This window comes from Sphaerisporangium album (assembly GCF_003323745.1).
In the GTDB taxonomy this organism is placed as follows: domain Bacteria; phylum Actinomycetota; class Actinomycetes; order Streptosporangiales; family Streptosporangiaceae; genus Sphaerisporangium; species Sphaerisporangium album.
In genome coordinates this window covers 55,623-170,965 of record NZ_QOIL01000014.1, presented here as the reverse complement: position 1 = coordinate 170,965, position 115,343 = coordinate 55,623, and the positions used below count along the sequence as shown (strand labels likewise).

The window sequence follows — 115,343 nt, the reverse complement described above, 5'->3', positions numbered from 1 at the left end:
ACTGCAGCGCCGCCCGCGCGTTGCCCGAGGCCGGGCCGGTGTACTTGATGCCGGTGCTGTTGGGGTTGCCGGGGTTGTAGGCGTTGAGCCGGCGCAGGAGCCGCTCCTGCTCGCCCACCAGCTTCTCGACGTCCTTCTTCTGCGTGCGCAGGTCGTTCAGCAGCTTGATCGCCTTGTCGTAGGCGTCCTTCGCGCCGTCGCGCCGGCCCTTCAGGGAGCGCGTGGCCTCCTCGAACTCGGCCATCTTGCGCGACCGGTCGGCCGCGAGCTGGTCGATCGAGGCGAGCCCGCTGAGCAGCGCCTCGGGGTCGCCCTGCGTGATCAGGTTCGGCAGCGCCAGCATGTCGCCCGACTGGTAGGTGCTCACCGCGACCGACACCAGGCCCGCGCGCAGGCCGTCGATGCGCTCCACCTGCTCCTTGAAGCGGCCGTTGAGCGCGTTGTAGTCCTTGCGCGCCTTCTTCCACTGCTCGTTCGCCCGGTTGTACTTCTCGACCACCTGGTCGGCCTGGTCGTTGAGCTTCGCGAGCCTGGCCTTGGTCTGGGCGATGGTGGGCTTCGGCTTCGCCTCGGCCCCCGCCGCCTGCGTCACCAGGACGGCGGCGATGAGGCCGGTGACCACAGGTATCCGCCCGACTCGCCGGATGCCACGCGCAAGCACTGGGACGACAGCCCCCTCTTGTGAGACAAGTGAGACAACCTGCGGCGTGATCCTACAGAAAAGGTACAGATACCTGCACCTTTTCCCCATTAATTCGTCTGGCGTTGGCAACCCCTGGACACCAGGCACCAGCAATGTTCAGGGATGCCCCGACGGGCACGCCCCGGACGGTCCGTACGGGGCCGTCAGGCGCGGCCGAGGCGGCGGAGCAGCAGCGTGGACGGCACGGGACGGGCGCCCATGCGGCGCACCGAGTCGGCCACCTCGCGGTCGGAGGACACGACCGCCACCGCGCGCCCGGGCGGCTCGGCCCGGACGAGCTGCCGTATCAGGTCGTCGGCGATCTCCCCGGGCGCGCTGAACAGCACGCGGACTCCGCGCGGCGCGGACACCTGCACGGGCCCGTTCAGCTCGGCGCCGTCGAACGCGCAGGTCAGCTCGACGCGCGTCTGCGCCACCAGGCCGCCGAGCCCGGTCAGCAGGCGCGAGCGCTGGTCGAGCAGCGTCAGCGAGGGGTAACCGGTCTTGGTGACGTTGTAGCCGTCCACGATCAGATGGAGCTGCGGGATCGCCAGCAACTGGTCGAGCAGGGCCGGATCGTCGTCGGCGAGCGCCCGCGCGGGAACGGCCCTGACCGACGGACGGCCCGGGGCGACCGCGCTGACCGAGTCGGCCGGCCTGCTGATGGCGACGGGCAGGCCGAGCTCGCTGCGCAGCCCCGCCGCGGCGTCCTGAAGGCTGTCCAGCAGGACGCGGATGCGCGCGTCCTCGATGCTGCGCCCCTCGCGCGCGGCGCGGCGGCTGGCCTCCAGCTGCCGCTCGGCGTCGGTGAGGCGCTCGCGCAGCTTGCGCAGCTCGGTCTCGCCCGCGCTGGCGGCCGAGCTGACCGCCGCCCTGGCCTCCTGGGCGAGCGTCTCCAGCTCGGCGGCGCGTTCCTCGGCGAGCCTGCCGCGCTCCCGGGCGTCGTGCAACCGGCGGCGCAGGTCGGCGACCTCGGCGCGGGACGCCTTGAGCTGCTCGCGCAGGCGGTCGACCTCCTCCTTGGCGGCGGTCTTCTGCGCGGCGAGCTGCTCGCGCAGGCGGGTCAGCGTCTGCTCCTGCGCGCTGCCCTCGGCGGCGGCCGCCACCTGCTCCAGGTCGGCGCGGGCGGTCTCCACGAGGTCGGGCCAGCCGGGCGGGCGGGTCAGGTAGGCCGCGGCCGCCACGAGCACCGGCTCGGCGGCGGGGGGCACGTTGCCCTCCTCCAGGGTGGCGACCAGCTCGGGCCAGGCCTCCTTGAGCGCCTCGGCGACGATCTCGCGGAACTCCTTGTCGGTCTCCAGCTGCGCGGCGATCGGCGCGCTGCCCAGGCGGGCGCGCTTGCGCGGGTCGAATCTGGCGATGTTGCGCAGCGGCGGCGGGATCGCCGGGGGCTGCATCGAGCCGAGCACCTGGGCCGCGAGCTCGACGACGTGTAACCGGACCTGCTCGGGCAGCGGGCGAGACAGACCTTCACCGGCTGAACTCATCCGACTTCCCCTAGCTGACTGGCCGTTCAGAATCTCCCTATCCGACAAGGGTACGGCTGTCGCGTCCGTGGTCAGAGCGCTCAGTGCCCGGTCGCCCACGCGGCGCGTGTTGCGTGTGGTCACGGCCGCGCCCACCGACCTGGTGAACAGTGGGCGAACCGCGGGCGTACGAAGGTGTGATCCCAGGTGCACCGAACGCGCCCGGGCCCGCGGCGCTCGCACGGGACCGGGCGCGGGCGCTCAGCGCAGGGAGATCTTCGTCTTGGAGCGGCCGATGCGGTCGTCCCTGCTCACCTCACGGACGTAGTCCCAGGCGCCGAGCCCCGGCTCGTAGCTCACGGGCGTCCAGTAGTGGTCGGCCATGAAGTTGCCCGCGTACTTGTACTTCACGTAGACGCGGAACTGCATGCCGAGCGTGTTCGCGCTCCCCAGGCGGACGACGCAGTAGACGCGGAGGCTGCGGTAGCCGCAGGAGGCGTGCGGCGGCTTCTTCACGAACCGGACCTTGGACACCGCCTTGGAGGGCAGGATCGTCGTGAGCACGAGGGCGTCGTCCTGCAACTGGCCGGCATTGGTGACCTTGTAGGTGTAGGTCGCGTAGCCGCCGCGGCGCATGCCCCGCGGGTAGCTCACCTTGACCCGCGCGGCGAGGGCCGTCCGGGCACCGGCGGACGCCTCGCCTGTGGCGGACGCCGCGACGGCCTGGGCCGGGGCCGCCTGGACGGGGGCGGCCTGGACGGGGGCGGCCTGGACGGGGGCGGCGGATAACAGCAGCGATCCGGTCGCCAAGGCGAGGGATGCCGGCAAGGTGGACGTCTTGCGCATAGGTACCTCCGGAATTAGCAGTCAAAACGGACAAATAGCCGAAATACGGCACTACCTCCGCCGCGGGCGATGGCGTCGGCACTGCGTCCGACACGCCAGGGCACATCGAACACAAGCCGTATAACGACCGTCCGTATGCCGGGTTGCGTTCCCGCGTCATACGGATTCCGGCCGAGTTTCCCGCGGTTTCCCGGACCCCCCTCGGAACTGTCGGCCCCCGACCGTATGGTCTTGGGCGTGGAGATCGGGGTTCAAGGAACGCTGGACGAGCTGGGCACGCCCCTCGACCAGGTGACCTTCGTCGTGTTCGACCTGGAGACGACCGGCGGCTCCCCCTCCGAGCACGCCATCACCGAGATCGGCGCGGTCAAGGTGCGCGGCGGCGAGGTGCTCGGCGAGTTCGCCACCCTGGTCGATCCCGGCCGCCCGATCCCCCCGTTCATCACTGTCCTGACCGGCATCACCGACGTCATGGTGACCGCCGCCCCGCGCGTCGAGCAGGTGCTGCCGACCTTCCTCGAGTTCATCCGCGGGGCCACGCTCGTCGCGCACAACGCCCCGTTCGACGTCGGCTTCGTCAAGGCCGTCTGCCAGGCCGGCGGCTACCCGCCCCCCGCCAACCCGGTCGTCGACACCGCCGATCTCGCCCGCCGCGTCCTCACCCGGGACGAGGTGCCGAACTGCAAGCTGGCCACCCTGGCCCGGGTCTTCAGAAGCTCCACCGAGCCCTGCCACCGCGCCCTCGCCGACGCCAAGGCCACCGTCGACGTGCTCCACGCCCTGATCGAGCGCGTCGCCGCGTACGGCGTGCACACCCTGGAGGAGCTCAAGGGCTTCGTGCGGGCCCCCACGCCCGAGCAGAAACGCAAACGCCACCTCGCGGCCACGGTCCCGAGCGCCCCGGGCGTCTACGTCTTCGAGGACGAGCGCGGTGAGGCGCTGTACGTCGGCAAGAGCGGCGACCTGCGCCAGCGGGTGCGGTCTTACTTCACCGCGAGCGAGACCCGGCCCCGCATCCGCGAGATGATCGGCATCGCCGAGCGCGTCCGGCCGATCGTCTGCGCCACCGGCCTCGAGGCCGAGGTCAGAGAGCTGCGCCTCATCGGCTCCACCAAGCCGCGCTACAACCGGCGCTCGCGCTTCCCCGAGAAGGTCGTCTGGCTCAAGCTGACCGACGAGCCCTTCCCGCGCCTGTCCATCGTCCGCGAGGTCAAGGGTGACGCGGCCACCTACCTCGGCCCCTTCACCTCCGCCCGCGGCGCCGAGGACGCGAGGACGGCGCTGCACGAGGCCGTGCCCTTACGCCAGTGCACCGAGCGCATCACCCCGCGCACCCGCCGGTCCGCCTGCGCGCTGGCCGAGATGGGCCGCTGCGGCGCGCCCTGCGAGGGCCGGCAGACCGTGGAGGACTACCGCCGCCACGTCGACTCCGCGAAGTCGGCCATGGAAGAGGATCCCGGCCCGGTGTTCTCGGCGCTCCAGGCCCGCATGGAGCGGCTCGCCGCCGAGCAGCGCTACGAGGAGGCCGCGGTCGACCGCGACCGGCTGGCCGTGTACGTGCGCACGGCGGCGCGCATGCAGCGCCTTCGGTCGCTGACCGGCATCCCGGAGATGATCGCCGCCAGCCCCGCCTTCGGCGGCGGGTGGGACATCCACGTCGTCCGGCACGGCCGGCTGGCCGCGGCGGGCGTGATGCCGAAGGGCGCCCACCCGACGCCGTACGTCGACGCGCTGGTCGCCACCGCCGAGACCGTGATCCCCGGCCCCGGCCCCCTGCCCGCCACCGGCGCCGAGGAGACCGAGTGCATCCTGCGCTGGCTGGACTCCCCCGGCGTGCGACTGGTGCGCGTGGACGGCGTCTGGAGCCTCCCCGCCAGGGGCGCGGGCCGCCTCAAGGAGCGCATCGACCGCGCGTACAAGGGCCTGGAGGTCTCACAGCCCCGCGAGGGCCGGCCCCTGCGATGAGCCGCGGCCATGCCGGGGATGCGGGAGGTCCGCCTGCCGCACCGGTGATGGGCGGATCGCCGTCCGGCGCTAGAGTCGGGCGCAGGCCGTACTCGAAGGAGAGAGCGCTGATGATCACCGCGATCGTGCACATCAAGGCGGAGGTCGACCGGATTCCCGAGGTCGCCGAGACGATCGCCGAGCTCGACGGGGTGAGCGAGGTCTATTCGATCACCGGTGACTACGACCTGGTGGCCATGGTCCGCGTGCCCCACTACGACGAGGTCGCCGAGGTCATCCCCGGGCGCATCAACAAGGTGGCGGGCGTCCTCGCGACCGAGACCCACCTCGCCTTCCGCACCTACAGCAAGCACGACCTCGACGCCGCGTTCAGCATCGGCTTCACCGAGGCCGACTGAGGCCCCCGGGGCACCGGACGGATCTCCGAGGACGGGCTTCGGCTGCGCTCATGCTGTTAGCGTGGTCAACACGCTGAAAACGTTGCACCGCTGTGCACACAGGCGTACGCTGCTGGCATGAGCGGCGAAGAGGTGGCGCTAGTGGCGCCCGTCGAGATAGCGAGGCTGGCGGGGGTGTCTCGTGCGGCCGTCTCGAACTGGCGCCGCCGGCATGCCGACTTCCCGGAGCCGTCCGGGGGCACGGCCACGAACCCGCTGTTCTCTGTCGTCGAGGTACGGCGATGGCTGGACCGGCAGGGCAAAGGGCAGGCCGTCTCCGACGAGGTACGCCTTTGGCAGGCACTGAGAACCGAATGCGGCGACGACATGATCGGGGCGCTGGTCGCCCTCGGCGAGGAGTTCCTGGTCGGCGAGGGCGGGCCCGCCACGCGGCCCCTGTCTCCTTCAACGGTCGAACTGGCACGGCAGATGGCGGACGAGCGCACTCCTCACGGGTTGCTGGAGGATCTTTCCGCTCGCTTGGTCGCCTCGTCCGGCAGGGCCGGTGGCGAGCACGTCTCCACGCCGGGCCTCGTGCGGCTCGTACGGCATTTCGCAGGCGACACCTCGGGCACCGTCTACGACCCCGCATGCGGCATCGGCGACCTGCTGCTGTCGTGCGGCGGCCCGCGAGTCGCTTGGCGAATGGGCCAGGACCAGCGCCCCGCTGTCGCCCGCTTCGCCGAACTCCGGTCGTCACTCGGCCCGCGGTCCCGTGCGTTCACCACCGCGACGGGCGATTCCCTTCGTTACGACCGATTTCCTGAGCTCAGAGCTGACCTGGTGGTCTGTGACCCGCCCGCCGCGCAGACGGACTGGGGCCGTGACGCCCTGCTGGTGGACCGCCGCTGGGAACTGGCGGTGCCACCCCGGGCGGAGAGCGAGCTGGCCTGGCTGCAGCACTGCTACTTCCACACCGCGCCAGGCGGTCGCGCGGTGCTCGTCCTGCCCGCGTCCGTGGCCTATCGCAGGTCGGGAAAGCGCATCAGGGCGGAACTCGTGCGCAAGGGCATCCTCGACACGATGGTCGCCCTACCCGCGGGACTGGTCCCCGGCCACGCCCTGCCCGTACATCTGTGGGTGCTGCGCCGCCCGGAAACCCCCGTGATCGGCGATGTCCCGGTACGCATGATCGACCTGACCGACCTCGATCCGGAGGCGGGGGGGAAGATCGAGCCCGCTTCCGAGCAGGTCGCCGAGGTTTCGATGATCACGCTGCTCGGCGACGAGGTGGACCTCTCCCCCACCCGGTACGTGGCCGCTTCCCAGCCGGACTACGTGACGGCGTACGCCACGGCGCGGGCCCGGCTAGAGGAACGGCTGCGGGAACTGGTCCGGGCGCTGCCGGAACTCCCGGTTTCCACCAGCCAGGAGCTCACCTCGACGTTGAACGTGAGCGAGTTGATCAAGAACAACCTGGTGAGCGCCGAGGGGGATGACGTCACCTCGCGCACCGAACTCCTCGACACCGACTACCTCAAGGGTTTCCTGCGCGGCGTCACCCACAGACGGCGGAACACCTCCGCGACGGGCACGTACAGAGCCGACCTGCGCGGCGCGTCGGTGCCCCAGATGGACATCGAGCGGCAGCGGCGGTACGGAGCGGTGTTCCGGGAACTCGAGAGTTTCACCCGTGATCTCGACGAGGCCGCCAAGATGGGCAGACACGCCGCGCGGCTGGCACACGAAGGACTGACCAGCGGCGCGTTGGATCCACCACCATCCCGCCGCACAGGTACGAAGCACGGCGATGACAAGCGAGAGGGCGACGAGTGAGTAAGCACCAGGAACTGGCCGGGTTCATCTGGTCGGTGGCCGACCTGCTGCGCGGAGACTACAAGCAGTCCGAATACGGCAAGGTCATCCTGCCGATGACCGTGCTGCGCCGACTCGACTGCGTCATGGAGCCGACCCGTCAGGCGGTATGGGCCCGCGCCGCCTCCTACACCGGGCAGAAGCGCGACTCCCTCCTAAAGGTGGCCGCAGGCCTGCGCTACTACAACACCTCCTCGCAGAGCTTCGCGACGATCGGAGCGGACCCGGCGAACGTCGCCAGGAACCTGCGCGACTACATCAACGGGTTCTCCTCCGAGGCCACCGAGATCATCAACCGCTACGAGTTCCATATCCAGATCGACCGGCTCGACACGGCGGGGCTGCTCTACCAGGTGATCCAGAAGTTCGCCGACCCCAGGATCAACCTCAGCCCTCAGGCCGTCGACAACCACCAGATGGGCTACGCCTTCGAGGAGCTGATCCGGAGGTTCTCGGAAATCTCCAACGAGACCGCGGGTGAGCACTTCACCCCGCGCGAGGTCATCGAGTTGATGGTCGAGCTGCTGCTCGCCCCCGACGACGCGGTGCTGACCGGTCCTGGGCAGGTCATCGACATTCTCGACCCGGCGTGCGGGACGGGCGGAATGCTCTCGGCCGCTGAGGAGCACATCCGCCGGTTGAACCCGAGGACCCGCGTGAACCTCTACGGCCAGGAGGTCAACGCCGAGTCCTACGCCATCTGCCGATCTGACCTGCTCCTCAAGGGGCAGGACCCGTCGCACATCGTCTTCGGCAACTCCTTCAGCCAGGACGGGCACGACCGTGACGAGAACGGCAACCGCCGCACCTTCGCGTACATGCTCGCCAACCCGCCCTTCGGGGTGGAATGGAAGAAGGTGGAGAAGGCCGTACGCGACGAGCATGAGGATCGTGGCCACGCCGGCCGGTTCGGCGCCGGCCTGCCGCGCATCAACGACGGCTCGTTCCTGTTCCTCCAGCACATGATGGCCAAGATGCGGCCCGTGTCGGAGGGCGGCTCCCGCATCGCGATCGTCTTCAACGGCTCGCCGCTGTTCACCGGCGGCGCGGGATCGGGCGAGTCGGAGATCCGCCGGTGGATCCTGGAGAACGACTACCTTGAGGCGATCGTCGCCCTTCCGGACCAGCTCTTCTACAACACCGGGATCTCCACGTACTTCTGGATCGTCACCAACCGCAAGGACAGCCGCCACAAGGGCAAGGTCATCTTGCTCGACGCCCGCGACCAGTGGCGGAAGATGCGCAAGTCCCTCGGCGAGAAGCGCAAGGAGATCTCGCCGGAGCAGGTGAAGCACGTGTGCGGGCTCTACCGGGACGCCCTGCAGATCGCCGAGGACGAGTCCCATCCGTCGCATGGCAGCGTCAAAGTGTTCCGCAACGAGGACTTCGGCTACCAGCGCATCACCGTCGACCGGCCGCTCAGGCTCCGCTTCGAGATCACCGAGGAGACCCTTGCCGCCCTCCGCGAGGCCAAGCCCCTCGCCAAGATCGCTGGTCATGAGGCGTTCGTCGACGCACTGAAACCCCTCCTCGGCACGGTCTGGTGGACCAAGGCCGAAGCCCGCAACGCGACCCTCCATGCGGTCGTCACCGCCGGGACAATGTGGCCGGCGGGATCTTCGGTCGACAAGGCCATCTGGAACGCGCTTGGTGTCCCCGACCCCGGCGGCGAGATCCAGAAACTCAAGGGCAAACCCGAGCCCGACCCGGACCTACGCGACTACGAGAACGTCCCCCTCGACGAGGACATAGACGAGTACCTCGCACGCGAAGTACTCCCCCACGTCCCCGACGCCTGGATCGCTGAGATCAAAGATCCCAAGACCAAGACGACCACCCGCGCGAGAATCGGCTACGAGATCCTCTTCACCCGCCACTTCTACGTCTACACCCCGCCACGCCCCCTGGCGGAGATCGACGCAGAACTCAAGGCACTCGAAGGGCAGATTCAGACCCTCCTCGGCGAGGTCACCTCATGATCTGGCCGACTCGACGGCTCAAGTACTTGTCCCGGACGATCGACAGGCGGGCGGGATCCGATCAGCCTCCCTTGCTTGCCGTTTCAATCCACAAAGGAGTCATTCCACGCGAATCCCTCACCGATGATCTTCCTCGGGCAGAGGATTTGAGTAACTATAAGATTTGCGAGCCTGGAGACATCATCCTGAATCGGATGCGCGCATTCCAGGGAGCCATCGGGGTCAGCCCGATTCGGGGACTCGTCAGCCCGGACTATCTGGTTTTGCAGCCTAGCCCCCATGTTAATGCCCAGTATCTGCATCACCTGTTTCGATCTTCATGGTTCATAGGAGAGATGGCATCACGACTACGCGGAATCGGAGGTACAGACAACGGAGCAGTACGCACGCCTCGCATTAATCCGGAAGATCTTGGGAACATTGAGATACCGACCCCGTCTTTGGATGAGCAGCGTTGGATCGCAAACTTCCTCGATGTCGAAACTATCTACATCGACCGGCTAGCCGCCATTCGCGACCGCCAACTCCACCTACTTAACGACCGTTCGACAGCTTTCATCTCCGAGGTACTGCCGACTTCAGGAGATTGCCAATTCATCCGACTCGGCTATCTTGCCACAATTCAGTCCGGTATCACCGTGGACGGATCACGAACCCTGTCAGATGATGCGGTGACACGACCTTATATACGCGTCGCGAACGTTCAGGCAGGCCGTTTGGAACTTAACTCCATCACAGAGATCTCCGTCTCGGAAAAGATGGCGGCCGCCAGCACCCTACGTTTCGGTGATGTGCTTATGACGGAGGGCGGCGACCTCGACAAACTCGGGCGCGGCACAGTCTGGCGGGATGAAATTCCTGAATGCCTGCATCAAAACCACATCTTCGCAGTACGACCCGGAGCTAGCTTGGATTCGGATTACCTCGCGTTATTGACAAGGTCGATTTACGCCCGGAATTACTTCGAGAGCACAGGAACGAAGACAACGAACTTGGCGTCGACGAGTAGCGGGAAAATCCGAGACTTTCGCATCCCTCTAGTTTCACTCGCCACTCAGAAGAGGATCGTAAAAGAAACAAGCCGCACGCTTGATAGAATCGATTCTTTGACCAATCTGCTAATTAAGCAGAAACAACTACTAACGGAACGACGACAAGCACTGATAACGGGCGCGGTGACCGGGCAGATCGATGTCACAACGGCAGGGCGAGGGAGCGAGGGGCTGGCCTGATGGAAGCGCGGGTGTATACGGAGCGGGCATTCGAGGACGCTGTGGTCGCCGCGCTGACGGCTCCTACGGTTGGGTGGGCCCTTGGGGTGAACGACGACTACGACCGTGAGCTCGCCATTGACACGGCCGAGCTGGCGCTGTTCCTCGGGGCGACGCAGGCGGACCAGTGGGAACGGCTGCGTGAGGCGTACGGAGACGTGGAGCAGCCGATCTGGCAGTTCGCCAGGCTCGTGGCCAGGGAGATCGACGTGCGGGGCGTGCTAGACGTGGTGCGGCACGGGGTGAAGGACAAGGGCCTCAAATTCCGCCTCGCCTACTTCAGGCCCGCGCACACGCTCGCGGCCCATGCGCTCGACGAATACCGCGCGAACCGGTTGACCTTGGTCCGACAGTTGCACTACTCGCTGAAGGAACCGGGTAACTCCGTCGACCTGGCGTTCTTCGTGAACGGTATCCCGATCGCCACCGCAGAGCTGAAGAATCCCGCGACCCGGCAGACGGTGCTTGACGCCAAGCGGCAGTACCGGCTGCGTGATCCGAAAGAGCCGCTGTTCGCCAAGCGCACGCTGGTGCATTTCGCGGTCGACCCGGACCTGGTGTTCCTCACGACACGGCTGGCCGGGGACAGGACACGTTTCCTGCCCTTCAACGAGGGTTCCAACGGTCCCGGGGAGTCCGGGGGCGCTGGCAACCGGCCCGCGGGCGCCAGGGAGTACAGAACCTCGTATCTGTGGGAGGAACTACTGCACCGTGACAACGTCCTGGAGCTGCTGCAGAGGTTCCTCCACATGGAGGACGCCGACGCGAAGGCGGGACGGGCGCCTTCCTACAAGCCGGGTGCGGCACACACCCAGCCACTGATCTTCCCGAGGTTCCATCAGTGGCATGCGGTCAAGACTCTGACCGCTCATGCTGCGCGGCACGGCGCGGGTGAGAACTACCTGGTGCAGCATTCGGCGGGGTCGGGAAAGTCCAACACGATCGCCTGGCTCGCGCACTGGCTGTCGTCCCTGCACACCCCGGAGGACGCCGGGCTGATCGACGAGGCGGCGCGCGGCAAGGGCGTCGCCCCGAATCAGCCGGTCTTCGACAAGGTGGTCGTGCTCACCGACCGCAAGGTGCTGGACAAGCAGTTGCAGGACACGATCTATCAGTTCGAGCAGGTCCAGGGCGTGGTCGAGCGGATCGACGAGGACTCCGCCCAACTCGCCGCCGCGCTGACGGGCCAGGCTGCGCGAATCGTGATCACGACCCAGCAGAAGTTCCAGTTCGTCCTCGATAAGGTCACGGGCCTGGGCACCCGCAAGTACGCGATCATCATCGACGAGGCGCACTCCTCTCAGGGCGGCGAGGACAACGCGGCGCTGAAGAAGGCCCTCGGCTCCCGCACGGTCGATGAGAACGGTGACCCGCTGACGTCGGCGGCACTGGCCCGAGGCAGGCAGCCGAACCTGTCGGTGTTCGCCTTCACGGCGACCCCCAAGCCCAAGACGCTGAACCTGTTCGGCCGGCCCCATCCGGCGACGGGCGCGATGGAGCCCTTCCACGTCTACTCGATGCGGCAGGCCATCGACGAGGGATTCATCCACGACGTGCTGCGCAACTACGTCACCTACGCCACCTACTTCAAGCTGTCCGAGGCCGCCGTGGAGGAGGCGGAGCGGCTCGTGGATCCGCGAAAGGCCAAGTCGCAGCTGGTACGGGCCGCGCTGCGATCCGACGCGTCCATGGCCTCCCGCGCGAAGATCATCGTGGACCATTTCCGCTCCCACACGGCGCGGCGGCTCGGTGGCCGCGCCAAGGCGATGGTGGTCGTCCCCTACCGCAGCGACGCCGTACGGCTCTATCAGGCCATTCGCGCCTACGTGGACGAGCGGGGGTTCCCTGACTGCGCCACGCTGGTGGCGTTCTCCGGCACGCTCAAGCTGGAGAAGGACGGCCCAGAGTACACCGAGCCGAAGCTCAACGGATTCCCCGAACGAGAGCTCCCGCGCCGGTTCGCCTACACACGGGCCGACGACAAGCACGCCGACACCGTCCGCAAGGAGGAGTACCGGATCCTGGTGGCGGCGGAGAAGTACCAGACCGGCTTCGACCAGCCGCTGCTCACCACGATGTACGTGGACAAGCCCCTTGCCGGGGTGGCGGCGGTGCAGACCCTGTCACGCCTGAACCGCACGCACCGCAGCAAGACACAGGAAGACCTGTTCGTGCTGGACTTCTCGAACAAGGCGGAGGACATCCTGGCGGCGTTCCAGCCGTTCTACGAGACCACGATCACCGAACCGACCGACCCGAACCTTCTGTACGACAAAGAGCGGGAGGTCATGGCCTTCCGGCTGCTGGTCGAGTCGGAGATGCAGGCGTTCGTCGACGCCTACTTCGCCGCGGCCGAGAGCGAGGCCGCTCTGCGGAAGGCGCATGCCAAGCTCTACCGATTCACCGAGCCGGCCATCGACCGCTTCAACGACCTAGCCGCCGAAGAGCCGGAGAAGGCCGAGCAGTTCCGCTGCGCGCTGCGCGACTACGTGCGTCTTTACGGCTTTCTGTCGCAGATCATCGGGTACAACGACGATTCGCTGGAACGGCTCTACCAGTACGCACGGTTCCTGCTGAACAGGCTGCCCCCACCCAGCCAGGAAGCGAGTGTGGACGTCGGAGGCATCGCGCCGAGCCACCTGCGCATCGAAAAGACCGGCGACCACGAGCTCACGTTGAAGGCGGAAGGGCCCAAGGTGCTGCCGGGCTTCACCGACGATGCCGGAGCCGGTGGCGCCGATCCTGAGGAGAAGTCGCTGGCCCGGGTGATCGAGGAGGTCAACGACGAGTACGGCGCGAACCTGTCCACCACCGATCAGATCCTGCTCGGCCAGCTCGTTGTGGCGGTCACCGAGAACGCCGAACTGGCCGAGATCGCCCTGAACCAGGACGAGGAGACGTTCGGTCGGGAGCTGGACAAGGATTTCGACCGGATCCTCATCGACCAGGCCGCTTCCAATGACGCCCTGCTCGTTCGCTACTTCGAAGAAGAAGAGATCGGCCGGCTCTTCAAGCAGGTCGCGAAACGCCAGGCGTACAACCTGATCCGCAGGCCCGCCCGGCGGGAGGCGGAGCGCCAGGCGACGGCTGCCCGACTTGCCGAGATTCGGGCGACCAGAGAGAGTCGCACCGATTAGTCTCGATCAGCGGGACGGGGGTCGGCGGCATCGCTGGAAGGGACATCGGCATGAGAGATGGCACCGAGCCGGAGGGCGTGAACGGCCGCCTCATCGCAGGCCGGTACCGCCTGCGCGCTCCTATCGGCGCGGGCGGCATGGGGGAGGTCTGGCAGGCCTACGACGAACAGTTCGACCGGCGGGTGGCCGTCAAGATGATGATCGCCGAACGGTCCTCCATGGTGACGGGGCATCCCGATCTGGAAGCCCTGGAGATTCGGCGGGAACGCTTTCTCCGGGAGGTCAACACGACTGCACGGCTGGAGCATCCCGGAATTCCCGCCGTCTACGACTGGGGCACCGATCCGAGCACCGGCAGGTTGTTCGTGGTGATGCAATTGCTGGTGCGCGGCCGGGAGTTGAAGACGCTCATCGACGAAAGCGACCCGGACGACCCTTTGTTAGTCTCGCGAGTGGCCGCGATCGGGGCTCAGGTCGCCTCCGTGCTCCACGAGGTGCACCTGAATGATGTCGTCCACCGCGACATCAAGCCGGAGAACCTGATGCTGACCCCTGGCGGCATCGTCAAGGTCCTGGATTTCGGTGTGGCCTCCCTCATCGGCTCGGGCACGAACACCAGGTTGACACAGGTCGGAATGACCGTGGGCACACCGCCGTACATGTCACCGGAACAGGGGATCGCGAACGCCGTGGGTCCCGCCGCGGACGCCTATGCCCTGGGGTGCGTGATGTACGAGCTGTTCACAGGCAAGCCGCCGTTCGGGCAGACCAGCGACAGGTCGTACCTCTGGCACCACCTCAACGCCGCCCCGCCGCCGCTCCGGAGACTGCGTCCCGACGCGCCCTCCGAGATCGAAGAACTTCTCCTGGCCATGCTCGCGAAGCAGGCCGAAGACCGGCCTGACGCGGCCGAGATCTATGATGCGCTCCTGCCGTGGGCCATTGCCGAGCCGGACCTGCGGGGCTTCCCGTTGGACATCCCGCATCTCGACCCCTGTCTTCCGTTCGTACGCCCGCTCGGCGGCACTGTGCGGACGAAGACCGGGCCGAGGCCGGCGACAGACCTCGAAGCCGCCGCGACCCACCTGAACGCCCCAGGCTCCGGGCCTGCGGGCGCGTCCCCGGTGGCACCTGAGGAGGTCGAGGAGGCGACGGGCCTCGCGCAGCGACTGGCGGAGGACCATCAGTTCGTGCAGGCCGCGGACGTCATCACCGACCTGCTGGCCCGGCCCGTGAACCCGACGCTGGCCAACGAGCTGATCTTCGCACTCGGTCAGGTGAAGTTCGTCGGTGGCGGACTCAGTGAGGCCACCGAGCTTTTCGAAAAAGCCATGCTCTTCTACCGCGACGCTTACGGGCCGGACGACGAGTTCACGCGGGCCGCTCGATACTCGCTCGCGAAATGCCAGGAAGAGCTGGGCACGGTGACCGGAGCCATCGCGGCCTACGAGGACTTCATCACCTACCGGCCGGACCCCGATGACACCGAGGACGTCGAACGTCACCTCGACGCGCTGGCGTCCCTCATGCGGCTGCACGCGGCGGCGAACCGGCCGACCCGTGCCGTGGCGATCGCCGTACGACTGCGGGAGGCGATTATCGGCTATCAGGGGCCCGACGCGTCCGGCGTCGCCGAACTGGACGCCTATTTGGCGAGACTAAATCGCCTGCTGGCTGAGGATGCCGGACCCGATGACCCAGAAAGCGATCCGGACGCCTGAGAACGGGCCTTGATCTCAAGGACGCAGCCAAGCATCGACGATCACTCGGACAGGGCGGCCAACACGGATCGGAGGGCGCCCGCCAGGCGCTTTCCGTCCATGACGGGGCGCTCTTCCGATCACGTCAGGACTGGTCAGACGACGTCTTCCTTGAGACCAACCAGAAACGCACGAAACGCTTCCACAGGTACTTCCAAGTGACCACCATTGGGTCGCTTGCTATCTCGCACCGCGATACCACCGGCGGCTTTCGCCACCTCAATGCAGGTGCCTCCATTGGAGCCGCTGTACGAGGACTTGCGCCAATTCAGATTCTCCATCTTTCCACCTCTTCCATAATCAATGATATTGATTCCTGCTTGGGCAGGGCTTCCGCCCTGAAAGCATCGAACATACGCTTCAACCGCACCAGATCCTCGGCATGCTCTACGACTTCGCCGCTCAACTGGTTATCGACGTACGCGACATCCGTGCCGTCATCGAAACCGGCGATGACAAAGTGCGCGATGAACCCCGCGCATGCGAACGCGCGGTTGGGAATGATCTGCACTATGACACTGTTGTCCCGCTCAGCCATGTCAGCGAGACTCGTCAACTGATCCACCATGGTCTTGGCGCCGCCCGCGTTGTGCCGTAGCACGCTCTCCGAGATGAGAGCGACAAGCATGGGCGGGTCGTCTTCTTTTTCGAGGACCTTCTGCCGCTCCAGGCGTGCGCTCACCATCTCCTCAACGTCCGCCTGGTGGTTTCCGGCGTGGAGGACGGCGCGCATATAGTCCTCTGTCTGCAGTAGACCGGGTATTACGGTCGGCTCGAACCACCACAAAGACGCAGCCCGATTCTCGACCTCCGGCCACCGGCCGAACCATTCAAGGGGCACCGCGGTTTTCACCAGCTCCTCGCGGAGCCGGACCAGTATGCCGTTCATCTCGAAGAGTTGATCCATCTGGGCGAGGTGGTCCGGCACAGGAACACGGCGCCCCGTCTCCCACAGTTTCACCAGTGATTCACTAACGTAGCATACTTTAGCAAGCGATGCACGAGTTATCCCTTTTGCCTCACGTGCCCGTCGCAATTCTCGCCCCAAGAAGGCGCGTGAGGTGCCAGCGTTCCCGGCCATTCGGGTTACCTCGCGTTACATACGGGTGGACACGGATTGCAAAAGCTGGGTAGCCGTGATTCCGCTACTTCCCATCATGCTGCCATGTGAAGGTCGGCGGTAGTCCCAATTCGCCGAATTTACAGGTGGCAAGATGAACGAACCGCTCCAAACGCCCAAAATCCTGAGCGTGTACGGCGTAGCGGGCGAGGCCGGCACATCGGGTGCCCTCGCTCCCGACGCCCTCGCGGCCACGCACACGACGCGGCGGCGTGGATGAGCGCCAAGACGCTACCGGACTCGCGGCAGCAGCTCATTCACCTGGTGCGGTTGGGATGGGAGCTGCGCAAACGAGGACTGAGCTCCGCGATCGACCTGCGCACAGGCCGGCAACCCACCCTGCTGATCCCCCGCACCCCCGCTCCCCTGAAGGTCATGGCGCTGCTGCGCGACGGCAGGTGGTTCTTCACCTGGGGCCGGGGCCGCGCCCAGATGGTGCGGGCGCTGGCGGACGACGCGTCCGAACGGGTCTGGGAGGCGGCGCAGTGAGAACGGCCGGCCTGCTGGGCTCCATCGAGCTCCCAGCCACGGAGATCTCCGTCTCGGCGGCGCGTGCCTACGTGCGGGATCTTCTGATTCCATGCGGCTGCCCGCGCGTGGACGAAGTGGAACTCCTGGTGACCGAACTGGTGGCCAATTCCGTCAGCCACTCCGCTTCCGGACGGCGGGAGGGCGGGCGGATCAGGGTGGAGGTCACGGCAACGGGCGACCTGACCTACGTGAGCGTGGCGGACGAGGGGTCGGCCACCCCCCTGCCCGTCGTCCCCTCACAGGTGGACCCGCTCGCCGAGAGGGGCCGTGGGCTGTGGCTCGTGCGCGAGCTGTCCTCGGCCTGGGGCTGGAAGGACGATGCGGCGGGCCGGACGGTGTGGTTCGCGGTGACGGACGGATGAGGGCCGGGGACGACGTGGCATCCGAAGAGCGGCCACGCTGCTCGCTTCAGGTGCCCGAGGTTTGGTGGGAGCGGCTGGTGTCGACCCAGCGGGTGAGGGTCGTCGCGGCGCGGCCGGAGTCGACCGCCTCGGCGGCGCGCTCGTAGGCCCCGGCCATGGCGGCGACCAGCGCCTCGCCGACCGCCCTGCCGTCGGGTTCGGCGACCGCCGTGTCCAGCGCTCCGGCCGACCCGGCGTCCAGGCTGACCAGGGCGGCGGCCGCGTTGAGCAGCACGGCGTCGCGCACCGGCCCGGTCTTGCCGGCGACCAGGTCGCGCACGGCCTGGGCGTTGAACTCACGGTCGCCGCCGCGCAGCGCGTCCGGCTCCGAGCGCGGGACGCCGAGGTCCAGCGGGTCGAAGCCCGTCCGCACGGCCGCGCCGTCCCGGACGACGAAGACCGTGGAGGTGGTGGCCGTGGACAGCTCGTCCAGGCCGTCGTCGCCCCGGAAGACCAGCGCGGACACGCCCCGCTCGGCGAAGACCCCGGCGACGACCTGGAGCATGCGCGCGTCGAACACGCCGATCGCCTGGGCCGTGGGACGCGCGGGGTTGGTGAGCGGGCCGAGGAAGTTGAAGACGGTGGGCACGCCGAGTTCCCTGCGGGTGGGCCCGGCGTGGCGGAACGCGGGGTGGTAGACGGGCGCGAAGCAGAACGTGATGCCGGCGTCGGCGGCGGTGCGCGCGGTCGCCTCCGGCGACAGCTCCAGGGCGACGCCGAGGTGTTCGAGCACGTCGGCGGCCCCGCAGGACGAGGAGGCCGCGCGGTTGCCGTGCTTGACCACGCGCGCCCCGGCCGCCGCCGCCACGATCGCCGCCATCGTCGAGACGTTGACGGTGTGGGCGCGGTCGCCGCCGGTGCCGACGATGTCGACCGTCGGGCCGTCGATCTTCAGGGGGGTGGAGTAGTCGAGCATGGCGCGCGCGATGCCGGCCACCTCCGCGACCGTCTCCCCCTTGGCGCGCAGGGCCGTGACGAAGCCCGCGATCTGGGCGGACGTCGCGGCCCCGGACATGATCTCGCTCATGGCCCAGGCGGTCTCGTCCGCGCTGAGGTGCTCGCGGGACAGCAGGGCGGTGAGCAGCGCGGGCCAGGTGGTGCGCGCGTCCATGGGGGTCTCCGTCAGTGAGAGGTCAGTGAGAGGAGATGCGGGTTTCCGAACGGCGCCGCATGAGGCCCGCGACGGCCTCGGCGAGCGCGATGGGGTCGATCGGCTGGGACACGACGGCGTCGGCGCGCGACCAGTCGGCGAGCCAGCGGTCGTCGCGGCGCTCGACGATCACGCAGATCGGCGGGCAGTCGTACACCTCGTCCTTGGCCTGGCGGCACACGCCCATGCCACCGGCGGGGACGGCCGCGCCGTCCAGCACGGCGACGTCGATGTCGCCGGAGTCGAGCCGCTTGAGGACGGCGGGCTGGGTGGCGCACTCGACGATCTCGACGAGGGGCACGTCGGCGGCCGGACGCCGCCCGATCGCCAGCCGCACCTTCTCGCGGGTGCCCGCGTCGTCGCTGTAGACGAGAACCCTCATGCTCACGGTCGCGCTCACTATCGATTGACGAGGTATGGTCACCACGGATGCTACCGGTCCCCGCCGACGGAAGCCCAGACGAGTCATACTTGGCGTGGAACCGGGCGTATGTCCGGTTTATTCGCGTGAAGTGCCCCTTAGCGGGGGGTCGTGCGGCGACCCGGCCCTCACAGCCGCAATAATGCTGCGCGTGGCGACAGCATCCGCAATCACGACGACGACAGCCCCATCGTCCCGCCGGCCGAACCTGGTCAGCGTCGGCACGATCGTCTGGCTGTCCTCTGAGCTCATGTTCTTCGCGGCGCTGTTCGCGATGTACTTCACGATCCGGTCGGTCAGCCTCGGCCTGGAAAGGCCATGGCCCACTCTTCCCGAGGGCGTCCACCTGGACGTCCCGTACGCGCTTGTCAACACGATCGTTCTGGTCCTGTCGAGTGTGACGTGCCAGCTGGGCGTGTGGGCCGCCGAGAAGGGGCAGGTCAAGAAGCTCCGGTTCTGGTACGTCGTCAGCTTCCTCATGGGCGCGTGGTTCGTCGGGGGTCAGCTGTACGAGTACCACAACCTCGTGGAAGAGGGCCTGACCCTGTCGTCCAACGCCTATGGCTCGGTCTTCTACCTGACCACGGGCTTCCACGGCCTGCACGTGACCGGTGGCCTGATCGCGTTCCTGTTCATGCTGGGACGCACGTACGCCGCGAAGCGCTTCACCCATGAGCAGGCCACCAGCGCGATCGTCGTGTCCTACTACTGGCACTTCGTCGACGTCGTCTGGATCGGCCTCTTCGCGACCATCTACATCATCAAATGATCGGAACGAGGATATCGGTGAACTCGATCACCGCACGGAGGCGGCATCCACTCGCGCGATACGCCGTCCTCCTTCTGGCCCTGAGCCTCCTCGGAGGGGTGTACGCCCTGCTCATGCCCGGAGGCGACCGGGCTGACGCGGCGATCGCCTCCGGCAAGGCGGACGACGTGGCCGCGGGCAAGGAGCTGTTCGCGGCGCACTGCGCGAGCTGCCACGGCCTCAACGCCGAGGGCTCCTACGCGCCCGGCGGTGCCTCGGGCCCGAGCCTCATCGGCGTCGGCGCCGCCGCGGTGGACTTCCAGGTCTCCAGCGGCCGCATGCCGTTCGCGAACCCCGGCCCCCAGGCCCCGCGCAAGCGTCCCCCGGAGTGGGTGAACCCCGAGACCGTCAAGCAGCTCGCGGCGTACGTGCAGTCGCTCGGCGGCGGTCCCACCAAGCCCTCCCTGGAGGCCGTCGACCCCGCCAAGGGCGACCCGGCCAAGGGCGGTGAGCTGTTCCGGGCCAACTGCATCCAGTGCCACAACTTCGTGGGCGCCGGCGGAGCGCTGACCTACGGCAAGTACGCGCCGTCCCTGGAGCCCGCCACGCCGACGCAGATCTACGAGGCGATGGCCACGGGCCCGCAGGCGATGCCGGTGTTCAACGACAGCACGATCACCCCCGAGCAGAAGCGCGACATGATCGCCTACATCGTGGGCGTCCGTCACGAGCCGAACCCGGGCGGCAACGGCCTCGGCCGCATCGGCCCGGTCACCGAGGGCCTCGTGGCGTGGGTCGGCGGCCTGAGCCTGCTGATCATCGCCGCCATCTGGATCACCGCGAAGAAGCGGCAGGTCAACCATGACTGACAATCCGAACGAGATCAACCCGGGCGAGATCGAGCCGGGCGAAAGCCCCCGGGTTCCGCGGCGCGTCATCGGCACGCCCCCGCCGCGTGGCGGCGACTCCCTGCTCGGCCCGGACGCCGGCGCGCGTCCCCGGGGCGACGGCAACGGCGCGGCCGCCGCGCACGACGCGCACCCGGCCGACGAGCCGGTCGCGGTGGGCGAGATCAAGTACCCCGACCCGCAGAGCGCCCGCAAGGGCGAGCGGCGCGCCTCGCTGCTGTTCCTGGTGACGTTCCTGGCCGGGATCGGCTTCGTGGCGTCCTACGTCATCTTCCAGGTCGGCTCGGTCGAGAGGACGGCCACCTCCAACCTGGCGCTAGGCGGCTCGCTGGCCGTCGCGCTGCTGTCCATGGCGGCGGGCATGGTGGTCTGGGCCCGTCAGATCATGCCGAAGTACACGCTGGTCCAGCAGCGCCACCCGATGGCCTCCAGCCCCGAGGTCCGCGAGGACGTCGCCAAGACGTTCATCGAGGGCGCGAACGAGAGCGGGTTCCTCCGGCACAAGATGCTGCGCCGCACGCTCCTGCTGGCGTCCGCGCCGCTCGGCCTGCTGCCGCTGGTGCTGCTCAAGGACCTCGGCCCGCTGCCCGGCACCTCCCTGCGGCACACGGTGTGGAAGAAGGGCCTTCGCCTGATGGTCGAGGGCACCCGCCAGCCGATCCGCGCGGCGGACTTCAACTCCCCCGGCGGCATCCTGTCGGTGGTGCCGGAAGGGCACGAGGACGACCTCAACGCCCTGGCCAAGGCCACGCTGATCCTCATCAAGTTCAGGCCCGAGGACCTCAAGCCCGGGGTCAACCTGAACTGGACGCACGACAGCATCGTCGCCTACTCCAAGATCTGCACCCACGTGGGCTGTCCGGCGGCGTTGTACGAGCAGACGACCCACCACATCCTCTGCCCGTGCCACCAGTCCACCTTCGACGCGGCCGACGGAGCCAAGGTCATCTTCGGCCCCGCGGCCCGTCCTCTCCCCCAGTTGCCGATCGGTGTCGACAACGAGGGGTACCTGATCGCACAGAGCGACTTCAACGTCCCGGTGGGCCCGAGCTTCTGGGAGCGCGGGGACGCGGAGGCGGAAGCTAGGGGGCAGGCATGAGCCTGGACACCGTTCCGAAGCCCATCGCCGGCACGTCGACCTTCCTGGACGACCGCATCGGCGCCGGGAACTTCCTCAAGCGCAACCTGCGCAAGGTCTTCCCCGACCACTGGTCGTTCCTGCTCGGTGAGATCGCGCTCTACTCGTTCGTCATCCTGCTCCTGACTGGTACGTTCCTGACGTTCTGGTTCAAGCCGAGCATGGGCGAGGTCGTCTACAAGGGCGCGTACGAGCCGCTGGTGGGCGTGCACATGTCCGAGGCCTACGCCTCGGCGCTGCACATCAGCTTCGACGTCCGCGGCGGCCTGCTGATCCGGCAGATCCACCACTGGGCGGCGCTGCTGTTCGTGGCGGGCATGATGGTGCACATGCTCCGGGTGTTCTTCACCGGGGCGTACCGCAAGCCGCGCGAGCTCAACTGGATCATCGGCGTGCTGCTGCTCACGCTGGCGCTCCTGGAGGGCCTCACCGGCTACTCCCTCCCGGACGACCTGCTGTCCGGCGCGGGCCTGCGGATCACCGAGGGCGTCGCGATCTCGCTCCCGCTGGTGGGCACCTACATCACGTTCTTCCTGTTCGGCGGGGAGTACCCCGGCGAGGACGTGATCTCCCGGTTCTACAGCCTGCACATCCTGCTGATCCCGGGCATCCTGCTGGCGCTGATCTCCGCGCACATGATCCTCATGTGGGTGCAGAAGCACACCCAGATGCCGGGCAAGGGCCGCACCGAGACCAACGTGGTCGGCGCGCCGTTCTACCCGACCTTCATGGTCAAGTCGGGCGCGTACTTCCTGTTCACGTTCGGCGTCCTGGCGCTGCTCGGAACGTTCGCCCAGATCAACCCCATCTGGCTGTTCGGCCCCTACACCCCGGCGGACATCTCGGCGGGCTCGCAGCCGGACTTCTACATGGGCTTCCTGGAGGGCGCGCTGCGGTTGATGCCCGCCTGGGAGATCAACTTCCTGGGGTACACGCTGCCGCTGAGCGTGCTCATCCCGGCCCTGGTGCCCATGGGCATCATCATGACCGGCCTGGCGCTCTATCCGTTCGCCGAACGGTGGATCACCGGGGACAACCGTGAGCACCACCTCACCGACCGGCCGCGCAACAACCCGCACCGCACGTCGATCGGCATCTCGGGGATCACGTTCTACGGCATCCTGTGGCTGCTGGGCGCCAACGACGAGATCTCCTCGACGTTCCACATCCCGCTGTACACCACGACCGAGGTCGGCCGCGTCGCCATCTTCGTCGGGCCGGCCATCGCCTACTTCGTCGCGTACCGCATGTGCATCGGCCTCCAGCGCAGGGACCAGGAGACGCTGCTGCACGGCGTGGAGTCGGGCGTCATCAAGCGCCTGCCCCACGGCGAGTACATCGAGGTGCACGTCCCCCCGGCCGAGGACCTCGCGGCCCTCGTCCAGGGCAAGAAGCGCATCCCGGCCATCGAGGCGGCCCCGGACGGCGAGGGCGTGCCCCCGAAGGGCATGCGCAACCCGCTCGGGCGGCTCAGGGCCAAGCTCAGCGAGACCTACTCGGCCGACTCCGAGGCCATCTCGCTCGACGGCCACCACGGCGACGGGCACGGTGAGGGGCACGGCCACGCCGGCGTCGGCGCCGGGGACGAGACAAAGGCCATCGGGCACTGAGAAGTCAGACCCCGCGGACGTGAAGGGGCCCGGGCGCGCGATGCGCGCCCGGGCCCCTTCGTTCTCGTTCCGGGACTTGACCCGCCGAGCCGGAGGCCCGGCCGTCAGGACATCAAGACGTCACCTTCTTCTTGGACTCGCTCGCCGGGACGCCCGTGGTGCGGTCGTGGCCGGTCAGCGCCTCGGTGGTGAAGCCGGAGCGCAGGCCGCTCCAGCGCAGCCACTGCTGCCAGGGCTCCTGCCAGTGCCCCCACCCGTTGCCCGGGTCGAGCTGGCGCGGGGAGCCGCTCACGATGATCGGGTCGCCGATGAGCGTCGTCTCCTTGAACCACTTGGCGTTGGACGGGCTGATGTTGATGCAGCCGTGGCTCACGTTGGAGTTGCCCTGGGAGCCCACCGACCAGGGCGCGCCGTGGACGTACTCGCCGGTGTCGGAGATCCGCACGGTGTCGTACACGGTCTGGCTGTAGTACCCCGGGCTGCCGGGACCGGCGTCGGGAGAGGTCATAACGGTGACGTCCTCCCGCGACATGGCCAGGTGGATGCCGTTGGTCGTGAAGTACCTCCAGGCGCCGCCCTGACCGGCGCTGAGCGGCACCGTCCTGATGACGTCGCCGTCGCGCCTGACCGTCATCTGGTGGCTCGTGGTGTCGGCGTGGCTGATCTGCGCGCGCCCGATCTCGAACTCGCGGACGTAGTCCTGCCCGCCGTACATGCCGGGGCCGCCGCGGACGCCGGCGAGGTGGGCGATCAGCTTCACCTTGGTGTGCGCCGGCCACCACTGCTTGGGGCGGAAGGAAATCGACTTGTCGTCGAACCAGTGCCACGCGCCCTCGACCGGCTTGGACGCCTGCACCATGAGGTTGCGCTCGACGGACACGCGGTCGGTGATGGGCTGGTCGAAGGTCAGCATGATGGGCATGCCGATGCCGACGGTGAGGCCGGTGATGTCCTTGTTGGGAAGGATCTTGTCCACGGCGAACAGCTTGGTGGCCTTGAGGGTGGAGAACTCGCTGGTCACCTGCTTGGTGCCGCCGGGTCCCACGGCCACCGCCGTGATCTTGTAGGTCTCGCCCGGGGCCATGGCGCGCTTGCTGCGCCACTGGGTGCGGTCCGCGCTCAGCACGCCCTCGACCGGCGCGTTCCCCGACGTCGTGCGCACGCTGACGCTCCTGAGAGAGCCGTTGACGGCTCCTACCGTGACGGGCAGCTCAGGGGCCACCTGGGCGGCCCCGTTGCCCGGAGAGACGTTCACAGCCACGTCCTGACGTGAACCTTGGGCACCCTTCTCGGTGCCGGAACTCGCACATGCACTTGCCAGTAGCAGGGCCAGCGCCCCCGTGCCAAGGGCGACCACCCGGATCTCGACGTGTCCCACGTGACGTCTCCCCCGTCTCCGATGGATCACTCCTTGTGAGTTATTACCCGGTTACCCCGAGTCGCGTACCTCGCCTGACGGGAGAAAGGGTGACACGACACACCAAAAAAGAATCGCGGGCGGCGGGCGGTCCCTTGGGGGAACCGCCCGCCGCCCGCGACATGTGGGCCTGCGCCGGGGCGGGCGCGTAGATCAGAGGGTGATCAGTGCGTGAAGTGGCCCCGGTAGTACTGGAAGACGAAGCCGATGCTGGCCATGATCACCGCGAAGGCGCCGATGATGAACATCCACCAGCCGATGATGAACCCGACGGTCATCAGGGCGGCGGCGAGGCAGACGAACAGCGGCCACCAGCTCGACGGGCTGAAGAACCCGAGCTCGCCGGCGCCGTCGCTGATCTCGGCGTCCTTCCTGTCCTCCGGCTGGTCGCCGATGCGGCGGGCCGTGTAGAGCAGGTAGTAGCCGATCATGAGCGCGAGGCCCACGGAGATGGCCAGCGCGGTCGTGCCCGTCGGCTCCTTGGACCAGAACCAGTACACGAGGTCCACGGCGGCGAAGAAGACGCCGCACAGGACGAACATCCACCCCTGGACCTTCATCGGGCCTCCTCCAGTTCCTTGTCGGGGACGGCCGCCGGCGGGTTGTGCAGGTCGAAGGCGGGACGCTCCGACCGGATGCGCGGCAGGGACGTGAAGTTGTGCCGGGGCGGCGGGCAGGACGTCGCCCACTCGAGAGAGTTGCCGAAGCCCCACGGGTCGTCCACGAGCACCTTGGGCGCCGTGCGGGCGGTGCGCCACACGTTGTACAGGAACGGCAGCGTCGAGGCGCCCAGGATGAACGCGCCGACCGAGGACACGACGTTCAGGTCGGTGAAGCCGTCCGCCGCCGAGTAGTCGGCGTAGCGGCGCGGGAAGCCCTCGGCGCCGAGCCAGTGCTGCACCAGGAACGTCGTGTGGAAGCCGATGAACAACGTCCAGAAGTGGAACTTGCCGAGCGTGTCGTTGAGCATCTTGCCGGTGAACTTCGGCCACCAGAAGTAGAACCCGGCGAACATCGCGAACACCACGGTGCCGAAGACCACGTAGTGGAAGTGCGCGACGACGAAGTAGGAGTCGCTGACCTGGAAGTCCAGCGGAGGCGAGGCCAGGATGATGCCGGTCAGGCCGCCGAACAGGAACGTCACCAGGAAGCCGACCGCGAACAGCATCGGCGACTCGAACGAGATGTGGCCCCGCCACATCGTGCCGATCCAGTTGAAGAACTTCACGCCGGTCGGGACCGCGATGAGGAACGTCATGAACGAGAAGAACGGCAGCAGGACCTGGCCGGTCACGAACATGTGGTGCGCCCACACCGCCGCGGACAGGCCCGCGATGGCGATGGTGGCGCCGATGAGGCTGATGTAGCCGAAGACCGGCTTACGGCTGAAGACCGGGAGGACCTCGGTGATGATGCCGAAGAACGGCAGCGCGATGATGTACACCTCGGGGTGCCCGAAGAACCAGAACAGGTGCTGCCAGAGCATCGCACCGCCGGTCGTCGAGTCGAAGATGTGCGCCCCGAGATGCCGGTCGGCCTCCAGCGCGAGCAGGGCGGCGGCCAGCACCGGGAAGGCCAGCAGCACCAGGATGCTGGTGAGCAGGATGTTCCAGGTGAAGATCGGCATGCGGAACATCGTCATGCCGGGCGCGCGCATCGTGATGATCGTGGTGATGAAGTTCACCGCGCCGAGGATGGTGCCGATGCCGGACATCGACAGGCCCATGATCCACAGGTCGCCGCCGAGGCCCGGCGAGGACACGGCGTCCGACAGCGGCGTATAGGCCGTCCAGCCGAAGGCGGCGGCGCCGTCGGGGGTGAAGAAGCCCGAGACGGCGATCGTGCTGCCGAACAGGTAGAGCCAGTAGCTCACCATGTTGAGGCGCGGGAACGCCACGTCGGGGGCGCCGATCTGCAGCGGCATGAGCTCGTTGGCGAAGCCCGCGAACAGCGGGGTCGCGAACATCAGCAGCATGATCGTGCCGTGCATCGTGAACAACTGGTTGAACTGCTCGTTGCTCACGAACTCGAGGCCCGGCTGGGCGAGCTCGGCCCGCATGATCAGCGCCATGACGCCGCCGATCAGGAAGAACACGAAAGACGTGATCAGGTACAGGTGCCCGATCACCTTGTGGTCGGTGGAGGACATCCACCGGACGATGACGTTTCCCTTGCGAGCGCGCCTCGCGGGGACGCCTCCGTAGATCGGTTCGCTTGCGGAGGTCACTGGGCACTCCCAGCCTGGTTGACGTACGTGTCGTATTGGTCCTGGGGCACCAGCTTGACCGTGAACAGCATGCGGCTGTGGTCGACGCCGCAGAGCTCGGCGCAGCGCCCGGCGAAGGTGCCGGGCTTGTTGAGCGTCTGGACGTCGAAAACGTTCTTGACCCCAGGGATGACGTCACGCTTGAACAGGAACGCGGGAACCCAGAACGAGTGGTTCACGTCCGGCGAGACGAGGTCGAACTGCACCTTCTTGTCCACCGGGAGCACCAGCTCGGGCCTCTTGGCGGGCGTGCCGACGACGCTGACGGTCTTGCCGTTGTACTCGCTGGTGAAGCGCCAGCTCCACTGGAAGCCCTCGACCTTGACCTTGACGTCGGGGTTCTTCGACACCGCGACGATCGCGTTCTCGTCACGCGCGGTGAAGTAGAAGAACACCGCCACCATGATGATCGGGACCGTCGTGTAGAGGATCTCGATCGGCAGGTTGTAGCGCACCTGGGGCGGCAGCGCGTCGGGCGAGTTCTTCCGCTTGCGGTGGAACGCGCAGGCCCAGAGGATCAGGCCCCAAACGACGACACCTACAGCGAGGGAGGCGATCCAGGCACCGTTCCAGAGATTCTGGATGATGCCGGCCTCCTTGGTGGCACCCTCGGGCATGCCGGCACGGGACCACGTGCCAGGCCCTCCACACGCCGTCAGGGACACCAGCAGCACCGCCAGAGCGGCGGCGCGCGGCACCCTGCGGGCCAACGGGCGCCGTGTAGAACGGCGGGTCGGACTCACGGATCGCCTACTCCACAGATAAAGCCCAAGAGTCCCCCTCCTGGGCGGTCGTTTCCAGATTCACGATCTCAAACGGGATTCGCGTTCTAAGTTGTCTCACGTCACGCTGGGGGACACATTAGCGCGCACTGGGCCCGCCCTCCCTCTCAGCCCCCGTCAACGTGCCGGGCACGTCGCCGCCGGCCGCCCGCGTGTCCCTCGCTCCCCCCGCGCCCAGGCCCACCGATGCCCGTTTCGCGGGCTGGTGCGACCATGAACGCGTGGCGTACTTCGACGCGGCCTCCACCGAACCCCTGCACCCCGCCGCGCGTGAGGCGCTGATCGGCGCCCTCGACGCGGCCGACCCCGCCCGGCTGTACGGCGCGGCGCGGCGCTCGCGCATGCTGCTGGAGCGGGCGCGTGAGGAGGCCGCCGAGGTGATCGGCGCGCGGCCGGACGAGGTGTCCTTCACCTCCTCCGGCACCCAGGCGATCCACCTCGGGGTGCTCGGGACGCTTCTGGGCCGCCGCCGCGCGGGACGCCGCATGGTCGCCGGCGCCGTGGAGCATTCCAGCGTGCTGCAGGCGGGGGCCGTCCATGAGCGCGAGGGCGGCGAGATGGACGTCGTCGGGGTCGGGATGACCGGGCGGGTCGACCCGGAGGAGTTCGCGGCGGCCGTGGCGCGCGAGGGCACGGCGCTGGCCTGCCTGCAGACGGCCAACCACGAGGTCGGCACGCTCCAGCCTGTGGCGCGGGCGGCCGAGGCGTGCCGGGCGGCCGGGGTGCCACTGCTCGTGGACGCGGCGCAGACGCTCGGGCGGCTGCCCGTCCCGCCCGGGTGGTCGGTGCTGGCGGGCAGCGCCCACAAGTGGGGCGGTCCGGCCGGTGTGGGGGTGCTGGCGGTGCGCAAGGGCACGCGATGGCGCTCGCCGCTGCCGGAGGACGAGCGGGAGCGGCGCCGGGTGCCGGGCTTCGAGAACGTCCCGGCCATCGTGGCGGCGGTGGCGGCGCTGAGGGCGCGCGTGGCCGACGCCGAGCGGGACAACGCGCGGCTGTCGGCGCTGGTCGACCGCGTACGCGAGGCCGTGCCCCGGCTGGTGCCCGACGTCGAGGTGGTCGGCGACCCGGTCGAGCGGGTGCCGCACATCGTCACGTTTTCATGCCTTTACGTGGCGGGTGAGGCGATACTTACTGAGTTGGATAGGTCCGGGTTCGCCGTATCATCCGGCAGTTCGTGCACGGCGAGTACGCTACGACCATCACACGTATTGGAGGCCATGGGAGTGCTCACGCACGGGAACGTGAGGGTGTCCCTGCCCTGGAACGCGTCCGAGGCGGACGTCGACCGGTTCCTTGCCGTCCTCCCGGACATCGTCCGGCGCGTCCGCGCCGCCGTCGGGGTCGAGTCCCCGTGAGCGGCCACGGGTCGCCCGCCCGGGGAAGGTCGCGGTCGTGACGACCAGGCGGCGGGACGCCGGGGAGGCTCCGCGCCAGGAGCCGGCCGCGCCGCCCGAGGCGGCGCTGACGATCGACGCGCTCGGGCGCAAGTGCCCGATTCCGATCATCATGCTGGCGCAGCAGATCAACGACGTGCCGATGAACGCGACCGTCGCCGTGCTCGCCGACGACCCCGCGGCGTTCACCGACGTCCCCGCGTGGTGCCGCCTGAAGTCCCACCACCATGTGGGGAGCTACGAGCTTCCCCAGGGGGGCTGGGCCATCCACGTGCGGCGCAACTACTGAAAGCGGTGCCCATGGCCCTACCTATGGCCGCGTCTCCGGGGCGGCGTGTTCGAGGCGACCGGGCCACCTCCAAGCCGCCCCGAACTCCAGTTCCTGAGGCGCGGCCATAGGCCCGTTCGGGGCGCGCCCGGACACGCCGAGCGGAGCGAGGCCATAGGCAAAGGTCAGGCGTAGTGGCAGTTCAGGTGCGGGGCGATCTCGGCGGCGGCCTCGGTGCCGTAGGACGCCGAGAAGCGGTCCAGGAAGCCCTGCTTGCCGAGCTTGTACTCCTGGCCGCCGACCTCTTCGAGCACGTGGGTGGCGACGAGGTTGCCCACCTGGCCGCAGCGCTCCGGCGACACGCCCCAGGCGAGGGCCGACAGGAAGCCCGCGCGGAAGGCGTCGCCGACGCCGGTCGGGTCGACCTTGCCCTGCTCGGGGGCCGGGGGGACGTGGATGGACGGCTCGCCCTTGCGGTCGATGCGCGCGCCCTTCGGGCCGAGGGTGGTGACCCGTACGCCGACCCGGTCCAGCACCTCTTCGTCCGACCAGCCGGTCTTCTGCTCGACCAGGGCCTTCTCGTAGTCGTTGGTGAAGAGGTAGGCCGCGCCCTCGATCAGCGACTTGATCTCGTCGCCGCCCATGCGGGCGAGCTGCTGGGAGGGGTCGGCCCCGAAGGGGATGCCGCGCCGGCGGCACTCCTCGGTGTGCCGGAACATCGCGTCGGGGTCGTTCGGGCTGATCAGCACCAGGTCGAGGCCGTCCACGCGGTCGGCGACGGGCTTGAGCTCGATCTCGCGCGCCTCGGCCATCGCGCCGGTGTAGAAGGACGCGATCTGGTTGTGGTGCTCGTCGGTGGTGCACAGGAACCGGGCCGTGTGGCGCGTCTCGGAGACGTGCACCGAGTGGCAGTCGACGCCGTGGCGCTCCAGCCAGGAGCGGTAGTCGGCGAAGTCGTCGCCCACCGCGCCCACCAGGATCGGCTTCTGGCCCAGGCAGCCCATGCCGAACGCGATGTTGGCCGCCGCACCGCCACGCCGGATCTGCAGATCGTCGACGAGGAAGGACAGTGAGACGCGGTCGAGCTGCTCGGCGATGAGCTGTTCGCCGAAGCTGCCCGGGAACGTCATCAGATGGTCGGTCGCGATGGAGCCGGTGACGGCGATGCGCACGGGTCGCTCTCCTCGTTGTCAGCCACGGCCGTCGGCCACGGTCGGCGTCGGTCAGCCTCGTTGAGCCCGCCAAGAATATGACACGGAAACACCGGCCATAGCGATACGACCGTGCCGCCGGCGATCTTGATCGGCCCGTCCCCGGCGGCTCGCGCCGAAGTTGTGGCATTGGTCACCTGCGGGGACGTGGCGACCCCTAGAGCTCCCAGAAGTACGGAGCGACCTCGCGCCCGTCCCGGGTGGGGTGGCCTCGCCGGGCGCTCGCCGGGCCTCGGGCACGTCCGCCTCGCCGGCCCCGGGCACGCTCGGCTCGCCGTCCTCGGGGTGTGATGCGAGCAGGCATGCGGGACGCGAACCCCCGGGCATGCCTGAACCCCGCCCGGCGTCGAACCTGCGGGCGGGGTGGTGGCGGCCCGTTGCCTAGTTGAACGAGTCGCCGCAGGCGCAGGAACCCGTGGCGTTCGGGTTGTCGATCGTGAAGCCCTGCTTCTCGATCGTGTCGACGAAGTCGACCGTGGCGCCCATGAGGTACGGAGCGCTCATGCGGTCGGTGACGACACTGACGCCGCCGAAGTCGGAGACGACGTCCCCGTCCATCGAACGGTCGTCGAAGAAGAGCTGATAGCGCAGGCCGGAGCAGCCGCCCGGCTGCACCGCGACACGGAGCTGGAGGCCCTCCTCACCCTGCTGTTCCAGCAGGCTGCGCACCTTGGCCGCGGCCGCGTCGGTCAGGACCAAGCCCTGCTGCGTGGTCTCGCTGCTCTCAACCGTCATCTGTTGACTCCCCGTCTGCCCCAACGCCCCCTGGGGGGACGGTGGCCTTGTTCTGAGGTCTCACTCAGACGCTACCAACACCGGGGGACCACTACACATTCCTGTCTCGCGCTCCGAACTCCCCACCCCTCGGGAATACCGGGACGCCGCCATGTGTCATGATTAGTCGTCAACTAGACGATAAGTCCCCACATGAGGTGTACAGCCGTGACAACTCTCGACACCGGGATCCCTCTCTTCGTCCTCGGCCAGGGCACCGACCCGCACAGCGAGCGCGGCGTCGACTGTCCCGGCGAGCTGCCCCCGGCGTCCGATCCCGATCTCGTGGCGCGCGCGGTGAAGGCCAAGGCCGCCCTGGGCGACCGGCTGTTCGTGCTCGGCCACCACTACCAGCGCGACGAGGTCATCCGGTTCGCCGACGTGACCGGCGACTCCTTCAAGCTGGCCAGGGAGGCGGCCGCCCGTCCCGAGGCCGAGTACATCGTCTTCTGCGGCGTCCACTTCATGGCCGAGTCGGCGGACATCCTGACAGGCGACGACCAGCGGGTGATCCTCCCCGACATGGCCGCCGGGTGCTCCATGGCCGACATGGCGACGTTCGACCAGGTCGAGGAGGCCTGGGACGTCCTGTCCGATCTCGGGCTCGCGGACGTCACCGTCCCGATCACGTACATGAACTCCTCGGCCGACATCAAGGCGTTCTGCGGGCGCAAGGGCGGCGCCGTGTGCACGTCCTCCAACGCGCGGCGCGCGCTCACCTGGGCCTTCGAGCAGGGGGACGACAGGAAGGTGCTGTTCCTGCCCGACCAGCACCTCGGGCGCAACACGGCCGTCCTGGAGATGGGCCTCTCGCTGGACGACTGCGTCGTCTACAACCCGCACCGCCCGAACGGCGGCCTCACCGATCAGCAGCTCAGGGACGCCAAGATGATCCTCTGGCGCGGGCACTGCTCGGTGCACGGGCGGTTCACCGAGCAGTGCGTGGACGACGTGCGGACGCGCATCCCCGGCGTCAACGTGCTGGTCCACCCGGAGTGCCGGCACGAGGTGGTCACCAAGGCCGACCACGTCGGGTCGACCGAGTACATCATCAAGACGCTGGAGAAGGCCCCGGCCGGGTCGGCGTGGGCGGTCGGCACCGAGCTCAACCTGGTCAAGCGGCTCGCGGCCGAGCACCCCGACAAGACCGTGACCTTCCTGGACCGCACGGTGTGCTACTGCTCGACGATGAACCGCATCGACCTGCCGCACCTGGTCTGGGCGCTGGAGTCCCTGGTCGAGGGCCAGGTCGTCAACCAGATCACCGTGGACCCGGAGACGACGTACTGGGCCAAGCTCGCCCTCGACCGCATGCTCGCACTCCCCTGACCGGGCGGGTCACACGAGCTCGTAGATCGCCCGGACGATGATGGTCACCGTGCCCTGACCGGGGCTGATGGAGGACTTCTCGGCCATCGTGAAGCGCGGAGGGCCGCTGTCGCCCTCCTCCTCCAGCTTCATGACGCGGCCGACGCGTCTGCCGGTCAGGGCGGCGTACTGCTCGGCCTTGGCCTGCGCGTCGCGGTAGGCGGCCGCGCGGGCCTCCTTGAGCAGGGCCTGGGACCGGGAGATCTCGAAGGAGACCCCGCTCAGCCGCACCTCCTCGCCCGCGGCGGCCACGGCGTCGATGACGGCGTCGGCCTTCGACAGGTCGCGGACCAGCGCCTCCATGCCCTGCGAGGCGCGGTACCCGACCAACTTCGGGTACTTCTGGTACTCCGCGCCGAGGGACAGGTCGTTGGTCCGCACGTCCCGCGGGGCCACGCCCGCGGCGAGGAGGGCGTCGGTGAGCTTGGCGGCGCCCTCCTTCACGGCCGCGAACGCCGCGCCGGCCTTGTCCCGTCGCAACTCCACGCCGACGTTGACCCGCATCAGGTCCGGCGTGGCCTGGACGCTCCCCCGGCCCACGACGCCCACCTCGGCGGGTTCACCGGCGGCGGACGCCGCGGGGGCCGTCGAAGCGGCGGGGCCGGGAGCCGCGTGCGCCGCCTGCGCCCCCGCGAAGACGGCGCCGGCGGCCGCCAGCACGACACTCAGTCTGGTCACGCGGGTCACGAGCATCACGAGCACAGTCATGAAGCACATGGCACCACCAAGGGCGCGCCGCTCCGGCGCGCCGCCTCCGCACGCGGCGGGAACTTGACCAATCCCAGGGCCGCCGCAGCCCCAGGCCAGGCCGGGCGGATCGCGCCCCGAGACCAGACCCGGCCGGGCGCGCCCGTCCGGCCTCGACGCCCTCGTCCGGCTCCGCGCGCCCGTCCGGCCTCAGGAGCGGCGCGGGCCGAAGACGCGTGGGACGGCCAGGAAGCCCTCGGCGATCACGGAGGCCAGGCCGACCTTGGGCAGGTCACGGGTGTCCTCGAAGGCGATGAAGCGTGGCGTCCACACCGGGTGGTACTTGGCGTTCGCCCGGTAGAGCGACTCGAGCTGCCACCACCGCGACAAGAACAGCAGGGTGCAGCGCCACAGCCGCAGCACCGGCCCCGCGCCGAGCCGCGCCCCGCCCTCGAACACCGACCGGAACATGGCGAAGTTGAGCGAGATCTGCTTGACGCCCAGCGACTCCGCCTCGGCGACCAGCCCGGCGACCATGAACTCCATGAGCCCGTTGTCGGAGCCGCGGTCGCGGCGCATCAGGTCCAGCGACAGCCCGTCCTCGCCCCACGGCACGAACGACAGCATCGCGGCGAGACGTCCCTCGGCGTCCCTGGCCTCGACCAGCACGCACGCGCCGTCCGCCGGGTCGCCGAGCCGCCCGAGTGCCATCGAGAAGCCGCGTTCGGCGTGAGTGTCGCGCCAGGCGGCCGCGCGGTCGATCACCTGACGCATCTCCTCGGGCGTCAGGTCGGCGTGCCGGCGGACCCGCAGCGTGAAGCCCGCGCGCCGCACCCGGTTCACGGCCTGGCGCACCCCGCGCATCTCGCGGCCCTCCAGCCCGAACGCCGCGACCTCGATGACGGCCTCGTCGCCGAGCTCCAGCACCCGCAGCCCGGCCCGCGCGTAGGCGTGGGCGGCGGCCTCGCTGGGGCCGATCGCCGCGGGCGCCCAGCCGTAGCGCTGGGCCTCGTCCATCCACGCCCGGATCGCGTGCCCCCACGCCTCGACATCGCCGATCGGGTCTCCCCCGGCCAGGCACACCCCGGCGACCACCCGGTAGGAGACGGCCGCCTTGCCGCTGGGCGAGAAGATGACGGCGCGGTCGCGGCGGGTGGCGAAGTAGCCGAGCGAGTCGCGCGAGCCGTACGCCCGCAGCAGCGCCCTGACGCGCTCCTCGCTCTCGGCGGGCAGCTCGGCCCTGGCCCGCTGCGACCGGAACAGCACGGCGAACGCGACCAGCACCGCGGCCGCGCTGAGCAGGCCGATCACCAGGTTGACCCACGAGGGCGGGCGTCCGGCGCGGTAGAAGTCGAGGGTGACGACCCCGCCCAGGGTGTGCTCCAACGTCCAGGGAAGGTGGTCGCCCGGCTTGAGCGTGCCCGGGAAGAGCGTCACCAGCGTGTACCCGACGGCGAACGAGACGCCCAGCAGCGACGCCAGCGTGAGCAGGGCCTTCCTGAAGGACGCGCGCCGGGTGGGGGCGAAGAACTCGTCGTGCGCCGCCGCGAGCACGCCGAGGATGACGGCCGACACCACGAGGTTCACCTCGGCGGCGACGACCTGGCCGGTGAGGGAGAACTCGTCCACGAGGTCGGGCATCAGGGACGAGGACAGCACGACCGCGAGGTTGCCCAGCACCAGCAGCACGAAGATGACCACGACGACGCCGTACGCGGCGCGCTTGCGGCGGGCCAGGGCTCCGGCGAGGATGCCCAGGAACACGGCGTACCCGAGGTTCGGCTCCACGGGGAAGACCGCGGTCTCGATGAGGCCGGTGACCGGTCCGAGCGTGCTGCGCAGCGGTCCGGCGATCGCGATGGCCGCGGAGTACAGGGCGGCGACGGCCATGCACACCGACAGCACCCGCGGCACCAGCCCCCGGAACCCGTCCCCCGCACCCGCCCGTACCGCCGCACTGACACGGCCCTGCTCGGTCACTGCCACCTGTATCCCCCCGGCGATGGCTGAATCGCCGCAGGTATACCCCTTGATCCACCTATCTAAGGCCGGGAACGGGCGACTGATCTCCCTTTACAACCCTGGCGCGCCCCAGAGGGGAAACCAGCGGGAGAGGTCCGGTTCGATTTTGAGGTCGCCGGAGATTGCCGCGCGGACCTGGAGTTCCAGCGCGTTGTCCCTGCGCTCGCCGGCGAGGGGGGCGAACGGGTAGAAGGTGCCCTGTTTGTACAGGTAGACGATGGCGAGGCGCTGCCCGGAGGGGTCGGTGAAGGCGACCATCGAGCACAGCAGCGAGGGACCGAAACCCGCCGACTCCAGCGAGGAGTTGATGCCGTGGAGGTCGGTCACCAGGGCGGCGAGGTCGTCGGGCGGCCTGCGCGCGAGCAGCCAGGTGTACCCGTAGGAGTCCTGGGACTGCTCGACCTCGGACTCGCCGAGCAGGGCCTTGATGTCCTGCTGGAGGGTGGCGAAGGCCCCGCCCTCGGCCGCGCGGAAGCAGACCGAGCCGAGGCCCGTGGGGGTGGCCCCCGTGGCGGCCTGGAGGGTCACGGCCGCGGAGGGCAGCGCGAACAGCGCGTCAAGATCGGGTTTCACGGGCTTGCTGCGCCCGAGCAGCGCGTCCAGCCAGCCCATCGGATCAGGCTCCTCTGCCGAGCTGGGCGGCGATGGCGCTGAGCTGCTCCAGCCGGCGCTCCAGCGGCGGGTGGGTGGCGAACAGCGTGGCGATGCCCGCCCGGGCGCCCTTGGCCGACAGGGCGGGGGCGAAGAAGAAGGCGTTGAACGGCTGCGCCTCGCGCAGGTCGCGGGTCGGGATGCGCGACATCTCGCCGGTGACCTTGACCAGGGCGCTGGCGAGCGCGGAGGGACGCTGGGTGAGCAGCGCGCCGGCCCGGTCGGCCGACAGCTCGCGGTAGCGCGACAGCGCGCGGGTGAGCAGGAAGCTGATCGCGTACACCACCAGCGAGACCAGCATGATGATGAGCCCGATGGGCGGGCCGTTGTTGTTGCCCCGGTCGCGGCCGAGCCCGGTGTACAGGGCGAACCGCGTCATCAGGCCGGCGACGATGCCGAGGAAGGACGCGATGGTCATGACCGCGACGTCGCGGTGGGCGACGTGGGACATCTCGTGCGCGATGACGCCTTCGAGCTCGATCGGGTCGAGCCGCCGCAGCAGGCCGGTTGTGACGCAGACGACCGAGTGTTTCTGGTCGCGGCCGGTGGCGAAGGCGTTCGGCACGTCGCTGTCGGCGATGGCCACCCTCGGCTTCGGGGTGTTGGAGATCGCGCTGAGCCGGTCGATCAGCCCGTGCAGCTCCGGTGCCTCCTGCGGGGAGACCTCCCTGCCGTGCATCGCGAACAGCGCGATCTTGTCGGACAGGAAGTACTGCACCAGCAGGAGGCCACCGGCGAGGACGAGCACGACGATCGCCTGGACCCCCATGGCGATCAGGACACCCACGAAGGCGACGTAGAGCAGGCCGAGCAGGAACATGGTGACGACCATGCGCACGGTCAGTCCCCGGTCGGGGGCGTACCGGGTTTGAGTCATATGTCCAAGCTATCCCGGGATTAGCCCAGAATCCCCAAGCATGCCCCTCACTTCGTCGATCGAAGCGTCGGACGGCGGCAAAATCAACTCTGACGGCTCAAGGGCGTCGTCCGGCAGCGGCTTGCCGAGCTGGCGCACCTTGTCGAGCAGCGCGTGCAGCTTGGACCGGAACTGCGACTCGTCGTCGGTCTCGATCGCCGCCTCGAGCTCGCTGTCCAGGGCGTTGAGCACGTCGATGTCGCCCTCGGCGATCTGGACCTGCCCCTCCCCCATGATGCGGACGATCACAGGCCCTCCCCCGGCTGACGGTACTGCTGGGTGGGCTGGGCCTGCTGGTGGGGAGCCTGCTGCGGCGGAGCCTGCTGCTGCCCCTGCTGACCGGCCTCGATCGCGTCACGCGGCGCGGGGCCCTGGCCCAGCTCGGCCTTCATGCGGGCGAGCTCCAGCTCGACGTCGCGGCCACCGCCCATGCGGTCCAGCTCGGCCTGGATGTCGTCGCCGCGCTGACCGCTGAAGTCGTCCAGCGCGCCGCTGGCGAGCAGCTCGTCGATCGCGCCGGCGCGTGCCTGCATCTGGGCGGTCTTGTCCTCGGCGCGCTGGATCGCCAGACCCACGTCGCCCATCTCCTCGGAGATGCCGGAGAACGCCTCGTTGATGCGCGTCTGCGCCTCGGCCGCCGTGTAGGTGGCCTTGATGGTCTCCTTGCGGTGGCGGAAGGAGTCGACCTTGGTCTGCAGGCGCTGGCTCGCGAGGGTGAGCTTCTCTTCCTCGCCCTGGAGGTTGTTGTGCTGCACCTGCAGGTCGGCGATCTGCGTCTGCAGCGCGGACCGGCGGCTCAACGCCTCGCGCGCGAGGTCCTCCCGGCCGACGCTGAGGGCCTTGCGCCCCTGGTCCTCCAGCTTGCTCGCCTGCTGCTGGATCTGGTTGATCTGCAGCTCCACCCGCTTGCGCGAGGTGGCGACGTCGGCGACACCCCGGCGCACCTTCTGCAAAAGCTCAAGCTGCCGCTGATAGGAGTAGTCGAGGGTCTCGCGCGGATCCTCCATCTTGTCCAAGGCTTTGTTGGCCTTGGACTTGAAGATCATCGAAAGTCTCTTCATCACGCTCATGCGCGTTGGCCGTCCCCTTCTAGGTTGTGCTGTGCCCTATGCTGCCGCTCGCTGCGATGCTCGCCGGCCGTATGCTCGCTGCGCTGGCATCCGTGCTCCTTCGCGCCGACTCGCAACTCCATTGGCTGCCTACTCACCGTCAGCCCCCGATTATCGCGGCAAAGTCGCCTAGGTCCACCCTACGCATAACGCACGGGGGCGTCATTAAGTTGCACCGCCGGTAGGCTGACGTCGTGTTCCGACGTCGTACTGAGGCTCCCGTGGATGACTCCCCCGCCGCGTCTTCCGACGCGGCCGCGAAGACCACGGGCAAGGGCCGCCCCACTCCCAAGCGCCGCGAGGCCGAAGGTCGGCGCCGCTCGCCGGTGACCGCCCCCACCAACCGCAAAGAGGCCTACAAGCAGGCCCGCGAGCGGCAGGCCGCCGAGCGCGCCCGTGCCCGCGAGGGCATGCTGCGCGGCGACGACCGCTACCTGCAGGCCCGCGACCGCGGCCCCGCGCGCAAGTTCGCCCGCGACTGGGTCGACTCGCGGCGCACGATCAGCCAGTACTTCCTGCCCGTCTCGCTGATCCTGCTCGTCGTGCTGTGGACGATCCCGATGTTCGGCGGGCAGACCGGCATGCTCCTCTACTCCTACGCCATCACCATCCTGTGGCCGGCGATGATCGTCGTCGTGGCGCTGAGCGGGTTCTGGGTGGCGCGGCGCGTCAAGCGCGAGGTCGCCGAGAAGTACCCGGAGGAGAACCTCAAGGGCGTCGGCTTCTACGCGGCGATGCGCGCCATGCAGATCCGCAAGCTGCGCTTCCCGCCGCCCAAGCTGCTGCCCGGGGGCAAGCCCGTGCCGCCCAAGAAGTGACCCGGCGGGGTCGGTTCGAACCATGTGGTTAAGGTCGGAACATGCAATTTCGCCATCTCGGCCGCAGCGGCCTGAAGGTCAGTGAGATCAGCTACGGCAACTGGATCACCCACGGTTCCCAGGTCGAGGAGGACGCCGCCAAGGCGTGCGTCCACGCGGCCCTGGACGAGGGCGTGACCACGTTCGACACCGCCGACGTCTACGCGGGCACCCGGGCCGAGGAGGTCCTCGGCCGCGCGCTCGCGGGCGTGCGCCGCGAGTCGCTGGAGATCTTCACCAAGGTCTACTGGCCGACCGGCCCGGGGCAGAACGACCGCGGCCTGTCCCGCAAGCACATCACCGAGAGCATCAACGGCTCGCTGCGGCGGCTCGGCACCGACTACGTGGACCTCTACCAGGCGCACCGGTACGACCACGAGACCCCGCTCGAAGAGACCCTGAAGACGTTCGACGATCTGGTGCGCCAGGGCAAGGTGCTCTACGTCGGCGTCAGCGAGTGGACCGCCGCGCAGATCGCGGACGCGCTGCGCATCGCCGACGAGATGGGCTTCGACCGGCTGGTCTCCAACCAGCCGCAGTACTCGATGCTGTGGCGCGTGATCGAGGCCGAGGTCGTGCCGCTGTGCCAGAAGGAGGGGATCGGCCAGATCGTGTGGTCGCCCATCGCGCAGGGCGTGCTGACCGGCAAGTACCTGCCCGGGCAGGCCCCGCCCGAGGGGTCGCGCGCCACCGACCCGACCGGCGCGAACTTCATCGGCCGCATGATGGACGACGACCTGCTGACCCGCGTGCAGGAGCTGAAGCCGATCGCCGCCGACCTGGGCCTGTCCATGGCTCAGCTCGCGGTGGCGTGGGTGCTGCAGAACCCGAACGTCTCCTCCGCCATCGTCGGGGCGACGCGGCCGGAGCAGGTGCGCGACAACGTCAAGGCGGCGGGCGTGCGGCTCGGCGAGGACGTGCTCGCGCGCGTCGACGACGTGCTCGGCCCCGTCGTGGAGCGGGATCCGGCCAGGACGCAAAGCCCGGCCGCCCGTCCGTAACGTATTTTCGGGCCCCTTGTCCTCTCGGTCGGGCCGATTGTTTCAGGTCACACCAGTACCGGGAATGGACAAGGGGCACAATGCCTGACTACCGATATCACTCCGCGCGCAGGGACATCCCGCCGTACTCCACCTTGTCGTCCTCCAGCAGCGTGACCTGCTCGACTCCCGCCTCCAGGAGCATCCGCCAATTCTCCCCGAGCCATGACTCGGCGTCGGCCTGGCTTGGAAAGATCTCGCGCGGAAGCGGGCCGTCCGTAACCTCACCACCATTTGCGTTTTCATATCGCCAGCGCCAAGTCATGCCATACGCTCCTTTTCGCGGGTTCGCCCAATGCCCTCACGACGGCTGTGCAGACCCTATCTCCTGGAGTGTGCCGCAGATCTTGCCGACGGGCGCCGGGACAGGCCAGGAGGTCCACGGGAACCGACCGGACCCGAGCCCCTTCGAGGATGGAGGCCATCCCATGCCGCCCACGCTCCGTCTCCAGGCGCACCAGGCCGGACCCGGACTCGCGACGGCGGCGGGCCCCTCGTCCCCGGCCGGGGCGTGGTGAAGGTCCTCCTGTCCGGCACGGCGGGCCCGTACGGCTGGCCCGAGCCCACCTGCGGCTGCGCCTCCTGCGGCCGTCTTCCCGCCGGTCACCGCCTGCCCACGGCCGTGGTGCTGGACGACGTGCTCCGGCTCGCGCCCCCCGCCGGGCTCCCGGTCACTCCCCCGGCCACCCTTCCGAAGGGCTACCGCATGACCGTCACGCCGGACGGCTACGCGGTCAGCGGCCCCGACCGCGGCCGGGTCCTGCACGCCGTGCCGCCCGGCGAACGGGGCGGAACCCCCTCCCCGTGCTGGGCCGAGGACGACTACGACCTGGTGCTCATCGACCTGCTCGACAGGCCGCAGCGGCTCGGCGACCTGCGCCGCCGGGGCCTGGTCACCGCCAGGACGCGGGTCGTCGCGGTCAACCTGGACCACCGCGTGCCCTCCGAGGCCGAGCTCGGCAGGCGGCTGGCGTTCTGGGGCGCCGAGGTGGTGGACGACGGCACTATCCTCGACACGCGGCAGCCCGTCCCGGCGCGCCCGCCGGCGCCGAAGCGGGTGCTGCTGCTCGGCGGCGCCCGCTCGGGCAAGTCGGCGGAGGCCGAGCTGCGCCTGATCACCGAGCCGGACGTCACCTACGTGGCCACCGGGCCCACGGGGAGGCTCGACGCCGACTGGCTGGCCCGGGTACGCGCCCACCAGCGGCGCCGGCCTCCGTACTGGACGACGATCGAGACCACCGAGCTGGAGGCGCTGCTCAGGTCGGAGGCGGGGCCGCTGCTCATCGACGGCATCGGCACCTGGCTGGCCTCGGTGTTCGACGCGTGCGGCGCCTGGGACGACCCGGCGCACGACCGTCCGCGGGGGCGCAACCCCGGCCGTTTCGGCACGGCCCTGGACGCGGTGGCGGCCCGGTGCGACGACCTGGTGGCGGCGTGGCGGCAGACCCGGGCCCAGGTCGTGGCGGTGAGCGACGAGGTGGGGCTGAGCGTGGTGCCGGCGACGGCCAGCGGGCGCGTGTTCCGCGACGCGCTCGGCCGGCTCAACCAGGGCCTGGCCGCCGAGTCGGAGGAGGCCACCCTGGTCGTCGCCGGCCGCGTCGTCCCCCTGCCGATCTGACGCCCCTCCTGGCGGGGCGCCGCGGCCCGATACCCTTCACCGGGCCCCCGGCGCCGAGCCGCCTTCCCCGCTCGCTTCCGCCCGTGGAGGATTCGTCAGTATGGCCGCACCCACCGTTCCCGAGCCGGTCGTCGCGGGCCTGCGCCTGGCCGTCGGCACGCTGAGCATCTGGCCCATCGGGCTGCCGCGCGCCGACCGCGAGACCGCCGGGTGGGCCATGACGCTCGCACCGCTGGTCGGGCTGCTGCTCGGCCTGGTGGCGGCGGCAGTGATGGCGGGCGCGCAGTTCCTGGTGTCCCCGCTGCTCGCGGCCGTCGCGGGCCTGGCCGTGCTGGCGCTGCTGACGCGCGGGCTGCATCTGGACGGGCTCGCGGACCTCGCCGACGGCCTCGGCAGTGGCAGGCCCGCCGCGCAGGCGCTGGACATCATGAAAAAGTCGGACATCGGGCCGTTCGGCGTGTTCACGCTGATCTTCACCCTGCTGGCGCAGGTCGCCGCGGCGGCGGAGGCGGGCCCGGCGGCGCTGGTGCTCGCCTGCGCGACCGGCCGGGCGGCGGTGACGTGGGCCTGCGTGGCGGGCGTGCCCTCCGCGCGCCCGGACGGGCTCGGCGCGATGGTCGCCGGCACGGTGCGGCAGAGCTCGGCGATCTTCGTGACGGCCGCCGTCGGCGTCGTGGCCCTGGTGTGCGGCCTGGTCGCGGGCCACCCGGTCGTCTTCCCGATCGCGTCCGCGGCCGGGCTGGGCGCGGCCTGGGCGGTCCGCACGCACGCGACGCGCCGCCTCGGCGGCGTCACCGGCGACGTCCTCGGCGCCCTGGTCGAGATCGCCGCCACGGCCACGCTCCTGGTCTGCGCCGCCGCGCCCTGAGACCCGGCCGCCGCGGCGCATCTCGAGACGGACCACCGCACGCCGAGCTCGCCGGGGAGGCAGCCGGGACGCACCGCGACCGGTGGTTCATGACGACTCCTTGATCATTTCGATGACGTCCTCCGGGCGCAGGCCGTAGCGCTCCGCCTCGTCCAGCAGCTCCCGCGCCTTGCGCAGGACGACCTCGCGCCCGTCGGGGGGGCGCAGCACCGAGACCCCGCGGCCTCGGCGGAACTCCAGCACCCCCTCGTCCCGCAGGTCGCGAAGGGCGCGCAGCACCGTGTTGGCGTTGACCCCGAGGGCCGTGGCGAGCTCCCGCGCGGACGGCAGGCGCTGTCCCGGGAGCACGACGCCGGAGGCGACCGCCCGCCGGACGGCTTCGGCCACCTGGACGTGGAGGGGCCGGGGGTCGTTCAGATCCAGGGTGAGCAGCATAGTGCTAGCGACATTAGCACCATTCGCCCCTGACGTGCGATGGATGGTGCCACACGCATTAGCACCATCGACGTTCGCGCAGGTAAACCGATTCGTAGGACGAACCCTCGTTTATGCGTATGGGGCATCCAGGGCTAGCATCGGCCTTCGTGACGACAGTGCGACTTAACGCCCTTGACTCGGGGTCGGTGGAGACCGACGCCCTCGTAGTCGGCATCAACGCCTCACCCGAAGGCCCCCGCCCCGCACCGGGCGCGCACGACGTGGACGCCGCGCTCTCCGGCGGCCTCGCCGCGACGCTCGGCGCCCTCGGCTTCTCCGGCAAGCCCGGCGAGATCGCCAAGATCCCGACGTTCGGCGCGCTGCCCGCGGCCGTGGTCGTCGCCGCCGGTCTGGGAGACGCCCCGGAGTCCGGCGGCGACCACGACCTGGAGGTGCTGCGTCGCGCGGCCGGCGCCGCCGTCCGCTCGCTGGCCGGCACGCCCCGCGCCGCACTCGCGCTGCCCGCCACGACGCCCGAGCAGGCCGAGGCCGTGGCCCTCGGCGGCCTGCTGGGCGCCTACGACTTCGCCCGGTACCGCACGGCGGAGGAGCAGAAGCCGCCCGTCGGCGAGATCACCGTCCTGACCGGCGCGCCCGGCGGCGAGGAGGCCGTCGCCAGGGCGGCCACGCTGGCCGAGTCCGTCGCGCTGGTCCGCGACCTGGTCAACACCCCGCCGTCCGATCTGCCGCCCGCCCGCTTCGCCGAGATCGCCGAGGAGACCGGCGCCAAGGCCGGGCTCACGGTCGAGGTGCTCGACGAGACCGCGCTCAGGGAAGGCGGCTACGGCGGCATCGTCGGGGTCGGCCAGGGCTCGGTGAACCCCCCGCGCCTGGTGCGCCTGGGCTACACCCACCCCGAGGCGACCACCACGCTGGCGTTCGTCGGCAAGGGCATCACCTTCGACTCCGGCGGCCTGTCGCTCAAGCCGTCCGCCTCCATGGCGTGGATGAAGTCCGACATGGGCGGCGCGGGCGCGGTCTTCGGAGCGCTGCTCGCCATCGCCAAGCTCGGCCTGCGCGTCAACACCGTCGGCTACCTGTGCCTGGCCGAGAACATGCCGAGCGGGAGCGCCCAGCGCCCCTCGGACGTGCTCACCACCTACTCCGGCAAGACCGTCGAGGTCCTCGACACCGACGCCGAGGGCCGCCTGGTCCTCGTGGACGGCATCGCCCGCGCCGGCGAGGACGACCCGGACATCATCGTGGACGTCGCCACCCTGACCGGCGGGCAGATCGTCGCGCTCGGCTGGCGCACCTCCGGCGTCATGGCCTCCGACGACGAGCTGCGCGAGGAGCTCGTCGAGCTCGCCGTCGGCCAGGGCGAGGCCGCCTGGGGCATGCCCCTCCCCGAGGACCTGCGCAAGGGCCTCGACTCGCCGATCGCCGACATCGCCAACCTCAACCCGGAGCGTTCGGGCAGCATGCTCGCCGCCGGCATCTTTCTGCGCGAGTTCGTCCCCGAGGGCGTGCGCTGGGCGCACGTCGACATCGCCGGGCCCGCCTTCAACAAGGAGGCCCCCTACGGGTACACCCCCAAGGGCGGTACGGGGATACTGACCCGCACCCTCGTCGCGCTGGCCGAGCACCACCAGGCGGCGCGCGAGGCATGATGAACGCGGGGCGCCACCGATCGACGGGGACCGGCGGCGTCACACACACGCGGGACAAGTGAAAAGATGCTGTTGGGCAGGCCGGGGCGGCGCCGTCGATGCGGCATGGCCCGGCCGTGAGGGCCCACCGATCCGACAAGGAGCTTTCCAGTGGCTGATGGCAGCGGCCCCTTCGACATCGTTGTCCTGGGCGGCGGTAGCGGCGGCTACGCCTGTGCCCTGCGGGCGGCCGAGCTCGGCAAGTCCGTCGCGCTGATCGAGAAGGACAAGATCGGCGGCACGTGCCTGCACCGGGGGTGCATCCCGACCAAGGCGCTGCTGCACGCCGCCGAGGTCGCCGACGAGACGCGCGAGGCCACGACCGTGGGCGTCAAGGCGAGGTTCGAGGGCATCGACATGCCCGGCGTCCACGCCTTCAAGGACAAGATCGTCAATCGCGCATGGAAGGGCGTCCAGGGGCTGCTCAAGAGCCGGGGCGTCACGATCATCGAGGGCGAGGGCCGCCTGGCCGGCCCCGGCCGGGTCATCGTGGGCGACCAGGCCGTCGAGGGCCGCGCCGTCGTCCTCGCCACCGGCTCGGTGCCGAAGTCGCTCCCCGGCCTCGACATCGACGGCGAGCGGGTCATCACCAGCGACCACGCGCTCAAGCTGGACCGCGTCCCCTCGTCGGTGGTCGTCCTCGGCGGCGGCGTGATCGGCGTCGAGTTCGCCTCCGTCTGGCGCTCCTTCGGCGCCGAGGTCACGATCGTCGAGGCCCTGCCCCACCTGCTCCCGCTGGAGGAGGAGTCCAGCTCCAAGCTCCTGGAGCGCGCCTTCCGCCGCCGGGGCATCAAGTACGAGCTCGGGGTCCGCTTCGAGAGCGTCAAGACCACCGGCACCGGCGTGGTCGTCACCCTGGAGGGCGGCAAGACCCTGGACGCCGAGTTGCTGCTCGTCGCCGTCGGGCGCGGCGCCGTCGCCACGGGCCTGGGGTACGAGGAGTCCGGGGTGACCATCGAGCGCGGCACCGTCGTCGTCGACGAGTTCTGCCGCACCAGCGTGCCCGGCGTCTACGCGGTCGGCGACCTGATCCCGACGCTCCAGCTCGCGCACGCGGGCTTCGCCGAGGGCATCCTCGTCGCCGAGCACATCGCCGGCCTGTCCCCGATGCCCATCGACTACGCGGGCGTGCCCCGCATCACCTACTCCGACCCCGAGGTGGCCTCCGTCGGCATCACGTCGGCCGTCGCCAAGGAGCGAGGCCACGAGATCACCGAGCTGGTCTACGACCTCGGCGGCAACCCCAAGAGCCAGATCATCGGCACGCAGGGCGCCGTCAAGATCATTTCCCAGAAGGACGGCCCCGTGCTCGGCGTCCACATGGTGGGCAAGCGCATGGGTGAGCTCGTCACCGAGGGGCAGCTCATCTACAACTGGGAGGCGCTGCCCTCCGAGGTGGCGCAGCTCATCCACGCGCACCCGACCCAGTCCGAGGCTGTCGGCGAGGCGATGCTCGCCCTGGCCGGCAAGCCCCTTCACGTACACAACTAAGCCCTCACAGGAAACGCGAGAGAAGACGACACCATGCCGGTTTCCGTAACCATGCCCCAGCTCGGCGAGAGCGTGACCGAGGGCACCGTCACCCGCTGGTTGAAGAAGGAGGGGGACCACGTCGAGACCGACGAGCCGTTGCTCGAGGTCTCCACCGACAAGGTCGACACCGAGATCCCCTCCCCGTCCGCGGGCGTCCTGACCAAGATCGTCGTCGCCGAGGACGAGACCGTCGAGGTCGGCGCCGAGCTGGCCGTCATCGACCAGAACGGCGCGGCGGGCGGTGCCGCGGCTCCCGCGCAGGCCGAGCCGCAGGCGGAGCCCGAGCCCGCTCCCGAGCCCGAGCAGGCCAAGGCGGCCCCGGCGCCGCAGCCCGAGCCCGCTCCGGCTCCCGCTCCTGTGTCCTCGATCCCGCAGCCGCCGCAGCCCGCGCCGCAGCCGCCGAGGCCGCAGGTCCAGCAGCAGGCCCCCGCGACCGCCGCCCTGTCGCCGATCGCGCCCTCCGCGCCGGCGACCTCCGGCGAGAGCCCGTACGTCACGCCGCTGGTGCGCAAGCTGGCCGGCGAGCACGGCGTCGACCTGGACTCGCTGAGCGGCACCGGCGTCGGCGGCCGCATCCGCAAGCAGGACGTCCTGGAGGCCGCGCGTCTCCAGCGCGAGCAGGCCGCCCAGGCGCAGGCCCAGGCGGCGCAGCAGGCCCAGGCCCAGGCTCAGGCCGCCCCGGCGCCGGCTCCGGCGCCGCAGGCCGCCGCCCCGGCCCCCGAGCCGGTCCAGGCCGACACCACGCTGCGCGGGCGCACCGAGAAGATGTCGCGCATGCGGCAGACCATCGCCAAGCGCACGATGGAGTCGTTGCAGACCTCCGCGCAGCTCACCTCGGTCGTCGAGGTCGACGTCACCAAGATCGCCCGGCTGCGCGAGCGCGCCAAGGCCGACTTCCAGCGGCGGGAGGGCGTCAAGCTCAGCTTCACGCCGTTCTTCGCCCTGGCCACGGTCGAGGCGCTCAAGCAGCACCCCAAGCTGAACGCGGTGATCAATAGCGAGACCAACGAGGTCACCTACTTCGACCACGAGCACCTGGCCTTCGCGGTCGACGCCGAGCGCGGGCTCGCCTCCGCGGTCATCAAGGACGCCGGCGACCTCAACCTGGCCGGCCTGGCCCGCAAGATCGCGGACCTGGCCGAGCGCACCCGCACCAACAAGGTGAGCCCGGACGAGCTGTCGGGCGGCACGTTCACGCTGACCAACACCGGCAGCCGCGGCGCGCTGTTCGACACGCCGATCATCAACCAGCCGCAGGTCGCGATCCTCGGCACCGGCGCGGTCGTCAAGCGCCCGGTGGTCGTGGACACGCCCGAGGGCGAGGTCATCGCGGTCCGCTCGATGGTGTACCTCGCGCTGACCTACGACCACCGCCTAGTCGACGGCGCCGACGCCGCCCGCTTCCTGACGACGATCAAGCGCCGTCTGGAGGAAGGCCGCTTCGAGGCCCAGCTCGGCCTGGCCTGACGCGACCGGGGCGCGGTGGTCCGCGTCCGCCGGGCGGTCGCCGCATAGGCTGATCGCATGGCAGTCGTGATCACCGGCTCGTCCGGGCTCATAGGAAAGGCCCTCGTCCGCGCGCTGCGCGACGAGGGCCTTTCCGTCGTCAGGCTCGTCCGCCGCGCGCCCGCGGCCCCCGACGAGGCGTTCTGGAACCCCCGCGAAGGCGTGCTCGACCCCGCGCTGCTGGAGGGGGCCGAGGCCGTCGTCCACCTGGCCGGGGCCGGGGTCGCCGACAAGCGGTGGACGCCCGCCTACCGGCGCGAGCTGGTCGCCAGCCGGGTCGACGGCACGCGCACGCTGGCCACCGCGATCGCGTCCCTGGACCGGCCTCCCGCGGTGCTGCTGTCCGGCTCGGCCATGGGCGTCTACGGCGACACCGGCGACCACCCCGTGGACGAGTCCGCCGAGCCCAGGCCCCGTCCGGGGACGCGTCCCGAGCCGCCGGGCGAGCCGGGCGACGGCCCGCCGGGGCAGTGGCTGGCCGGGCTGGTCCGGTCCTGGGAGGCCGAGACCGGGCCCGCCGAGGAGGCCGGCGTCCGGGTCGTCCACCTGCGCACCGGGCACGTCCTGACGCGTGAGGGCGGGTTCCTCGGCAGGATGCTCCCCCTCTTCAAGGCGGGGCTGGGGGCGCCCCTCGGCTCCGGGCGGCAGTACATCTCGTGGATCTCCATGGCCGACTGGATCGGCGCGGTCCGGCGTCTGATGGCCGAGCCCGCGGTGTCGGGGCCGGTGAACCTGACCGCTCCCACGCCCGTCACCAACGCCGAGTTCACCAAGGCCCTCGGCCGCGCGCTGCGCCGTCCCACCATGCCGGTCGCCGTTCCCGCGTTCGCGCTGAGGGCCGCGCTCGGCGGCCTGGCGGACGAGGGGGTGCTCATCGGCCAGCGGGTGATGCCGCGCCGCCTGCTGGAGATGGGGTTCCGGTTCCGGCATCCTCGTCTCGACGAGGCGTTGGCCGCCATAATCTAGGGTGCCGTTCCGGTTGTGCGGGAGAGGAAGCCGTGGCTCGGCCCTGAGGCCATCGGCACGACGCCACCCGCGCCCCGACAAGGCACAGGAGACGACATGAGCAGGCTCGGCCAGTCCCACATTCTCGCCATCGGCGGCGGTTCGTTCCGTCCGACCCCGCGGTACGGCTTCATCGAGGCCACCGGGCTGCTCCGCTACGCGCTGGACCTGACCGGGCAGGACCGCCCGAAGGTCGGCCTCGTCGGCACCGCCGCGGGCGACGACGCGGACTGGCTGCTGAAGATGTACGGCGGGTTCCGGTCGTGGGACGCCGAGCTGAGCCATCTCACGGTGTTCCCGATGCCCAACGTGGAGAGCCCCAGGGACTGGATTCTCGAACAGGACGTCATCTACGTCTGCGGGGGCAGCGTGGCGAACCTGATGGCCCTGTGGCGGCTGCACGGCCTGGACGAGGCGTTCGAGGAGGCCTGGCGGGCGGGCGTGGTGCTGTCGGGGCAGAGCGCCGGCGCCCTGTGCTGGCACGTGGGCGGCAACACCGACTCGTTCGGGCCCGTCCTGCGGCCCTGGGCCGAGGGGCTCGGCCTGCTGCCCTACTCGTGCGGCGTCCACTACAACTCCGACCCGCAGCGCCGTGCCCTGCTGCACGAGTCGATCGCCTCGGGTGAGCTGCCGGCCGGGTACGCGGCCGACGAGGGCGTCGCGCTGCATTACGTCGGCCACGAGTTCATCCAGGCCGTCACGATCGACCCCAAGGGGTACGCGTACAAGATCGAGCGCGGCGACGACGGCGATGTGAAGGAGTTCCGGATCGAACCCCGCCTGCTGACGACGTGACCTCGCGTTAGGCTGGCCCCGTGAGCGAGCGTGCCAAGCAGCAGAGCACCACGGGCAGCGGGGCCGGCAGGCTCGCGCTGGTCCGCCTCGGGGTCGACGTGCCCTACGAGCAGGCCTGGGAGCTCCAGCGCGCGGTGCATGCCCGGCGGGTCGCGGGGGCGCTCCCCGACACGTGCCTCATGCTGGAGCACGCCCCGGTCTACACCGCGGGCAAGCGCACCAGCGCCGAGGAACGTCCCGCCGACGGCACCCCGGTCATCGACGTCGACCGCGGCGGCAAGATCACCTGGCACGGCCCGGGTCAGCTCGTCGCCTACCCGATCATCCGGCTCGCCGGGTCGCTCGACGTGATCGCCTACGTCCGCCTGCTGGAGGAGTCGCTGATCCAGGTCTGCGCCGACTTCGGCGTGGCGGCGGGGCGCGTCGAGGGCCGCAGCGGCGTGTGGGTGGCGCGCGACCCGGCACGCGGCCTTCCCGACCGCAAGCTCGGCGCGATCGGCATCCGTGTGGCCCGGGGCGTCACCATGCACGGCTACGCGCTCAACTGCGCCAACGACCCCAGTTGGTTCGACCGCATCGTCCCCTGCGGCATCCGCGACGCCGGGGTCACCTCGCTGTCGGCCGAGACGGGCCGGCGCGTGACGGTCGACGAGGTGCTGCCGTTCGCCGAGAAGCGGCTGGCCGAGGCACTCGGCGCCGAGGGCGTCGACGTCCAGGAGGAGGACCTGCTGTCGGGCCGCTTCTGACCGGCGCCCGGCCGGGCGCGGCGGGCGGGTTCACGGGGGACGTCCCGGGTCGGGTTCAGCGGTGACGGAGACGTAAGCTTGAACGCGTGACCGTTGCTCCTGAAGGCCGAAAGCTCCTCCGCCTGGAGGTGCGCAACAGCCAGACCCCTATCGAGCGCAAGCCCCCGTGGATCAAGACCAGGCTCAGGAACGGGCCCAACTTCAACGAGATCAAGAACCTCGTGAAGGACCAAGGTCTTCACACGGTCTGCCAGGAGGCCGGCTGCCCGAACATCTCCGAGTGCTGGGAGGACCGCGAGGCCACCTTCCTCATCGGCGGCGACCAGTGCACGCGGCGCTGCGACTTCTGCCAGATCGACACCGGCAAGCCCAAGGAGTACGACCGGGACGAGCCGCGCCGCGTGGCCGAGTCCGTCGTGCAGATGGGCCTGCGGTACGCCACCGTCACCGGCGTCGCCCGTGACGACCTCCCCGACGGCGGGGCCTGGCTGTACGCCGAGACCGCGCGGCAGATCCATGCCCAGGTCCCCGGGTGCGGCGTCGAGCTCCTGGTGCCCGACTTCAACGGGCACCGCGACCAGCTCGACGAGGTCTTCTCCAGCCGTCCCGAGGTCTTCGCCCACAACATCGAGACCGTGCCGCGCATCTTCAAGCGCATCCGGCCGGCCTTCCGCTACGAGCGCTCGCTGCAGGTCATCACGATGGCGCACGAGGCGGGGCTGGTCACCAAGTCCAACCTCATCCTCGGCATGGGCGAGGAGCGCGAAGAGATCGTCGAGGCGATGCGCGACCTGCGCACCGCCGGGTGCGACCTGCTGACGATCACCCAGTACCTGCGCCCGACCCCACGCCACCACCCCGTGGACCGCTGGGTCAAGCCGCAGGAGTTCGCCGAGCTCCAGAAGGAGGCCGAGGCCATCGGCTTCGCCGGGGTCATGTCCGGCCCGCTGGTCCGCTCGTCCTACCGCGCCGGCCGCCTGTACCGGCAGGCCGTCGAGGCCCGGCAGACCGCCTGACGGCTCCCGCGAGCCGCGGCGTGGCGGGTCCGTCACGCACCGCCACGCCGACGGTCACGGTCCGGCCCGCGTCAGATCACGTTTTCCTTTCTTCAGCCCGGCATTTGTATCCTTTAACCATGGCCAACAAGCCCGCAGACCCAGACCGCCCGGGGCGCGTCAAGCAGCTCCGCATGGTCGCTCAGATCATCAAGAAGGCCAACCCCAAGGGGATGCCGATCGTCTACGCGTCGGCGCTCGCCACGCTGGCCGTATTCGTCGTCCTCGGGCTCGTGACGGGTCTGGTGTGGCAGCTCATCGTCCTCGGCGTCATGGTCGCCGTGACGGTCGGCATGGTCGTGTTCGGCCAGCTCGCCCAGCGCGCCCAGTACTCCATGCTCGACGGGCAGCCCGGCGCCGCCGCGGCGATCCTGCAGAGCATGCGCGGCAACTGGGAGGTCACCCCGGCCGTCGCCGTCACCCGCGACCAGGACGTCGTGCACCGCGCCGTCGGCTACCCCGGCATCGTGCTGGTGTCCGAGGGCCCCGGCGCCCGGGTGCAGAAGATGCTGGTCGCCGAGAAGAAGCGCGTCCAGCGCGTGGCGATCGACGTCCCGGTGTACGACATCCAGTGCGGCGAGGGCGAGGGCCAGGTGCCCCTCAACAAGCTCCAGCGCCACATGATGAAGCTGCCGCGCAACCTGAAGAAGCAGGCGGTGTCGGAGGTCAACTACCGGCTCCGGGCGCTGCCGCAGACCCTTCCCGTGCCCAAGGGCCCGATGCCCAAGGGCGCGCGCATGCCGCGCGGCAAGATGCGCTGATGTCCGGCTCCCCGTCGGCCGCGGTGTCGCGCGGCCGGCTGGACCAGGCGTCGAGCGTGCTGGCGAGCCGCCGCTGGTGGGATTCGGCGGCCGACGAGTACCAGGCCGAGCACGGCGGCTTCCTGCGCGACGCGGGCTTCGTCTGGTGCCCCGAAGGGGTCGACGAGGCCGACGTCCACCTGCTCGGCGAGGTGCGGGGCAGGCGCGTGCTGGAGATCGGGTGCGGCGCGGGGCAGTGCGGCCGGTGGCTGGCCGGCCAGGGCGCCGAGGTCGCCGCGTTCGACGTGTCCCGCCGTCAGCTCCAGCACTCCCGGCGCATCGACGAGGAGCTCGGCGTGCGCCTGCCGGTCGTCCAGGCCGACGCGGGGCGGCTCCCGTTCGCCGGCGCGTCCTTCGACCTGGCCTGCTCGGCGTACGGCGCGCTGCCGTTCGTGGCCGACGCCGGCGCGGTGCTGGCCGAGGTCGGCAGGGTGCTGCGTCCCGGCGGGCGGCTGGTCTTCTCGGTCACCCATCCGATCCGCTGGGCGTTCCCGGACGATCCGGGGCCGCACGGGCTGACCGCCGACCGGTCCTACTTCGACCGCGCGCCGTACGTCGAGTTCGACGAGCACAGCGAGGCGTCCTACGTCGAGCACCACCGCACGCTGGGCGACTGGGTGGGGGCGATCGTCGGGGCGGGGCTCGTACTGACCTCGCTGCTGGAGCCGGAGTGGCCGCCGGGCCACGACCGCGAGTGGGGCGGCTGGAGCCCGCTGCGCGGCCGCCACCTGCCCGGCACGGCGATCTTCACGTGCGAGAAGCCCGGCGCGGGCGGCCGGGTCATCACGTAGTGGGCCGGGCGTCCGGCCGCTGATCGCCGGCGGCGGCACCGCCCGGGCGCCTGGGCGTGCTCAGAGGCGGACGACGACGGTGCGGGAGGCGCGGTCGTGGAGTCCTCGCTGGTCGCGGTCCCAGATCAGTGCGGGGACGGCGAGGCAGAGCAGCAGCGTGCGCAACAGGACGGCACCGAAGGGCGGGCGGCCGCCCCCGTCCAGGGTGGCGACCCTGATGCCGAACAGCCTCATGCCGAAGGTCATACCGATGAAGCCGACGAGCACCACGTACTCCAGGGCGAAGACGCCGAGCCCGACCCACGCGGCGCTGCGGGGGTCGGCGCGGAGCAGTCCCTGGGCGATGGCCCAGGTGCAGATCAACCAGTCGACCAGGACCGCGCCGAACCGCCTGCCGAACCTGGCGACCGAGCCGCTGCCCTCGGCGGGCAGGCCGAGCCGCTCGCCCGGGTACCCGAGATCGACACCCGCGGCGCGGGTCCCGCTGATCCACGTCTGGGTCCATCTCGGCTGCTTGTCCATGCAGGTAAGATAGCCGGGAGCCGACTGGGTCCGTTCGGCGGCATACCCCCCTCCGCTTAACACCGGTGAAACAAACGAGACACGGGGCGGAAACGGCACAGGCCTACGTTCGAGTCTGCAAGCCCGTGCCCTTGGGAGGTTGGATGTTCAGCTCCGCTGACGATGTCCTGAAGTACATCAGGGACGAAGGGGTGCAGTTCGTCGATGTCAGGTTTACCGACCTGCCGGGCACGACGCACCACTTCACGTTCCCCGTGGAGAACTTCGGGGCCGGCGTCTTCACCGACGGCCTGATGTTCGACGGATCATCGATCCGCGGTTTCCAGGCCATCCACGAGTCGGACATGCTGCTGCTGCCCGACCCGTCCACGGCCGTGCTGGACCCGTTCCGCCAGCACAAGACCCTGATCATCAACTTCTTCGTGCACGACCCCCTGACGGGCGAGGCCTACAGCCGCGACCCGCGCAACGTCGCGCGCAAGGCCGAGGAGTACCTCAAGGGCACCGGCATCGCCGACACGGTGTACTTCGGCCCCGAGGCCGAGTTCTACATCTTCGACGACGTGCGCTTCGCCAGCAGCGCCAGCGAGTCGTTCTACCACATCGACTCCATCGAGGGCGCCTGGAACACCGGCAAGGCCCAGGAGGGCGGCAACCTCGGCTACAAGCCGCGGTACAAGGGCGGGTACTTCCCCGTCCCGCCGATGGACCACTTCACCGACCTGCGCTCGGAGATGGTGCGCCGGCTGATCGACTCGGGCATCGAGACCGAGATGCAGCACCACGAGGTGGGCACCGCCGGCCAGGCCGAGATCGACTTCAAGTTCGGCACGCTGCTCAGGACCGCCGACAACCTGATGCTGTACAAGTACATCATCAAGAACACCGCGGTCGAGTACGGCCACACGGTGACCTTCATGCCCAAGCCGATCTTCGGTGACAACGGCTCCGGCATGCACTGCCACCAGTCGCTCTGGAAGGACGGCGAGCCGCTCTTCTACGACGAGGTCGGCTACGCGGGCCTGTCCGACACCGCCCGCTACTACATCGGCGGCCTGCTCAAGCACGCGCCCGCGCTGCTGGCGTTCACCAACCCGACGGTGAACTCCTACCACCGCCTGGTGCCGGGCTACGAGGCGCCGGTCAACCTGGTCTACTCCCAGCGCAACCGTTCGGCCTGCATCCGGATCCCGATCACCGGGTCCAACCCCAAGGCCAAGCGCATCGAGTTCCGGGTGCCCGACCCGTCCTGCAACCCGTACTTCGCGTTCGCCGCGCAGCTCATGGCGGGCCTGGACGGCATCCGCAACAAGATCGAGCCGCCGGCTCCGGTCGACAAGGACCTCTACGAGCTCCCGCCCGAGGAGGCCGGCCAGGTGCCGCAGGTCCCGGGCTCGCTCGCCGAGGTGCTGCTCGCGCTGGAGGCCGACCACGAGTTCCTGCTCGAGGGCGGCGTGTTCACGCCCGACCTGATCGAGACGTGGATCGCCTACAAGCGCGAGAACGAGATCGACCCGATCCGCCTGCGCCCCCACCCGCACGAGTTCGAGCTGTACTACGACGTGTGACCGTCCGAAACACGGAGCGGCCCGGCATCGCCATCGATGCCGGGCCGTTTCGGCTGTGGGGCCGGGTGGCGCCGGCCGTCAGCCGCCGGCCACCGGTGCCGTGGCGACGGCGGTGCGGGCCAGGTGGAGCAGGTGCTCGGGGTCGATCGGGCGATCGTGATGCGCGGCCTCCCGGACTGCCCGGACGATGACCTGGTTCAGCAGATCGGCCGCGGTGAGTCGCGGTTCGGGACGTTCCAGCGCCGCGGCCACCTGTTCGAGCACGGCCATGTCGACGGCATCGCCGAGCGCGCGCACCAGGATGGCGTGGCGGTCGGCGGCCGACGGCCGCTCGAATCGGTACACCGTGGCCCGCCGGAGCACCGCGGGGTCCATCCGGCCCGCCAGGTTCGTGGCCATGACGAACACCACCGGAATGTCGGTGCGCGCGAACACGCGGTCGAGGCCGACGATGAGCGCGTCCACGACGGCGACGTTCTCCTGCGCGCCTGAGCTGCCGTCGGTGGACCCGCGACTGCTCGCCACCGCCTCGGCCTCGTCCAGGAACACCACCGTGGGCAGGCCGTACCGCTCCGCCATGCGGCCGATGGCGTCGAGGACGCCGACCACATCGGTGCCGGCCCTGCCCTGGATGCCGGATCCGCGCAGTCGCTCGCTCAGCTGGACGAACAGGACCGGCCGGTTCAGCCGCCGCGCGGCGACGGGAGGCAGATGGTGGACGAGAACGGACTTGCCGGTTCCGGGGTCGCCGGTCAGCAGCACGAACGAGGTGGACCGGAGCACATCGTCGGCGCCGGGGATCAGGCGGCCGTAGTGGCGCCGGCTCCACTCGGCGAGCCAGCCCCGGCCGCGCAGCCGGGAGACGACATCCGCGATGACCGCGTCCTTCGGAATGCCGAGCAGGCCGTCGATCCTGGCGGCCGAACGGGCCAGCGCCTGGGCGTCGTCCGGCGGCACGGTCACCACGACCGAGGCGTACTGCGCCAGCTCGGGAGGGACCTCCACGGACGGCGCGCCGGGTCCCGGGGCCGCCGGGGGGCTCGCCTCCGCCGAGAACTCGAAGGACGTCCGGTCGTCGACCACGACGCCCGGCGCCGGCAAGGCCGTGAGGCGCACCAGAACCCGGTGCCCGGGCAGTCGCGCGTCGCGGACCTCGAAGGCCGTGCCGACGGCCGCGCCGTCGAGGCGGAGCCCGTCGAGCTGTCTGCGCAGATCGGCCTCGACCACGCGGGTAAGCCCGGGTTCGAGATGGCCGTCCACGGCGAACAAGAGTGCTGTCGGCATCTCGGTCGCTCCGTATCGGGTGGGAGAGGTACGCGGGTCAGAGGCTGAGCTCGCCCGCGCCTCTCAGTGTCGAGCGGATGATGTCCGTGATGGGAATGCCCACGAGCTGGTCGACGAGCTGGGTGAGAACCGTCGTCGCGACGAACCGGAGGGCCTGCCCGCCGAACCGCACCCAGACCGGCTTTCGCGTCGTGACCGCCTGCCTCAGCTCGTCGACCAGGCGGATCTCGTTGGCGCGGCGCTCGACGGGCCCGTAGGCGCCGCCGTGCCTGAGCACGACGTCGGTGGCGTTGAGCACGGGGACGCGCAGCGCCGCGACCGCGCGAAGCGCCTCGGGCTCGCCCTCCCCGCTCGCGCGGACGACCTTGAGGGACAGTTCCTGATCTTCCCAGTTCTCCTGCGGGACCGGGAGGAACCGCTTGTTCACGAGGCGGGCGATACGGTCGCCCTCACCGGGGTCCGCCAGGACGAGGCCGAACCCGGCGAGGCGGTCGACGATCCGTTCCACGGAGGCGAGCGTGGGCAGGTCCCGCGTGTCACTGGAGACCACGAGGGTCGTGCTCACGACCTCCGATGCGGGTAACCGGATCATGAGGTTGCCGGCCACGTTGTCGCCGCGGGGCATCAGCCGGATCGTCGCCGTCACCGCGATCAGCTCCTTCTGAATTCTTGCGATTCGGCGGCGAGCACCCCGGAACTGTAGACGCTGCGGCCGACCCAGCTGCCGTCGCTGTAACGCGCCCTGAAGGCGCTCGTCCCGGGTGGGGGCCAGCCGGTGCCCTGCAAGATCCTCCGCTGCCGGTCGGGCGGCAGGGCGCGCATGGTCGGGCTCCACACGACGAAAGGGGTCATCCGCGCGGTGGGCGGGACACGGACCGGCCGCACCTTCGCGCCGCCCAGTCCCACCCGGGGGCCGGTGCCGGTGTAGCTGATGTCGTAACGCAGTTCGTGCAGGACCAGGTGTTCCTGGGCGGGATCCTCGATGGTGAAGCTCACCCGGGTAATGGCGTCATTCATTATGAAGGTGACCATCGCGTCGTGGAGGTCGAGGATGCGGTCGGCGCTCAGCAGGGCCGGATATGCGGCTCGGAATTCCTGGAGGTCACGCTTTATCTGCTGCACCACATAGAGCACATCGACGTGGGTGACCGTGAGGGACACCGTCTGCACGATGGACATTCATGCTCCTCGGCATCGGTTCACCGACGACCCAGCTTCGCACCGGATATCTGAGCATGTCAACCGGATTACCCGGTATCCGCCGGTGTCCAATTCGCCGACTCGCGCGGTTGATTTTCTTCCGCGCCTTCGGAGGAGATACCGGCGTCTTTCAGAAGATCCAATCGAAGGGCGGACGGCCGTCGAACCGGAATTCCGCGCCGACCCGGCACACCACAAAAGAGACAGTTACGACAAATACGGCCAGTTGCGGCAAATTACCAGGGTTGGACCCATGTGTACGACGCGCCGCGCCCCCGGTTCACGGTGAGCCCGAATCACTCCCGAAGGAAATCTCCCACGACCCGCGGGCGAAAGCCGGAAACCGTCACGGCCATCGCCCGCCGGCGCACGGCCCGGCACTTTGATCAGTTCCGGGCCGTTTCCGCGTGGCGCCGTCAGAGTGCCCAGGTCAACGTTCCGCCAAGTATTGGGACTCCTGCTCGTGTCGAGCACTCCACACCGAAGCCGCCAGGCAAATCTGCCGAGCGATGCCATGCCGTTGCCGTGGTCAGCGGAGGCAGTCCGATACCTGACGAGAGGACGTCCATGATGGGACACACCCGGCGAATGCGCTACGGGGTCGCCACGTTGGCGGTGCTCAGTGGACCGCTGGCCGTGTTCGGTGCGAGCCAGGCCGATGCCGCGCCGGCCGGCCCGGTCGCGGCGGGCGTGCGCGCCGCGCCGAGTCCGGCTTCGTGCCCGGCACGGGTCGCGCTGGTCAACGGCGGCTTCGAGAAGCCCACCCTGACCGGGGGAGCGGTCGGCTTCTTTCCCGACGCCTCGCAGAACGCCCCGAACTCGGTGCCGGGCTGGGTGACGACCGCGACCGACCACGTGATCGAGCTCTGGACCGGCCCGCCGAACCCCACCAACACGCCGACCGCCGAGGGCAAGCAGTTCGCCGAGCTGAACGCGAACCAGGTCTCCACCCTCTACCAGGACCGTGCGACCACCCCCGGAGCGAAGCTGTACTGGCGGCTCTCCCACCGTGGCCGTCAGGGCACCGACACGATGGCCCTGGACATCGGCGCGCCCGGCACACCCGCGCAGCAGCGGACCATGTCCGACGGCACCACGGCATGGGGCACCTACTCCGGCACGTACACGGTGCCGGCCGGTCAGACGACGACCAGGTTCGCCTTCCGGTCCGTCTCGGCGGCCGGAGGCAACCAGAGCGTCGGCAACTTCCTGGACGACATCTTCTTCGGCACCGCGCCCTGTGTCGTGGTGAGCAAGTCCGCGATCCCCGAAGGGCCTATCGACGTCGGCGACGTGATCACATACCGGCTGAACGTCAGGAACGAGGGAGGTGGCACCGCGGAGAACGTGCGGCTCACCGACGCCGTCCCGGCCGGGGCCTCCTACCTGCCCGGCTCGCTGCGCGTCCTGGACGGCCCGAACACCGGGATCAAGACCGACGTGCCGGGCGACGACCAGGCCGAATACGACCCCGCGACGGGCAAGGTCTCATTCGCGCTGGGCAACGGCGCGACCGGGTCGGCGCCGGGCCGGCTGCCCAACACCGCCGATCTGCCGAACGGCACCACGGTGGAGTTCCGGGTGAGGGTCGATCGGGCCGCCGCGGGCAAGCAGATCACCAACGCGGGTGCCGTCGGCTACGAGAACCGGCTCGGCGACACCCCGGAGCCGCTGACCTCCACCTCCGGCGACGCGATCACCAAGATCAATCCCGCCGTGGATCTGAGCGTGGTCAAATCCGCCGACCTGACCGCGGTCACCGTCGGCCAGACCGTCACCTACCGCATCGCCGTCCACAACGCCGGACCCAACGACGCCACCGGCGTAAAGGTCGACGACGTGCTGCCGCCCGGCCTCACCTTGGTCTCGGCAACGCCCTCGACCGGCGCCTACGACCCTGTCACGGGCACCTGGAAGGCAGGCGTGGTCACGGCCGGCGGTTCGGCCACGCTCACGATCCACGCCAAGGCCACGGCGCCCGGTAAGAAGACCAACACCGCCACCGTCGGCGGCAACGAGAAGGACCTCGACCCGTCCAACGACACCGACAACGTCGAGGTCTGCGTCGATCCCGCACCTTCCTGCCCGGACTGTGCCTCTTCCTCCTGCCAGACCTGCCCGCCGGGGACGGGCCCGGGGGCCAAGAAGTGATCTCCGACCGGCCGGTCGCCCCGAAGCCCCGCGTTCCGGGGCGGTCTCCGGCCTACGACATGTGATCCGCGGCGACGTGGAGCGGCCTCCGGTCACAGGTGCCTTTGAGCGGCACGGCATCCGTGACCGGCGGATCGCTGTCGGCGTCCCGGCCGCGCCGGCGGGTGTCCGCGCCTCGGCGGTGCGCCGTACGGGACCCTGCGGTGCGTGCGCGGGGGCGTCAGCGGCGGGGGTGGCCCTTGCCGTGCTTGATGTCGACGGCCGGGCCGGGGTTGATCGGGGTGCCGATGACGCCCTTGGAGACGGCCGAGGTGAGGCCGCTCACGGCCCGGATCAGGTCCGCGAGCAGGTTCTCGGGCTTCTTCGACCCCGTGACGTGCTTGGCGTTCTCGGAGCTGCTCGACATGATGGATTCTCCTTGTGAGCGGATGGCCGCCGGGTCACGTGTGACCACGTCCACAGATCACGATATGTCGTGTCAAGCCGCCGCGTCCACCGATCACCCCCTTCCTCGCGCCCCTCGGAGGACGTCCCGGCCTGCCGGAACGACCATCGGTATCGGCCTATACCCTTGTGGGGGATACAAAGCCCCAGGATGCGAAGGATGGTGCGGTGTTCGGTCGTAAGCCCCTCGAAGAACGACTCGCCGAGCGCCGTGCCCAACTGCCCCCGCTCCGCGAGGGACGCCACTTCGAGCACGGACCGGCCAAGTTCGTGTTCGTCTTCCTGATCGGGTTCGTCGTGGTGGCCCACCTCATCGGCCTGGTCCTGCTCATGGCCCTCGACCTGCACTGACCCACCCGCCGCCAGGCCGGGCCGCGGACTTCCCTTTGACCGACCCCCCGGGGGTATATTACGGTTCTGTGCGTGGGCGATACCCCCCCTGGGTAATTCGCCGGCATGGGACGACCCGTCCCCGGAACCGCGTCGAAGGAGATCGAGATGAACACCGCCACCTACACCGTCGAGGGCATGACCTGCGGACACTGCGTGAGCTCGGCGAAGGAGGAGGTCGGCGAGGTGGCCGGCGTCGGCGGCGTCGAGGTGGACCTGGCCACCGGGCTGCTGACCGTCACCAGCGACGCCCCCCTGGACCCGGCGCGGGTGGCCGCCGCCGTCGAAGCCGCCGGATACCGCCTGGCGGTGGGGTCGTGAACGCCGCCACCAAGCTGGGCGCCTACCTCCTGGGCCTCGCCGTCCTCTTCGGTGGCGCGCTCGGCGTGGGCCGGGCCGCCGGACCGGTCGCGACGCCACCGGGCGACGGCCACACCGCCTCGCGGGCCACGGGCCACGGCTCCGCGCGACCGGCGGGCGGGGATACCCCCGGTGGGTTGCAGGTGTCCGCGAACGGTTACACGCTCACCCCGCTCCCCGTGACGATCAGGCCGGGCGAGGCCGCCGACTACCGCTTCACGGTCACGGGACCCGACGGCGCGCCGGTCACCGGCTACCAGGTCCGGCACGACAAGAGGCTCCACCTCATCGTCGTCTCGCGCGACCTCGGCCACTTCCAGCACGTCCACCCCGTCCTGACGGGCGGCGGCGTCTGGTCGGTCCCGCTCACGCTCCCGTCGGCGGGCGCCTACCGCGTCCTCGCCGACTTCGCCCCCACCGGCGGCGACGCCCTCACCCTGGGCGCCGACCTGCTCGTGCCGGGCGGCCACACCCCGAAGCCGCTCCCCCGCACCGGCCGCACGGCCACCGTCGGCGGGTACACCGTCACCCTCGCCGGAGACCTGGTCCCCGGCCGGGCCGGCGGGCTCACGCTCATGGTGTCGAAGAACGGCCGTCCGGTCACCGACCTGCAGCCGTACCTCGGCGCCTACGGCCACCTGGTCGCGCTGCGCGCCGGAGACCTGGCGTACCTGCACGTGCACCCCGACGGCACGCCCGGTGACGGGGTCACCAAGGCCGGCCCCGGGATCGCCTTCCAGGCAGAGGTGCCGAGCCGCGGCGACTACCGCCTGTTCCTGGACTTCCGGCACGGCGGGGAGGTCCGCACCGCGGCCTTCACCCTGACCGCCGTCCAGGCCACCGGCGCGGCCCCCGAGACCGCGCCCGGCGGGCACGGCGACCACGGCCACTGAGCGAGAGAAGGAGAAGGACGATGTCCCCTGTCGTCGGCGACCGGCGCGACGCGGTCGAACTCTCGATCGGCGGTATGACCTGCGCGTCCTGCGCCAACCGGATCGAACGGAAGCTCAACAAGATCGACGGGGTGAGCGCGACCGTCAACTACGCGACCGAGAAGGCCAAGGTGACCTTCCCCGAAGGCGTGGACGCCGGGCGGCTCATCGCCGAGGTCGAGAAGACCGGGTACACCGCCGAGGTCGAGAAGACCGGGTACACCGCCGCGCTGCCCGAACCCCCGCCGGCCGAGACCGAGCGGGGCGGGCCCGGAAGCGCGACGGAGGCGGACCGCGGGCTCCGGCCGTTGCGCGACCGCCTGGCCACCGCGGTCGCGCTGGCCGTGCCGGTGATCGCGATGGCGATGATCCCGCCGTTGCAGTTCACCAACTGGCAGTGGCTGTCGCTGGTGCTGGCCGCGCCGGTGGTGGTCTACGCGGGATGGCCGTTCCACCGGGCGGCCTGGACCAACCTGCGCCACGGCGCCGCGACCATGGACACGCTGATCTCGGTCGGCACCATCGCGGCGTTCGGCTGGTCGGTGTGGGCGCTTTTCCTCGGCGGCGCGGGCGTGCCGGGCATGACGCACCCGTTCGCGCTGACGATCGAGCGGACGGACGGCTCCGGGAACATCTACCTCGAGGTCGCGGCCGGGGTGACGGCGTTCATCCTGGCCGGGCGGTACTTCGAGGCCCGCTCCAAGCGCCGCGCCGGCGCCGCGCTGCGCGCCCTGATGGAGCTCGGCGCGAAGGACGTCGCGGTGCTGCGCGACGGCGTGGAGACGCGCGTCCCCAGCGACCGGCTCACGGCCGGCGACCGGTTCGTGGTCCGGCCGGGAGAGAAGATCGCCACCGACGGCGTGGTCGAGGAGGGCGCCTCGGCCGTCGACGCCTCCATGCTGACCGGCGAGTCCGTGCCCGTGGAGGTACGGCCGGGCGACGCCGTCACGGGCGCCACCGTGAACGCGGGCGGCAGGCTCGTCGTCCGCGCCACCCGGGTCGGCGCCGACACCCGGCTCGCCCAGATGGCCCGCCTGGTCGAGGACGCCCAGAACGGCAAGGCGCGGGTCCAGCGACTGGCCGACCGCGTCTCGGGCGTGTTCGTCCCGGTCGTCATCGCGCTCGCCGTGGGCACGCTGGGCTTCTGGCTCGGCTCCGGCGCCGGCCCGGCGGCGGCGTTCACCGCGGCCGTCGCGGTCCTCATCATCGCCTGCCCGTGCGCCCTCGGCCTGGCCACCCCGACCGCGCTGCTGGTCGGCACCGGCAGGGGCGCCCAGCTGGGCATCCTCATCAGGGGCCCCGAGGTGCTGGAGTCCACCCGGCGCGTCGACACCGTCGTCCTCGACAAGACCGGCACGGTCACCGAGGGCCGGATGACGCTCACCGCCGTCCACCTCGCCGACGGCCAGGACGAGGCCGAGGTACTGCGCCTCGCGGGCGCCCTGGAGGACGCCTCCGAGCACCCGATCGCCCAGGCCATCGCCCGGGGAGCGCGCGAGCGGGCCGGCGAGCTCCCCACGCCGGAGGACTTCGCCAACGTCGAGGGCCTCGGCGTGCAGGGGGTCGTGGACGGGCACGCGGTGCTCGTCGGGCGCCCGCGCCTGCTGGCCGAGTGGTCGCAACGCCTTCCCTCCGGCCTGGAGGAGGCCCTGCGGGACGCGCACGACTCCGGCCGTACGGCGGTCGCGGTCGGCTGGGACGGCGAGGCCCGCGCGGTCCTGGTCGTCTCCGACACCGTCAAGCCCACCAGCGCGGAGGCCGTCCGGCGGCTGCGCGACCTCGGCCTCACCCCCGTCCTGCTGACCGGCGACGCCCGCGCGGTGGCCGCGTCCGTCGCGGCGGAGGTCGGCATCACCGAGGTCGTCGCGGAGGTGCTGCCCGCCGGCAAGGTGGAGGTGGTCGAGCGGCTCCAGGCGGAGGGCCGGGTCGTGGCGATGGTGGGCGACGGGGTCAACGACGCCGCCGCGCTGGCCCGGGCGGACCTGGGCCTGGCGATGGGCACCGGCACCGACGCCGCCATCGAGGCCTCCGACCTCACGCTGGTCCGCGGGGACCTGCGGGTCGCGGCGGACGCGATCAGGCTCTCGCGCCGCACCCTGGCCACGATCAGGTCCAACCTGTTCTGGGCGTTCGCCTACAACGTGGCCGCCCTGCCCCTGGCCGCCCTCGGCCTGCTCAACCCGATGCTCGCGGGCGCCACAATGGCCGTGAGCAGCGCGTTCGTGGTGGCCAACAGCCTGCGCCTGCGCCGCTTCCGCTAGGCCCACCGCCGCGGCGCGGCCCCCTCCCCCGAGCGGCGGCCCGTTCAGCAGGGCGAGGTGACCGTCACGTTCTGGTCGGAGACGCGCAGCACCTTTCCCTCCGCCACGAACACCGAGGTCCCCGCGCCCCCGCCCAGTCGCAGAACGCACGTGACGGCCGGACCGGGCGTGGCCGGGTCGGCCGACGTGACGCGGACCTCAGCCACCTTGATCGCGGACACTCCGGGCAGAACGTCGATCGTGACCGGGCGGCCCGCGCGCACCTCGGCCACGAGCCGGTCACCGAGACGGAAAGGGAGCAGGGCCGTGGCCGTGACGAGGAACCCCAGCAGCGCGCCGGCCAGTCCGCGCAGCCAGTACCGGCTGTTCCACCGCAGCCTGAACGAGGACGGGCGCATCCACCACACGATCAGCCCGATCAGCGCGGCGCACGCGAAAATCGCGATCACCGTCCCGGTCGGATCGGTGCCCGCGGGCGCCAGCCAGACGAGGTAGGCGAGCACGATGACCCCGGCCATGCCGGCGCACGTGAGCAGAAGGGAGAGGATGATCGACGTCCGGCTCTGCACCAGGCGGGTGATCGGCCCACTGCGGCCGGCCACTTGCAGCAGCCTGCGGACGCCGAGCACGACGACCAGTCCCAGCAGGCCGATGAGGAAGGCGCGGACCACGAGCCAGGAGAAGGTGACGCCGACCTCCTCCGGGTCGACTCCGAGGCCGCCGTAGAAGCGGGCGGTCAGAAGCCAGCCGAAGGCGTAGGACATGCCGCTGATGCCCGTCGCGATCTGTGCCGCCTGGCCGAACCATTCCGACAGCGTGCCGGTCAGGCTCGGCGGTGGCTCCGCCGTCCCCAGCTTGTTCACAGGAACCTCACCATCACGAGCACCGCGGCGAGCGCGCCGATCACCAGGCCCGCGAGCAGGGCCAGCCGGTCGTTGAGCCCGATGGTCTGGCCTTCGACCCTCAAAGTGGCCGGCGGTGTGGGAGGAGCCTCCCGAACCCTGCGCACGGCTGGAAGAGCGCCGGCGATGCCGTCGATGCCGTCGAGCCAGGTTCGGAGGGAGGGCCGGTTCGCGGCAGGGCCGACGGCCGCGTCGAGCAGCGGTTCGAGCGCGGGCGGGAACCCACCTCCGGGCCCGATGGAGCCCTCGCCGGAGGCGGGCCTCCAGTAAGGGGAACCGAGGACCCGTGCGACCAGCAGGCCGACGGCGTAGGACGTCGAAGCCCTGTCCGGACGGGCGACCTCCTCCCCGAGCACCCGCGGATCGGTCCAGTCGACCGTCGTGAACAGCGGCTGCCCGGTCGCCTCGCCGGCCGGGCGCAGAGAATCGCAGTCCAAGAGGAAGACCGTGGCCTCCGGCTCCAGCCGCCACAGCACGTTGTGGGCCGCCAGATCCTCGTGGACGAGTCCTCGCTCGTCCAGCCACAGCAGCACCGAGACCAGATCCCGCAGCAGAGCCGCCTTCTGCCTGACCGTCGCGGGCGGGACCCCGACACGTGCGGCCCGGTCCTCGTACAGCAGGTAGTTGAAGTCCCGGACCCGCACGCGGCTGGTCGACAGGTGCGCGTGGAAGGTCATGTCCGCCCGGATGACCATCAGGCCGGCCACCTGGCCGTCGGCGGCGCGGACGGTGGCGACCGGCCAGGCCATGTGGTCACGTGCGTATCCGGCCGACTCGGCGTCCATCGCCGCGTGCAGCTCCACCAGGCGGTCGAGCGCGGCCGGGTCGCGGGGTTCGGTGTACTTCTTGTACATCAACCGATCGGCGTACCCGAACGCGGTGAAGACCGTGGAGGCGCCGCCCTTGGAACCGGGCACGGCGTGGCGGATCTCCGCCTCCTTCAGCCGTTGCGGCACGGACGGCCATCCGGCTCGGGTCGTTCCGGTGCTCATGCGTCCTGTTCCGGCGAGGGGGACCCGCTCGACGATCCTCTGGGGGTCGAGATCACCCTTGAGGTGACGAGGATGGACGCGTGGTCCAGCAGCACTTCTTCGACGCGCGCGGCAAGAGAGTAGGTGCGTTCATCGGCCCACGAGAACGCCGCCGTCGCCCGGAGGGCGCTTCCCAGCCATTGGGTCTCCTTCTCGTCGAGCCCGATGGTCGCGAGGATGACGCCGGCGTGGGCGACGCCGTAGAACTTGGCGAACGACCGTTCCCAGCCGTTGTCGGTGGGCAGTCCGTCGCACAGCAGGAAGACCATCGGCCGCATGACCTCGGCGTCCATCGCCCGGTGGACCGTGAGATCGCGGCCGACCACCTTGGCCAGCAGCTCGAACAACGGGCCGAACCGGGTCTCCCGTCCCGAGGGGATGCGCGGCATCCGTCCTAATCGGGTGAGGTCGGTCAGCGGCAGCACCAGGTCGGCGGTGTCGGCGAAGGACACGACCCCGATGCGCACCTGGTCGCCCAGGACGGGCGAGGAGAGCAGCTCATCGGTGAGGGCGACCAGCATCTGCTCGACCTCCACGAGCCTTCTGGCCATCGACGGTGAGGTGTTGATCGCGAGGTAGATCGGGACCACCCGGTGCATCACCCACGTCCCTTCCGCCGAAGGCATCCGCCAGACAGATCGCGCGCGGAACCACCTCTGTTACCGATACACGAAGTGGTGTCCGCGGCCAAGGACCGCGGGAAGGGCCAAAGGGCTCAAGCGACGCTTGACCGACGCCTAGCATGACGTGATTTCCGCACAGGTGATCAGCTATCGGCCGATGGCCCTCGCCGTCGACGCCGGGAGACGGGTGGGTGGTGACCTCTGCCCGAGGAAGGGGGGACCGAGAGTGGTGGTCAGTACGGCAGCGTGTACTTGGTGAAGCGCTGGGCGACGTACGGGGCCTTGAACTTCGGGTAGGCGACCGTGCGGACGTCGCCGTCGGAGGTGTAGCGGTCCTCCGGGTGGGCGTTGAGCCAGTCCAGCCACGCCGTCGAGCAGAAGCGGGCGCAGTCGCCGACCTTGTCCATGGCGCGGATGCGCGGGATGCCGAGCGGGTCGAAGTCCTTGCTGAACGGCGAGGCGGCCGGGGTGTAGCCCGCGAGGAAGACGCCGGTGTACCGGTAGTGGACGTCGGCGGAGTCGCCGCGGATCGCCCAGTCCTTGGTGCTCGGCTGGTTGCCGTACGGCAGCGCGAGCGTCGCCGGCGCGTCCTTGATCAGCGAGGTGATCAGCTTGTGGCCCGCGGCGATCTGGCCGACGACCTGGTCCTGCGACCTGCCGCGCAGGTTGAGGTGGTCGCGGGTGTGGTTGCCGACGTCGAAGTGGTTGTCGCGCAGCCAGCCGAGCGTCTGGGCCTGCGCCTCCGGCCCGAACGTGCCGAACATGTCCTTGATGACGTAGAACGTGGCGACGGGCCGGAAGCCCGGGTGCTTGCGCGCGACGTCCATGAGGATGCCGACGGCGGTGTCGGGCTTGGGCTGCCCCGAGCCGTCCAGGGTGAGCTGCGAGGGCGAGGAGTCGTCGAAGGTCAGCACGACGGGGTGGCGTCCCGCCGGGATGCCGATCTGGCCGGTGGTGTACTCGCGGGCCGTGATGGGGACGTAGCCGTCCTTGGCCAGGCGTTCGAGCTCGGCGCGGAACTGATCGGGGGTGCGGTCGTCGGTGCCGGCGGGCTTGGCGACGATGCGGTGGTACATCAGCACCGGTATCTGGCCGAGCTCGTTGGCCTTGACCTTGGCGGCCTTCGCGGCGGCGGCCTTGCGCGCCTCCTGTGAGGCCGCCGGCTTGGCGGCCTTGGCGGGCTGCGCCACCACCTTCGCGTCCTGGTCCGCGCATCCGGCGAGCGCGACCAGGCTCAGCGGCACCAGCGCGGCGCCCGTCGTTCCGAGTATCCCCAAGCGCCCCATGGTCCCCCCAGCACCCGAGCAATGAGATACGTCTCTCCTACCCTCCGATCCCGGGGATCGCACACGCGCCGGAGTCGCGCGCATGCCAAGAGTGACACTTTGTTCCGCATATATCGACATTCACCGGTTATCGACGCATGCGAGGGGCTACTTGTCGGTCTCGCCTGCCCGCGCGCGGATGCCGGTCAGGCGCCGGAAGATGTCCCACCAGAACGGCCCGCCGAACAGCACCGCCACGAACGTGACGAGGAAGCCGGGCCAGTGGCCGGGGGTGCCGAGGCGGCTCAGCCATTCCCCGCCGTTCCACGACCACTGCGGGCTCCCGCCATCGGGGATCTTCACCGACACCGGGGCGTTCCCGACGATCTTCACGAACGCCGGCGCCGACAGCACCTCGGTGACGCAGGCGTACGGATCGGCGGGGTGCTCGGGGCACTTCTCCTTCAGACCCGCCAGCGCGTCCGTGCCGCCGTTGGCCATGGTGGCGACCTGGGCGCGGATGGCGTTGTCGGTCAGGATCGCCCGGCCGTACTCCAGCGAGTCCATGCTGAACAGCAATGTGATCACCAGTCCCAGCACGGCGATGACCCACTTGACGTACCGGCGGTACAACATGGTGAGGCGCCGCATCTCGCCGTCGAACCAGTCCTCCACGCCCTTGCGGAACGCGTCGAGGTCACCGTGGGCGGCGTCCCACACGCCCTTGAGCGGGCCGTACAGCGGGCTGCCGTCCGCCTTGAGCTTCTCCAGCAGCACGGTGACCCCGCCCTCGCCGGTGACGATCTCCATGATGGCCACGCCGAAGCGCGCGGGCGGGATCGAGGCGATGCTGGTCCTGCCGTCCTTGCGGTGGTCGATCTCGCGGAGCCGCTCGTACAGCCGGCCCGACCAGGTGGTGGCCGTGCTCTCGACCGGCGCGGGCAGCGGGCTGAAGACCGGCCGCGCGTCCCTGCTGAACGGCAGCCGGGCGAAGACCTCGGCGATCGTGCCGGGGATCCACGACCTCTTGCCGTCGGGCCCGTCCAGCGTGTCGCGCAGGTAGGCCCACAGGAACTTGCCGCGGATGCCGAGCAACCGCACCAAGCCCTCGTTGACACCGCTGACCAGCAGCGAGAACAGCAGGAACGCGATCACCAGGCCGACGGCCAGGTCGATGTAGACAGAGTTCAAGGATCTCACCCGCGACTGTGGACACGTGGACACGCACTTTGGCGACGATGGGCCGCACTGAACTGACGTCGCCGCCGGGCGATCGGTTGTCGTGGAATTCCGTAGAGGCCGCTTCCGGCCACGCCGTGCGCCCGGCCCGCGGGGGACCCGGCAGGGGCGCGCGCCGGTCCCCAGGACGCGCGCCCCGCCGTGTGACGGCCGTCCGCCGCCGCCACCGCGAGACCGGGGGGACTGCGGCGGACATCGGCCCTTCCTCCCATCGTGAGGAGGGCCGTTCACCTGGGATCGGCGGCGACCGGCCACGTCGGCCGCCACCGCAGGTGCCGCACCCGTTTGCACCTGCCTCAGTGGATCACGCAGGCGGTCCCGTCGACGTTCCTCTGGTCGACCGGCCGTCACCGACAACCCTAGAACGGGCCCATATACACGCGGGCATATGCGAGATACACGCGGAAAGCGCTTTTGACCAGCGAAAACGACTCCCGGAGCGTGGCGGATGATCGCGGCCGATCACTTCGGCTCGCCCGGGGGGTGGGTGACGCGGTTCAGGGCGAACACCTCGGCGATGGCGTCGTAGTGGAGGAACAGCGAGGCGATGGCGGCGCCCGCCAGGCTCGCCAGCACTCCCCCGGCCAGGTCCGGGTCTCCGGGACGCGTCACGATGCCGCTGACCACGCAGATCGAGGCGATGGCCGCCAGCGCCACCTTGCGCAGGACGCGCCGGGTCGCCGCGCACGCCGGCCACCCGGGCCACCGCGGGCGCGGCGCGCGGGCCAGCATCGCCGCGCCGCCGGCCACGAGCAGCGGGACCGCCAGCAGCACCCACACCACCGGCAGCACGGGGACGTAGGGCGTCTTCCCGAGGAGCATCCGGGGCAGGACCAGCGGGGACGTCACCGCGAGCAGCGCCTCGGCGGCCACGGCCGCGAGCGCCGCCCGGCGCGCCCAGCCGGGCGGCACGGCGGGCAGCCGGCGCACGGTCTCCACGAAGGAGGAGAAGGCGGCCCTGTTGCGGGCCTTGCTGATCGAGGCGACCCCGAACACGACGCCGGCGAGAGACCCGCACACCGCTGCCAGATAACCCATCATCGAAAGGTCCTCGACTCGGTCTTGTCGGACGCATCGCAACGAAAAGTAGATCAAGCCGCTACACGCCCGGTACACCCGGATACACGCCCCCGTGTGGCCTCCGCACAAGGCCGTCTCCCCGCGCGGTGATGCCGTCCCTCGCCGCCCGGACCTCCCCTACCGGATCACCATGGGTCCCGGGTGCGGGCGCCCGGTCACGGCGAGTCCCGGGGCGCGAGGATGCGCAACAGGCCGACCATCTCGTACCTGTCGGGCGACAGCCGCCGCAGCAGGTGCTCGTCGGTGAGCCGGTCGAGGGCCCGCTGGGCGCACGGGGCGGTGGCGCACAGCAGCTCCGCGGCCCGCGGGACGCTCACGTCGGTGCCCGGCTGATGCGAGATCATCCACAGCAGGCGCGCGGCCTCGGGGTCGTTCTGGCGGAACAGCTCGTAGCTCGCCCACAGCCGGTCGCGGATGCGCTGCTCGTCCCAGTGGTCCAGCAGCTCGCAGATGCCCCGGGGAAGCCGGCCCGCCAGCCGCTCCAGCGACCAGTCGGGCCGGGCGGCCAGCAGCGCCCCCGCGGCGCGAAGGGCGAGCGGCAGGTGCTCGCAGAGGCGGGCGATCCGCGCGGCGGCGTCCGGCTCGGCGTCCACACGGTCCCGGCCCGCGTGCCCGGCGAGCATGGAGACGGCGTCCTCGGTGGTGAGGGCGTCGAGCGTGAGGTGCTCGGCATGGTCCAGCGGCAGGACGCGCCTGCTGGTGAGCAGCACCGCGCAGCCGGGCCCGGCGGGCAGCAGCGGGCGGACCTGCGAGGACCCGATGACGTTGTCGACCACGAACAGGACGCGAAGGCCCGAGGTCAGCGAGCGCAGCCGCGTGCTGGCCTCGCCGAGGCTCAGGTCGTCGCCGGTGGTGTTGTCGCCGAGCGCGCGCAGGAACCAGGAGACCGCCTGCGGCGCGGTCACCGCGCGCTCCTGGTGGAAGGCGCCGGCCATGTCGACGTAGAGCTGGCCGTCGGGGAACCGGTCGGCCACCGCGTGCGCGACCCGCAGCGCCAGCGCCGACTTGCCCACGCCGACGGGCCCGCTGACGACGGTCACCGGCGGGACGGTTCCTCGGGGGGTGAGCGTGCCCTCCAGAAACCGCGCCTCCCGGTCCCGGCCGACGAGCAGGCCCGGGCGCGGGAGCTGGCGGGGGGCCGGGGACTCGGCGGCGGAGGTGAGCCGGGCCTGGTGGCGCGCGGGCGGCGCGAGCGCCGGATCGCGGTGCAGGACGGCCCGGTGGATGCGCCGCAGCTCCTCCCCCGGCTCCAGGCCGAGCTGCCCCGCCAGGTGGTCGCGCGCCTCGGCGTAGGCGCCGAGCGCCCCGGCCGCGTCGCCCGAGCCGTACAGGGCGCGCATGAGCAGCGCCCAGGCCCGCTCGCGCAGCGGCTGCTCGCCGACCAGCAACCGAAGGTCGGCGACGACCTCGGAGTGCCGGCCGAGCGCGAGCCGCGCCTCCGCGCGGTCCTCCAGGGCGGCGAGGCGCTGCTCGTGCAGGACGGCGAGGCGCGCGGCGAGCGGCTTGCCGTACGGCAGGCCGTCACCGACGGGGCCGCGCCACAGGGCGACCGCGTCGTCGAACCGCTGGACGGCGACGTCGTGACGCCCTTCGGCCAGCGCCGTGCGCGCCTCGGTGGTGAGCTTCTCGAAGCTCGTCAGGTCGAGCTTGTTCGGGGACGCGACGAGCTGGTAGGCCCGGTCGGAGGCGACGATGCCGACGCCCTTCATCTCCGTGGTCAGGACGCGGCGCAGCGCGCCGGCGTAGGTCCTGAGGTTGGCGGTGGCCGACAGCGGGGGTTCCCCCTCCCACAGCGCCTCCGACAGCCAGTCGAGGGTCACCGGCCGGTTGATGTTGAGCAGCAGCGAGAGCAGCAGCGTGCGGCGCATGCGTCCGCCCAGGTTGACGGCTTTGCCCGAGGGCCGTACCTCGACCGGCCCGAGCAGGCGGAAGACGTGTGACATCGCGGCCCTAACGCGTTCGCTTCGGCGTGACGTCGCGGGCCGGATCAGAACCGCTGTGAGCGTGCCCGGCGTCGCCGGCATCCGGTGGCGCCGGTCGCCGTAGCCGCGGAAGCTTCTGAAGCACTGCGCGCGAACCCCCTGATCGCATGGCGAGGAAGTGGCCCTCTTACCGGGAAGGACGGGGGGCCGGCCACGCCCGAGCCTGCCGCCAGGGCCCCGTGACAGGCGGCGGACGCGACGGGCGGACAATGGCGGCGCCCCCGGATGCGCATCATCGGAGAGCCTTTCACGGCGTCCGACTGGACGTCAACCAACGATGATGATCAACGCCTTTTGTAATCCTCAAGTGATGGAGCGTCATCTCAGCCAACCGGACTGTTCTCACGCCCGGAAAGTTCCCGGCGATGGAATGTCCGTTCCACGCCTCCGGCGGCCGATCCGCTGTGGGAGTATGACGTTGAAGATCGAATCGCGCGGCGACGCCCCGGCGACCGGCGCCCCCGCCGGAACACCACCGAAGGAGCGCTTCGTGGAAATGCTGGTCACGGCCGGCCTGCTGGTCACCGCCACCGACGCCGGCCCGGTCCGCGACGGGGCCGTGCTCACCGGCGGCGATCTCATCCTCGCCGCCGGGCCCCGCGAGCGGGTCGAGGCCCTCGCCCCGCCCGGCACGCCGCGCCACGACTTCCCGGACGGCACCATCCTCCCCGGCCTGATCAACTGCCACGTCCACCTGGTGTTCGACGCGAGCATGGAGGCGATGACCAACGTCCAGGAGACGGACGACCTCACCCTGTTCCTGGGCATGGCCGACCGCGCGCGGCGGCTCCTGGACAGCGGCGTCACCACGGTCAGGGACCTCGGCGACCGGGGCGGCCTGGCGCTGCGCCTGCGCGACGCCGTGTCCCAGGGCCTGCTGCGCGGGCCGCGCGTCCTCGCCTCCGGGCCGCCGCTCACCGTGCCCGGCGGGCACTGCTGGTACCTCGGAGGCGAGGTGGACGGCGTGGCGGCGATCCGCGAGGCCGTGCGCCGGCACGCCTCCGACGGGGTGGACCTGATCAAGATGATGGTGACCGGCGGGCAGACCACCAAGGGCGGCGCCGGGATGTCGGAGTCGCAGTTCACCACCGAGGAGGTCCGCGCCGCGGTGGAGGAGGCGCACGCGCTGGGCCTGCGCGTGGCCGCGCACGCGCACGGCACCGAGGGCATCGCCTCCGCCGTGGCGGCCGGCGTGGACACGATCGAGCACTGCACGTGGCTCACCGGCGACGCCTACGACCCGCGCGAGGACGTCGCCGCGCTGATCGCCGCCGAGGGCGTCCATGTCTGCCCGACGACCAGCCCCGGCTGGCGGGCCATGGCCCGGTGGATCGGCGAGGAGCGCGCCGCCCTGCTGCAGAGCCGCCTGCCCTGGATGCGCGACCGCGGCGTCCGGCTGGTGATGGGCACCGACGCCGGGCTGCCGGGCTCGGTGTTCGACGACTTCGCCGGCAGCTTCAGCCTGTACGAGGAGCTGGGCTTCTCCCCCGCGCGCATCATCGAGATGGCCACGGCGGACGCCGCCGAGGCCCTCGGCATCGCGGCCGAGACGGGCCGGATCGCCGACGGCCTCCGCGCCGACCTGCTGGTCGTGGACGGCGACCCGCTGGCCGGCGTCGAGGCGCTGCGCCGCCCGCGGCTCGTCGTCAAGGGCGGCGTCGCCCACGTGCCGCCCGCGCACGCCGAATGACATGACCGGAACACGACCGGGAAAGCACGAAGAAGCTTTGTCAAGGCGATTTCATTCCGGCGTATTCGCGCCGCGCGTCCCGGCGTTCGGGTTGAACTACCGGGTCGCAGTCTAAAGAATCGTCCTCATGAGAGAGAGGGCGCTGCGCAGACAATGCCGTCGCCTGCTCAGAGAGCTCGACATCCGGCCGCCGCTCGACGTCAGGGAGCTGTGCCGCAGGCTGGCGGAACGCCGGGGGCGCGACATCCGGCTGGTCTCCTATCCGATTGGCACGCCCGGCCCTTTCGGGCTGTGGTTCATGACGGACACGACCGATTTCATTTACTACCAGCAGGCGACGACCCCGCCGCACCAGGACCACATCGTCCTGCACGAGATCGGCCACATCATCGCCGACCACCCGTGCGACGAGGCCGTCGCCGACGACGAGGCGCTCACGCCGGAGATCCCCGCCGGGGGACGCGTGCTGCGCCGCACCTGCTACGACACCAAGTACGAACGTGAGGCCGAACTGATCGCCACGATCATCCTCGAATGGGCGAGCGTCCTGAACGTCACCCACCACCCGTCGGAGCCGAGCGACGCCCTGGAACGGATGCGCTCCTCCCTGGCCAACCACAAGGGATGGCTGTGAGCCAACTCGCCCTCAGCATATTGAGCACCCTGGCGTTCCTCGGCGTGATCAACAAGCTCGTCCAGGTGTGGCGGGCGCCCGAGGACCTCCCGCTGCGCGCCCTGGGCGCGTTCGTGCTGTGCGTCGCGATCGCGGCCGTGCTGAACATCCCCGTGCTGCGGACGGCCGTCGACGAGATCGGCGTCGGCCTGGCCAAACTCGCCGTCAACCTGTTCACGGTGCTGTGCGCGTTCTTCCTGCTGGCCTTCTTCACCTACTCGGCGTACGGCTCGGCGGCGCGCCACCGGCTACGCGTCCGGCTTGGTCTGCTCGGCCTGGCGTCGGCGGTGATGGTGGGCGCGTGGCTGCTCGCGCCGGACGCCGTGCGGGCCGCGCCCGCCGACATGGCCAACGGTCACGACCCGCACGCGACGGTCTTCGTGCTCGCCGCGCTCGGCTACCAGGGGTACGCGCTGGTCCTCAACCTGCGTTCGTCGGCGTCGTTCTCCCGCGCGAGCGCGCGCGTCCAGCTCAAGCGCGGGCTGAAGGTGCTCGCCGTCGCGCAGGCCTCGCTGCTGGCCGCCGCGATCAGCAAGATCACGGTCGCGCTGGCGCAGGCCCTGACGTCCGCCGATCCCGGCGCGCTGCGCCCGCTCAACACCGCGTACCTGTGGCTGGTGTTCACCGGCATCGTCACGGCCATCGTCGGCGTCGGCTACCTCGCCGTCACCGACATGATCGCCGCCGTGCCGGTCTGGCGCCGCCACCGCCGCGCGTACCGGCAGCTCAGGCCGCTGTGGGCAGCGCTGAACGCGGCGTTCCCCGACCTAGCGCTGAACCGCGTCCCGATGTCGCGGCTGCGTGACGCGGTGGGGCTGCGGCCGACGCACCGCAGCTACTACCGGCGCGTCGTCGAGATCCGGGACGGCATCGTGCAGCTCGGCCCGTACTACGACCGGGGCACGGCCGAGGCCGCCGAGGCGGCGGGGCGGGAGGCCGGGCGCTCGGGAGCGGCGCTGGAGAGCGAGGTGCAGGCCGCGCTGATCGCCGACGCGCTGCGCCGCAAGGCGCGGGACGAACCCGCCCCCGACCCGCATCCGATCCCGGCCCACGGCGGCCACGACCTGGAGTCGGACGCCGAGTGGCTGTCACGCCTGTCCGTGCTCATGGCCGAGCCTCCGGCCCGGCGGTTCGCGGCGCCTTAGAGTCGGCGTTCTTCCGTTCTCAGGCGCAAGGGATCGTTCCTCACCCTCACGCCTGAGAACTCCAGAACACCGCCGCGCCCCGAACGATGCTCATGGCCGAGCCTCCGGCTCGGCGGTTCGCGGCGCCTTAGAGACGGCGCCCCGAACGGGGTCAGGACTGCTTGCCGGAGGGGGGTCGAGAACGTCCTTGGAGGGCGTCGTGCCGCCGGGCGAGTCCGGGGGGAGGCCCTCCAGCGTGCGGAGGTGGGCGATCATGGCGGCGATGTTCTCGATGCTGGAGTGGGACAGGCCCGCGGCGCGCATGGCGATCCTGCGGACGCCCGCGTCGCGCATGGCGGGCAGCAGTTCGAGCCGGACGTTGGCCTGCTCGGCGTAGGCGTCGTCGAAGAAGTAGGCCGGTTCGACCCCGAAGAAGTCCGCGATGGCCACCAGATGGCTCACCGACAGGTCGTCGGTCCTGCCGGTGCGCAGCTTCCACAGCGTGGTGTGGGAGACCGGAGTGCCGCGCCGGGTGATCTCTCGGGCCGCCTGCTCGTAGCTGTACGTGGTGCCGTCGGGCTGGCGCACGGTGCGGAACAAGTGGTCGAGTTGCTCCGCCAGAGGACGTCTATATCGTTTGTCGGCCATGGCTACTCCGAGAGGACCATATCAAGCAGCGGATACACCGGCCATCGCCCGCCCGCGGCGGGCGGGTCAGGCGACCGGGGTCCAGGTCTCGCGGGTGGCCCGCCACCAGGCGAAGCAGTCGGGCAGCACCACCGGCAGCCAGGACGGCGACGCCAGCGCCGCCGCCTCCGGCTCGGTGACCCAGCGGATCTCGGAGATCTCGACCCCGTCGGGCACCGCCGTGCCGCCCTCGGCCGTGCAGCCGTAGATGGTGATGACGTGCGCCACCCGGTCGCCGTTGGGGTAGGTCGTGCGGAACCGGGGGCCTCCGTAGGCGCCGATCAGGCCGCGGACGGTGACGTCCAGGCCGACCTCCTCCCGCGTCTCGCGGACCACCGCGTCCAGCGGCGCCTCGTCGGGCTCGACGATGCCGCCGGGCGCCGACCACACGTCGTCCTGCTCGCTGTGCCGCGCCAGGAGCAGGCGCCCCTGCTCGTCGAAGATGAAGGCGTTGACCGAGGGCAGGAGCAGCAGGGCGGTCCCCACCTGGCTGCGCAGACCCGCGAGGTACTCCGAAATGGGCACGAACCGTCTCCTGCCGCTTCGCCGACTCGACCCCACAAAGGTACCGAGTCGGTCAAGGCGCGGAGGTCACGCGACGCCGTAGAACACGCGCTCGGACACGAGCCTGGCGCGGCGGGTCGTCCTGCGGTAGTCCTCCACGAAGTCCTCCGAGCCGTCCGGCGGGTACCCGAGCGCGCGGGCGATGAGCATGCGCTCGCGCACGTCGGCGGGGATGCTGTCGCCGGCGCGGCCGCGCACGAGCATGATGGCGTCGCGCACCTGCGAGGCGAACCGCCACGCCTCGGCCAGCACCTCCTCGTCGGAGGCGGACAATAGCCCGGCCCCGACCGCGGCGCGCAGGGCGTCCAGCGTGCGCGTGGTGCGCAGCTCGGGCACCGCGTGGGCGTGGCCGAGCTGGATCAGCTGCGCCGGCCACTCGACGTCGGCCAGCCCGCCCCTGCCGAGCTTGGTGTGCATCAGCGGGTCGGCGCCCCTCGGCAGCCGCTCGGCCTCCATGCGCGCCTTCAGCCGCCGGATCTCGCGCACGGCGGCCTCGCCGATGCCGTCGGGCGGGTAGCGCAGCGGCGCGATGAGGTCCATGAACGCGGCGCCCAGCTCGGCGTCGCCCGCCGAGTAGCGGGCGCGCAGCAGGGCCTGCGACTCCCACGGCGAGGACCACCGCCGGTAGTACGCCGCGTAGGACGACAGCGAGCGAACGAGCGGGCCCTGGCGGCCCTCGGGGCGCAGGTCGGGGTCGATCAGCAGCGGCGGGTCGGGGGCGGGCCGCGCCAGGAGGCGGCGCAGCTCGTTGGCGACCGCGTACGCGGCGTCGGTGGCCTCTTTCTCGTCGGAGCCCTCGACCGGCGCGTGCACGAACATCACGTCGGCGTCGCTGCCGTAGGAGCACTCGTACCCGCCGAGCCGTCCCATGGCGATGACGGTGAAGCGGGTGGGCAGCGGGCCGCCCCGCTGCCCCGAGACCTTGTGGACGGCCGCGTCCAGGGCGGCCTGGATGCTGACGTCGTTGAGCTCCGACAGCGCCTGGCCGACCTCTTCGATGTCGATGCGGCCGACCAGCCCGGCGACGGCCGTGCGCAGCAGCTCGCGCCTGCGCAGCGCGCGGACGGCGTCGACGGCCTTCTCGGCGTCCTCGGCGTGGCGCTGCACGCACGCGGCCAGCTCGCCCGCCAGCGCCTCCTTGGGACGCGCCGCCAGCTCGGCCTCCGAGCCGAGCATGGCCACCGCGTCGGGGGCGTGCAGCAGCAGCCCGGTGGCGTACCGGCTGGTGCCGAGCAGGCGGGCCATGCGCTCGGCGGCGGCGGTCTCGTCGCGCAGCAGCCGCAGGTACCACGGGGTCGCGCCGAGCTTGTCGCTGACCTGGCGGAACCCGAGCAGCCCGGAGTCGGGGTCGGGGGCGTCGGCGAACCAGCCGAGCATGACGGGCAGCAGTGTGCGCTGGATGGCCGCCCTGCGCGAGACCCCACTGGTCAGCGCGGCGATGTGCCGCAGCGCGCCCTCCGGGTCGGTGTACCCCAGGGCGGACAGGCGCGCGGACGCGGCGGCGGCCGACAGCCGCGCCTCGTCTCCGGGGAGCCGGGCGACGGCCTGGAGCAGGGGCCGGTAGAACAGCTTCTCGTGCAGCCGCCTGGCCTCCATGGCGTGCCGCTTCCAGCGGGTGGTGAACTCCCCCACCGGGTCGGCCATCATGCCGAGGCCGCGCCCGATGCGCCGCAGATCGGTCACGTTCTGGGGGACGACGTGCGTGCGGCGCAGGCGGTGCAGTTGCAGCAGGTGCTCGACCTGGCGCAGGAAGGTGTACGCCTCGGCGAGTGCCTTGGCGTCGTCCCTGCCGACGTAGCCGCCCCGGGAGAGCGCGTTCAGCGCGGGCAGCGTGGCACGGCGGCGCAGCAGCCCGTCGGAGCGGCCGTGCACGAGCTGCAGGAGCTGGACGGCGAACTCGATGTCGCGCAACCCGCCGGGGCCCAGCTTGATCTGCCGGTCGGCCTCGCTGGCGCGGACGTTGGCCTCGACCTTGCGGCGCATCGCCTGGACGTCCTCGACGAAGTGGTCGCGCGCGGCGGCGTGCCACACCATCTCGTTGACCCCGGCGACGTACTCCTCACCCAGGCCGATGTCCCCGGCGACGGCGCGGGCCTTGAGCAGCGCCTGGAACTCCCAGGTCTTGGCCCACCTGCGGTAGTAGGTCAGGTGGCTGGCCAGCGTGCGCACCAGGGGCCCGGCCTTGCCCTCGGGGCGCAGGGCGGCGTCGACCTCCCACAGCGAGCCCTCGGGGGTGCTGGTCGAGCAGGCGCGCATCATGCCCTGGGCGAGCCGCGTCGCCGCCTGGAGCGCCTTGGTCTCGTCCACGCCCTCGCGGGGCTCGGCGACGAAGATGACGTCGACGTCGCTGATGTAGTTGAGCTCGCGGGCGCCGCACTTGCCCATGCCGATCACCGCGAGCCGCGCGTCGGCGGCCTCGGGGACCTCGGCCCTGGCGATGGCCAGCGCGGCCTCCAGGGCGGCGCCGGCGAGATCGGACAGCTCGGCGGTGACCTGCGCCAGGGACACCGCGCCCGTCGCGTCGCGCGCGGCGAGCTGCAACAGTCTGCCGCGGTAGGCGACGCGCAGCGCGGACATCGCGGGCACGGGGTCGTCGCCGCCCGGGGCTACCGGCTCCGGCTCGGCGGGATCGGCGCCGACGGCCTCCAGCAGCTCGGCGCGCATCTCACGCGCGGGCATGCGCTGCACTGCGGCCTCGCCTTCGAGCAGCTTCCAGTGGCCGGGGTGGCGGACGACGTGCTCACCGAGGGCCGCCGACAGGCCGAGGACGCTGACGAGCCTGCCCCGCAGGCCGGGGTCGGCGCGCATCGCGCCGAGCACGCTCGGGTCGCGCTCGGCCAGCCGGTTGAGCGAGGTGAGCGCGAGGTCGGGATCCGCGGCGCCGACCAGGGCGGCGAGCAGGTCGAGGTCGCCGACGGCCTCTGGGCCCAGCCCGTCCAGCAGCCGCTCGGCCTGGGCACCGTCCGCGAAGCCAAGCCGGGCGAGACGCCCGGCCGTCGTCTGTATGCGTGACTCGGCGTTCACAAACCCCAACGTAGCCGCTCACTCACGATCGCGTCGTTAGTGGTTCCGCAACGTAATCGCGTGGTCACGGAGAAAAGACAGGGGTGTGGCGCGGCGGAGACTGGGGTGTGCGCGTGACGACGGCGGCGAAGGCCTCGGCGAGCGGGCGCCAGGTGGCGCGCAGCTCGGCGTCCGCGGCGGTCACGACGGCGTCCAGGCGCGCCGCGTCGTACCCGGCGGCGGCCAGCTCGCCGGCGTTGGGGGCCGTCCACGAGCGGAAGACGGCGGGGGACGCCTCGGGGTGGAACTGCACGGCCCACGCCCGCTCGCCGAGGCGGTACGCCTGGTTGGGGTAGGGGTCGCCCGTCACCAGGGGAACCGCGCCGTCCGGGAGCACGGTCATGGCGTCCTGGTGGTACTGCACGGCCATCGGGGCGGCGGGCAGGGCGGCCAGCAGGTGGTCGCCGGCGGCGGCGGGCAGCGGCGCGACCGGGCGCAGGCCGACCTCCAGCCCCGCGGCTCCGCGCTCGACCCGGCCGCCGCAGGCCAGCGTCATGAGCTGGGCGCCGAGGCAGATGCCGAGGGTGGGCAGGGAGGTGTCCACCGCGTGCCTGATCAGCGCGCGGGTGGCGGGCAGCCAGGGGTAGCCCGCGTCGTCCCACGCCGACGCGGCGCCGCCGAGCACGAGCAGGCCGTGCGCGGACACCTCGGCGGGCACCTTCTCGCCGAGGTACGGGCGGACGAGCTCGGGGGTCGTCCCGGCGGCGGTGAGCCATTCCTCGAAGAAGCCCAGGCCCGCCTCGGCCTCGTGCTCGATGATCAGTACCCGATATGTCATGACTCAATTATGGGTGTCGCAATTGAGATGCGTCAGGGGGCGAAGCACGGACGCGTCCGGGGCGGCGCGGAAGGCCGCCGGGCGAGCCGCCGCCCGGCCCTCGCGAGGTCGCCCGAGGCCCCCGGCGGCTCCGGGGACGGGTGGGCGTGCGGGACGAAGGCGTGCTTTTGGCATTATCGCGAGGTTTCGCGTGCTATTCCCGGTAAACGGGGAATTTGCGTTGCATGGGGCCGCTGTGATTCCCGTCTCTTCGCCCAAAGACCGGGTGCGGAGAGGCCGGTGACCGATATACGTACTCGCCAGGGGTCTCCGAAGGGCGTTCGCCAGAGTGCCAACAACCACGACAAACGACTCATTGGCGGACACGCGAATGCCTACCAGGCGGAGGCATTGATGGCTAGAGTAACTGCCGTCAGGAATTCCTGTATTTCCTCTACAAGGAGATAGATGGCGCCTCCCCCAGAGCCGCACGTGTCCCCCGAGACGGCGCCTTCTCCCACGTCAGGCGACGACCGCCCCACCGCCCCCGGCCCCGCCGAGAAGGGCGGGGACGCGGAGGGCAAGGAGCCGGCGCGGCAGATCGAGGAGCTCGCCCGGCAGCTCGCCGCGCTCACCGAGACGATGCGGCGCGAGCACGAGCGGGCGGCCCACAGGGAGCAGGTCATCGACCGGCTGCACGCCGAGAACCAGCAGCTGCGGCACGGCATCGTCCAGGAGGTGCTGGCCCCGGTCAGGACCGCCCTCTACCGGCTCCACGACACGGTGACCCGCGTGGCGGCCCGGTGGGCGTCCGACGACCCGCCCTCCGCCGAGCTGGCGGGCCCGCTGCTCGCGGCGATGGCCGACGAGGTCGCCGAGGTGCTCGGCCGCACCGGCGCCGAGCGGGTGAGCGTCCGTCCCGGCGACCCCTACGACGCGGCCCTGCACCGCCCCACGGGCACGAGCCCGGTGGACGCGGGCGCGGACGGCACGGTCGTGGAGGTGCTGGCCGACGGCTTCGTGGCGGGCGACCGCGTGCTGCGCAAGGCCTCCGTGATCGTCGGCCGGGCCGACTCCGAGGCGAAGCCGGACGCCGCGAAGGACGATGCGGAACAGGTCGTTCAGGACGACGCCGACGGGGTGGACGGCTCCGATGATCGCGGAGGTCCGGAAAGCCGGAAGAATGGCGGTCCGGACGGCTCGGGCGGGGAAGATCAGACGGCGCGCGGCGAGGACCGCGACGGCGACACGGACGGCGACACGGACGGCGGAGAGCTGGGCGGCTCGGAGACCGGCGAGGAACCCACCGGACCCGGCGCCGAATCCGGCACAGAACCCGGCACAGGACCCGGCACGGAACCCGGCACGCAACGCGGTAAGGAAAGGGAGAGCGAGTAGGCGATGGCTGTTTACGGGATCGACCTGGGCACGACGTACTCCTGCATCGCCTACGTCGACGACGTCGGACGCCCGACGGTGCTGCGCAACCTGGAGGGCACCGACACCACCCCATCGGTCGTGTTCTTCGAGTCCCCCGACAACGTCGTGGTGGGCGCCACGGCCAAGGACAGCGCCGTCCTCGAACCCGACCTGGTGGTCAGCCGCATCAAGCGCGACATGGGCCAGGAGGTCCCCCGCGTCCGCCACGACCGCCCGTACACCCCCGAGGAGATCTCGGCGTTCATCCTGCGCAAGCTCGCCGACGACGCCAGGACCGCGACCGGCGAGACCGTCGAGGACGTCGTCGTCACCGTCCCCGCCTACTTCGGCGCGGCCGAGCGCGACGCCACCAGGAAGGCCGGGCACATCGCCGGGCTCAACGTCATCGACATCCTGTCCGAGCCCATCGCGGCGGCGATCACCTACGGCGTGCTCAACCCCGACGAGGACCACACGATCCTGGTCTACGACCTCGGCGGCGGCACCTTCGACACCACGGTGATCAGGCTTCAGGACGGCGACATCGAGGTGGTCTGCACCGACGGCGACCACGAGCTCGGCGGCGCCGACTGGGACGACCGGCTCGTCGAGCACCTGGCCGAGCGCTTCCAGGCCGAGCACCCGGGCGCCGGGGACCCGCTGCTCGACAAGCAGTCCGAGCAGCAGCTGCGCCGGGACGCCGAGGAGCTGAAGAAGACGCTGTCCACGCGCACCCAGCACGTCGTGCGGGTCGTGCACGACGGCAGGGTCGCCACCGTCGAGGTGACCCGCGAGGGCCTGATCGACCTGACCCGCGACCTGCTCGACCGCACGATCGAGATCACCCGCAGGACGATCGACACGGCCGCGGCCAAGGGCGTGCGCTCCTACGACCACCTGGTGCTGGTGGGCGGCTCCACCAAGATGCCGGCGGTCGCCGAGACCCTGCAGAAGGAGTTCTCGCTGGTCCCCCGCCTGCAGGACCCTGACCTGGCCGTCGCCAAGGGCGCCGCGCTGTACGCGTTCGAGGAGACCTACCGGCGGCTGCTGGTCGCCGGCCGGCGCGAGCAGGCCGAGGACATGGCCGCGCGGGCGGGCCTGTCGCCCGACCAGCAGGAGCGGATCGCGGGCCGCACGATCAAGACGGTCGCCTCCCGCGCGTTCGGCATCGTCGTCACCGACAAGGAGACGCGCCGCCGCGGCGTGGCCCATCTCGTGCACGCCAACGACCCGCTGCCCGCCGCCGTCACGCAGGACTTCTACACCATCGACGACAACCAGACCGGCGTGGACATCGAGGTGATGGAGCAGGCCGGCGCTGTGGAGTCGGAGTCCCCCGAGGACAACGGCCTGATCGCCGAGGGCGTCCTGACCATCCCGCCGGGTAAGCCGGCGGGCCTGCCGATCGAGGTGACCTTCGCCCTGGACGCCTCCGGGCTGCTCCAGGTGACCGCCCGGGAGCGCGAGACCGGCGAGGAGCTGGAGCTGCGCATCCAGATCGGCGGCATGTCCGAGGAGGACGTCGCCGAGTCACGGGCCGCCCTTTCCCGCGTCCAGGTCAGCTAGCCGGGACGCTATGGCCTTCGACGAGCGGCGGTACACCCGCGAGGTGCTGGAGCCCGCGCGTGAGGCGGGCGGGCTCCCGCCCGAGGACCTGCGGATCCGCTACCAGCTACACGAGGCGATGACCTCGGCCGACGTGACGGCCACGGTCAAGCAGGTGCGCCAGTGCTGGCGGCGGGCGCGCGGCATGCTGAAGTACAAGCGCCTGGCCGACCGGCTGGAGGCCGACCACGCGCGGTTCGCGCCGATCTTCACCGCGGCCGCCGAGGGCGATCTGCAGCCGCTGCGCGACGCCCTCGGCGAGTCCGAACGCAGGGCCGAGCGCAGGCTCAGCGACGCCGGGTCCCGGCTGGAGGACGCCGCGGGCCCGCTGCGCATGCTCACCCCCGCGCTGCTGGCGACGATCGCCCGCTCCAGCGGCGTCGGCCAGGAGGAGGCCGAGCGGCTGGCGGCCCGGCGTTCGATCGAGGTCCGCGAGCCCGACGCGCTGCCCGAGGCCGCCCCGTACTCCGGCTACGGCAGGGCCCGCGAGGCGCTGGACACGCTCGGGCTGAGCCACCTCGGCCGGTTCCTCTACGGCGACCGGTGCGCGGACATGCGGGTGCTGGACGGCTTCGCGGTGCCCGGCGCGCCTTCCGTCGAGGACGCGCTGGCGGAGGCCGAGCGGTACTGGGCGGCGCGCACCCGGGGGCCGTGGACGGTCGGCGCGGACACGGTGATCGCGGCGCTGCGCAACTCGCCGGACCCTGGGCTGCTGATCCGGTACGACATCGTGGCCCGCCTGCGCGAGCGCGTGCCCGAACACCCGTACGACGACTCGCTGCTGCGGCACGCCACCACCGAGCTGGACCTGGCCGCCGGCGACGCGCGCAGGCTGATCTTCGCGGTGCGCGGGGAGGGCGGCGTGGCGACCGGCCCGGCGGCGCGGCTGCGCGAGCTGGTCGACGCCGGGGAGATCCACGCGGCGGCCGACTTCGCCGAGGCTCTGGACGCCGGCGCGCTCACGGGCGACGCCGCCGAGCTCGCCACCGAGGTCAGGGCCCGGCTGGCGAGCGCCGTCCGGCTCAGGGACCGCGCCCGCGCCGCCCTGGACCCCGACGACGCGTGGATCGCGCTGCGCGACGCCCTCCAGCGGGTGCCCGACCTGCCGGGGGCGAGCGAGCTGCTGCTGCGGCTGGCCCCGCATCCGGCGCGGGCGGTGCGCGCGAGCGTCCAGGGCGAGGGCGTCGGCCTGGTGTGGCAGCCGTCGCCGTCCAGGGCCGGGCGCGTCGTCTACGACGTCCTCAGGAACGGCACGCCGCTGACCACCACGGACCGGCCCTCTGCCCGTGACGAGCGGCCGCCGGTGAACGTGCCGATCGTCTACGCGGTCGTGGCCCGCCGCGAGGAGGCCGTCGCGATGCCCGCGGTGGCGGCGGCGCTGATCGTCCGGCCCGAGCCCGGCGAGGTGAGGTTCGGCAGCGGCGACGGCGTGGTCTCGGGCACCTGGACGCTGCCCGCCGAGGCGGCGCGCGTGCGCGTCACCCGCGACGGGCAGGTGGTGGCGGCCGGGGACACCGGATTCCGCGACCGCGACGTCGTCAACGGCACGAGCTACACGTACGTGGTCTCGGCGGTCTACCCGGGGCAGGACGGCGAGGCCGTGACCCCGGGCGTGCGGCGCGCGGTCACCCCGCATGGACGTCCCCAGCCCGTCACCGGTTTCACGCTGCGCGCCGACCCGGCCGCCCCCGGCACGTTCCTGGTGCGCTACGAGGAGCCGCCGGAGGGCGCGGTCGAGTTCGTCGCCCTCGACGTGCCTCCGCCGTGGCCCGTGGGCACCACCCTTTCCCTGGCCGAGCTGCGCGCGGCCGGGCGGGCGATCCCGGCGTTCGCCACCCGCGACGGTCAGGCCATCCGGCCGGGCGCCGGGCGGGAGGTGCTGGTCGCGGTCACCGTGGCGGGCGAGATGGCGACGATCGGCGGCCACGTCGACCACATCAACCTCGCACCGCCGACCGGCCTCACCGCCCAGCGCCGTGGCGGCGCCGTCCTCGTCGGGTTCGAGTGGCCTCAGGACGTCACCGAGGTCGAGGTGCGCAGGAACGGGCACCCCGCGATCGTCACCTCGGCCGCCTACCGGGCGCGGGGCGGGGTGCGGTACGAGGTCCCCGAGAGCGAGGCGGTCGCCATCGAGGTGGCGGCCACGTCCGTCGTGGACGGCAGGCGCGTGCGCGGGCCCGCGGCGCGGCTCGCCCTGCCCGGCCACATCCCGGTGCGCTACGACCTGTCGTACAAGGGGCCGAGCTGGAAGCGCTCGGTGGTGGTCGAGGTCACCGCCGACCGGCCGGTGACGCTGCGCCGCCTCGCCCTGGTGCTCAAGCCCGGCCACATCCAGCCGAGGACCGCCGACGACGGCCTCGTCCTCGACCACTGGACCGACCTGGAGGTCCCGGCGCGCCTCACCGTCCCCGCGCCCCGGCAGGCCAAACCGTACTGGCTGCGCTGCTTCGCCGAAGGGGACGGCGGAACGGTCGCCGAGGACGCCTCCGAGGCGGTCGGCGGGCGCGGCGGCGTGGCCCTGATCGACCCGCCGGTGCGGCGGCTGAAGATGGAGTGACTGCGTGGTCATCACCTGCCCGTTCTGCTTCGCCCGGCTGGACCGCGACCGCATCGCGTTCCGGTGCGCGGGTAGAGCCGGGCGCGGCGGCGGGTGTGAGGCGCGGCTGGACGAGACGCTGGCCGAGTACCTCGGCTCCTCCGCCGCCGCCTACCTGCCCCCCGTGTTCTCGGTGCGCCGGCCCGGCCGCCGCGCCGACTGCCCGACCTGCCATCGCTCCACCGGGTGGCGGGTGTGCCCGGAGTGCCACAGCCGGCTGCCCGCCGAGTACTGCGCGAACCCGGGCAGGATCGTCGCGCTGGTCGGCGCCAAGGGGTCGGGCAAGAGCACGTACATCGCCGTGCTGCTGCACGAGCTGACCAACCGGATCGGGGCCGAGCTGGACGCCTCGCTGGTCGCCTGCGACGACCGTACGATCGCCCGCTACAAGCAGGACTTCGCCCGCCCGCTCTACGGCGAGCAGCGCCTGCTCAGCACCACGCGCCCGGCCGCCACCGAACCGCGCGACCCGCTGGTGTACCTGCTGACCCGCACGGTGCCGGGCCGCCTGCGGACCAGGACCGTGTCGCTCACGCTGGTGTTCTTCGACACCGCGGGCGAGGACCTGCGCAGCCGTGAGTCCACCGAGACCCACCTGCGCTACCTCAACGCCGCCGACGCGATCATCTTCCTGGTCGACCCGCTGGAGCTGCCCGGGGCCAAGGCCTCGCTGAGCGGCACGGCCCAGGCCAAGGGCGGCGTCAACGCGGGCGACCCCGACAGCGACCCGATCAACGTGATCAGCCGGGTGACCGAGCTGCTGCGCGACCGGGCCGGGTCGGGGCGGCTGAAGGTGCCGGTGGCGGTCGCGCTCAGCAAGATCGACGCGTTGCAGGAGAGCATGGACGCCCAGTCGGCGCTGCACCGCGCCCGCACCCCGTCCGGCACGCTGGACCTCGACGACCGGGAGGCCGTGCACGAGCAGGTGCGGGCGCTGATGGACGAGTGGCAGGCGGGCATGGTCGACCGCTACCTGCGTCAGCACTTCAACGACTTCGCCCTGTTCGGCCTCTCGGCCCTCGGCGGCGTCCCCGGTGACGACACGGTGGGCCCCGGCGGCGTCCGCCCGTACCGCGTGGAGGACCCACTGCTGTGGCTTCTGTACCGCTTCGGCATGCTCACCGGAGTACGCGGATGACCCCCTGCCCCCTGAACCAAACGAGATTCTGTTCCTCCGGCGGCGGGTGGGTGTGACGAGGTGGCCTGGCAGTTGCACTACACGTCGGCCGAGGCCGGGCCCGCCGGGCGCGCGGGCTTCCAGTTCGTCGCGGAGTCGCCGGGGCTCCCGCACGGCGTCACCGGCAAGGTGGCCCGCCACCTCGCCTACAAGCCCCCGCCGACCGCGCCCCTCGCCCCCGCGCCCGAGCAGATCGCGCGGATGCCCGTCGCGCTGTCCTACGCACCCCTGGGCGAGCTGAGCGTCGTCACCCGCTGCGTCTACCTCGGCCGCGACTACTCCGGCCGGTACGGCAACTTCCTCGGGCACGCGGTCGTCGCCACCGCCGAGGAGCTGACGGGCCTGCGGCCGGTGGAGCTGTGGCGCTCGCCCCTGTGGCAGGACGTCCCCGCCTCCTCGGGCACGCCCCTCCCCGAGCTCGCCGACCTTCCCCCGGGCGAGGCGGTCGACCCCGACACGCTGGGCGCCTGGCTGGCCTCCGGCGGCGACGCCGCGTACGTCCGGCTCGGGGGCCTGCTGGAGAACGTCCGGCGCGCCCTCGCCGGGGGGCAGGGTCGCATCGTCCTGGTCTGCGCAGACGTAGAGGAGATCGTCCGCTGGATCGCGGTCGTCTCGTGCTCGCTGCCGTGGCCGGTCGCGGCGCGGCTCTCGTTCGTGACCTACAGCGCCGACCCCGCCGGCGCGCCCCACATCATCGTGGGCACGACGCCCGACGTCTGGATGCCCACCGACGTGGAAGCCGCCGTCGTCCGCCTGGACGCCCCCGCCGACGCCGGCGCCAGGGCCCCCGCCGGCGCCACTGTCCCGGCCGATCCCAGGGCCCCCGCCGACGCCAATGCCCGCACCGGCTCCACGGTCTCCGCCGACGCGACGGTCAAGCCCGGCCGCTTCGCCCGCACGGTCACCGACTGCTGGCGCCGCATGGACCTGGACGGCATCGACGCCATCGGCGAACTGGGCGCGCCGCCGGGATCGGACACGTTCGACGCGGCAGCCGTGGGCGGGGACGCGGCGGCGGGGTGGGGGGCGTTCGACCCTGACACGAGCGCGGCGCTGCTGGCCTTCTGCCGGGGCGACACGAGCGTGACCGACGCCGAGCAGTCGGCCATCGCCCGCGCCCTCTCCAAGGACCTCCCCGACTGGCTGTGGGACGACCTCGCGCGCGCCGCCGGCCGCATGGGCTTCGAGCTGGCCTCGGCCGTCCGCGCCCACGCCCCTGAGGAGACGGCCGAGCTGTGCGCGCTGCGATGCGCCGTCCTTGCCCTGACCGACCCCGCCCTGCCCGCGCCCTCCCCCGCGTCGCGCCCAGAGACCCGGGGGGCGCTGGCCGCCGAGACCGCCCGCGCGCTCGCCGCCGCCCGCGACCTGGAGGAGCTGGGCCACGCGGCGCGGACCGCGTACGCCGTGGGAGCGCCCATCGACGCGGCCGGGCTCGAACGTACGGCCGCCGCGCTGGCCCGCGACGGCCGGGGCGACCTGGCCCGGCTGCTGGAACGCCTTCCGGCGGGCCTGCGTGACACCGTGCTGTCGGGCGCGGTGGCCGGGCTGGAGCACTCGTCCGCGGGGGTCCGTGACCAGATGCTCGTGGACGCGGTCTGCGAGCGATTATGGCGCCACGACCTGACGCACGCGCCGCGCACGGGCACGGCGGTGATCCTTTCCCTCGTCCGCCGCGAGCGCCTGACGCGCGTCCAGGCCACCGAGGAACTCCTCCGCCTCGCCCCCTACGCGACAGCCTCCGTCCCGGACCCGACGGGCACCGAGATAAGCGATATATCCGGCACACAGGTGGGTCCCGAGGAACCAGAGGACATCCCGGCCAAAGATACGACGGGCGGCTGCGACGAGCGGACGACGGACCTCGCGGGCCCGGCATCGTGGGACCACCCGGCCCCGGCAACCAGGGGCCACGCGGCCCCGGGAACGGTGGCCACCACAGACCCGCGCACAGGCGGCACGGCCCCGGGGTCCTGGGACGGCCCGGATCCGGGAAGAGCGGTCACCTCCATCTCAGTCCCGGCCGGCACAGCCCCGGGAGCTTGGAGCGCCCCGGACGCGGGAACGCCCGACACCTCCGCCCCCGGACCAGACGCAGACCCAGGGAACCGGGGCATTACAGGTCAGACCACAACGGCGGGAACGTCAGGCTCGGCACCTGCGAACTCGGGTCCGCGCGAGGCGGGCGCGTCCGGCTCGGGAGCGGGGAACTCGGGTCCGCGCGAGGCGGGCGCGTCCGGCTCAGCCTCGGGCAACTCGGGTCCGCGCGAAGCGGGGACGTCCGGCTCAGCCTCGGGCGACTCGGGTTCGGGCGAGGCGGGCGCGTCCGGATCTGTGGCTGGGCACTCGGTTTCATGGGTGACCGGTGAGGTCGGATCGCAGAGAGCCGTTGAGTGGGATGCCGGGTTGGTGGAGCTTTGGGAACAGGCGCCGGGGCCTGGGGAGTGCGCGGTGCTGGTCGAGCGGCTCGGGGCGGCGCTCAGCGACTCCTCCGCGCTGAGCGACCTCCCCGCGCGCGCGTTCCTCGCCGCCGGACTGGACGACCCCGAGGTCGTGCGGCTGGCCGGCCAGGTGCGGCACGCCGTCCCCGGATACCCGGCCAAGGACGCCGAGGTCGTCCTGCTGGCCGCCGGAGCGGGCGAGGCGGCGAGGCCCGCGGACGCGGCGGCCGTCCTCCAGCGGCTGGAGGAGCTCGCCCGCGAGGCGCACGAGGACCTGCCCGCCGCGGCCCGGGCCGTGGTGGCGCACGCCCTGGCCGAGCGGGACGCGAGATTCCGGGCCGAGGTTCTCACCCTGCTCCCCGGCGCACCGCGAGGCGCGCTGGCCCGCGCGTGGCTCGCGGCCCGGGGATCGCGCGACGAGGAGTTCGCACTTCTGGAGGTCGCCGTACGGCTCCACATGGCCGACGCGCCCGTGCCCGAGCTGGACTCCTGGGCACGCGCGCGCCTCGGCGGATGGTCGATCTCGGGATCGGCCGAGGCCCGCTTCAAGCGCGACCCAGAGCTCGTGGCCGGCCTGAAAGACCTCAAGGACGCGACCAAGGGACGGCGCGGGCGTCCGTGGAAGCGCGAGGACCGCTGATGCCCCTCGTGGTGATCTTCCTCGTCGCGCTGTGGGCCGCGTGCATGTACTTCGGGTTCCTCTACGTGTTCCCGATCGTGTGCGCGCTCACCGTCGTCGGCGCCACGCTGACGGGTGCGGCCCACTACCACCTGCGCGCCGGCCGCGTGCTGCTCCCGGCGACCGCGGGCGGGCTCTCCCCCGCGCTCCCCGCCACGGCGGGCGAGCGGCGCGACCCGGTCTTCCGCCACTACCTGTTCGGCCAGGCGGGCCCCGACTGGTGGCGGATCGTGAGCTTCGCCGTCCCGGCCCTCTGGGGAACCGTCAGAACGGTGGTCGGCACGCTCACCCGCTGGCTCATGAGCAACGTGCAGGGCTTCTTCCTGCTGCCCGTGTGGCTCGCGGTCGTCGTGGGCACCGGCGTCGCCCTGATCCCGCTCGCGGCGGCCGCCACGGCGGTGGCCGGCGCGTACGCCCTGGTCTGCGGGGCCGGGCTGCTGCTGTGGGCGGCGTCCGCGCTGCTCGTGCGCGGCGTGGAGGGCGTGTTCATGCTGGCCCGGCGCATCCTGCAGACGTGCCCGCACCCGCAGTGTTACGCCAGGTTCGCGCTGCCCGAGTACGCCTGCCCCACCTGCGGCGAGCGGCACCGGCGCCTCGTCCCGAACCGCGACGGGGCGTTCCGGCACGTGTGCCGGTGCGGCACCCGGCTGCCGACGGCCATCGTGCTCGGCCGCTTCCGGCTCCAGTCGTACTGCCCGGAGTGCGACCGCGCGCTGCCGCACCGCATCGGCCGCGCGCGGATCGAGCCGCTGCCGTTCGTCGGCGGCCCCGACGCGGGCAAGACGACGTTCATGGTGCTGGCCGTCAACGCCCTCAACGGGGTGGTGAAGGACGCACGGGGACGCGCCGGGTTCGTGGTGCGGGGCGACGAGGTGGCCTTCTCGCGGCTCCGCCGGGAGCTGCGGCTCGGCAAGGTGTCCAAGACGACCACGCAGGCGCCCTCGGCGACCATGGTGGACATCACGCTGCCCGGCGCCAAGCCCCGCAGCGGCAACCGCATCCTGTACCTGTTCGACCCCTCCGGCGAGGGTTTCACCGGGGCCGCGCAGGTCGAGGCGATGAGCTACCTCACCCACGGCGAGGCGATGCTCATCGTCGTGGACCCGTTCGCCCTCCCGGACGTGCAGCGGAGCCTGTCGGACGCCGAGCGCAAGGTCCTCAAGGACGCCGGGGTCGTCCTGTCGCCGGAGGACCCGTCCGACACCTTCCAGCGGGTGCGCAACGAGCTGGCAGCGCGGGCGGACGGCGGACGGCAGAAGCGGGTCGCCGTGGTCGTGACCAAGGCCGACCTGCTGCGCCGCACCGCCATCGGGCGCGACGCGGCCGAGCTGCCCGGCTGGTTCGACGGGGTCGGGCTCGGCAACATGGTCAGGGAGCTGGCGCGGACGGCGGGCGAGGTGCGTTACCTGGCGTCCGGTCTGCCCGCGGACACCGCCGCGATCGGCCGCCTGGTCGCCTGGCTGACCGGCCTGCCGGTGACCGAACGCCCGGCGGCGGCCAACGGCACCGCGCTCCGAGCTGTGGACGCGGACGGCTTCGGATCGGTGGACGGGGACGCGCCCGGACCGGTGGGCGCGGACAGGCCAGAAGCCGTGGACGCGGACGCCTCCGGCGACACGGGAGGCGACAACACGGGGGGCGGGCACCCGGCGGACAAGGAAGAGCTCACCATGACGGACCTGCGGCGGCCGTGGTCTCCCGGCAAGCGGTCCCCGGGCGTGGCGCCGCTGAGCTACCGCCTGTTCCGCTGGACCCTCTTCGCCGCCTCACTGTTCCTGTGCGCGGCCACGCTGACGCTGCTCGTCATCCGCGCGTGGGCCATCCTCAGCGGCGTGACGGTGTACTGACCGGCACCTGAGATGTGACCGAATATGAGCACGCTTCCAGGAACGTCACCAGATCGCCACGGCCCGGGCCCGGGCCGTGGCGCCGGTTCAGGGGTGGGCCGCCGGGATGATCCAGGTGGCCTTCGCGGCGGCCACCAGGGCGCCGTCCACCTCGTACACCGCGCTCTCGCCGTAGAGCTTGCGGCCGTCACGGCCGGTGGCGCGGGCCACGACCGAGTACGTCCCGTTCGGGTACACCCGCCGGAAGACCTGGGCGGTGATGCGGCCCAGCAGGCCGGGCCCGCCATTCTGCGCGTGCGCCCAGCCGGACGGGCAGTCAAGCGCGGCCCAGACGACGGGGTCGGGGACGACGCCCTCGTGGTCGGTGACGGTCACGGGGACGCGCCACCCGGCGGCGATGACGTCCGAGCCCTCGACGGGGCCGGGGAAGATGCGCAGGCCGTCTCCGGGGTCGCGCAGGCCGCACACGAAGCACCCGGGCACGGGGTGCGCGGCGGTGAAGCCGGCGAAGCCCGCCTCGGACCTCGCGGCGTCGGTGAAGGGGACGAACGGAGGCGGCGTGACGTCCTCGGCGACGGGGATCGCCTCGGCCAGCACCTGGCCGCCGTGGGACAGGGACGCCGAGTTGGCGACGTGGGAGACGTCGAGCTCCGTCGCCAGGGGAATCGGCCGGCGCAGCGTCACCTCGACCGCGTGCGGGCCGTTCAGCGTGCCCGCGAGAGTGCCCGCGAGCGTACCCGCGATCCAGCCGCCGTTGGCGGTGCCCTCGGGGCCTCGGAAGCGGGCCGGTACGGTGAGCCCGGTGTCCAAACCGGTAGAAGTCGTCATGCTGGGCACCCCCCACTGCTCTCCAGATCCCGGAGCGCAAGCCTGCATATTGTCAATACCACCAATGCCATCATGGGCGCATAAACGGCTAATGCCGTGAATGGCCCGACATGCCGTGCCATTTTAATCCACCCCACCCGCAGCATCATCGAACCAGGAACCGATGACGGAACCGTTAGCCGGGGGTAACGGCGGCGTGACAGGCGGCGAAGAAAACCACCCATCCCCGCGCCGCCCGCCCGGATGGCTCCCGGGAGACCGGCCGCGGACGCTACGACAGTCGCAACCGCCCCGCTCGCGGCCCCATTCCCTCCTCGCGGGATGACCGCAATCCGGCGACAATCCGACGCGGGGCCGTGCAGCGGGGAAGACGGAGCGTCCGGGAGACGAGGGTTCCCTGCTCCCGCCGACGCCGCCGGTGGTCGCGGAGCCGAAACGCCAAGGCTCTAGCCCTGCGCGCTCCCGGACCTGGCCGCGCGCTGAAGCTCGTGACGGTTCTCCTTGGCCTCGTCCACCGACGCGCGGATGCCGAAGACCTTCACCAGGCCGGTGACCCGGAAGATCTTCAAAACGCGCTCCTGTGTGCAGACGAGCTCCAGCGACCCGTCGTGCCCGCGGACCCGCTTGAGCGCGCCGACGAGCACCCCCAGACCGGTCGAGTCCAGGAATTCCACCCGGTCGAGGTTGAGCAGGAGGTGGAAATGCCCCTCGTTGACCAGCTCGATCAGGAGCTCGCGCAGCTTGGGCGCCGTGTAGACGTCGACCTCGCCCTCGACCTCGACGACGGTGAAAACGCCGTCCGCGTGGTGGTCCAGCCTCAGGTCCACTGGCCCTCCTGATTCGATTCTCTCCGCTCTTTCCACGAGGGTGCCGCCGGACCGATCCCGGCGTCAATACACCGGTCTGCCATTGCCCGCTTTCCCCGTTCACGCCGAACTCAGAGCCGCATTCAGGATGAAAATGGCTAATTCAGTTGATATGCACGGGAACGCGCGATTGACCGAAGGCCACCACGACCAGCGGTCCGAACGCACGAAGGCCCGCCCCGGGAAGGGCGGGCCCTCGTCGTGTCCGGTGGCGGAGGGGCTCACCCCTCGCGCGCGGTCACAGCACCGGCAGGTACCTGCCCAGCTCGAACTCGGTGACCTGGCGGCGGTACTCGCTCCACTCGGCGCGCTTGTTGCGCAGGAAGAAGTCGAAGACGTGCTCGCCGAGGGTCTCGGCGACCAGCTCGCTGCGCTCCATGGTGGTGATCGCCTCGTCCAGGCTCTGCGGCAGCGGCTCGATGCCGAGCGCGCGCCGCTCGGAGGCCGTCAGCGCCCAGACGTCGTCCTCGGCGCCGGGCGGCATCTCGTACCCGCCCTCGATGCCCTTCAGGCCGGCGGCGAGGATCACCGCGAAGGCGAGGTAGGGGTTGCAGGAGGAGTCGAGCGACCGGAACTCCACGCGGGTGGAGTTGCCCTTGTGCGGCTTGTACATGGGGACGCGGACGAGCGCGGACCGGTTGTTGTGACCCCAGCTTATGTAGCTGGGCGCCTCGCCGCCGAGCCCGGCGATGGCCTCGGCGCCGCCCCACAACCGCTTGTACGAGTTCACCCACTGGTTGCACACGGCGGTGATCTCGGCGGCGTGGCGGAGCAGCCCGCCGATGAACGACCGGCCGATCTTGGAGAGCTGGTAGTCGGCGCCGGGCTCGTAAAAGGCGTTGCGGTCACCCTCGAACAGGGACATGTGGGTGTGCATGCCCGACCCGGGGTGCTCGGTGAAGGGCTTCGGCATGAAGGACGCCCAGATGCCCTGCTCCAGCGCGACCTCCTTCATGACCAGCCGGAAGGTCATGATGTTGTCGGCGGTGGTCAGCGCGTCGGCGTACCGCAGGTCGATCTCCTGCTGGCCGGGGGCGCCCTCGTGGTGGCTGAACTCCACCGAGATGCCCATGGCCTCCAGCATCATGATCGCGTTGCGGCGGAAGTCGTGGCCGGAGCTGTGCGGGGTGTGGTCGAAATAGCCGCCGGAGTCGTTCGGGACCGGCTTGCGGCCCTCTTCCGGGCGATCCTTCAGCAGGAAGAACTCGACCTCGGGGTGGGTGTAGAAGGTGAAGCCCATGTCGGCGGCCTTGGCGAGGGTGCGCTTGAGCACCCAGCGCGGGTCGGCGTGCGAGGGCGAGCCGTCCGGCATGAGGATGTCGCAGAACATGCGGGCGGCGCCGGGCGTCTCGCTGCGCCACGGCAGGATCTGGAACGTCGAGGGGTCCGGCTTGGCCAGCATGTCGGACTCGTAGACGCGGGCGAAGCCCTCGATGGCCGAACCGTCGAAGCCGATGCCCTCGGCGAACGCGCCTTCGAGCTCGGCGGGGGCTATCGCCACCGATTTGAGGAAGCCCAGGACGTCGGTGAACCACAGCCGGATGAACCGGATGTCGCGTTCTTCGAGCGTGCGGAGCACGAACTCCTGCTGGCGGTCCAAGGCATCCCCTTCTGCCGGACGGTGATCGGACACCATCGTCGTCGCGCTGAACCAGTCTCTGAGTCGGCGGAAGACATGTCTGGTCATCTACCAGTCTGCCCGCTTGGTGTTTCGCACACGTTACGCGGGTCCGCTGTGAGGCACCATCGCGCGGGCCGGAACCGGGTTTCCGGCTTTCGTCACGAGCGGCGCGACCAGGAGGCGGACGACCATCGGCGGGTGTATCACGGACACAGGCTCTCGTCACGTAATGTGACAGCATGATCTCACCCTGTATTCGTCAAGGCTGACCTCAGCGCGAGGAGTTCGCAATGAACGCGGATCGACGGCAGATCCGGCGCCCGTCTCCCCGGCGCGCGCGTCCGGGCCCCCGGCCGGGTGAGGCCGCCGGAGGGCACCCGGCCGTGGTGCGGCGGCTGGCGTGGGCCGTGTCGGCGACGGCGGCGCTCGCCCTGGTCGCGTTCGGCGCCCAGACCGGCAGGAACGCGGCCTGCGCGTCCTCGCTCACGCGCCCCGCGCCGGCGGGCGGCGGGGAGTGCTCGCTGCGGGGCGCGGTCCGCGACGACCTGGTCGTGGCGGTGTCTGCGGAAGAGTACCGGGGCGCGGTCGCGTGCGGGGCGTACCTCGACGTCACCGGGCCGCGCGGCGTCGTGCGCGTCCAGGTGGTCGGCGAGTGCGCGGCGTGCGCCCCGGGCGAGGTCGACCTGAGCCGCCGGGCGTTCACGCGCATCGCCTACCCCGGCCGCCGCGTGGTGCCCGTCGGCTACCACACCGTGCGCAACCCCGCGATGACGCTGCCCGTGGCGTTCCGCGTCAGGCCGGGCTCCTCGGCCCGGAGGCTGGCGATCCAGGTCGTCGACCACGGCAACCCCCTGATGCGCCTGGAGGTCCTGCGCGACGGGCGCTGGCAGGGTCTCTCCCGCGACGACGGCAACTACTGGGTGGCCGAGCACGGCGCCGGGCAGGGTCCGTTCGTCGTGCGGATCACGGACGTGTACGGGCAGCGGCTCACGGCGGGCGGCATCCGCCTGGACGAGCCGGGGCTCCAGCGCACGACGCGCCGCCTGTACGCCCCGGCGCAGGCGTCCCCGGCGCCGCCCGCACGCACGGCCACGGGCCGGGAGGCCCCCGCCCCCGCGCCGGTCCCCCGTCCGGCGCCGTCCACGCCCCCGGGGCCGTCCGCGCCGGCCACGCCGCCCGCGCCATCCCCGCCGGCCGTGCCGTCCCCGCCGTTCGCATCGCCCGGCGGCGCGCCGGACGGCGGTCCCGCGCGTCCGCCGTCCTCCGGCGCCCGGCCCCCGGCCTCGGCGGGGACGGCGTCCGCGAAGGCGGCCCGGCCCGCGCGCACGGGCGGCGAGGCGGCGGGGAGGGCCGGGTCGCCGGCGCGCTCCCATTCCCCCGGCGCGAGAGAGGGGCACGACGGGAAGCGCGTGGAGGGCCGGTGGTCCGGGGACGGGAACGCGCGGGGCTGGGGGTACGGCGGCGGATGGCAGGAGAGCGGCGGCTCCGGGCCCGCGGGGGACGCCCCCGGCGGCCGTCCGGACGGCGCCGCACCGGGCCTTTCCGGCCCGGCCCCCCTCACCGCCCTGCCCTCCACGCCTCCGTTCTTCTGCTGACGCCCGGCCCGCCGCCCCAGGACCGGCCCCACGCCGCGTCCAGGGTGCGGCGACCCGCTCCGGCGCGGCCGTGCTCCGGCACGGCGGTCAGGAGCCGCTGACGAGCGCGTCGCCGGTGGAGGTGCGGCGGTAGAGCACCTCGCGGCCCATGCGCCGGCGGGCGACCAGGCCGTTGCCGCTGAGCACGGACAGGTGCTGGGAGACCGCGCCGGGCGTCAGCGACATGCGCCTGGCCAGGGCGGTCGTGGAGGCGGGCTGGCACAGCGAGAGCAGGAGCTGCGCGCGGGTCCTTCCGATCAGGGCGGCGAGGGCCTCGGGCGCGGGCGGTGGCCCGGCCTCCCACAGCGTGCCGACCCCGCGCGCCGGGTAGACGAGCATGGCCTGGTAGGGCTCGATCATGGTGGCGATGTCGGGCCAGCGGAACACGCTCGGCACCAGCAGCAGCCCGTCCCCGCCGAGGTCCCCGGTGTGGCACCAGGCGCCGGCACCGGTGGTCAGCCGGTCGCCGTGCCAGCGGACGGCGGGGTGCAGGTCGGCGAACAGCTCCCGCGCGCCCCCGGTGGCCAGCCGCCGTGACCGCCACATCAGGTCGGCCTCCAGCAGCCCGTACACGCGGGGCCAGAACTCCTCCAGGACGAGCTCCCAGTACGCGGCGAGCGTGCCGGCGACCCTGCGCACGCCCTCGGCCGGGTCGGCCTGGAACCGCGCGATGGCCCGCCTGTCCGGACTCTCCACCCGTCCGGCCTCCTCGGCGGCCTTCTCGGGGGCGGCGTTCCTGACGCGGGCCAGCTCGGCGGCGAAGTCGGGCAGGGGCGTGTCGGGCGGCGGGGTGAGGAAGTCGGCCATGTACCCGTGGGCGGGGACGAGGGCGAGCAGTTCGGACAGGTCCAGCGAGGAGAGCCGGGGCCGTACGGCCCGTATCCAGGGCAGGTGCACCGAGTGGCGCGCGGGGGCGTGCAGGACGCGCAGGCTCGCGACCAGCTCCCACATGGGGGAGAACGCGAAGCGCAGCCGCGCCAGATCGTCGGCCCCGAACCGCCAGTCGACGCTGCTCACCCGGACCGCCCCCTGTCACCATTTAGTGCTGCCTAAAAGATTGGCACGGATGCGAACCCTTGTTCAACGCTTGTCCCGTGACCAGCACCATCACCCGTAAGCCCTCCATGCTCCAGTCCAGGATCGGCGGGTTCCCCCGCGCCTTCTGGGTCCTTTTCGGCGGCACCTTCGTCAACCGGCTCGGCACCATGGTGGAGCCGTTCATCGGCGTCTACCTCACCCAGGCGCGCGGGATGTCGCTCACGGCGGCCGGGCTGGTCATGGCGGTGTTCGGGGTGGGGTCGCTGTTCTCGCAGCTCATCGCGGGATGGCTGGCCGACCACGTGGGACGCAGGGCGACGCTCACCGGGGGCACGGTCGCGACGGCCGCGTGCATGATCGCCCTCGGGTACACCACGTCGCTGTCCGGGATCGTCGCCGCGATGGCCGTCCTTGGCCTGGTGCTGGACGCCTACCGTCCCGCCTCGCAGGCACTGGTGGCCGACCTGATCCCCGCGCACGACCGGCCGCGCGCGTTCGGGCTGCTGTTCTGGGCGATCAACCTCGGGTTCGCGGTGGCCATGGTGGCGGGCGGCGCGCTGGCGCAGTCCGGCTTCCTGTGGCTCTTCTGGATCGACGGCGTGTCCTCGCTCGTCTTCGGCTTCCTGGTGTGGCGGGCGGTGCCGGAGACGCGGCCGGAGCGCGGCCACGACACGGGCGGCTTCCGTGAGGCGCTGAAGGACCGGCTGATGGTCGTGTACGTGGTGATCACACTGCTGTACGCGTTCGTCTACCTCCAGGCGTACTCGACGCTGCCGCTGGCGGTCACCGGCCAGGGCCTGTCCACCGCCGCCTACGGGCTGGCGATCTCGGTGAACGGCATCCTCATCGTCATCGTGCAACCGCTGGTCGGGCCGTGGCTGAACCGGCACGACCCCGGGGTCACGCTGGCGGTGGGCATGGCGGTGGCGGGGGCCGGGTTCGCGCTGATGGCGTTCGTCTCCACGACGGCCGGGTACGCGTCGGCGGTCGTCGTCTGGACGCTCGGCGAGGTGATCACCGCGGGCATGGGAGGCGCGGTCGTGGCCGCCCTGGCCCCGGCCCACCTGCGCGGGCGCTACAGCGGGATGTTCGGTTTCGCCTGGTCGGCGGGCGGCCTGCTGGCCCCGCTGGCCGGAACGCGTCTTCTGACGCTCGGGCACTCGGTACTGTGGATCTCCGTGGGGGCGGTAGGCGTGCTCGCCGCCGTGGGCCAGCTCGTGATCTCACCCGCGATCCGCCGCAGATCCGCGCCCTGACCTCGTGCCCTCGCGGGCTCCGGTCTTCTGATGGCCGCGGCCCATTTCGGTAAAGTCAGTCAGTCGACTCCAATGGGTTTATATCAGCATCAATCGGTCATTGATCGGGCGTTATACGACGTCCCATACTTTCCCGGATACTTCCTGTTGCGGCGCGAGCGCGGACACGGTCCTTGGAAAGGTGAGTGGGATGGTCAGGATCACGACGGCACGCGCGGTGGCCGTCGTCACGGCGGTGGCGTCCCCGGTCATGGTGGTCACGTCGCTGCTCGTCCTCGCGGCCCTCCCGCCCGGATGGCGGCCCGAGATACCGGCGACCCCCGACACGGCGGCCGGCCTGATCTTCCCTCCCGTCGGCGCGTTCCTCGTCTTCCACCGGCCGCGCCTGACCGTCGCGTGGCTGATGTGCGGCGGCGGGTTCGGCGCGGCCGTCAGCGAGCTCGGCGGCACGATGATCCTGCGCACGGCGGCCGACGGCGCGCTCGTCACCGCCGGATACCTGCGCTACTGCTCCATCCTCGGCTGGCTGGCGTCGGGCCTCTGCCTGGCCGTCCTGCTGCCGCTGCTCTCCCCCGACGGCAGGCCGCCGTCCCGCCGCTGGTGGGCGGTCGCGGTCCTCGGCGCCGTCGCCCTCTCCACCGAGGCGGCGCGCGGGATCGTCAGGCCCGCCCTCAACCCCAACCCGTGGCCGGCCGCGGTGCCGAACCCGCTGGCGATCGAGGCGCTGCGGCCGTACACCCAGATGATCGGCAAGATCGCCTGGGCCGGCATCTACGCCGCGGTGGTGCTGTCCCTGCTGTCGCTGGCCTTCCGCTTCGTCCGTTCCGACTCGGTGACCCGACGGCAGATCGCCTGGCCGCTGCTGGCCTTCACCGGGTATGTGACGTTCCTGCTGATCGGCGAGCGGCTGTGGCCGATCGCCGTGACCTGGGCGGGGCTCGTGCCGATCGCCGTGGCATTCTCGGTGATGCGCTACCGGCTGTACGGCATCGACACGATCGTCAGCCGCGCCATCGTCGGCGGTGGCCTCCTCGCCGTCATCAGCGGCGTGTACTTCGGCGCGGGCGCCCTGGCCGGCCTCATCGCCTCCCGCGAGCACCGGGTCGCCGGGCTGGCCGCCGCGCTGGTCGCGGGCGCGTTCTTCCAGCCGCTGCGGCGGCTCCTCCAGCGCCTTGTGGACCGCGCGCTGTACGGCCGCGTCGGCGACCCGCGCCTGCTGGCCGAGCGGCTCACGCAGGAGGTGCGCAGGGCCGACCCGGCCAAGGCGCTGTCCTCGGTCGTCACCGTCCTGCAGGACGGCCTCGCCATCGAGGGCGCGGCGGTCGAGGTCGTGGACGGCAGGCCGGGGTACGTCGAGAGCGGGCACGTGGGGAGCTCGCCCCGGCAGATCCCGCTGGTGTGGCACGGCGAGACGGTCGGCCGCCTGCTGCTCGGCCGCCCGGGGCCGCGCCGCTTCGCCGCCGCGCACGACGAGCGGGTGATCAGCACGCTCGCGCCGTACGCGGCCGACGTCGCCCACGCCGTCCGCATGGCCGCCGACCTGCAACGCTCGCGCCACCAGATCCTCACCGCCCGCGAGGAGGAGCGCCGGCGGCTGCGCCGCGACCTGCACGACGGCCTCGGGCAGACGCTGTCCAGCATGGCGATGACGATCAACATGGCCCGCAGCAGCCTCAGGAAGTCCCCCGACTCCGCCGACACGCTCCTGCGGGACCTGCGCACCGGCATGGACGCGGTGTCGGGCGACATCCGGCAGCTCGTGTACGGCCTGCGGCCGCCCGCGCTCGACGACCTCGGGCTCGCGGGCGCCGTCCGCGCCCTGGCCGCCGAGGGTCCGCCGCCGATCACCGTGGAGGTGAGCGGTGACCTCGCGACGCTGCCCGCGGCGGTCGAGGTGGCGGCCTACCGCATCGTCCAGGAGGCCCTCACCAACGTCCGCAGGCACGCGCGCGCCACGCGCGCGTCCATCGCCCTGGACCGCTCCCCCGACGCGCTGCGGGTCCGCGTCACCGACGACGGCGCCGGCCTGCCCGAACGCCCGCGCGCCGGAGTCGGCCTCCACTCGATGCGCGAGCGCGCGGCCGAACTCGGCGGCACGTGCGCCACCGTGCCCGGCGCGACCGGCGGCACGACCGTCGAGGCCGTCCTTCCTCTCTGAACCCCGTGGCCCGCGGGCGTCGGACGACGGTGTCGCCCGCTCTGGCTTCCGGACTCGACTGTTAGTAAAGTTTCTTAAGGAACAGATCCGGACGCGTCGCCCGCGGCCACGGCACGAACGCACGGGCGCGCGATCGAGGGAACGGGACGGCCGGGCACGGCACCGGCCGCCGCCCACGCTGTCGGCGGGAAGTGGAGGTGGCCGGCGGATCGACGTCGGCGCGGTCGAATCGCCATCTGGACGCGCGGAACAGCCAAGCCACGTGAAATCGACGACCCGGACGGCTCGTCGCGGGCACGGCGTCATTCCGGCCGGGCCTCTCACGCGCCGCATCCTCGCGCGCCGCGGGTCCTCTCGCGCGCCGAGCCGGACCAGCCACCCCCCATCTTCCCGAAGGATCCCTGTGTTCCGAAATTTCGTGAAACGCACCCTCGCCGGGCTCGCCGGCCTCACCATCGTGGCCGCACTCGGCCTCACCGCCGCCACGGCCACGCAGGCCGCCGCCCCCTTCAAGGTGCTCGCCTTCTACAACGGCACCTGGGACGCGGCCCACATCGACTTCGACAAGGAGGCCAGGGACTGGTTCCCGAAGGCCGGCGCCCAGTACGGCTTCACCTGGGAGGCGACCACCGACTGGAGCCGCCTCAGCGCCGCCGGCCTGTCCCAGTACAAGGTCATCATGTTCCTGGACGACGCCCCGCCCGCGAGCCAGCGCGCCGCGTTCCAGACCTACATGCAGAACGGCGGCGCGTGGATGGGCTTCCACGTCAGCGCGTTCACCACCGACCCCAACTCCTGGAGCTGGTACTACAACACCTTCCTCGGCTCGGGCGCGTTCCAGACCAACACCTGGGGCCCGACCGCCGAGACGCTGAAGATCGAGGACCGCGCCCACCCGTCCACGGCGGGCCTGCCGGCGACGATCCAGTCGGCGGTGAGCGAGTGGTACTCCTGGAGCCGCGACCTGCGGCAGAACCCCGACATCGACATCCTGGCCTCGATCGACGCCTCCAGCTTCCCCGTCGGCACCGACCCGAACCAGCAGTGGCGCAGCGGCTTCTACCCGCTCATGTGGACGAACAAGCGGTACAAGATGCTGTACGCCAACTTCGGGCACAACGACATGAACTACTCCACCAACACGCGGATCTCGTCCACCTTCGCCAGCGCCCAGCAGAACCAGTGGCTGATCAACGGCCTGCTCTGGCTGGCCGGTGAGGGCGGCACCACCCCGCCGCCGACCGACGGCCCGATCTCGCCCACGACCTGGTACTCGGTCGTCAACAAGGGCAGCGGCAAGTGCGTGGACGCCCGCGCGGCCGGCACGGTGAACGGGACCGCGATCCAGCAGTACACCTGCAACGTGAGCAACGCCCAGCAGTACCAGTTCGTCCCGACGAGCGGGGGCTTCGTGCGCGTCAACAACCGCGGCAACAGCGCCCAGGTTCTCGACGTGACCAACGTGTCCACCGCCGACAACGCGCCCATCCAGACCTGGACGTACGGCGGAGGCAACAACCAGCAGTGGCAGCCGGTGTCCGAGGGCGGCGGCCAATACCACTTCGTCAACCGCAACAGCGGCAAGTGCCTCGACGTCCCGGGCGCGTCCACGGCCGACAGCGTCCAGCTCGTCCAGTACACGTGCAACGGGACGGCCGCCCAGTCGTTCAGCCTCACCGCCCGGAGCTGAGCCCGCCCGCGCCACCGGGCGCCCGCCGAGTGCGCGGCTCAGTCTTCGCTGAGGGCTCACTCATTGCCCGGTGGCGCCGTCGGCGCGCTCCCGCAGCAGATCGACATGCCCGTTGTGCCGCGCGTACTCCTTGGGTCATGGCGGACCGTGGTGGCCGAGCCAACGGAATGCGACGGTTCACGCGCCGACGACGACGGCGCGGCCCTGTTTCGTCCGGCTTTCATGTCGGCCGTGTACGGATTTCGTATTGAAATTCAGGCCCGGAATGCGAATTCCGCGCCGAAGCTTACGGCTGGGCCTCAGCCTGTCGTGTCCGCGTACGCGCGGACCGGTTTGGCCCTACGCTGTGCGCTGCGATGTTGAAATTCCATGCTTTGGGTCCCTTTCAGGTACTTGATCACGATTCCGCGCTGGACCTCGGCGGGCTGCGCCAGCAGGCCGTCCTCGCGCGGCTGCTCGTGGCCCGCGGCAGGGCCGTCCCGATGACCGTGCTCATCGACGAGCTGTGGCCGGGCGATCCCCCCGCCCAGGCGCTCTCGACGATCCAGGGCTACGTCTCCCGGCTGCGCCGCGCGCTGGAGCCCGGCCGCGCCCCGCGCGAGGAGGCGGAGATCCTGGTCTCCGCCCCGCCCGGGTACGCGCTGCGCACCGGCTCCGACGCCGTCGACACCTGGCTGTTCGAAAGCCTCGTCCGCGCCGGCGAGACCGGGGACGCCGCCGCGGTGTGGGACCGCATGGAACGGGCGCTCGGGCTGTGGCGCGGGCCGGCGCTGGCCGAGTTCGCCGACCTCCCGTGGGCCGCCGCCGAGGCGATGCGGCTCGACGAGCTGCGGCTGATGGCGGTGGAGCAGCGCGCCGAGGCGGCGCTGCGGCTCGGCAGGGCGACGGCGACCATCCCGGACCTGGAGTCCCACGCCTCGGCCCACCCCCTGCGTGAGGAGGCGTGGCGGCTGCTCGCCCTGGCCCTGTACCGGACGGGACGGCAGGGCGACGCCCTCGGGGCGCTGCGCCGGGCGCGCACGCTGCTGCGCGAGGAACTGGGTCTCGACCTCGGCCCGACCCTCCAGCGGCTGGAACGCGACATCCTCGCCCAGTCGTCGCACCTGGACAGCCCCGCCCCGGACGCCGCGCCCGCCGGGATGACCGCGCGGGAGGAGTCGGCCCTGCGGGTGGTCGTCGCCGACGACCAGGCACTCGTCCGCGCGGGCCTTCGGGTGATCATGGAGAACGAGCCGGGCCTGGAGCTGGTCGGCGAGGCGCAGGACGGCGAGCAGGCCATCGCGCTGATCCGCCGAACCCGCCCCGACCTGGTGCTGATGGACATCTCGATGCCGCGCCTGGACGGCCTCGCCGCCGCGCGCCGGATCCTGGCCGACGCCGCCCCGCCGAAGGTCGTCATGATGACCACCTTCGGGACCGACGACAACCTGTACGCGGCCCTGCGCGCGGGGGTCAGCGGCTTCGTCCTGAAGACCTCCCCGCCCGAGCAGCTCCTGGCCGCGATCCGCGCCGCGGCGGACGGCGACGCGCTGATCGACCCCGCCATGACGACCCGGCTCATCGCCGCCTTCGCCGGGCACGGCGACCCCGACGTCCCCCCCGCCCTGAAGGGCCTGACCGACGCCGACCTGGACCTCATCAAACTCGTGGCCCGCGGCCAGACCAACCAGGAGATCGCCGCGACCCTGTCCACCCCCGAGGACTCCATCGCCACGGCGATCACCACCCTCCTGACCCGCCTGGCCCTGCTCGACCGCGCCCAACTGGTCGTCCTCGCCTACGAGTCCGGCCTGATCAGCCCGGGCACGGCACCATGAGCACGCCCGGGAACGGGCGCCCCCGGCGATCCTGTCGGTTCGGCACGCCCGCACGGATGCTCATGACCACGTCCTTGGCTCGGGGTACCAACTCAGCCCGGCGACCTCGCCGACGAGGACAGGGTCGGCGAAGGCGATGACCAGTTCCACAACGTCGGAGAACCGGTCGGGGTAACCGGTCCCCGCCGTTCCCTGCCGTCGCCGCCAGGCCGCGTAGGAGGTCTGGCGGCGTTCCCCGAGATCGGTGATCGAGGCGGTGAGCGGGCGCAGGGTGATGCCGCGGTGTCCGGCGGTCGCGGCCAACGCCGCGGTGAGCTCACCACCGTCGAGCACGTGGAGCGTCGTGAGGCGGTAAAGGTCGGCGTAGTCGCGCTCTCTGGTGTTGAGATCGCCGAGAGCGACGGCGGTGGACAGCTTCTCCGCGATGACCGTGGCCAGGGGATAGCCGAAGATCTGGAAGGTGTCCGCGGAAAGCTGCTGCGGATAGTCGATGACCTGCGGCCCGGGAGTCACGGGGTCCCCGAAGCTGATGTCGAGTTGGAGCTTCAGACGCGCGCGGGCGATCGATGCGGCCATGGTCAGGCGCAGCCCGTTGTACGGTTCGTCCACCCGGATGGGGACCGCCTTGAGAGTCGCGGGGTCGAACTCGACGCCGTCATCGACATAGGTGTCGGCGATGCTCGCCACCCTCCGGACGATTTCCGCTTCTTCGCCGGGGAATCCACGTCCCAGCATGTGGATGTCACGGGTGAGCCGGCGCGCACCGAAACGAGCGAGCTGAAGGCCGCCCTTGAGGACGAAGTGCTCGCCCGATGGGGACAGGCCCATGCGATAGAGGAAGCGCTCGAGCACGTATTCGACCATGATCTCGTCGGTGGACCGGCCGGTGCGGCGAGCCAGGTTCCGCAGGTCGTTGTAGATGAGACCGGCGGGCGTGTCGCGTGTCGGGTTCGGCATCAGGCGAGCATCGCCTCGACGGCGGGCCGGACGGCGGACAGCGCGCCCAGTTCGCGCGCCGTGCTCTGAAGCTCGTGGACGCCGGCGGGGCCTTCGCGGCGGAGGTAGCGTCCGAGTGCGGCCAGCGCGAGTGTCTCGCCGATGCGCCGACGCCGGCGCATCGCGTCGACGACGCTGCGTGCCGCGTTGTATATGGGCACCCATTCCCCCGGCGCGGCTTCGAACCGCTCGATGCCCAGGGAGAAGTTCGCGGTCGCGACCTGGGTGACCGTGGTCGGCGGGTAGGAGATGGATGGGCGGTGTGTGCCCCGCGGAATCGCGATGTGGACGCTCACGGGAATATCATCGATCAACTCTTGGATCGCGAGTGCGGACTCACCGCAGACGACGGCACGGGGCGCCCGCAGACTGACGGCGAGCACGTCCAGATACGCGGTCACCGGGGCGTCCGCGCGACGATAGACACCCCGGGAGATCTCGTCGACCTCTCCGGCCGATGTGAGGATTGCCAGGTCTCGCGGTGAGACGGCCGCCCTTCTAGCCTGTGCTGTCGTGAACGTCGCGGGAAGCACGGCCAGGCGCGCTTCGAGCCGAGAGCCCACTCCGGGAGTCATGTATCGAATGCTACCCGACCAGCCCTCCTAGGGGGTGGATTCGATACAGATCCGGCTCTAGCCGCTGCTCACCGAGGCGCGGGCGGCGTTCGCCGAGCAGGGGGCCTGCGCTCGGCTGGGGAGATCGCGAGCCGGGCGGGTGTGGGCATCGGCACGCTGTACCGGCACTTCCCATGGGCGGCGTGCGCCCTCAGAGCTGAACCTCCGCGAGGGGCGGGCGGGCGGCACACGTAAGGTGGAGATCGTGCCTCAACTGCGTATCGCCCTCGCCCAGACCAACCCGGTGGTGGGCGACCTTTCCGCCAACGCCGACGCGCTGATCGGGTGGACGCGTCGGGCCGCCGACCGCGGCGCGCACCTGGTGGTCTTCACCGAGATGTTCCTGACCGGATATCCCGTCGAAGACCTGGTGCTCCGCACGTCGTTCGTGGACGCCTCGATCGCGACGCTGGACGCCGTGGCCGCACGGCTGGCCGAGGAGGGGCTCGGCGAGGTGCCCGTCGTCGTCGGGTACGTCGACCGCTCGGGCATGGCGCCCCGCGCCGGGCAGCCGAAGGGCGCGCCGCTGGACGCGGCCGCGCTGCTGCACCGCGGCCGCGTCGTCACCCGCACGGCCAAGCACCACCTGCCGAACTACGGCGTCTTCGACGAGTACCGCTACTTCGTGCGCGGCGACCGGTTGCCGATCTTCCGCCTGCACGGCGTGGACGTGGCGATCGCCGTCTGCGAGGACCTGTGGCAGGACGGCGGCCCGGTGTCGGCCGTCGCCCAGGCGGGCGCGGGCCTGCTGGTCGTGCCGAACGCCTCGCCGTACGAGCGCGAGAAGGACGACGTCCGGCTGGAGCTGTGCGCCGACCGCGCCCGCGAGGCCGGGTGCGCGCTCGCCTACGCGAACCAGGTCGGCGGCCAGGACGAGCTGATCTTCGACGGCGACTCGATCGTGGTCGGCGCCGGCGGCGAGCTCATCGCCCGCGCGGGCCAGTTCCGCGAGGAACTGCTGGTCACCGACCTGGAGCTGCCCGCCGCCGACCCCGCCGCGCGTCCCGGGTCCTTCCCGGTGGACGCCAGGGACGGCACGACGATCACCGTCGAGCGGCTGGAGATCTCCGCCGATCCCCTTCCCGTCTACACCCCCGAGCCGCCCGTCGTGGCCCCGCGCCTGGACGACCTGGAAGAGGTGTACTCGGCGCTCGTGCTCGGCGTGCGCGACTACTTCGCCAAGAACGGCTTCCGATCGGTGATCCTCGGCCTGTCCGGCGGCATCGACTCGGCGCTGACCGCGACCATCGCGGCCGACGCCGTGGGCCCCGACCGCGTGCACGTCGTGCTCATGCCGTCCCGCCACTCCTCCGACCACTCGGTGGGCGACGCCCGTGACCTGGTCGAGCGGCAGGGCTCGCACGCGCGGCTGGTGCCCATCGAGGGCATCGTGGACGCCTTCGAGAAGGAGATCGACCTGCACGGCCTGGCCGCCGAGAACCTTCAGGCGCGGGTGCGCGGCATGCTGCTGATGAGCCTGTCCAACGAGCACGGCCACCTGGTGCTGACCACGGGCAACAAGAGCGAGCTGGCCACCGGCTACTCCACGCTGTACGGCGACTCGGCGGGCGGGTTCGCGCCGATCAAGGACGTGCTGAAGACGATGGTGTGGGAGCTGTCGCGGTGGCGCAACGCCCAGACCGGCCGCGAGGGCGACCTGCTGCACCCCTTCGCCGTCCCGCCCATCCCCGAGAGCTCCATCACCAAGGAGCCGAGCGCCGAGCTGCGCCCGGGCCAGCGCGACACCGACTCGCTCCCGCCGTACGACGTCCTCGACCGGCTGCTGGCCGACTACGTCGAGCACGACATGGGCAAGAAGGAGCTGGTCGCGGCCGGGCACGACCCTGAGCTGGTCGCCCGGGTGATCCGGCTGGTGGACCTCGCCGAGTACAAGCGGCGCCAGTACCCGCCGGGCCCCAAGATCACCCCGAAGAACTTCGGACGCGACCGCAGGCTGCCGATCACCAACCGCTGGCGCGAGACCCCCGCCACCTGACCTGTCCGCGCCACGCATCCCAAGCCGCCCCGAACCGCCGAGCGGAGCGAGGCCATAGGCACGTTCGGGGCGCGGCGGTGTTCTGGAGCCGTCACGCGCAAGGGTGAGGGACGATCCCTTGCGTGTGACGGCGGAAGAACGCCGACTCTAAGGCGCCCCGAACCAGCCGAGCAAAGGGAGGCCATAGGCACGTTCGGGGCGCGGCGGTGTTCTGGAGTCCTCGCAGGCAAGGGTGAGGGACGATCCCTTGCCTGCGAGGGCGGAAGAACGCCGACTCTAAGGCGCCCCGAACCAGCCGAGCGAAGCGAGGCCATAGGCACAGCTCAGGCGTGCAGGCCCGCCAGTACCTGGGCGGTGATGCGCTCGGCCAGGTCGGCGGGGAGTTCCTCTTTGGGGTCACGCCACTTGGTGAAGAACAGCATCGCCCCGCTGAGCGCGGCCATCGCCATCTCGACGTCGATGCCGGCGCGGAACTCCCCCGTGTCGACGCCCCGCTGGATGATCGCCCGCAGCGCCTCGCGCCGGGGCTTGATCGCGATCTCGCGGAAGCGCTCGGCCAGGTGCGGGTAGCGGTCGGACTCGCTCAGCGCGATGGTCGTGATGCAGCGCAGGCGCCGGTCGTGGGTCTCCTGCTGCATCGCACCGAGGTGGCGGACGATGTCCTCGCGCGCGGACCTGCCGAGCGGCTCGGGCACGGGGGGCTTGAGGGTGGCCAGCGCGTCGACGACCAGGTCCTCCTTGTTGGACCAGCGCCGGTAGATGGTGGTCTTGCCCACGCCCGCCCGCGTGGCGATGGCCTCGATGGAGAGCTCCGCCACGCTCGTGCCCTCCGCCAGCATGTCGATCGTCGCGTCGACGATCGCGCGCTCCGCCTTCTCGCTGCGAGGGCGGCCCGGCGCTCGGGCGACCCCCATCTGCTCAGTCACCATGATCTGTTCACACTACTGCCGGTTCGGCGCTTTCCGGTGCCGCCACCGGCGGCACGACCGTTTCCTTCCCTGGCAGCCACTTCGCCACCACGGCCGCGCCGACGAGCGCGATCACGGCGGCGCAGACGGCCGTCACGTGCATGCCGTCCACGAAGGCCTGCTTGGCGGGGGCGACGAGCGCGGCGCCCTTGGCGCCGAGGGACTCGGCGACGCCCATGGTGGCCGTGATGGACTCGCCCGCCGCGTGCCGGAGGCCCTCCGGGAGGATCGTCAGCGTGCCGGCCACGTTGTCGCGGTAGGTCGCGGACAGGACCGAGCCGAGCAGCGCGACCCCGAGCGCACCGCCGACCTGGCGGACGGTGTTGGTCATGGCCGAGCCGACGCCCGCCTTCTCGCGGGGCACCGAGGACATCACGGCCTCGGTGGCCGGCGGGCCGATGTTGGCGAGCGCCGCCCCTTGCACGAAGCCGAGGATCTCGAACACCCAGATCGGGGTGTCCACCTGGAGGATCGTGTAGCTCGCGAGGGACGCCGCGACCAGCAGCATGCTCGCGGTGGCGAGCACCTTGCCGCCGAAGCGGCGGACCATCTGGGCGCTGAGCGGCGAGAAGATGAGCTGGGCCGCCGCGAACGGCAGCACGAGCGCGCCCGCCACGAGCGGCGAGTACCCCTTGACGATCTGCAGGTAGAACGCCATGAAGAACATCACGCCCATCATGGCGAAGAACGCCAGGCCGACGCTGGCGACGGCGGTGGAGAACCTCGGGATGGCGAAGTAGCGCACGTCGAAGGCCGGGTGGGCCGTCCTGCGCTCGTGCAGGACGAAGCCCGCGAGCACGGCCACGCCGACGAGAGTGGACGCCCAGACCTGCGGGTCGGTGACCGTGCCCAGCTCGCCGATCTTGATGATGCCGTAGACGATGCCGACCAGGCCGACGATGGACAGCAGCACGCCGAACGGGTCGAGCTGGGCCTTGTCGGGGTTGCGCGACTCGGGCACCAGCAACGCGATCAGCACCGAGCTGATGATGACGACGGGCACGTTAACCAGGAAGACCGAGCCCCACCAGAAGTGCTCCAGCAGGATGCCGCCGGTGATCGGGCCGATGGCGACCGCGAGGCCCACCCCGCCGGACCAGATGCCGATGGCCTTGCCGCGCTCCTGCGGCGCGAAGACGTTGGAGATGATCGCCAGGGTGGCGGGCATGACGGCCGCGCCGCCGAGGCCCATGGCGGCCCGCGCGGCGATCAGTTGCGCGGGGTCCTGCGCGTAGGCGCTGGCCAGGGACGCCAGGCCGAACAGCACCATGCCGATCTGCAGCATGCGCTTGCGCCCGAACCGGTCGCCGAGCACCCCGAAGGTGAACAGCAGGCCGGCGAAGACGAGCGTGTAGGAGTTGATGGCCCATTCGAGCTGGCTCTGCGTCGCCCCGAGCCCCGCCTCGGGGTCGGAGATGACCTTCAGAGCCACGTTGAGAATCGTGTTGTCGAGAACGACGGCGAGCAGGCTGAACACCATCACGCCGAGGACCTGCCAGCGGCGTGGGTGACCTGTCGGGTTGTCCACGAACCCCCCAAGTACAGTTAAGAGCGAAATATCGATACGGGTGCGTTTCGCAGCGCTACCGTAGCGCGCGGGGATTCGATACGCAACAGTCGCGTTTCGTTATGTTCGCCCGCCGGCGCGGGTCCGGCGGGAAGGAAGGCGCCGGCGTCGGCGCACCTCACCGGGACCGCCGGGCGGTCTCCTCGGTAAAGCCCGGGTCAGGGCGCGTGAAGGGATGAGTAGAGGGCATCCCGGGTGTTGTCATAACGGTCAGCCGTGCGATGATCTGACCGTCCGGGGACGCCACAGGGGCGCCTCGAGACCTGGAGGTACCCATGATGTCCTCTACGTCGAGAAACTCCAGCTCGCCGACCGCGCTCTACGGCGGCCAAGCTGGGCGAAGGGTGACCGTCCGCGACCTCGCCGCCGCCAAGGACCGCGGCGAGAAGTGGCCGATGGTCACCGCCTACGACGCGATGACCGCCAAGGTGTTCGACGAGGCCGGCATTCCGGTCATGCTCGTCGGCGACTCCGCCGCGATGGTCGTGTACGGCTACGACTCCACGCTGCCGGTCTCCGTCGACGACCTCATCCCGCTCACCGCCGCCGTCGTCCGCGGGTCCTCCCGCGCGCTGGTGGTGGCCGACCTGCCGTTCGGCTCCTACCAGGCGTCCCCGCAGGACGCGCTGGCCTCTGCCGCGCGGTTCATGAAGGAGGCGGGCGCCCACGCGGTCAAGCTGGAGGGCGGGCGCCGCGTACTGCCGCAGATCGACCTGCTGGTCTCGGCCGGCATCCCCGTCATGGGCCACCTCGGGCTGACCCCGCAGTCGGTGAACGCGTTCGGCGGCTACCGCGTCCAGGGCCGGGGCCAGTCGGGCGACGAGCTGATGGCCGACGCCAAGGCGCTGGAGCACGCGGGCGCGTTCGCCGTCGTGCTCGAATGCGTGCCCGCCGACCTCGCCGCGCGGGTCACGGCCGCGCTGTCCATCCCGACGATCGGCATCGGCGCCGGACCGTCCACCGACGCCCAGGTCCTGGTCTGGCAGGACCTCATGGGCCTCACCCCGCACCCCGCGAAGTTCGTGAAGAAGTACTTCGACCTGGCCGGCGAGATGGACCACGCGGTCCGCGCCTTCGCCGACGAGGTCGTCTCCGGCGTGTTCCCCGCCCCGGAGCACAGCTACAGCTGAGCTGCGTTCATGGCCGCGCCTCCGGCACGGCGGTTCGGGGCGCCCTGGAGTCGGCGCCCCGAACGTGGCCATTGCCTGGGTTCGCTCTGCCGGGTTCAAGGGACTCGGGAGGCGGCCTGGACTTGGTCAGGTGAGGGTGGACGGGTCGGTGTTGGCGCCGCAGACGACGACGGCGACCCGCTCGCCCGGGTCGGGGGTGTACGCGCCCGAGCGGAGGGCGGCCAGAGCGGTCGCGCCCGCGTGCTCGGTGGCGAGGCGGTAGTCGCGCCACAGTTCGCGGCGCGCCTCGGTGATCGCCTCGTCGGTGACCAGCAGCGCCCGTACGCCCGCCGCCCGCGCCGTCTCGTACGCGATGCGCCCGGCCCTGCTCGCGCCCAGGGCGTCGGCGCCGACCCCGCTGACCTCGACCGCCACCGGACCGCCGTGGGCCATCGCGTCGTGCAGCGTCGGAATGCGCTCGGGCTCCACGGCGACGACCCGGGCCTCGCCCGCCACCGCCGCCGCCACGCCCGCGATCAGCCCGCCGCCGCCCACCGCGACGAGGATGGTGTCCACACCGCCCAGCGTCCGGGCCTGGCCGATGAGCTCCAGCCCGAGCGTGCCCTGGCCCGCCACGACCTCCGGCTGGTCGTAGGCGTGGATCTCCAGGGCTCCGGTCTCGGCGGCCCGCTTGGCCGAGGCCTCGTAGGCGTCGGCGAAGATCGCGCCGGTCTGGGTGACGTGCGCGCCGAGCGCCCGGAGCCCGGCGACCTTGATCGGCGCGCACACCTCGGGGACGAAGATCTCCGCACGGACGCCGAGCACGCGCGCCGCGTACGCCACCGCGACCCCGTGGTTGCCCCCGCTCGCCGCGATCACCCCGGCGTCCGGCGTGGGGCCGGCGCCGAGGATGCGGTTGAACGCGCCGCGGACCTTGAACGAGCCCGCGTGCTGGAGGCTCTCCAGCTTCAGCACGAGCCCCGGCTCTCCCTCGATCACCGGCGTGCGCCGGACGCGCCCGGCGATGCGCGCGTCCGCCTCTTCGACGTCCCGCCGCGTGATGATCACTGGTGTCTCCTAGCGGTCAAGGGCCTGGGTGAAGTCGGACCAGAGGTCCTCGGCGTGCTCGATGCCGACCGCCACGCGCACGGTGCCCTCGCCGATCCCTGAGGCGGCCAGTTCCCCGGGGGTCTGCGAGCGGTGAGAGGTGGTGGCCGGGTGCAGGATCAGCGTCTCGACCCCGCCCAGCGAAGGCGCGAGCAGCGCCAGCCGTACCGAGCTCATGAACCGCTCCCCCGCCGCGCGCCCGCCGGTCAGATCGAAGGAGAAGACGGCCCCGAAGCCGGGCAGGAGCTTGACGGCGAGCTGGTGGGAGGGGTGTCCGGGCAGCCCAGGCCAGTGGACGGCCTCGACGGCGGGGTGCTCGGCCAGGCGGGTGGCGAGGACGCGGGTGTTCTCGCAGTGGCGCGCCATGCGCAGGGGCAGGGTCTGCATGCCGCGCACGGTCAGCCAGGCGGCGAAGGGGTCCAGCGTGGCGCCGAGCTCGGTGGAGAACGACCACACCTTGCGGTGCAGCGCCTCGTCGGCGAAGACGGCGATCCCGCCGAGGACGTCGCTGTGCCCGCTGAGGTACTTGGTCACCGAGTGGACGACGACGTCGGCCCCGTGCTCCAGCGGGCGGCACAGCACCGGCGAGGCGAAGGTGTTGTCCACCACGGAGATCAGGCCCGCCTCGCGCGCGGCGGCGCACATGCCGGGCAGGTCGGCGACCTGGGTCATGGGGTTGGCGATCGTCTCCAGGTACAGCAGCCGCGTCTCGGGGCGTACGGCGTCGCGCACCGCCGCGGGGTCGTCCTCCGGGACGTAGCTGACCGCGATCCCGAACCGGCGGGCCAGGTCCGCGATGACCGTGGCCGTCCCGCCGTACAGCGGCTTCTGGGCGATCAGGTGGTCGCCCGGCGAGAGCAGCCCGAACAGCACGCAGTTGATCGCGCCCATGCCCGACCCCGCGGCGACGGCGGCCACGCCGCCCTCCAGACCGGCGACCGCGTCCTCCAGCGCGCGGACGGTCGGGTTGGACAGCCGCCCGTAGACGAAGGCGCCGTCGGGGCGGGACATTCCGTCGGCGAAGACCGCGGGGTCCTCGAAGGCGAATCCGGAGGTCTGGTAGATGGGGGTCGCGATGGGGACGCTGCCGTTCAGCGGCGGCTGCGGCACATGGACGGCACGGGTATCCGGGTGCAGATCGCTCATGCCGTCAAGAATGACGGTAAAACACCCAATTTGTCAGATTCACCTCGCCAGGCCGCGCTTCCGGACGGGCACACGGCCGCAGTCGCGGACCCCCGCTCGGACGGGCGCACGGCCGCGCTCATGGACGCACCGCGAACCGACGCGCGGCAGCGCTCCCCGCCCCCGTCTCGGACGGCGGCTCACACATCGGTGACGCGGATCCCGGCGTGGGCCTTGTAGCGGCGGTTGATCGAGATCAGGTTCGCGGTGAACGCCTCGATCTGGTGGGCGTTGCGCAGCCGCCCGCCGTAGACGCCGCGCACGCCCGGGATGCGGGCCGCCAGCGCCTGCACGGTGTCGGTGGCCTCGCGGTCGTCGCCGAGCACGAGCACGTCCAGGTCGATCTCGGC

At 71.2% G+C, this 115,343-nt stretch carries 100 protein-coding genes and 2 pseudogenes (2 of these 102 cut by a window edge); 52 read left to right on the top strand and 50 right to left on the bottom strand.

Annotated elements, in window-relative coordinates; all coding sequences use genetic code 11:
• From DQ384_RS24485 to DQ384_RS41485, 3 genes are all read right to left on the bottom strand, one after another.
• Positions 1-622: the 5' portion of a C40 family peptidase gene (locus DQ384_RS24485; protein WP_245966741.1), read on the bottom strand. The gene continues 326 nt to the left of window position 1, outside the view; the window shows 622 of its 948 coding nt (coding positions 1-622); its start codon is at positions 620-622; the stop codon falls past the left edge of the window.
• Between the two features lie 224 nt (positions 623-846).
• Positions 847-2,169 (bottom strand): NYN domain-containing protein, encoded by a 1,323-nt coding sequence (locus DQ384_RS24480; protein ID WP_114031199.1) that lies wholly within the window; start codon positions 2,167-2,169, stop codon positions 847-849.
• Between the two features lie 240 nt (positions 2,170-2,409).
• Positions 2,410-2,994 carry a hypothetical protein gene (locus tag DQ384_RS41485; RefSeq protein WP_181871388.1) on the bottom strand — a complete coding sequence of 195 codons (585 nt, stop codon included), beginning with the start codon at positions 2,992-2,994 and terminating at the stop codon, positions 2,410-2,412.
• Between the two features lie 237 nt (positions 2,995-3,231).
• On the opposite strand from DQ384_RS41485, the gene DQ384_RS24470 reads away from it, so the two are divergent.
• The 7 genes from DQ384_RS24470 to DQ384_RS24440 all read left to right on the top strand — a co-directional run bounded on the left by DQ384_RS24470 (position 3,232) and on the right by DQ384_RS24440 (position 15,319).
• Positions 3,232-4,959: a DEDD exonuclease domain-containing protein gene (locus DQ384_RS24470; protein WP_245966740.1), complete on the top strand. Its 1,728-nt coding sequence runs from the start codon at positions 3,232-3,234 to the stop codon at positions 4,957-4,959.
• A gap of 110 nt (positions 4,960-5,069) precedes the next feature.
• Positions 5,070-5,357, top strand: coding sequence for an Lrp/AsnC family transcriptional regulator (locus DQ384_RS24465; RefSeq protein ID WP_114031197.1), 288 nt, complete (start codon positions 5,070-5,072; stop codon positions 5,355-5,357).
• A gap of 117 nt (positions 5,358-5,474) precedes the next feature.
• Entirely contained in the window at positions 5,475-7,172 is a 1,698-nt protein-coding gene (locus tag DQ384_RS24460; RefSeq protein WP_114031196.1) for an HsdM family class I SAM-dependent methyltransferase, read from the top strand.
• On the top strand, positions 7,169-9,190 hold the full coding sequence (locus DQ384_RS24455; RefSeq protein WP_114031195.1) for a type I restriction-modification system subunit M: 2,022 nt from the start codon (positions 7,169-7,171) through the stop codon (positions 9,188-9,190). Before DQ384_RS24460 ends, DQ384_RS24455 begins: the two co-directional genes overlap by 4 nt.
• Positions 9,187-10,422, top strand: a complete 1,236-nt coding sequence (locus tag DQ384_RS24450) for a restriction endonuclease subunit S (RefSeq protein WP_114031194.1) — start codon at positions 9,187-9,189, stop codon at positions 10,420-10,422. The genes DQ384_RS24455 and DQ384_RS24450 overlap by 4 nt, the downstream gene beginning before the upstream one ends.
• Positions 10,423-10,508: 86 nt before the next feature.
• Positions 10,509-13,598, top strand: a complete 3,090-nt coding sequence (locus DQ384_RS24445; RefSeq protein WP_220183115.1) for a type I restriction endonuclease subunit R — start codon at positions 10,509-10,511, stop codon at positions 13,596-13,598.
• Between the two features lie 50 nt (positions 13,599-13,648).
• Positions 13,649-15,319, top strand: coding sequence for a serine/threonine-protein kinase (locus DQ384_RS24440; RefSeq protein ID WP_114031192.1), 1,671 nt, complete (start codon positions 13,649-13,651; stop codon positions 15,317-15,319).
• 134 nt (positions 15,320-15,453) lie between these two features.
• Here the strand turns inward: DQ384_RS24440 and DQ384_RS24435 are convergent, their stop codons facing one another.
• Together DQ384_RS24435 and DQ384_RS24430 are read right to left on the bottom strand one after the other, a co-directional pair.
• Positions 15,454-15,639, bottom strand: a complete 186-nt coding sequence (locus DQ384_RS24435) for a DUF397 domain-containing protein (RefSeq protein ID WP_114031191.1) — start codon at positions 15,637-15,639, stop codon at positions 15,454-15,456.
• Positions 15,627-16,439, bottom strand: coding sequence for a helix-turn-helix domain-containing protein (locus DQ384_RS24430; RefSeq protein ID WP_114031190.1), 813 nt, complete (start codon positions 16,437-16,439; stop codon positions 15,627-15,629). Before DQ384_RS24430 ends, DQ384_RS24435 begins: the two co-directional genes overlap by 13 nt.
• A 255-nt stretch (positions 16,440-16,694) precedes the next feature.
• On the opposite strand from DQ384_RS24430, the gene DQ384_RS41480 reads away from it, so the two are divergent.
• On the top strand, positions 16,695-16,967 hold the full coding sequence (locus tag DQ384_RS41480) for a hypothetical protein (protein ID WP_181871386.1): 273 nt from the start codon (positions 16,695-16,697) through the stop codon (positions 16,965-16,967).
• Entirely contained in the window at positions 16,964-17,371 is a 408-nt protein-coding gene (locus DQ384_RS24425) for an ATP-binding protein (protein WP_181871385.1), read from the top strand. Before DQ384_RS41480 ends, DQ384_RS24425 begins: the two co-directional genes overlap by 4 nt.
• A gap of 46 nt (positions 17,372-17,417) precedes the next feature.
• Here the strand turns inward: DQ384_RS24425 and trpD are convergent, their stop codons facing one another.
• Together trpD and DQ384_RS24415 are read right to left on the bottom strand one after the other, a co-directional pair.
• On the bottom strand, positions 17,418-18,521 hold the full coding sequence (gene trpD / locus DQ384_RS24420; RefSeq protein ID WP_114031188.1) for an anthranilate phosphoribosyltransferase: 1,104 nt from the start codon (positions 18,519-18,521) through the stop codon (positions 17,418-17,420).
• Positions 18,522-18,543: 22 nt separating this feature from the next.
• The gene (locus tag DQ384_RS24415) at positions 18,544-18,942 is read right to left on the bottom strand and encodes a response regulator transcription factor (protein ID WP_114031187.1); all 399 of its coding nucleotides are present in this window, start codon (positions 18,940-18,942) and stop codon (positions 18,544-18,546) included.
• Positions 18,943-19,123: 181 nt separating this feature from the next.
• Here DQ384_RS24415 and ctaE point away from each other — a divergent pair, with 181 nt between their 5' ends.
• From ctaE to qcrB, 4 genes are read left to right on the top strand one after another with little or no spacing between them, the layout of a single operon-like run.
• Entirely contained in the window at positions 19,124-19,750 is a 627-nt protein-coding gene (gene ctaE / locus DQ384_RS24410; RefSeq protein ID WP_114031186.1) for an aa3-type cytochrome oxidase subunit III, read from the top strand.
• 17 nt (positions 19,751-19,767) lie between these two features.
• A complete protein-coding gene (qcrC, locus tag DQ384_RS24405; protein WP_181871384.1) occupies positions 19,768-20,598 on the top strand; it encodes a cytochrome bc1 complex diheme cytochrome c subunit in 831 nt (276 codons plus the stop codon).
• Positions 20,591-21,736 carry a cytochrome bc1 complex Rieske iron-sulfur subunit gene (gene qcrA / locus DQ384_RS24400; protein ID WP_114031184.1) on the top strand — a complete coding sequence of 382 codons (1,146 nt, stop codon included), beginning with the start codon at positions 20,591-20,593 and terminating at the stop codon, positions 21,734-21,736. The genes qcrC and qcrA overlap by 8 nt, the downstream gene beginning before the upstream one ends.
• Positions 21,733-23,385, top strand: coding sequence for a cytochrome bc1 complex cytochrome b subunit (gene qcrB / locus DQ384_RS24395; protein WP_114031183.1), 1,653 nt, complete (start codon positions 21,733-21,735; stop codon positions 23,383-23,385). The genes qcrA and qcrB overlap by 4 nt, the downstream gene beginning before the upstream one ends.
• A 112-nt stretch (positions 23,386-23,497) precedes the next feature.
• Here the strand turns inward: qcrB and DQ384_RS24390 are convergent, their stop codons facing one another.
• The 4 genes from DQ384_RS24390 to ctaC form a co-directional block, all read right to left on the bottom strand.
• Positions 23,498-24,640, bottom strand: coding sequence for a L,D-transpeptidase (locus tag DQ384_RS24390; RefSeq protein WP_245966739.1), 1,143 nt, complete (start codon positions 24,638-24,640; stop codon positions 23,498-23,500).
• A gap of 326 nt (positions 24,641-24,966) precedes the next feature.
• Complete coding sequence (locus tag DQ384_RS24385) at positions 24,967-25,362, bottom strand: cytochrome c oxidase subunit 4 (RefSeq protein ID WP_114031182.1); 396 nt, start codon at positions 25,360-25,362, stop codon at positions 24,967-24,969.
• Positions 25,359-26,951, bottom strand: coding sequence for an aa3-type cytochrome oxidase subunit I (ctaD, locus tag DQ384_RS24380; RefSeq protein WP_181871383.1), 1,593 nt, complete (start codon positions 26,949-26,951; stop codon positions 25,359-25,361). Before ctaD ends, DQ384_RS24385 begins: the two co-directional genes overlap by 4 nt.
• 74 nt (positions 26,952-27,025) lie before the next feature.
• Positions 27,026-27,766 (bottom strand): aa3-type cytochrome oxidase subunit II, encoded by a 741-nt coding sequence (gene ctaC, locus DQ384_RS24375; protein ID WP_484378259.1) that lies wholly within the window; start codon positions 27,764-27,766, stop codon positions 27,026-27,028.
• 305 nt (positions 27,767-28,071) lie between these two features.
• Between ctaC and DQ384_RS24370 the strand changes: the two genes are divergently transcribed.
• Positions 28,072-29,205, top strand: coding sequence for a cysteine desulfurase family protein (locus DQ384_RS24370; RefSeq protein WP_114031179.1), 1,134 nt, complete (start codon positions 28,072-28,074; stop codon positions 29,203-29,205).
• Between the two features lie 37 nt (positions 29,206-29,242).
• A complete protein-coding gene (locus tag DQ384_RS24365) occupies positions 29,243-29,533 on the top strand; it encodes a sulfurtransferase TusA family protein (protein WP_425451515.1) in 291 nt (96 codons plus the stop codon).
• 164 nt (positions 29,534-29,697) lie between these two features.
• Here the strand turns inward: DQ384_RS24365 and DQ384_RS24360 are convergent, their stop codons facing one another.
• On the bottom strand, positions 29,698-30,684 hold the full coding sequence (locus tag DQ384_RS24360) for a carbohydrate kinase family protein (protein WP_114031178.1): 987 nt from the start codon (positions 30,682-30,684) through the stop codon (positions 29,698-29,700).
• Positions 30,685-31,104: 420 nt separating this feature from the next.
• Entirely contained in the window at positions 31,105-31,458 is a 354-nt protein-coding gene (erpA, locus tag DQ384_RS24355; protein WP_114031177.1) for an iron-sulfur cluster insertion protein ErpA, read from the bottom strand.
• 207 nt (positions 31,459-31,665) lie between these two features.
• Between erpA and nadA the strand changes: the two genes are divergently transcribed.
• Positions 31,666-32,826 (top strand): quinolinate synthase NadA, encoded by a 1,161-nt coding sequence (nadA, locus tag DQ384_RS24350; RefSeq protein WP_425451514.1) that lies wholly within the window; start codon positions 31,666-31,668, stop codon positions 32,824-32,826.
• Between the two features lie 9 nt (positions 32,827-32,835).
• Here the strand turns inward: nadA and DQ384_RS24345 are convergent, their stop codons facing one another.
• From DQ384_RS24345 to DQ384_RS24320, 6 genes are all read right to left on the bottom strand, one after another.
• Positions 32,836-33,573 (bottom strand): SIMPL domain-containing protein, encoded by a 738-nt coding sequence (locus DQ384_RS24345; RefSeq protein ID WP_181871382.1) that lies wholly within the window; start codon positions 33,571-33,573, stop codon positions 32,836-32,838.
• 189 nt (positions 33,574-33,762) lie between these two features.
• On the bottom strand, positions 33,763-35,538 hold the full coding sequence (locus DQ384_RS24340; protein ID WP_245966737.1) for a phosphatidylglycerol lysyltransferase domain-containing protein: 1,776 nt from the start codon (positions 35,536-35,538) through the stop codon (positions 33,763-33,765).
• An 87-nt stretch (positions 35,539-35,625) separates the two neighbouring features.
• Positions 35,626-36,186, bottom strand: a complete 561-nt coding sequence (gene pspAB, locus DQ384_RS24335; RefSeq protein ID WP_114031174.1) for a PspA-associated protein PspAB — start codon at positions 36,184-36,186, stop codon at positions 35,626-35,628.
• Positions 36,187-36,190: 4 nt separating this feature from the next.
• Positions 36,191-37,102, bottom strand: a complete 912-nt coding sequence (htpX, locus tag DQ384_RS24330; RefSeq protein ID WP_114031173.1) for a zinc metalloprotease HtpX — start codon at positions 37,100-37,102, stop codon at positions 36,191-36,193.
• Between the two features lie 9 nt (positions 37,103-37,111).
• Positions 37,112-37,390, bottom strand: a complete 279-nt coding sequence (gene pspAA, locus DQ384_RS24325; RefSeq protein ID WP_114031172.1) for a PspA-associated protein PspAA — start codon at positions 37,388-37,390, stop codon at positions 37,112-37,114.
• A complete protein-coding gene (locus tag DQ384_RS24320; RefSeq protein WP_220183114.1) occupies positions 37,387-38,211 on the bottom strand; it encodes a PspA/IM30 family protein in 825 nt (274 codons plus the stop codon). The genes pspAA and DQ384_RS24320 overlap by 4 nt, the downstream gene beginning before the upstream one ends.
• 260 nt (positions 38,212-38,471) lie before the next feature.
• Here DQ384_RS24320 and DQ384_RS24315 point away from each other — a divergent pair, with 260 nt between their 5' ends.
• Together DQ384_RS24315 and DQ384_RS24310 are read left to right on the top strand one after the other, a co-directional pair.
• Entirely contained in the window at positions 38,472-39,068 is a 597-nt protein-coding gene (locus DQ384_RS24315; protein WP_245966735.1) for a DUF3043 domain-containing protein, read from the top strand.
• A 41-nt stretch (positions 39,069-39,109) separates the two neighbouring features.
• Positions 39,110-40,108 carry an aldo/keto reductase family protein gene (locus DQ384_RS24310; RefSeq protein WP_114031169.1) on the top strand — a complete coding sequence of 333 codons (999 nt, stop codon included), beginning with the start codon at positions 39,110-39,112 and terminating at the stop codon, positions 40,106-40,108.
• Positions 40,109-40,205: 97 nt separating this feature from the next.
• Here DQ384_RS24310 and DQ384_RS24305 read toward each other — a convergent pair whose 3' ends face one another.
• Positions 40,206-40,412: a hypothetical protein gene (locus DQ384_RS24305; RefSeq protein ID WP_114031168.1), complete on the bottom strand. Its 207-nt coding sequence runs from the start codon at positions 40,410-40,412 to the stop codon at positions 40,206-40,208.
• 246 nt (positions 40,413-40,658) lie between these two features.
• Here DQ384_RS24305 and DQ384_RS24300 point away from each other — a divergent pair, with 246 nt between their 5' ends.
• Positions 40,659-41,765 carry a bifunctional adenosylcobinamide kinase/adenosylcobinamide-phosphate guanylyltransferase gene (locus tag DQ384_RS24300; protein WP_245966734.1) on the top strand — a complete coding sequence of 369 codons (1,107 nt, stop codon included), beginning with the start codon at positions 40,659-40,661 and terminating at the stop codon, positions 41,763-41,765.
• Positions 41,766-41,865: 100 nt separating this feature from the next.
• A complete protein-coding gene (locus DQ384_RS24295) occupies positions 41,866-42,633 on the top strand; it encodes an adenosylcobinamide-GDP ribazoletransferase (protein ID WP_114031167.1) in 768 nt (255 codons plus the stop codon).
• 87 nt (positions 42,634-42,720) lie between these two features.
• Here DQ384_RS24295 and DQ384_RS24290 read toward each other — a convergent pair whose 3' ends face one another.
• The gene (locus DQ384_RS24290; RefSeq protein ID WP_181871380.1) at positions 42,721-43,068 is read right to left on the bottom strand and encodes a GntR family transcriptional regulator; all 348 of its coding nucleotides are present in this window, start codon (positions 43,066-43,068) and stop codon (positions 42,721-42,723) included.
• 149 nt (positions 43,069-43,217) lie between these two features.
• On the opposite strand from DQ384_RS24290, the gene DQ384_RS24285 reads away from it, so the two are divergent.
• From DQ384_RS24285 to DQ384_RS24245, 9 genes are all read left to right on the top strand, one after another.
• On the top strand, positions 43,218-44,720 hold the full coding sequence (locus DQ384_RS24285; protein WP_245966733.1) for a leucyl aminopeptidase: 1,503 nt from the start codon (positions 43,218-43,220) through the stop codon (positions 44,718-44,720).
• 150 nt (positions 44,721-44,870) lie between these two features.
• On the top strand, positions 44,871-46,250 hold the full coding sequence (gene lpdA / locus DQ384_RS24280) for a dihydrolipoyl dehydrogenase (RefSeq protein ID WP_114031165.1): 1,380 nt from the start codon (positions 44,871-44,873) through the stop codon (positions 46,248-46,250).
• A gap of 33 nt (positions 46,251-46,283) precedes the next feature.
• On the top strand, positions 46,284-47,759 hold the full coding sequence (gene sucB, locus DQ384_RS24275) for a 2-oxoglutarate dehydrogenase, E2 component, dihydrolipoamide succinyltransferase (protein ID WP_114031164.1): 1,476 nt from the start codon (positions 46,284-46,286) through the stop codon (positions 47,757-47,759).
• Positions 47,760-47,816: 57 nt separating this feature from the next.
• On the top strand, positions 47,817-48,764 hold the full coding sequence (locus tag DQ384_RS24270; RefSeq protein WP_114031163.1) for an epimerase: 948 nt from the start codon (positions 47,817-47,819) through the stop codon (positions 48,762-48,764).
• 96 nt (positions 48,765-48,860) lie between these two features.
• The gene (locus DQ384_RS24265; RefSeq protein WP_114031162.1) at positions 48,861-49,598 is read left to right on the top strand and encodes a Type 1 glutamine amidotransferase-like domain-containing protein; all 738 of its coding nucleotides are present in this window, start codon (positions 48,861-48,863) and stop codon (positions 49,596-49,598) included.
• A 77-nt stretch (positions 49,599-49,675) separates the two neighbouring features.
• A complete protein-coding gene (gene lipB / locus DQ384_RS24260) occupies positions 49,676-50,344 on the top strand; it encodes a lipoyl(octanoyl) transferase LipB (protein WP_114031300.1) in 669 nt (222 codons plus the stop codon).
• A gap of 86 nt (positions 50,345-50,430) precedes the next feature.
• A complete protein-coding gene (lipA, locus tag DQ384_RS24255; RefSeq protein WP_114031161.1) occupies positions 50,431-51,360 on the top strand; it encodes a lipoyl synthase in 930 nt (309 codons plus the stop codon).
• Positions 51,361-51,479: 119 nt separating this feature from the next.
• A complete protein-coding gene (locus tag DQ384_RS24250) occupies positions 51,480-52,160 on the top strand; it encodes a DUF4191 domain-containing protein (protein WP_114031160.1) in 681 nt (226 codons plus the stop codon).
• Entirely contained in the window at positions 52,160-52,990 is an 831-nt protein-coding gene (locus DQ384_RS24245) for a class I SAM-dependent methyltransferase (RefSeq protein WP_114031159.1), read from the top strand. The genes DQ384_RS24250 and DQ384_RS24245 overlap by 1 nt, the downstream gene beginning before the upstream one ends.
• A gap of 60 nt (positions 52,991-53,050) precedes the next feature.
• Here the strand turns inward: DQ384_RS24245 and DQ384_RS24240 are convergent, their stop codons facing one another.
• Positions 53,051-53,512 (bottom strand): RDD family protein, encoded by a 462-nt coding sequence (locus tag DQ384_RS24240; RefSeq protein WP_114031158.1) that lies wholly within the window; start codon positions 53,510-53,512, stop codon positions 53,051-53,053.
• A gap of 143 nt (positions 53,513-53,655) precedes the next feature.
• Here DQ384_RS24240 and glnA (DQ384_RS24235) point away from each other — a divergent pair, with 143 nt between their 5' ends.
• The gene (gene glnA / locus DQ384_RS24235; protein ID WP_114031157.1) at positions 53,656-55,080 is read left to right on the top strand and encodes a type I glutamate--ammonia ligase; all 1,425 of its coding nucleotides are present in this window, start codon (positions 53,656-53,658) and stop codon (positions 55,078-55,080) included.
• 78 nt (positions 55,081-55,158) lie between these two features.
• Here glnA (DQ384_RS24235) and DQ384_RS24230 read toward each other — a convergent pair whose 3' ends face one another.
• From DQ384_RS24230 to DQ384_RS24220, 3 genes are read right to left on the bottom strand one after another with little or no spacing between them, the layout of a single operon-like run.
• Positions 55,159-56,364, bottom strand: a complete 1,206-nt coding sequence (locus DQ384_RS24230) for an AAA family ATPase (protein ID WP_147268883.1) — start codon at positions 56,362-56,364, stop codon at positions 55,159-55,161.
• 37 nt (positions 56,365-56,401) lie between these two features.
• Positions 56,402-57,010, bottom strand: coding sequence for a hypothetical protein (locus tag DQ384_RS24225; RefSeq protein WP_114031155.1), 609 nt, complete (start codon positions 57,008-57,010; stop codon positions 56,402-56,404).
• A 5-nt stretch (positions 57,011-57,015) separates the two neighbouring features.
• A complete protein-coding gene (locus DQ384_RS24220) occupies positions 57,016-57,543 on the bottom strand; it encodes a hypothetical protein (RefSeq protein ID WP_114031154.1) in 528 nt (175 codons plus the stop codon).
• A 588-nt stretch (positions 57,544-58,131) separates the two neighbouring features.
• On the opposite strand from DQ384_RS24220, the gene DQ384_RS24215 reads away from it, so the two are divergent.
• The gene (locus DQ384_RS24215; RefSeq protein ID WP_220183113.1) at positions 58,132-59,715 is read left to right on the top strand and encodes a DUF7507 domain-containing protein; all 1,584 of its coding nucleotides are present in this window, start codon (positions 58,132-58,134) and stop codon (positions 59,713-59,715) included.
• 220 nt (positions 59,716-59,935) lie between these two features.
• On the opposite strand, the gene DQ384_RS24210 is transcribed toward DQ384_RS24215, so the two are convergent.
• Positions 59,936-60,121 (bottom strand): hypothetical protein, encoded by a 186-nt coding sequence (locus DQ384_RS24210; protein ID WP_114031152.1) that lies wholly within the window; start codon positions 60,119-60,121, stop codon positions 59,936-59,938.
• Between the two features lie 206 nt (positions 60,122-60,327).
• On the opposite strand from DQ384_RS24210, the gene DQ384_RS24205 reads away from it, so the two are divergent.
• The 4 genes from DQ384_RS24205 to DQ384_RS24190 all read left to right on the top strand — a co-directional run bounded on the left by DQ384_RS24205 (position 60,328) and on the right by DQ384_RS24190 (position 64,102).
• Positions 60,328-60,510, top strand: coding sequence for a hypothetical protein (locus DQ384_RS24205; protein WP_114031151.1), 183 nt, complete (start codon positions 60,328-60,330; stop codon positions 60,508-60,510).
• A 147-nt stretch (positions 60,511-60,657) separates the two neighbouring features.
• Positions 60,658-60,870, top strand: a complete 213-nt coding sequence (locus DQ384_RS24200) for a heavy-metal-associated domain-containing protein (protein WP_114031150.1) — start codon at positions 60,658-60,660, stop codon at positions 60,868-60,870.
• Complete coding sequence (locus tag DQ384_RS24195; RefSeq protein WP_114031149.1) at positions 60,867-61,802, top strand: hypothetical protein; 936 nt, start codon at positions 60,867-60,869, stop codon at positions 61,800-61,802. Before DQ384_RS24200 ends, DQ384_RS24195 begins: the two co-directional genes overlap by 4 nt.
• 20 nt (positions 61,803-61,822) lie before the next feature.
• On the top strand, positions 61,823-64,102 hold the full coding sequence (locus DQ384_RS24190; protein WP_114031148.1) for a heavy metal translocating P-type ATPase: 2,280 nt from the start codon (positions 61,823-61,825) through the stop codon (positions 64,100-64,102).
• Between the two features lie 44 nt (positions 64,103-64,146).
• Here the strand turns inward: DQ384_RS24190 and DQ384_RS24185 are convergent, their stop codons facing one another.
• The 7 genes from DQ384_RS24185 to DQ384_RS24155 form a co-directional block, all read right to left on the bottom strand.
• A complete protein-coding gene (locus tag DQ384_RS24185; RefSeq protein WP_114031147.1) occupies positions 64,147-64,965 on the bottom strand; it encodes a hypothetical protein in 819 nt (272 codons plus the stop codon).
• Positions 64,962-65,996, bottom strand: a complete 1,035-nt coding sequence (locus tag DQ384_RS24180) for a protein kinase family protein (RefSeq protein ID WP_114031146.1) — start codon at positions 65,994-65,996, stop codon at positions 64,962-64,964. Before DQ384_RS24180 ends, DQ384_RS24185 begins: the two co-directional genes overlap by 4 nt.
• Positions 65,993-66,634 carry a vWA domain-containing protein gene (locus DQ384_RS24175; RefSeq protein WP_114031145.1) on the bottom strand — a complete coding sequence of 214 codons (642 nt, stop codon included), beginning with the start codon at positions 66,632-66,634 and terminating at the stop codon, positions 65,993-65,995. Before DQ384_RS24175 ends, DQ384_RS24180 begins: the two co-directional genes overlap by 4 nt.
• A 257-nt stretch (positions 66,635-66,891) precedes the next feature.
• On the bottom strand, positions 66,892-67,944 hold the full coding sequence (locus DQ384_RS24170) for a polysaccharide deacetylase family protein (RefSeq protein ID WP_114031144.1): 1,053 nt from the start codon (positions 67,942-67,944) through the stop codon (positions 66,892-66,894).
• A gap of 147 nt (positions 67,945-68,091) precedes the next feature.
• Positions 68,092-69,114: a hypothetical protein gene (locus tag DQ384_RS24165; RefSeq protein WP_114031143.1), complete on the bottom strand. Its 1,023-nt coding sequence runs from the start codon at positions 69,112-69,114 to the stop codon at positions 68,092-68,094.
• Positions 69,115-69,624: 510 nt separating this feature from the next.
• Complete coding sequence (locus tag DQ384_RS24160; protein ID WP_147268882.1) at positions 69,625-70,203, bottom strand: MauE/DoxX family redox-associated membrane protein; 579 nt, start codon at positions 70,201-70,203, stop codon at positions 69,625-69,627.
• Positions 70,204-70,397: 194 nt separating this feature from the next.
• On the bottom strand, positions 70,398-72,185 hold the full coding sequence (locus DQ384_RS24155) for an AfsR/SARP family transcriptional regulator (protein WP_181871379.1): 1,788 nt from the start codon (positions 72,183-72,185) through the stop codon (positions 70,398-70,400).
• 451 nt (positions 72,186-72,636) lie between these two features.
• Here DQ384_RS24155 and DQ384_RS24150 point away from each other — a divergent pair, with 451 nt between their 5' ends.
• The 3 genes from DQ384_RS24150 to DQ384_RS24140 all read left to right on the top strand — a co-directional run bounded on the left by DQ384_RS24150 (position 72,637) and on the right by DQ384_RS24140 (position 75,732).
• Positions 72,637-73,914 carry an amidohydrolase family protein gene (locus DQ384_RS24150; protein ID WP_220183112.1) on the top strand — a complete coding sequence of 426 codons (1,278 nt, stop codon included), beginning with the start codon at positions 72,637-72,639 and terminating at the stop codon, positions 73,912-73,914.
• Between the two features lie 127 nt (positions 73,915-74,041).
• Positions 74,042-74,548: a hypothetical protein gene (locus tag DQ384_RS24145; protein WP_114031140.1), complete on the top strand. Its 507-nt coding sequence runs from the start codon at positions 74,042-74,044 to the stop codon at positions 74,546-74,548.
• Positions 74,545-75,732, top strand: coding sequence for an MAB_1171c family putative transporter (locus tag DQ384_RS24140; protein WP_147268881.1), 1,188 nt, complete (start codon positions 74,545-74,547; stop codon positions 75,730-75,732). The genes DQ384_RS24145 and DQ384_RS24140 overlap by 4 nt, the downstream gene beginning before the upstream one ends.
• Before the next feature lie 90 nt (positions 75,733-75,822).
• Here the strand turns inward: DQ384_RS24140 and DQ384_RS24135 are convergent, their stop codons facing one another.
• The 4 genes from DQ384_RS24135 to DQ384_RS24120 all read right to left on the bottom strand — a co-directional run bounded on the left by DQ384_RS24135 (position 75,823) and on the right by DQ384_RS24120 (position 80,803).
• Positions 75,823-76,359 carry a helix-turn-helix domain-containing protein gene (locus tag DQ384_RS24135; protein ID WP_181871378.1) on the bottom strand — a complete coding sequence of 179 codons (537 nt, stop codon included), beginning with the start codon at positions 76,357-76,359 and terminating at the stop codon, positions 75,823-75,825.
• A 66-nt stretch (positions 76,360-76,425) separates the two neighbouring features.
• Positions 76,426-76,923 carry an NUDIX domain-containing protein gene (locus tag DQ384_RS24130; protein WP_181871377.1) on the bottom strand — a complete coding sequence of 166 codons (498 nt, stop codon included), beginning with the start codon at positions 76,921-76,923 and terminating at the stop codon, positions 76,426-76,428.
• Positions 76,924-76,989: 66 nt separating this feature from the next.
• A complete protein-coding gene (locus DQ384_RS24125) occupies positions 76,990-79,986 on the bottom strand; it encodes a bifunctional [glutamine synthetase] adenylyltransferase/[glutamine synthetase]-adenylyl-L-tyrosine phosphorylase (protein ID WP_114031137.1) in 2,997 nt (998 codons plus the stop codon).
• Between the two features lie 64 nt (positions 79,987-80,050).
• Positions 80,051-80,803 (bottom strand): type 1 glutamine amidotransferase, encoded by a 753-nt coding sequence (locus DQ384_RS24120; RefSeq protein ID WP_114031136.1) that lies wholly within the window; start codon positions 80,801-80,803, stop codon positions 80,051-80,053.
• Between the two features lie 447 nt (positions 80,804-81,250).
• Here DQ384_RS24120 and DQ384_RS24115 point away from each other — a divergent pair, with 447 nt between their 5' ends.
• The 6 genes from DQ384_RS24115 to DQ384_RS24095 are packed head-to-tail and all read left to right on the top strand — an operon-like array spanning position 81,251 to position 92,543.
• On the top strand, positions 81,251-82,180 hold the full coding sequence (locus tag DQ384_RS24115; protein WP_114031135.1) for a nucleotide exchange factor GrpE: 930 nt from the start codon (positions 81,251-81,253) through the stop codon (positions 82,178-82,180).
• A gap of 3 nt (positions 82,181-82,183) precedes the next feature.
• On the top strand, positions 82,184-83,767 hold the full coding sequence (locus DQ384_RS24110) for an Hsp70 family protein (protein ID WP_114031134.1): 1,584 nt from the start codon (positions 82,184-82,186) through the stop codon (positions 83,765-83,767).
• A 10-nt stretch (positions 83,768-83,777) separates the two neighbouring features.
• The gene (locus tag DQ384_RS24105; RefSeq protein WP_114031133.1) at positions 83,778-86,363 is read left to right on the top strand and encodes a SaeA-related protein; all 2,586 of its coding nucleotides are present in this window, start codon (positions 83,778-83,780) and stop codon (positions 86,361-86,363) included.
• 4 nt (positions 86,364-86,367) lie between these two features.
• Entirely contained in the window at positions 86,368-87,540 is a 1,173-nt protein-coding gene (locus tag DQ384_RS24100; RefSeq protein WP_114031132.1) for a TRAFAC clade GTPase domain-containing protein, read from the top strand.
• A gap of 60 nt (positions 87,541-87,600) precedes the next feature.
• Entirely contained in the window at positions 87,601-90,657 is a 3,057-nt protein-coding gene (locus DQ384_RS41475) for a GAP1-N2 domain-containing protein (RefSeq protein WP_181871376.1), read from the top strand.
• Complete coding sequence (locus DQ384_RS24095; protein ID WP_181871375.1) at positions 90,657-92,543, top strand: TRAFAC clade GTPase domain-containing protein; 1,887 nt, start codon at positions 90,657-90,659, stop codon at positions 92,541-92,543. The genes DQ384_RS41475 and DQ384_RS24095 overlap by 1 nt, the downstream gene beginning before the upstream one ends.
• 87 nt (positions 92,544-92,630) lie before the next feature.
• Here the strand turns inward: DQ384_RS24095 and DQ384_RS24090 are convergent, their stop codons facing one another.
• The 3 genes from DQ384_RS24090 to glnA (DQ384_RS24080) all read right to left on the bottom strand — a co-directional run bounded on the left by DQ384_RS24090 (position 92,631) and on the right by glnA (DQ384_RS24080) (position 95,837).
• Positions 92,631-93,371 carry a hypothetical protein gene (locus tag DQ384_RS24090; RefSeq protein ID WP_114031130.1) on the bottom strand — a complete coding sequence of 247 codons (741 nt, stop codon included), beginning with the start codon at positions 93,369-93,371 and terminating at the stop codon, positions 92,631-92,633.
• A 446-nt stretch (positions 93,372-93,817) separates the two neighbouring features.
• The gene (locus DQ384_RS24085) at positions 93,818-94,198 is read right to left on the bottom strand and encodes an STAS domain-containing protein (RefSeq protein WP_114031129.1); all 381 of its coding nucleotides are present in this window, start codon (positions 94,196-94,198) and stop codon (positions 93,818-93,820) included.
• 277 nt (positions 94,199-94,475) lie between these two features.
• On the bottom strand, positions 94,476-95,837 hold the full coding sequence (gene glnA / locus DQ384_RS24080; RefSeq protein WP_114031128.1) for a type I glutamate--ammonia ligase: 1,362 nt from the start codon (positions 95,835-95,837) through the stop codon (positions 94,476-94,478).
• A 311-nt stretch (positions 95,838-96,148) separates the two neighbouring features.
• On the opposite strand from glnA (DQ384_RS24080), the gene DQ384_RS24075 reads away from it, so the two are divergent.
• Positions 96,149-97,453: an expansin EXLX1 family cellulose-binding protein gene (locus DQ384_RS24075; protein WP_114031127.1), complete on the top strand. Its 1,305-nt coding sequence runs from the start codon at positions 96,149-96,151 to the stop codon at positions 97,451-97,453.
• Between the two features lie 87 nt (positions 97,454-97,540).
• On the opposite strand, the gene DQ384_RS24070 is transcribed toward DQ384_RS24075, so the two are convergent.
• Complete coding sequence (locus DQ384_RS24070; RefSeq protein WP_245966731.1) at positions 97,541-98,509, bottom strand: winged helix-turn-helix domain-containing protein; 969 nt, start codon at positions 98,507-98,509, stop codon at positions 97,541-97,543.
• Between the two features lie 77 nt (positions 98,510-98,586).
• On the opposite strand from DQ384_RS24070, the gene DQ384_RS24065 reads away from it, so the two are divergent.
• The 3 genes from DQ384_RS24065 to DQ384_RS24055 all read left to right on the top strand — a co-directional run bounded on the left by DQ384_RS24065 (position 98,587) and on the right by DQ384_RS24055 (position 103,634).
• Positions 98,587-99,786 (top strand): MDR family MFS transporter, encoded by a 1,200-nt coding sequence (locus DQ384_RS24065; protein WP_245966730.1) that lies wholly within the window; start codon positions 98,587-98,589, stop codon positions 99,784-99,786.
• Positions 99,787-99,976: 190 nt separating this feature from the next.
• Complete coding sequence (locus DQ384_RS24060) at positions 99,977-101,944, top strand: sensor histidine kinase (protein ID WP_114031126.1); 1,968 nt, start codon at positions 99,977-99,979, stop codon at positions 101,942-101,944.
• A gap of 403 nt (positions 101,945-102,347) precedes the next feature.
• A complete protein-coding gene (locus tag DQ384_RS24055) occupies positions 102,348-103,634 on the top strand; it encodes an RICIN domain-containing protein (protein WP_220183111.1) in 1,287 nt (428 codons plus the stop codon).
• A 60-nt stretch (positions 103,635-103,694) separates the two neighbouring features.
• On the opposite strand, the pseudogene DQ384_RS44245 reads toward DQ384_RS24055, so the two are convergent.
• A pseudogene (locus DQ384_RS44245) lies at positions 103,695-103,766 on the bottom strand (mycothiol transferase); the annotation flags it as partial.
• A 242-nt stretch (positions 103,767-104,008) separates the two neighbouring features.
• On the opposite strand from DQ384_RS44245, the gene DQ384_RS43985 reads away from it, so the two are divergent.
• Positions 104,009-105,451, top strand: coding sequence for a BTAD domain-containing putative transcriptional regulator (locus DQ384_RS43985; RefSeq protein WP_342769448.1), 1,443 nt, complete (start codon positions 104,009-104,011; stop codon positions 105,449-105,451).
• 60 nt (positions 105,452-105,511) lie between these two features.
• On the opposite strand, the gene DQ384_RS24040 is transcribed toward DQ384_RS43985, so the two are convergent.
• From DQ384_RS24040 to DQ384_RS44240, 3 genes and pseudogenes are all read right to left on the bottom strand, one after another.
• A complete protein-coding gene (locus DQ384_RS24040) occupies positions 105,512-106,408 on the bottom strand; it encodes a nucleotidyl transferase AbiEii/AbiGii toxin family protein (RefSeq protein WP_114031124.1) in 897 nt (298 codons plus the stop codon).
• Positions 106,408-106,848, bottom strand: coding sequence for a type IV toxin-antitoxin system AbiEi family antitoxin domain-containing protein (locus tag DQ384_RS24035; protein ID WP_220183110.1), 441 nt, complete (start codon positions 106,846-106,848; stop codon positions 106,408-106,410). The genes DQ384_RS24040 and DQ384_RS24035 overlap by 1 nt, the downstream gene beginning before the upstream one ends.
• Positions 106,849-106,872: 24 nt before the next feature.
• Positions 106,873-107,022, bottom strand: a pseudogene (locus DQ384_RS44240) (type IV toxin-antitoxin system AbiEi family antitoxin domain-containing protein); the annotation flags it as partial.
• On the opposite strand from DQ384_RS44240, the gene DQ384_RS44235 reads away from it, so the two are divergent.
• Both DQ384_RS44235 and DQ384_RS24025 read left to right on the top strand, forming a co-directional pair.
• On the top strand, positions 106,951-107,256 hold the full coding sequence (locus DQ384_RS44235) for a TetR family transcriptional regulator (RefSeq protein WP_425451516.1): 306 nt from the start codon (positions 106,951-106,953) through the stop codon (positions 107,254-107,256). The pseudogene DQ384_RS44240 and the gene DQ384_RS44235 overlap by 72 nt on opposite strands.
• Before the next feature lie 10 nt (positions 107,257-107,266).
• Positions 107,267-109,057: an NAD+ synthase gene (locus DQ384_RS24025; protein ID WP_114031295.1), complete on the top strand. Its 1,791-nt coding sequence runs from the start codon at positions 107,267-107,269 to the stop codon at positions 109,055-109,057.
• Between the two features lie 323 nt (positions 109,058-109,380).
• Here DQ384_RS24025 and DQ384_RS24020 read toward each other — a convergent pair whose 3' ends face one another.
• Positions 109,381-109,986 (bottom strand): TetR/AcrR family transcriptional regulator, encoded by a 606-nt coding sequence (locus DQ384_RS24020; RefSeq protein WP_114031121.1) that lies wholly within the window; start codon positions 109,984-109,986, stop codon positions 109,381-109,383.
• A 7-nt stretch (positions 109,987-109,993) separates the two neighbouring features.
• Complete coding sequence (locus DQ384_RS24015; protein ID WP_245966729.1) at positions 109,994-111,553, bottom strand: DHA2 family efflux MFS transporter permease subunit; 1,560 nt, start codon at positions 111,551-111,553, stop codon at positions 109,994-109,996.
• A gap of 317 nt (positions 111,554-111,870) precedes the next feature.
• Here DQ384_RS24015 and panB point away from each other — a divergent pair, with 317 nt between their 5' ends.
• Entirely contained in the window at positions 111,871-112,722 is an 852-nt protein-coding gene (gene panB, locus DQ384_RS24010) for a 3-methyl-2-oxobutanoate hydroxymethyltransferase (RefSeq protein ID WP_114031293.1), read from the top strand.
• 126 nt (positions 112,723-112,848) lie between these two features.
• Here the strand turns inward: panB and DQ384_RS24005 are convergent, their stop codons facing one another.
• The 3 genes from DQ384_RS24005 to npdG form a co-directional block, all read right to left on the bottom strand.
• Positions 112,849-113,769, bottom strand: coding sequence for a threonine/serine dehydratase (locus DQ384_RS24005; protein WP_220183108.1), 921 nt, complete (start codon positions 113,767-113,769; stop codon positions 112,849-112,851).
• Between the two features lie 9 nt (positions 113,770-113,778).
• Positions 113,779-114,954 (bottom strand): trans-sulfuration enzyme family protein, encoded by a 1,176-nt coding sequence (locus tag DQ384_RS24000; protein ID WP_114031120.1) that lies wholly within the window; start codon positions 114,952-114,954, stop codon positions 113,779-113,781.
• Between the two features lie 179 nt (positions 114,955-115,133).
• Positions 115,134-115,343: the 3' end of an NADPH-dependent F420 reductase gene (gene npdG, locus DQ384_RS23995; protein ID WP_114031291.1), read on the bottom strand. 462 nt of this gene lie beyond the right edge of the window; the window shows 210 of its 672 coding nt (coding positions 463-672); its start codon lies off the right edge, out of view — the gene reads right to left on this strand; the stop codon is at positions 115,134-115,136.

What these genes read in the sequence shown, in the direction of transcription:
- DQ384_RS24450 (WP_114031194.1), top strand. Translation starts at nt 9,187, where the DNA reads ATGATCTGGCCGACTCGACGGCTCAAGTACTTGTCCCGGACGATCGAC.
- DQ384_RS24265 (WP_114031162.1), top strand. Translation starts at nt 48,861, where the DNA reads ATGAGCAGGCTCGGCCAGTCCCACATTCTCGCCATCGGCGGCGGTTCG.
- DQ384_RS24120 (WP_114031136.1), bottom strand. Translation starts at nt 80,803, where the DNA reads ATGACATATCGGGTACTGATCATCGAGCACGAGGCCGAGGCGGGCCTG.
- DQ384_RS24040 (WP_114031124.1), bottom strand. Translation starts at nt 106,408, where the DNA reads ATGCCGAACCCGACACGCGACACGCCCGCCGGTCTCATCTACAACGAC.
- DQ384_RS24115 (WP_114031135.1), top strand. Translation starts at nt 81,251, where the DNA reads ATGGCGCCTCCCCCAGAGCCGCACGTGTCCCCCGAGACGGCGCCTTCT.
- DQ384_RS24465 (WP_114031197.1), top strand. Translation starts at nt 5,070, where the DNA reads ATGATCACCGCGATCGTGCACATCAAGGCGGAGGTCGACCGGATTCCC.
- DQ384_RS24090 (WP_114031130.1), bottom strand. Translation starts at nt 93,371, where the DNA reads ATGACGACTTCTACCGGTTTGGACACCGGGCTCACCGTACCGGCCCGC.
- DQ384_RS24230 (WP_147268883.1), bottom strand. Translation starts at nt 56,364, where the DNA reads ATGCCGACAGCACTCTTGTTCGCCGTGGACGGCCATCTCGAACCCGGG.
- ctaE (WP_114031186.1), top strand. Translation starts at nt 19,124, where the DNA reads ATGCTGCGCGTGGCGACAGCATCCGCAATCACGACGACGACAGCCCCA.
- DQ384_RS24145 (WP_114031140.1), top strand. Translation starts at nt 74,042, where the DNA reads ATGAGAGAGAGGGCGCTGCGCAGACAATGCCGTCGCCTGCTCAGAGAG.
- DQ384_RS24480 (WP_114031199.1), bottom strand. Translation starts at nt 2,169, where the DNA reads ATGAGTTCAGCCGGTGAAGGTCTGTCTCGCCCGCTGCCCGAGCAGGTC.
- ctaD (WP_181871383.1), bottom strand. Translation starts at nt 26,951, where the DNA reads ATGTCCTCCACCGACCACAAGGTGATCGGGCACCTGTACCTGATCACG.
- DQ384_RS24460 (WP_114031196.1), top strand. Translation starts at nt 5,475, where the DNA reads ATGAGCGGCGAAGAGGTGGCGCTAGTGGCGCCCGTCGAGATAGCGAGG.
- DQ384_RS24310 (WP_114031169.1), top strand. Translation starts at nt 39,110, where the DNA reads ATGCAATTTCGCCATCTCGGCCGCAGCGGCCTGAAGGTCAGTGAGATC.
- DQ384_RS24415 (WP_114031187.1), bottom strand. Translation starts at nt 18,942, where the DNA reads ATGAGGGTTCTCGTCTACAGCGACGACGCGGGCACCCGCGAGAAGGTG.
- DQ384_RS24295 (WP_114031167.1), top strand. Translation starts at nt 41,866, where the DNA reads ATGGCCGCACCCACCGTTCCCGAGCCGGTCGTCGCGGGCCTGCGCCTG.
- DQ384_RS24110 (WP_114031134.1), top strand. Translation starts at nt 82,184, where the DNA reads ATGGCTGTTTACGGGATCGACCTGGGCACGACGTACTCCTGCATCGCC.
- DQ384_RS24345 (WP_181871382.1), bottom strand. Translation starts at nt 33,573, where the DNA reads ATGACTGTGCTCGTGATGCTCGTGACCCGCGTGACCAGACTGAGTGTC.
- DQ384_RS41480 (WP_181871386.1), top strand. Translation starts at nt 16,695, where the DNA reads ATGAGCGCCAAGACGCTACCGGACTCGCGGCAGCAGCTCATTCACCTG.
- DQ384_RS24135 (WP_181871378.1), bottom strand. Translation starts at nt 76,359, where the DNA reads ATGGCCGACAAACGATATAGACGTCCTCTGGCGGAGCAACTCGACCAC.
- DQ384_RS24430 (WP_114031190.1), bottom strand. Translation starts at nt 16,439, where the DNA reads ATGGCCGGGAACGCTGGCACCTCACGCGCCTTCTTGGGGCGAGAATTG.
- panB (WP_114031293.1), top strand. Translation starts at nt 111,871, where the DNA reads ATGTCCTCTACGTCGAGAAACTCCAGCTCGCCGACCGCGCTCTACGGC.
- DQ384_RS24305 (WP_114031168.1), bottom strand. Translation starts at nt 40,412, where the DNA reads ATGACTTGGCGCTGGCGATATGAAAACGCAAATGGTGGTGAGGTTACG.
- DQ384_RS24020 (WP_114031121.1), bottom strand. Translation starts at nt 109,986, where the DNA reads ATGGTGACTGAGCAGATGGGGGTCGCCCGAGCGCCGGGCCGCCCTCGC.
- DQ384_RS24385 (WP_114031182.1), bottom strand. Translation starts at nt 25,362, where the DNA reads ATGAAGGTCCAGGGGTGGATGTTCGTCCTGTGCGGCGTCTTCTTCGCC.
- trpD (WP_114031188.1), bottom strand. Translation starts at nt 18,521, where the DNA reads ATGGACGCGCGCACCACCTGGCCCGCGCTGCTCACCGCCCTGCTGTCC.
- glnA (WP_114031157.1), top strand. Translation starts at nt 53,656, where the DNA reads ATGTTCAGCTCCGCTGACGATGTCCTGAAGTACATCAGGGACGAAGGG.
- DQ384_RS24240 (WP_114031158.1), bottom strand. Translation starts at nt 53,512, where the DNA reads ATGGACAAGCAGCCGAGATGGACCCAGACGTGGATCAGCGGGACCCGC.
- DQ384_RS24270 (WP_114031163.1), top strand. Translation starts at nt 47,817, where the DNA reads ATGGCAGTCGTGATCACCGGCTCGTCCGGGCTCATAGGAAAGGCCCTC.
- sucB (WP_114031164.1), top strand. Translation starts at nt 46,284, where the DNA reads ATGCCGGTTTCCGTAACCATGCCCCAGCTCGGCGAGAGCGTGACCGAG.
- qcrA (WP_114031184.1), top strand. Translation starts at nt 20,591, where the DNA reads ATGACTGACAATCCGAACGAGATCAACCCGGGCGAGATCGAGCCGGGC.
- DQ384_RS24075 (WP_114031127.1), top strand. Translation starts at nt 96,149, where the DNA reads ATGAACGCGGATCGACGGCAGATCCGGCGCCCGTCTCCCCGGCGCGCG.
- DQ384_RS24175 (WP_114031145.1), bottom strand. Translation starts at nt 66,634, where the DNA reads ATGCACCGGGTGGTCCCGATCTACCTCGCGATCAACACCTCACCGTCG.
- DQ384_RS24250 (WP_114031160.1), top strand. Translation starts at nt 51,480, where the DNA reads ATGGCCAACAAGCCCGCAGACCCAGACCGCCCGGGGCGCGTCAAGCAG.
- DQ384_RS24245 (WP_114031159.1), top strand. Translation starts at nt 52,160, where the DNA reads ATGTCCGGCTCCCCGTCGGCCGCGGTGTCGCGCGGCCGGCTGGACCAG.
- erpA (WP_114031177.1), bottom strand. Translation starts at nt 31,458, where the DNA reads ATGACGGTTGAGAGCAGCGAGACCACGCAGCAGGGCTTGGTCCTGACC.
- DQ384_RS24095 (WP_181871375.1), top strand. Translation starts at nt 90,657, where the DNA reads ATGCCCCTCGTGGTGATCTTCCTCGTCGCGCTGTGGGCCGCGTGCATG.
- DQ384_RS24105 (WP_114031133.1), top strand. Translation starts at nt 83,778, where the DNA reads ATGGCCTTCGACGAGCGGCGGTACACCCGCGAGGTGCTGGAGCCCGCG.
- DQ384_RS24440 (WP_114031192.1), top strand. Translation starts at nt 13,649, where the DNA reads ATGAGAGATGGCACCGAGCCGGAGGGCGTGAACGGCCGCCTCATCGCA.
- DQ384_RS24155 (WP_181871379.1), bottom strand. Translation starts at nt 72,185, where the DNA reads ATGTCACACGTCTTCCGCCTGCTCGGGCCGGTCGAGGTACGGCCCTCG.
- qcrB (WP_114031183.1), top strand. Translation starts at nt 21,733, where the DNA reads ATGAGCCTGGACACCGTTCCGAAGCCCATCGCCGGCACGTCGACCTTC.
- DQ384_RS41485 (WP_181871388.1), bottom strand. Translation starts at nt 2,994, where the DNA reads ATGCGCAAGACGTCCACCTTGCCGGCATCCCTCGCCTTGGCGACCGGA.
- DQ384_RS24170 (WP_114031144.1), bottom strand. Translation starts at nt 67,944, where the DNA reads ATGGGGCGCTTGGGGATACTCGGAACGACGGGCGCCGCGCTGGTGCCG.
- DQ384_RS24200 (WP_114031150.1), top strand. Translation starts at nt 60,658, where the DNA reads ATGAACACCGCCACCTACACCGTCGAGGGCATGACCTGCGGACACTGC.
- DQ384_RS24290 (WP_181871380.1), bottom strand. Translation starts at nt 43,068, where the DNA reads ATGCTGCTCACCCTGGATCTGAACGACCCCCGGCCCCTCCACGTCCAG.
- DQ384_RS24180 (WP_114031146.1), bottom strand. Translation starts at nt 65,996, where the DNA reads ATGAGCACCGGAACGACCCGAGCCGGATGGCCGTCCGTGCCGCAACGG.
- DQ384_RS24215 (WP_220183113.1), top strand. Translation starts at nt 58,132, where the DNA reads ATGATGGGACACACCCGGCGAATGCGCTACGGGGTCGCCACGTTGGCG.
- DQ384_RS24000 (WP_114031120.1), bottom strand. Translation starts at nt 114,954, where the DNA reads ATGAGCGATCTGCACCCGGATACCCGTGCCGTCCATGTGCCGCAGCCG.
- DQ384_RS24320 (WP_220183114.1), bottom strand. Translation starts at nt 38,211, where the DNA reads ATGAGCGTGATGAAGAGACTTTCGATGATCTTCAAGTCCAAGGCCAAC.
- DQ384_RS24150 (WP_220183112.1), top strand. Translation starts at nt 72,637, where the DNA reads ATGACGTTGAAGATCGAATCGCGCGGCGACGCCCCGGCGACCGGCGCC.
- DQ384_RS24220 (WP_114031154.1), bottom strand. Translation starts at nt 57,543, where the DNA reads ATGTCCATCGTGCAGACGGTGTCCCTCACGGTCACCCACGTCGATGTG.
- htpX (WP_114031173.1), bottom strand. Translation starts at nt 37,102, where the DNA reads ATGACTCAAACCCGGTACGCCCCCGACCGGGGACTGACCGTGCGCATG.
- DQ384_RS24210 (WP_114031152.1), bottom strand. Translation starts at nt 60,121, where the DNA reads ATGTCGAGCAGCTCCGAGAACGCCAAGCACGTCACGGGGTCGAAGAAG.
- DQ384_RS24160 (WP_147268882.1), bottom strand. Translation starts at nt 70,203, where the DNA reads ATGATGGGTTATCTGGCAGCGGTGTGCGGGTCTCTCGCCGGCGTCGTG.
- DQ384_RS24435 (WP_114031191.1), bottom strand. Translation starts at nt 15,639, where the DNA reads ATGGAGAATCTGAATTGGCGCAAGTCCTCGTACAGCGGCTCCAATGGA.
- DQ384_RS24190 (WP_114031148.1), top strand. Translation starts at nt 61,823, where the DNA reads ATGTCCCCTGTCGTCGGCGACCGGCGCGACGCGGTCGAACTCTCGATC.
- DQ384_RS24060 (WP_114031126.1), top strand. Translation starts at nt 99,977, where the DNA reads ATGGTCAGGATCACGACGGCACGCGCGGTGGCCGTCGTCACGGCGGTG.
- pspAB (WP_114031174.1), bottom strand. Translation starts at nt 36,186, where the DNA reads ATGGGCTGGCTGGACGCGCTGCTCGGGCGCAGCAAGCCCGTGAAACCC.